Raw genomic sequence first — 112364 nt, forward strand, 5'->3', positions numbered from 1 at the left:
CCATCAAGTCCTGCAGCGCCGGCGCCGCGCCCCGGTAGGGAATGTGCGTGAGCTTGACGCCGGTGGCGGCGTTGAACATCTCCCCCAGCAGGTGATTGACGGAGCCATTGCCGGCCGAGCCGTAGGTGATGTGCGACGTGCGCGCGGCAGCCACGACCGCGGCAACGGTCTTGAACGGCGAGTCCGCCCGGGTCACCATCACGAAGGGCAGGGTGGCCAGCGTGGCGACCGGCGCGAAATCCCCGACAGGATCAAAGGAAAGCTTGCGGTACAGCGCGCCGTTGATGGCTTGGGTGCCGACGTAGCTCATCAGCAGGGTGTAGCCGTCGGGCGCGGCGCGCACGACCAGTTCCATACCCACATTGCCGCCCGCGCCGGCGTGGTTTTCCACCACTACTGGTTGGCCCCATTTGGCCGTGAGCTTCTGGCCGATGATGCGGGCCAGCACATCGGAGGCGCCGCCCGGCGTCTGCGGGACGATGATCCTGACAGGCTTGTCTGGAAATGCGGCGTCCGCGCCTGCAGCCGGCGCGGCGATGCAGACGGCGGTCAACAGCGATGCGAACAGGCGTGTGAGCATGACGGGTCCCCGGGGGTCAAGAATCGAGCGTGGCGCCGGCTGCGGCGAGTATCCGGCTCATCTGCTGGCGTAGTGGGGCGTCGAACAAGCCATCGTCCGCGTGCGAGATGGCATGTGCGATGCGCATTTCGAGCATGCGCCGCAGCCGGTAGCGCAGCCGCTCGGCGCGCAGGCGCTGGCGCCGTGCCGGGTCGGTGGCGCGCCAGGCTTGATGCCGGTCTATGGCTTCCGATAGCGCCTGGATCGAGTCCGGTTGCGTGGACGAGGCCAGCAGCACCGGCGCGCGCCACGCTCCCTCCGGTTGCCGGTTCACAGCGGCGATGCGCTGTATGTCGGTGGCCATTCTTTTCGCGCCCGGCAGGTCCGCCTTGTTCACGACGTAGATGTCGGCCATTTCCATGATGCCGGCCTTCATGGCCTGGACCATGTCGCCGCTTTCGGGCAGCAGGACCAGCACCAGCGTGTCGACTTGCGCACGGGCTGCATACTCGGCCTGGCCGATGCCGACCGTCTCCAGAAGCACTTCGTCGAAACCGAACTCGTCCATGATGTCGAGCATCTCGGGCAGGTTGTCGGCCAGCCCGTCGCAAGTGCGGCGCGAACCCAACGAGCGGATGTACAAGTCGTCGATGCCGGCCAGGTCGTCCATGCGCACGCGGTCGCCCAGGATGGCGCCGCCGCTCTTCGGGCTGCTCGGATCGACGGCCAGCACGCCCAGCCGTCCCTGCGGCGCGCGTTCCAGCGCCAGGTGTCCGACCAGGGTGCTCTTGCCGGCGCCGGGAGCTCCTGTGATGCCGATCCGCCGGGCGGCGTGCGACGTCGCGTCGCGCAGCGCGAAGCGCGCAACTTCAGCAGCGTCGGCGTTGGCCATGCGCGTGAGCGCGCGGCTCAGCGCCCAGCGGTCCAGGGGCGGGGCGCTCATGTCCTGACCCTGCCCAGCACTTCGTCGCCGTGCTCGTCCAGCAGCGGGGGCAAGCCATAGGCGGGGGCATACCCCTGGAAGCGGATCGGGCTGGCCACGGCCTGCAGCGGCAGGCGGCCATCGCCCAGTGCCACGACCAGTTCGCGGGCAGCGGTGATGTCGCTGGAAAGCGCCGCATTCAAGGTGCCGACCTCGGCCACCACCACGCCCAGCGGGCTCAGGCGGCGCACCCACGCGCTGGCGGGCGCCTGGCGCAGCACTTGCGCGATGGCGGCGATGACCTCGGCCCTGTGCTTGCGGCGTCCCGCCATGGTGGCGAACTTCGGGTCCGCGATCCATTCGGGGCGACCGATTTCGCCGCAGAAGGTCTGCCAGAATTTGTCGTGGGTGATGAACAGCGTGAGCCAGCCGTTCGCCGTCGCGAAAATCTGCGCCGGCACTACATAGGGGTGCGAGGAGTCCGCCAGGCGCTCTATGGTTTCGCCCGCGTTCAGCGCCGCGCCTGCCAGGTAGTTGAGCTGCGAGAGCATGACGTCGTACATCGCCACGTCGACCTGGCCGCCCTGGCCCTGCACGATCTTGGCCAGCAGTCCTACCGCGGCCACCAGGCCGGCGGAGTTGTCGACCGCCGAATAGCCGGCCTTGGTGGGCGGCGCGTCGGGGTCGCCGGTCAACGCCATGACGCCCGTCATCGCCTGGATGACATAGTCGTAGGCGGGATTGTCCGCGTAGGGGCCGTCCAGTCCATAACCGGTCAACGCCACGCAGACCAGCCGTTCGTTCCAGCGCCGCAGCGCGTCGTAGGTGAGGCCGAGCTTGCGGATGGCCGAAGGCCGCAGGTTGGTCACCAGCGCGTGCGAGGTTTCGACGATGCGCCCCAGCGCCGCGCGACCCTCGTCGCCGGCCAGGTCGAGCACCACGCTCTTCTTGTTGCGGTTCAGGCTGGCGAAGTAGGCGTTGTGCGGGCCCACGAAATGGGGGCTGACGCTGCGACCGATATCGCCTTCGGGCGTTTCGATCTTGATGACCTCGGCGCCCATGTCGGCCAGCATCAGGCCGCAATAGGGGCCGGCCAGCATGTGGCCGACTTCGACGATCCGGATCCCCGCGAGCGGCGCGTTCATGACAGGCTCTGCGCCAGGGCCCGGACCATGTCGTCCAGCGGCATGTCTGCGGTGAAGATCGCCGCCACGCCCAGTTCTTTCAGGTAGGGCCAGTCTTCGGCGGGAATGGTGCCGCCCACGAAGACCTTCACGCCGTGCGCCCGCAGTTCACGCAGCTGCGCCATGACCTCGGCGACCAGCTCTCGGTGGCTGCCGGACAGGATGCTCAGGCCGACCGCGTCCACGCCTTCGTCCACCGCGACCTGCGCGATCTGCAGCGGGCTGCGGCGCAGGCCGGTGTAGATGACTTCCGCGCCTGCGTTGCGCAGTGTCAGCGCGACGATCTTGGCGCCGATATCGTGGCCGTCCAGGCCGGGCTTGCCGATCAGGATACGCTTGGCCGCCAGGGCGGCAGAGGTCTGTTGGGCGCTCATAGATTCACCGGCTCCTTGAATTCGCCCCACTTTTCCTTCAGGCGCTCCACCATTTCGCCCACGGTGGCGTAGGCGTGGCAGCACTCCACGAGGTAGGGCATGATGTTCTCGTTGTCCTTGGCGGCCACGGCGGAAAGCCGGGACAGCGCGCGGTCGACCTCGGATTGGCGGCGCGTGTCCAGTACCCGTTGGTACTTTTCGAGCGCGCGCTCGGCCACGGTCGGATCCAGCTTGAAGACCTCGCCGACCTTGATCTCTTCGTCCGCCTTCCTGAAGTAGTTCTGGCCGATGATCGCGTTGTGGCCGGAATCGGTGTTGAGTTTGCGCTCCAGGCCGCGCTCGGCCAGGCGCAGCTGGATCCAGCCATCCTCGATGGCTGGAATCACGCCGCCGTAGGCGTCGATTTCGTCCATCACCTTGGTGATTTGCGCTTCCATCCGGTCGGTGTGCTGCTCCAGGAAATAGCTGCCGCCCAAGGGGTCGACCGTGCGGCCTATGCCGCTCTCGAAAGCAATGATCTGTTGCGTGCGCACGGCCAGCTCGGCCGAGAATTCGGTGGGGATCTGGAACGCCTCGTCGAAGGCGCAGGTGAAGATGGATTGCGCGCCGCCCAGCACGGCAGCCATGGTTTCCACCGCCACGCGCACGACGTTGTTGTAGGGCTGGGGCGCCACCAGTGAGGAACCGCCGCACACCACGCCGAAGCGGAAGTGCTGCGCTTTCGGGTCCTTCACGCCGTAGCGTTCCTTCATCAGGCGGGCCCAGAGCCTGCGGCCGGCGCGGAACTTGGCGATCTCGTCGAAGAAGTCCATGTGGACGTAAAAGAAGAACGACAGGCGCTTGGCGAACTTCTCGACGTCTCCGCCGCGCGCGCGCAGCTCCTCCACGTAGGCCAGGCCATTGGCCAACGTGTAGGCCATTTCCTCGGCCGCCGTGGAACCGGCGTCGCGCACGTGCGCGCCTGCGATGCTGATGGGATTGAAGCGCGGGGAGACCTCGTTGGAATACAGGATCGAATCCGCGATCAGCCGCATCGAAGGGCGCACCGGGAAGATCCAGGTGCCACGCGCCACGTACTCTTTGAGGATGTCGTTCTGGATGGTGCCGGTGAGCTTTTCGCGCGGAACGTTCTGCTTGTCCGCCACGGCCAGATACATGGCGTAGATGATGGCGGCCGTGCCGTTGATCGTGAACGAGGTCGAGATCTTCGACAGGTCCAGGTCCTTGAACAGGATCTCGGCCTCGCTCAGGTTGGAGAGCGATACCCCCACCTTGCCGATCTCCGGACGCGCCATCGGGTGTACCGGATCCAGGCCGCACTGCGTGGGCAGGTCCAGCGCGACGGACAGGCCGGTCTGCCCTTTTTCCAGCAAGAACTTGTAGCGTTCGTTGGATTCTTCCGCGGTGCCGAAGCCGGAGTACTGGCGTATGGTCCAGAGGCGGCCTTGATAGCCGTCGGGAAAGATCCCCCGCGTGTAGGGATACTCGCCGGGCGCGCCGATGCGGGCGGGATCGACCGCGTCCGCGCCGACGCTGGTGGGGACTTCGATGCCGCTGGGGCTGGTGGAACTCAGTTGCGGTTCCATGTCGCGCGGTTCGCGATTCTGGTCGGCGCTCATTTGGCACTCCTCGCAAGAAACGCGTCGGACGCGCGCCAGTGATCCTCATGCAGCCAGGTGCCGATCGCGTGCTGCCGTTCGACGGCGCGGCGCGCCTCGTACGATGCGCCTTGGCGCCAGGCCGCGGTTTGCGCCTTGATGGCCCGCAGTACCTGCGGCGCGCTGAGTCGCAGCGGCTTGAGGAAGGCCTGCATGTCCGCGCCCGCTGGCCCGTCGGAGACGATGGCGTCGGCCAGGCCCCAGTCCAACGCCAGCGGCGCGTCTATCAGTTCGCCGCGGCTCATCATGCGCATGGCGCGGGCGCCGCCGGCCAATTGGCACAGATCGACGCCGCCGCCCCACACGGACGAGATGGCCAGACGCGCCTGGATGAAGCCGATGTGCGCGTGGCTGGCCAGCATGCGCATGTCGCAGGCCAGGGCCAGCTCGGCGCCGCCGCCGATCGCGTCGCCGTTCAGGTAGGCCAGCACCGGTACAGGGCAGTTGCGCACTGCGTCCAGCGCGGCGCGGGATTGTTCGGCCATGTCGATGGCTGCGGCTTCTTCGCGCACGTCGGCCAGTTCCACCAGATCGCCGCCCGCCGCGAAGAACCGGTCGCCGGCGCCGGTCAGCACGACGAAGCGCGTATCCTTGCGCGCGCCCGCCGCCAGCACTGCCTGGCCGAGTTTGGTGAGCACCGTGCGGGCAAGCGCGTTGTGCTTGTGCGGCCGCTCGATGGTGACCCACACTTCGCCGCCTGCGCGCTCCTCTACCGCGATGTCCTTGTTCGTCTGCACGCTTTCTGATCTCCGTCGAGGTGTATTGCGTGCTGAGGATGGTATGAAGCAAAATATTCGGGAACAAGGACAGTTGTTCGGTATTACGAACAAAATCCTGCGGCAAATCGGGAACGGAACGGATTTATCGGATTTATTCAGCGGGCTGAATTTCGGCTATCCCACTTTCCATGAAGGAAGCGCCATGTCTGGAGTCACGGTGACCGGCGTCGAGCGTGTGCTTGACGTCTTTGAAGCGTTTCAGGCCAACGAACGGCCTTTATCGCTGACCGACCTGGCCGAGGCGGCCGGCATTCCCAAGAGCACCTGCCATGCCATCGTTTCGACGCTGACGGCGCGCGGCTACCTGTACACGCTGAACCGTCCGCGCACGCTGTATCCCACCAAACGCATGTATGACGTGACGAGCGACATCCTGGCCAAAGATCCGTTCATCGAGCACGTCACCCAGGTCCTGGAGCGGCTGCGCGATTCCACGCGCGAAACCGTGATCCTGGGCAAGCGCCTGGGCGAATCGGCGATCTACCTGCAGGTCATCGAGGGGCTGCACTCCATCCGCTATTCGGCCAAGCCCGGGGAGTTCAAGCCGCTGCATTCGAGTTCCATCGGCAAGGCCTTCCTGGGCACCCTGAAGGAGCGCGAGCTGCGCGCATGGCTGGAAGACCAGCAACTGGCCGCGATCACGCCGGAGACCAAGACGGAGCATGCGGCGCTGATCCAGGACATTCTGGAAAGCCGCAAGAACGGCTATTTCGTGACCCGGGGCGAGAACGTCTACGACGTGTGGGCAGTCGCGACGACGCTTACCATCAACAACGAGACGCTGGCCGTGGCGGTTGCCGGACCCAAGCACCGCATGGAGGGCAACGTGGCCGAGTGTGCCAAGCTGCTGGTGGCGACCTGCAGCTTTTTGTCGCGACAGCTGGGGCGGGCCTAGCGGGCGGCCTCGCCGCGGGGAAAACCGCTCAAGGCGCGCTGCGCCGGTACAAGGCCAGGGTCCCCGCCAGCCCAATCAGCAGCCCCCCGCAGACGCGGTTCAGCCAGCGCAGGCCGGCGCCCTGGAAGGCGCGCACCATCTGGGCGCCCAGCGCGGCGTAGGCCAGCATCACGGCAATGTTCATCAGCGCCATGACCCCGGCCAGCACGGCGTATTGCGCCAGCAGAGGGGCGGCCGGATTGATGAACTGGGGCAGGAAGGCGGACATGAACAGCAGCGCCTTGGGGTTGGTCAGCGCCACCGCGAAGCTGCGCAGGCCTAGCGCCAGGCCGGCCGGACGCCGGGCGTCCGCCTGGGCGGCAGGCATGACCAGCGCCGCGTCCGAGCGCAGCATCTTCCAGCCCAGATAGGCCAGATAGGCCGCGCCCACCCATTTGATGAGCTGGAAGGCGATTTCGGACGCCGCCAGCACCACGCCCAGGCCCGACGCCACCGCGCCGATCAGGATCAGGTCGGCCAGTACCGCGCCGGCCATGCCCCAGCAGGCCGCGCGCACGCCGTGGCGCGAACCGTTGCTCATGGCGAGCAGGACGGTGGGGCCTGGCGTGATGATGGTGACGGCCGAGGCCAGGATGAAGAGCAGCAGGGTGGCGAGGGTCATGAGGGGCTCCGTGGCTGGGGCCAGTGTGCCGTGACGGCCGCCATTCGTCCAGGTCCGGCTACCATAGCGGTCTTATCTCCTGAATTTGCATCATGTCCACGCGTTCCGACTCCCCCAATCTGGCCCCTCCGCTGTCCTCCGTCCTGCTTTCCAGCGCGGAGGTGGTCGAGGGCGTGCTGGACGGCCGCTCCCTGACGGACGCGCTGGCCGGCGTGGAATCGTCCTTGCGGCCCGCCACGCAGGCCGTGTCGTTCCATGCGATGCGCTATCTGGGCTGGGCCGACGCCGTGGGCCGCGAGATGGTGCAGCGCTATCCCAGCGTGCTGTTCGAATCGCTGCTGCTGGTGTCGCTGACCCTGCTGAAGGAAGAGGGCGACGCCGCGGCAGCCCTGCCGGGCATGCCGGTCTACGCGGCGCACACGGTGGTGGATCAGGCCGTGACGGCGGCCTCCCGCAGCCGCGCCCTGGCTTCCTATAAGGGCATGCTCAACGCCTGCCTGCGCCGTTTCCTGCGCGAGCGCGCGGCGCTCGAGGCTGCCGTGGCGGATAGCCCCGAGGCCCAATGGAACCACCCCGGCTGGTGGGTCAAGCAGCTGAGCGTGGCTTACCCGCGCGAGTGGCGCGAGATCCTGGCCGCGGCCAACCTGCCAGCGCCGCTGACGCTGCGCGTCAACCGCCGCCGCGCCAGCCGCGAACAGGTGTTGGCCGCCTTCCAGGCCGTGGGCCTGGCGGCCGAGCCCGTGGGCCAGTCCGGCCTGGTGCTGGCCACGCCCAAGCCGGTGGCGCAATTGCCCGGTTTTGCCGAGGGCTGGTGGTCGGTGCAGGACGCCGGCGCGCAGCTGGCGGCCGAGCTGCTGGCGCCCGCCGATGGCATGCGGGTGCTGGACGCCTGCTCGGCCCCCGGCGGCAAGACCGCCCACCTGCTGGAGCTGGCCGATATCGACCTCTTGGCGCTGGATGCCGATGCCGACCGGTTGGCCCGCGTCGGGCAGAATCTGGACCGGCTGGGCCTGGCAAGCGACCGTGTCCAATTGAAAGCGGCGGATGCGGCGGACCTGGACGCCTGGTGGGACGGCAAGCCGTTCGACGCCGTGCTGGCCGACGTGCCCTGCACGGCCTCGGGTATCGTGCGCCGCCATCCCGACATCCGCTGGCTGCGGCGCGAGAACGACGTGCGTCGCACCGCCACCCTGCAGGCCAGCATCCTGGACGCGCTCTGGCGTACCGTGGCGCCCGGCGGGCGGCTGCTCTACGTGACCTGCTCGATCTTCCCGATCGAGGGCACGCGCCAGGCGCTGGAGTTCATGCAGCGCCACCCGGAGGCGCAGCGGCTGGACGCGCCCGGCCAATTGCTGCCAGTTGCGGTCGATGCAACACCTGCGGCGCAGCGCGACGGGTTTTTCTACGCCTTGTTTGCCAAGCAGTCCTGAATCGCCAAGAATAGGGGGCATGACGTAGTTCCGGTGCCGTATGTCCATTATTCCGCGCTTATTTCTCGGGTTGTTGCTCGCATCTGCCTTGCTTTCCTTCGTGCCGGGCGGGCAGGCGCATGGGGCTGAACCCAAAGTCACCGAAGTTCGCCCGGCGGTGCGCGACGGCAAATTGGAAATCGACGCGGACATCGAGTTCGAACTGAACCAGCAACTGCGGGACGCGGCCCAGCGTGGTGTTCCGCTCTACTTAACCGCTGATCTCAACATCAACCGCGAGCGCTGGTGGTGGTTCGACAAGTCCCTGGTCGACACGTCCCGCACCTGGCGCATCATCTACAACGCCCTGACCCGGCAATGGCGGGTGGGCGTGGGCGAACTGACCTTCCCCGTCGCCTCGCTGGATGACGCCATGGGGGTCATCCGGCACATCCGCAATTGGCCGGTGGCGGATGCCGCCGACTTCGATGCGGGTGTGCTGTACGGCGGCCAGTTGCGCCTGCGCCTGGATACGTCGCTGTTGCCGCGGCCCTTCCAGGTCAACGCCCTGAACAGCAGCTCCTGGGTACAGTCGACGCCGTGGATGGACTTCACGTTCGTGCTCAGCGACAAGGAGAAAGACCCGTCATGAGGCTTGTGCTTCGGCTGGCCCTGATGGTTGGCGCCGCAAGCGGCCTGGCATTGCTGGGGCTGCTGGCGTGGTCCACCGGCAATGCCTCGCGCTTTGCGCGCTACTACGACACGCTGCTGGTGCTGAACGGCATTTTTGCGCTGGCGCTCTTCATCTGGGTGGTGGCGCTGACCGTGAGGCTGGCGCGGCAGATCCGCCGGCGTCAGTTCGGCGCGCGGCTGACGGCCCGCTTTTCCCTGGCGTTCGCGCTGATCGGCGTGGTGCCCGGCGCCCTGATCTACACCGTGTCGGTGCAGTTCATGTCGCGCTCGATCGAATCCTGGTTCAACGTGCGCGTGGACACGGCGCTGGAGGCGGGCCTGAACCTGGGCCGGGCCGCGCTGGACTCGCTGCTGGCCGACCTGGACGCGCGCGCGCGCTCCATGGCCATGGAACTGAACCGCAGCTCCGACAGCGGCGTGACGCTTGCCTTGACGCGGCTGCGCGAGGCCAACGGCGTGCAGGAAGCCATGGTCTTCACCGGCAGCGGGCGCATGATCGCGTTCTCCACCAGCCAGTACGGGCAACTGCTGCCGGCGACGCCGCCGTCCACCGTCATGAACCAATTGCGGCTGGCGCGCGGCTATTCCGCCGCCGAGGCCGATGACCCCGTGACTCCCGGCGCCGAAGGTGGGCTGCATCTGCGGGTGGTGATCCCGCTGACGGGCCCCGACCGCTACGACAACCTGTTGGGGGCGGCGTCCGAACCGCGCTGGCTGCAGCTGCTGCAGCCGGTGCCCGAGCAGATCGCCCATAACGCCAATCTGGTGCAGCAGGGTTTTCGCGACTACCAGGAGCTGGCGCTGTCGCGGCTGGGCCTGCGCAAGCTGTATGGCATCACCCTGACCCTGGCCTTGCTGCTGGCGGCCTTCGGCGCCATCGCGGTGGCGCTATCGCTGTCCAAACGGCTGGTGCGCCCGCTGCTCAGCCTGGCGGGCGGCACGCAGGCCGTGGGCGTGGGCGACTACCGGCCTTTGCCCGAGCCGCCCGAGCGCGACGAAGTCGGCCAGCTCACGCGTTCCTTCAATGCCATGACGCGCCAGCTCGACGAGGCCCGCCGCATGGTCGAGAGCAACCGGCAACAGCTGGAACGCTCCAATGTCTATCTGGAAAGCGTGCTGTCGAACCTGTCCTCCGGGGTGCTGGTGTTCGACGAATCGTTCCGCGTCACCACCGTCAACCAGGGCGCCCAGACCATCCTGGGCGCGGACCTGCGTTCGGTGATCGGCCGGCCGCTGGAGACGGTGGCCGGCATGCTTGAGTTCGCCAACATCGTGCGGCAGGCCTTTTCCGCCCATGCCGCGGTGGGTTCCGAGCGCCAGCACTGGCAGCAGCAATTCGAGATCGCTCCGGGCCAGGATGACGCGCCCGCCGGGGCGCAGCCCCTGACCCTGCTGGCGCGCGGCACGCATCTGCGCGTGGATGGGCGCGGCAACGGCTATTTGGTGGTGTTTGACGACATCACCGAAGTGATCTCGGCCAACCGGACCGTGGCCTGGGGCGAGGTCGCCCGCCGGCTGGCGCACGAGATCAAGAACCCGCTGACGCCGATCCAGCTGTCGGCCGAGCGCCTGGCGATGAAGCTGGAGGGCAAGCTGCCGCCCGCCGAGGCCCAGATCGTGGAAAGGTCCACCAATACCATCGTCAACCAGGTGGCATCGCTCAAGCAGATGGTGGACGATTTCCGCGAATATGCCCGCACGCCGCCAGCCGTGATGCAGCGCATCGACTTCAACGCCCTGGTGGCGGACGTGCTGTCGCTGTACGGCTGGGAGCCCGAAGGCGGTGCGTCGCGCCTGGCCGAAAAGGCCCTGAATCTGGACGTGACGCTGGCGCCGGACCTGCCGCTCATCGAGGGCGATCCCACCCAGTTGCGCCAGGTGATCCACAACCTGATGTCCAATGCCCGCGACGCGATCGCCGAGCAGGGCGGGCAAGGGCGGGTCAGCGTGACCACGCAGCTCATGCGCAGCGAGCAGCCCGACCGGGCGGCCCATCAGGCGCTCAGATTCACGGTCGCCGATACGGGCCCGGGCTTTCCTCCCCAGGTCATGCAGCGCGCGTTCGAGCCCTACGTCACCACCAAGTCCCACGGGACTGGGTTAGGATTGGCAATCGTACGCAAGATCGTGGAAGAACACGGCGGGCGTATCGACCTTGCGAACCGCAAGGAAGGGGGCGCGCGGATCTCCATATTGTTGACCCGGCTGGCTTCCGAGGCCGATACTATGGACGCGACCGCGCAAGAAAAGGATAATGCGGCTACGCAATAGGTGGATGCTTTATGGCCAGAATTCTGGTGGTTGACGACGAAGTCGGTATACGCGAGCTTTTGTCGGAAATCCTATACGACGAAGGACACACGGTCGAGCTGGCTGAAAACGCGGCGCAAGCGCGCGCCGCACGCTTGCGCATGCGTCCTGACCTGGTGTTGCTGGACATCTGGATGCCGGACACGGACGGCGTCAGCCTGCTCAAGGAATGGGGCTCGCAAGGTCTGTTGGACATGCCCGTGATCATGATGAGCGGCCATGCCACCATCGACACGGCAGTCGAGGCCACGCGCATCGGCGCCATGGACTTCCTTGAAAAACCGATCACGCTGCAGCGTCTGCTGAAGACCGTCGCCGCCGGCCTGGCGCGCGGGCGCGCGCCGCATCCGGCGCCTGCCGCCGCGCATCCGGCCGTCGCCAGCGCCGCGGTGGCGCTGGAAGACGAGCTCGATCCCCCGGTCGCCGCCGCCGCGCCGGCCAACGAAGTTCCGGTCACGTCCAACGGCCAACTCGGCAGCATTTCGCTGGACCAGCCGCTGCGCGAGGCGCGCGACGAATTCGAGCGCATCTATTTTGAATACCACCTGGTCCGCGAAAGCCACAGCATGACCCGCGTGTCGGAACGCACGGGGCTGGAACGCACCCACCTGTACCGCAAGCTCAAGCAATTGGGCATCGAGTCCGCCCGCAAGCGGAGCTCATGAAGATCCTGATCATGGGCGCTGGTCGCGTAGGCACCAGCGTGGCCGAGAACCTGGTGTCCGAAGAGAACGACATCACGGTGATCGACTCGGATCCTGTCCAGCTCCAATACCTGCAAGAACACTTCGACCTGCGTGTCGTCCATGGCGACGGCTCGCAGGTATCGGTGCTGGAGGCCGCCGGCGCCGCCGACACCGATCTGCTGATCGCCTGTGCGGCCTCGGATTCGGCCAATATGGTGGCCTGCAAGATCGCGCGCCAGCTGTTCAACATTCCCCGCCGCATCGCCCGCATCCGCTCGGTCGAGTTCGCCGAGCACCCGGAACTCATGAGCGAAGAGGGCTTCTGCATCGACGCCCTGATCAGCCCCGAGCGCAGCGTCACCACCTATCTGCACAGCCTGATCGAGTTCCCCGAGGCTTTGCAGGTGGTGGAGTTCGCCGAAGGGCGGGTCAGCGTCGTGACCGTGCGGGTCGGGGCGGGCAGCCCGATGGCCCATTCGCCGGTCGACAAGCTGCGCGACGTCTGGCCCGACGTGAAAGCGCGCGTGATCGACGTGCTGCGCGGCGGCCGGCCGCTGCGGGCTGGCAGCGGCACCGTCATCGCCCCGGGCGACGAGGTGGTGCTGGTGGTCGACTCGCGCGATGCGCGCCGCGCCGTGCGGCAGCTGCGCGAGGCCGAGCGCGCCGTGCGCCGCGTGATGATCGCGGGCGGCGGCAATATCGGCCTGCGCCTGGCGCGCCAGCTGGCCGAGGAAAAATACAGCGTCCGCATCATCGAGCGCGACCAGAAGCGCTGCGAATACCTGGCGACCCAGCTGCCCGACAGCGTGCTGGTGCTGCACGGCAGCGGCACCGACGAAGCGCTGCTGGAACGCGAGAACATCGAGGACATGGACACCTGGCTGGCGCTGACCAGCGACGACGAGGACAACATCATGTCCTCGCTGCTGGCCAAGCGCCTGGGCGCGCGCAAGGTGATTGCGCTGATCAACCGCCAGGCCTACGGCGAACTGATGCAGGGCAGCCATATCGACATCGCGGTGTCGCCGTCCCAGGCCACCATGAGCGAACTCCTGCGGCACGTGCGCCGCGGCGACGTGGCCGCCGTGCACCGGCTGCGCCAAGGCGTGGCGGAAGCGCTGGAGGCCATCGCCCACGGCGACCGCTCCACCTCCAAGGTGGTGGGGCGCGCGGTCGGGCAGATCAGCCTGCCCAAGGGCGCCAGCATCGGCGCCCTGGTGCGGGAAGACGAAATCATCCTGCCGGACGCCGACACCGTGATCGAATCCGACGACCACGTCATCGTTTTCGTGCCCTCGCGCCGGCAGATGCCGCGCGTGGAAAAGCTGTTCCAAGTCTCGGCGTCGTTCTTCTGATGCGCGCCGCCTCCTTCCTACTGCGCGGGCCGCGCGCGGCCGGATAGCTCCATGAAGCGCGTTCTGGGCACCCTCTACATCCTGGGCCTGACGATGGTGATGTTCGCGCTCACCATGCTGATCCCGCTGACCGTCGCCTACGTGGGCGGCGACGGCGCGCGCGAGGCCTTCCTGGACGGGTTCCTGATCTCGGTGGGCATAGGCGGGGGCCTGGCCGCGATAACGCGCCGCGCCCGCTGCGAGCTGCGGGCGCGCGATGGCTTCGTGCTGGTGTCGGCCGTGTGGGCGGGCCTGCCCCTGCTGGCGGCCATTCCGCTGCTGCTCTACTTCCACGGCGCCGGCTTGCCGCTGTCGTTTACCGGCGCCTATTTCGAGGCCATGTCGGGCCTGACCACCACCGGCGCCACCGTCCTGACCAATCTGGACACCTTGCCCCCGTCGATCAACCTGTGGCGGGCCACGCTGATCTGGATCGGCGGCATGGGCATCCTGGTGCTGGCCGTGGCCATTCTGCCCCTGCTCGGGGTGGGCGGACACCAGGTGGTGCGGGCGGAAACGCCCGGGCCGATGAAGGACGAACGGCTCACGCCCCGCATCGCCAGCACCGCCAAGGCGCTGTACGCGGTCTATTTCGTGTTCTCCATCCTGTGCTTCCTGGCCTATCGGGCGGTCGGGCTGTCGTGGTTCGAGGCCTGGTGCCATATGGCCACCACCATGGGCCTGGGCGGCTTTTCGACCTGGGACGATGGCTTCGCCCATTTCGATTCGGTGGCGGTGGAAATGGTGGCGATGGTGTTCATGCTGATCGCGGGCATCAACTTCGCTACCCACTTCAACGCCTTCCGCCAGCGCAGCGCGCGCGCCTACGTGCGCTGTCCGGAGGCGATTCCCTACCTGGTGGTGGTCTTGGGAGTGGGGCTGGTCATCTCGGTGTTCCTGTTCCTGAAAGGGGTCTATGAAGACCCGCTGCAGGCGCTGCGCTACGGCATGTTCAACACGATTTCCATGGCGACCACCACGGGCTACGCCAATACCGACTTCGCGCAGTGGCCGCTGTTCGCGCCGCTGACCATGCTGCTGCTGTCGGGCTTTGCCACGTCGGCCGGGTCGACCGGGGGCGGCATCAAGATGATCCGGGCGATCCTGCTGGTTAAGCAGGCGCGCAACGAGCTGGTAACAATGTTGCACCCGCACGCGGTCAGTCCGGTGCGTATCAATGGCCGCGCGGTCGAGACCCGCACCATGTCGTCGGTGCTGGCCTTCATGCTGTTCTACGGCCTTTCCATCGCCGTTTTCACCAGCCTGCTGCTCCTGTCCGGCCTGGATCCGATCACCGCCTTCTCGGCCGTTTTCGCCAGCGTCAACAACACCGGCCCCGGCCTGGGCCCGGTAGGCCCCATGGGCAACTTCGCCGTCCTGTCCGATTTCCAGATCTGGGTCTGCACCTTCGCGATGCTGATCGGGCGCCTGGAACTGCTGACGGTGCTGGTGCTGTTCACCCCTATTTTTTGGCGGAAATAGTTCAGGGATAACCCTTATAAGGGTTGTCCCACCCCCTCTCGGAAGCCCCTTGAGCGCTTGCTGTCCGGCTGCCGCAGGCCGGGAGGCCGCGCCGTTTCTATGCCGTGAGCGCTCGCTCACTTTCCTTCACAGGGAAAAACCGATTGCTTCGTGATGTTGCACATAAATGTCACGATTTTCCATCTTCTTGCCACAAAACAGCGGCTATCATGCGTGCACAAGCTGCCGTCTAGTGCCCCCCGGGCTGTTTCCGGGCTTCAAGGTCGAACGGCGCACACCCTCATCAAACATTCAGAAAGGAGTCCGAGATGGAACAGATCCCGTTCATTTCGTCGGCCCCCAACACCCTGGGCATCGAGCTCGAGCTGCAACTGATAGACCCGCGCAGTTTTGACCTGACCGCAGCCTCGGACGAGCTGCTGGCCCAAATGGCCAACCACCCCATCGCCGACCGCGTTAAACCGGAAATCACGCGGTCCATGATTGAACTGAATTCCTCGGTGCACGAGCACCCCATGGGCCTCCTGGCCGAGATGCGCGAAATGCGCGACGCGCTGATCGAAGCGGCGGACGCCGTGGGCGTGTCGGTCGCCGGCGGCGGCGCCCACCCCTTCATGCGTTGGCAGGAACGGTCCATTTCGGACACCCCGCGCTTCCAGTACCTGGCCGAAATGTACGGTTACCTGGCGCGTCAATTTACGGTCTTCGGCCAGCATATCCACCTGGGCGTCAAGAGCGGCGACGATTCCATCAAACTGTTGCGCCGCCTGTCGCCCTATGTGCCGCACTTTATCGCCTTGTCGGCCTCGTCGCCCTATTGCGAGGGGGTGGACACCTTGTTTTCGTGCTCGCGCCTGAACGCGGTCAACAGCTTCCCGCTGGCCGGCCACATGCCGCCCGAAGTGAAGGACTGGTACCAGTTCGAGGCCCATCTGGCGCAGCTGCGCGCCTATGGCCTGGCGGAAAGCATCAAGGACCTGTACTGGGACATTCGTCCCAAGCCGGAATTCGGCACCGTCGAAATCCGCGTATGCGACACGCCGCTGACGGTCGAGCGGGCTTGCCAGCTGGCAGCCTTCGCCCAGGCCCTGGCGGTGCTGCTGATGCGCGAGGGCGACCCGGGCGACGGCGCTTGGCTGTCCTACCGCAGCAACCACTTCCAGGCCTGCCGCTTCGGTCTGCAGGGCAGCTATGTGACGCCGGACGGCCAGCGTCTGCGGCTGATGGACCACCTGCGCAACCTGTTCCAGCGCCTGATGCCGGTGGCGGAAGAGCTGGGCACGGGTGACATGATCGCTGCCCTGCGCGACGAATCCATGCGCAGCGGCAACGATTCCCGCTGGCTGCGCAGCCAGTTCCACCGCTTGCGCGACCTGCCGCTGGTGGTGGAGGCCATGTCGAACGCCTGGCGCGGCGCGGCCTCGCCTGGCGTAGGGCCCGCGGAACCGACGGCAGTCTTGAGGCGCCGTATTCGCGCAACCTCAGAGCCTATGTCGGCGCTGCCGGCTTCCGAGCCCGGGGTCAGCGTGCCGATGCCGGAACGGCTGCACTAGGCGGGAAGGCCGGCGCTCGCAAGGCGCCGGCTCCGCCGGTCAGCCTCTGCCGCCCCGCTCAGGGCGCGCGGTGCCGGCCGCCAATCGCGCTGACCGACAGCCGGGTTTCACCGGCCACGGTGCGATGCGCGGCGGCGCGCCAGGCGTGGCCGTAGGCGACTTCAATGCTCAGGACAATCAGGCCGTCGGGCCGGCGCTGCGCTTCCAGCGCGGCGCAGAGGCGGTCGCGCCAGTCGCGGCCCACCAGCCCGCCGCGCCGGCCTTCGGCCGGGTTGCCGCCCAGTGCGCGCACGTCCTGCAGCAGCTTTTCCGGGCTGCGGTAGGTCAGGGTCAGGATCTCCTGGTCCATGACCGGATCCGCGAAGCCGTTTTCCACCAACAGGTCGCCGAAATCATGCATGTCCACGAAGGACGGCGTGGCCGTGCGCAGTCCGGCGTCGTCCAGGGCCTGGCGCAGCTCGCGCAGCGTGGCCGGCCCCAGACAGGAGAACATCGCCAGCCCGCCGACTTTCAGGACGCGCCGCCATTCCGCCAGCACGGCGTGCGGGGCGCGGTGCCAGTGCATGGCCAGGTTGGACCACACCAGTTCGAGTGATTCGGGCGCCAGGCCCGTCGCCGCCAGGTCGGCGTTGACGAAGGCAGGGGCGGCCGGGCCGCGGCGCGCCAGCTTGCCGATCCAGGCCGACAGGCCGGCGGGGGCGTAGCGCTTGCGCGCCTGTTCCAGCAGCGGTTCGCAGTTGTCCAGGCCGGTGTAGGCGGCGTCGGGATAGCGTTCGCGCAGCAGCGGCAGGTTGTCGCCTGCGCCGCAGCCCGCGTCCAGCATGGCTTGCGGCTGGACCCGAATGTATTGCAGGCGGCCCAGCATGCGGCGGGCGACTTCCCCGTACAGGAACTGGGCCTCGGCCAGGTCGCCGCGGCGGGCGAATTGCCGGGGTACGTCAGCGCTGACGATGGGCAGGGAGGGGAGCGTTGCGGATTCTGGCAGGGACATTTCGGTCGCGCCCGCGTCTGCAACGCGGGCGGATCATGGTTTCATGAGGGATGGCATCCATTATTGCGCATCCCGGCCGCGGCTTCCGATTGCCCCTACGGGCCATGGGGCGGTGGCTGCTGTCGCGGGTCGGTTGCGATTGCCCCTTGTGCGGCGCCCGGGTGGCGGGTGCGCGGCTTTGCGCGGGCTGCGAGGCGGATATCTGCGGCGATGCTCTCCACCGGGCCGTGGCCGGGGCCGGGGCCGGGGCCCCGGCCGTCGCGCGCGGCCATGCTCCGCGCCGCTGCCCTTTTTGCGCCCTGCGGTTGCGTCCGGACGCGCCGCACTGCGCCGCCTGCCTGGGCGCGCCCCGGGCGTTTTCGCGCACGATTGCCGCCTTCGACTACGCGCCGCCCGCCGACACCCTGATCCTGATGCTGAAGACCCGCCTGCGGCTCAGCATGGCGCCGGTGTTGGCCCGGTTGATCGCGGCTGCCGTCGCCCGCGACGGTCCGGTACCGGACGGCGCCTTGCTGGCGGCCGTTCCCGCCAGCCGCGCATCGCTGCGCCAGCGTGGCATGAATCCGGCCGGTGAAATTGCGCGCAGCCTGGCGGCGGAGCTGGGGCTGCCGCTGGCGCGCGGGCTGCTGCGGCGCCGGCGCGAGACGCCCCGGCAGACCGCACAGGGCCGCCAGGCTCGCCGGCTCGGGGCGCAGAACCTGTTTTATTGCGTGGGCGACGTGCGCGGCCGGCAGCTGCTATTGGTGGACGACGTCATGACCACCGGCAGCACCGCCAACGCGGCCGCCGCCGCGCTGCGGGCGGCGGGCGCGGCGGACGTCACGGTGCTGGTGGCCGCGCGCACGCCCTGAGCCGGCCCGCAGGCAAATCGGCGACAATTCCCGGTGTGCGGCGACGTTTCCGCCGCAAGCCGTCCCGAGTCCCGAGCACCATGTTCCACGTCATCCTCGTTTGTCCCGAAATCCCGCCCAATACCGGCAACGCCATCCGCCTGTGCGCCAATACGGGCGCGCAATTGCACTTGGTGCGTCCCTTGGGCTTCGAGCTCGACGACGCCCGCATGCGCCGCGCCGGTTTGGATTACCACGAATGGCAGCCGGTCCGCGTGCATGACACGCTGCAAGAGGCCCTGGCCGATACCGGCGCCGCGCCGTCCAGCATCTACGCGCTGACCACGCACGCGCAGCGCAGCGTGGCGGACATCGGCTTCAAGCCGGGCGACGTGTTCGTGTTCGGCCGCGAAACCGCGGGCCTGTCGGAGGAACATCAGGCGATGTTCCCGCCCCAGCAGCGCCTGCGCCTGCCGATGCGCGCCGGCCAACGCAGCCTGAACCTGTCCAATGCGGTCGCGGTGACGGTGTTCGAGGCCTGGCGCCAGCAGGGGTATGAAGGGGGAGTGTGACGGGGCGCGCTGAATCCGGCGCGCCCGGCCCGTCACGGCTGGGCTGCAATCAGTCCAGCGACAGATTCAACTTCTCGATCACCTGATCCCAGCGCGCCTTTTCATTCTTGATGCGGGCGGTCAGGGCTTCGGGCGTGGACGGCGCGGGCGTGAAGTACTGCAGCGCCAGCTGCTTGCGCACCGCGTCGCTGCCGATGATGCGCGCCAGCTCGCTGTTGAGCCGTTCGACGATGGGCGTGGGCGTGCCGGCCGGAACCAGCACGGCGTTCCAGGAAATGGCTTCAAAGTCCGGATAGCCCTGGGACGCCATCGTCGGCACGCCCGGCAGTGCCTCGCTGGGCTGCAGGCTGGTCACGGCCAGCAGCTTCACCTTGCCGTCGCGCGCCTGGGGCACGGCGATGGCCGGCACCATGAAGCCGGCCTGGACGTCGCCGCCGATGATGGCCGAGATGACCTGCGGGAAGCCGGAATAGGGGATGTGCGCCAGGTCCACGCCCGCGCTTTCCTTGAACATCTCCATCGCCAGGTGGGCCGAGCTGCCCGGGCCGACGGAACCGTAGTTCAGCGAATTGCCGCGGCCCTTCACCAGCGCGACGAAGTCCTTGACGTTATCGACCTTCAGGCTGCTGGGCACGACCAGCACGTTGGGGCTGGTGCCCACCAGCGATACCGGCTGCAGATCGCGCAGCGGGTCGTAGCCCAGCGTCTTCTTGTACAGCGTGGGGGCGGTGACCAGCGGGCCGTTGATCGTGTAGAGCAGCGTGTAGCCGTCTGGCTTGGCCTGCGACACGATGCGGGTGCCGATGTTGCCGCCCGCGCCCGGCTTGTTGTCGATCACGATGGGCTGGCCCAGCGCCTGCGACAGCGGTTCCGAGATGGTGCGCGCCAGAATGTCGGGCGACGAGCCGGGCGGGAAGGGCACGACCATGTGGATCGGACGGTCGGGCCAGTCGGCGTGGGCGGCGGCCGGCAGAATCGCGGCCAGGCTCAGGCACAGGCCGCGTAGCAGCGGGCCGACCCGGAACTTGCGGGCTTGCGTCATGAAGGATGTCTCCTCGGGTTGTGCGGGGTATTTGTTTTTGGGGCGACTCAGTGGGGCCGGTCGTCCGGCGCCGCTTCCGGCTGGTTGGCTACCCCGCTTTCGTAGCGGGCGTCGCGCGCCAGCAGGGCGGACACGGCCGTCATGGGGGCCACGCCGTCGAACAGCACGGCGCAGACGGCTTCGGTGATGGGCAGTTCGACGCCGATGGCGCGGGCGCGGTCCAGCGCAGCGCGCGCGCAGCGCACGCCTTCGGCCGTGATGCCGCTGGCCAGGATGTCGGCCAGCTTGCGGCCGGCGCCGATCTCCAGGCCCACGCGGCGGTTGCGCGACAGCTCGCCGGTCGCGGTCAGGACCAGGTCGCCCAGGCCGGTCAGCCCGGCGAAGGTCTCGGCCTGCGCGCCCAGCGCCACGCCGAAGCGGGTCATCTCGGCCAGGCCGCGGGTGATCAGCGCGGCGCGGGCATTGGTGCCCAGGGCCAGGCCGTCGCCGATGCCGCAGGCGACCGCGATCACGTTCTTCAGCGCGCCGCCCACTTCCACGCCGACCAGGTCGGTGCTGGCATACACGCGCAGCGCCGCGCCATGGAAGGCGGCGGTGGTGGCGTCGCGCAAGGCGGGGCTGTCGCTGGCCACGGTCAGCGCGACCGGCAGGCCCTGCGCGACTTCGCGCGCGAACGAGGGGCCCGACAACGCGCCGCCAGTGGCGCCGGGCAAGGCCTCGCGCATGATTTCATGGGGCAGCCTGGCCGTGTCGGCTTCAAAGCCCTTGCACGTCCAGACGATGGGCGTGTCCTGTAATCCCAGCGCGGGCAGCCGGCGGGACAGCTCGCCGCAGATGGCGGTCAGGCCGGCCACGGGCACGCCCAGCACGATCAGGCGGCGCGCGCCGTCTTCTTGCAGGCTGCGCAGCGTGGCGTCGAGATCGGAGGAGATATTCAGTGCCTGCGGCAGGGCGATGCCTGGCAGGTAGCGCGCGTTTTCGTGCGAGGCCGCCATGTCGGCGGCCTGCGCGGCATCGCGCGCCCAGAGTACGGTGGCGTGGCGGCGGCTGGCGGCCGCCGCCAGCGCGGTGCCCCAACTTCCCGCACCCAGGACGGCGACGCGCAGGCGTGGCTGGATGGGATTTTTCATCGCCGAGCCGCCTCAAGATGAAAAGCGCCCCCACGGGGGGCAGCAAGCCGAAGGCGCGGCGTGGGGGCTCTTTTCATGGGGCGCCGCGGCTGCTTTACTGGCGGGTCGCGCCGGGGGGCAGGATGATGCCCGAGTCGCTGCCATTGCCGTTGGCGGCGCTTTGCTGCTGTTGCAGCTCGGCCAGGCGTTGCTCGTAGAGGGCCTGGAAGTTCACTTCGGTCAGGTGCAGCGGCGGCATCGAGGTGCGGGTGATCGCATCGGCGATGTTGGCGCGCAGGTAGGGGTACAGCATGGTCGGGCAGACGATGCCCAGCAGCGGGTCGAGCTGTTCTTCGGGGATGTTGGCGGCCTCGAAGATACCGGCTTGCGTGCCTTCGACCAGGTACACGACCTTCTCGTTGATGCGGGTGGTGACGGTGACGGTGACCGTGGTTTCGAACACGGTTTCAGCCAGGCGTTGGCCGCCCACGGTGATGCTCACCTCGACCTGGGGCGCTTCCTGCTCCAGGAAGACGTGGGGCGCGTTCGGCATTTCCAGCGAAAGGTCTTTCAGGTAGACGCGCTGCAGATTGAACGAGGGCGCGTTGCCGCCTTCTTGCTGGGAGTTTTGGTCTTGATCAGCCATGAGTGTTTCCGTTGGTGGGAGGGGCAAAAAGGGGCGATTAGCTGGCCAGCATGGGGGCAAGGCCACCCGAGCGGTCCAGGGCCATCAGGTCGTCGCAACCGCCGACATGGGTATCGCCGATGAAGATCTGCGGGACGGTGCGCCGGCCGGTGCGTTCGATCATGACGTCGCGTTGGGACGGGTCCCGGTCGATCTGGATGATTTCCAGGTCGGTCACGCCGCGCTGCTCGAGCAAGGCCTTGGCGCGGGCGCAATAGGGACAATAGTCCTTGCTGTACATGACGACTTTATTCATGGGCGCTCCTGTGAGTACAAGAATAGGTAGATGGGGGCGAGGCCCCAGGCTTCAACCCTTCTGGGTCACGGGCAGGCTGGCCGCCGACCAGGCGCGCATGCCGCCTTCCAGCGGCACGACGTCGGCGAAACCCTGGGCGCGCAGCTTGGCGGCGGCGCGGGCCGAATCGCGGCCATTGTCGCAAACCACGACCAGCGGCTTGTTCTTGGGCAGCGAGGCGGCTTTCTGCTCCAGATCGGCCGCCGGCACGTTGCGGGCCTGGGCGATGTGGCCGGCCTGGAACTGTTCGGCGGGACGGACGTCGACCCATACGGCCTGGCGCTGGTTGACCATCTGGATGGCCTCGGTCGTGCTCACGGCCGAACCGGTGCGGCCTTTGCGCAGGGCGGGGATGGCCAGCATGATGCCGGAGATCACGGCAACGGCGACGATGAAGACGTTGTTTTTATCGATCAAGAATTGCAAAAGGTCCACGGGGCATCCTGAAGTGCGGCGACTAGCCTGGTATAGGCAAACCCTGATGCGCCGCGCCGCGGAAATGGGCGGGTGCGCCGGGGCAAAATCAAGGGCAAAATCGCTCAATTATAAAATGAGCGCATTCCTTCACTTTAACCCGCGTTACAAGCGTCCCAAATCATGCACAAACTCGTTCTGATGCGCCACGGCGAAAGCCAGTGGAATCTGGAAAACCGCTTCACCGGTTGGACCGACGTCGACCTCACCGAGACCGGCCGCGAACAGGCCCGCAAGGCCGGCGAACTGCTCAAGAAAGAAGGCTACACCTTCGACCTGGCCTACTCGTCGCTGCTCAAGCGCGCCATCCGCACCCTTTGGATCGCCCTGGACGCCATGGACGCCATGTACACCCCGGTCGGCGTGACCTGGCGCCTGAACGAACGCCACTACGGTGCGCTGCAAGGCCTGAACAAGGCTGAAACCGCCGCCAAGTACGGCGACGAGCAAGTGCTGGTCTGGCGCCGCGCCTACGCCATCGCCCCGGAGCCGCTGGCCCTGGACGACGAGCGCCATCCGCGTTTCGACAAGCGCTACGCCAAGGTGCCGGCCGACCAGCTGCCCGCCACCGAATGCCTGAAGGACACCGTGGCTCGCGTGCTGCCGTTCTGGAACGAATCCATCGCCCCGGCCATCCGCGCCGGCCGCAATGTCCTGATCGCCGCCCACGGCAACAGCCTGCGCGCCCTGATCAAGCACCTGGACAACGTGTCGGACGAAGACATCGTCAACCTGAATATTCCCACCGGCCAGCCGCTGGTGTACGAATTGGATGATGACCTGCGCCCGATCCGCCACTATTATCTGGGCGATGCCGCCGAGATCGAGGCGGCCATGGCTGCGGTGGCAGCCCAGGGCAAGGCTAAGAAGGACTGATATTCCTATGCGTCGCGCGGCAGGGTTGTTGTTGGCGGTCATGTTGACCGGTGGAGCGCTGTCGGCTCGCGCCGCGCCCAATGACCTCGCCGGCCGCCAGTCCGACGCGGAAAAGCAGCAGGCCGCCTTGCGCGACCGCATCGAGAACCTGCAAAAGGATATCGATGACCGCGAGGCTGCCCGCAAGGAAGCCGCCGACGCGCTCAAGCAGTCCGAGTCGGCGATTTCCAAGATCAACCTGCGCCTGCGGGAGCTGGCCGAGGCCAACCGTCAGGCGCAGGCCGACCTGACCGGCCTGGAAAAACAGATCGGCGCCCAGCAGGTGGTGCTGGCCAAGCGCCGCACCGAACTGGCCGAACAGCTGCGCACCCAGTACACCAGCGGCCTGTCACCCTGGACCGCCCTGTTGTCCGGCGACGATCCCCAGGTGCTGGGGCGCAACCTGGGCTATCTGGATTACGTGTCGCAGGCTCGCGCCAAGGCCGTGCAGGCCCTGCGCGAGGACATCGAGCGCCTGGCCGCCCTTCAGGGGCGCGCCGACGCCCGCCGCGCCGAAATCGAAAAAGTCGTGGCCGAGACCTCCGAGCAGAAGACCGCGCTGGTCGGTCAGCAGAAGGAGCGCGCCACGCTGCTGGCTCAGCTGGAAGGGCAGATCGCCGCCCAGCGTGCCGAAGCCAACAAACTGGGACGCGACGACCAGCGCCTGTCGCGGCTCATCACCGATCTGGACGCGGCCATCGCCAAGCAGATCGAGGACGCCCGCCGCGCCGAGGAAGCGCGCAAGCGGGCCGAGGAAGTGCGCCGCGCGGAAGAAGCGCGCCGCGCCGCTGAAGAAGCCAAGAAGCGCGCCGACGCCGAGCGCCGCGCCGCCGAAGACGCTCGCAAGAAGGCCGAGGCTGACCGCAAGCTCGCCGCCGACAACGCCAAGCAGGCCGCCGACAATGCCAAGCGCGAGCGTGACGCCCGCGATGCCCGCGATGCCGCCCAGGCGCGCGAACAGGTCGAAGCCGCCTCGCGCCAGAACCGCGGTCCCGTGGCGGTGGCCGACCCGGATGCCGCCGGACTGCGCCCGGCCGAGCAGAAGCAGTCGCGGCTGACCACGCCCGAACCGCCGCCTCAGGCCAAACCCGCGGAACCGCCCAAAAAGGCGGAACCTATAGAGGAAAAACCCGCTCCAACCCGTAGTGAGTCCGCTCAGCAGACCCAGACCGCGCGCGCCGCGCCGGTGGGCGGCGGCAACGGCTTGCGCCACGGGCTGTCCATGCCGGTGCGCGGCCAGGTGCAGGGGCGTTTCGGGGTCGACCGCCCGGACGGCGGCGTATGGCGCGGCGTGGTGCTGCGCGCGGCTGAAGGCACGCCGGTCAAGGTGGTGGCCCCCGGCACGGTGGTCTACGCCGATTGGCTGCGGGGTTTTGGCAACCTCATCATTGTGGATCATGGGCAGCAATACCTGACCGTCTATGCTTACAACCAAAGTCTGCTCAAACGGGTGGGAGATTCGGTGACGGGTGGCGATACCATCGCCACGGTCGGGGCGACCGGCGGCCAAGTGGAATCCGGCCTATACTTTGAAATTCGCCATCGTGGCGCTCCTGTGGATCCGGCACAATGGCTGGCGCAGTAGATTGATGTCGTTGGTAATTACCAAACCCCATCGGCGAAAACAAAATTCGGGAAGTGTGCATGGGCACTCGTAAGTTTCGCGGTTTCGGTCTGATTGCCATCGGTGCGGTGGCTGGTGTGTTGCTCAGCGTAGGCGTGACTGCGGTCGCCCAGCGCGGCAGCCCTCTGCCACTGGACGAACTCAGGCAGCTGAGCAATGTGTTCGCCGCCATCAAGAACAACTACGTCGAGGCCGTCGACGACAAGACCCTGATCGACAATGCCATCTCCGGCATGGTGTCGAACCTGGATCCGCACTCGGCCTACCTGGACGCCGACGCCTTCCGCGAAATGCAGACGGCCACGCAAGGCGAGTTCGGCGGCCTGGGCATCGAGGTCGGCGCCGAAGACGGCTTCGTGAAGGTCATCTCCCCCATCGAAGATACGCCCGCGGCCCGCGCTGGCGTGATGGCTGGCGACCTCATCATCAAGATCGACGACACGCCCACCAAGGGCATGACGCTTAACGACGCCGTCAAGCTGATGCGCGGCGCGCCCAAGTCGCCGATCACGCTGACCATCATGCGCGCCGACCGTCCGCAGCCCATCGTGCTGAAGATCGTGCGCGACATCATCAAGGTGCGCAGCGTGCGCAGCAAGATGCTGGACAACGGCATCGGCTACGTCCGCGTCGCCCAGTTCCAGGAAAAGACCGGCTCCGACCTGGCCAAGCAATTGAAGGACCTCGGCGCCAAGGAAGCTCCCAAGGGCCTGGTGCTGGACCTGCGCAACGATCCGGGTGGCCTGCTGACCAGCGCCATCGGCGTGTCCGGCGCGTTCCTGCCGCCCGACTCGGTGGTGGTGACCACCGACGGCCGCACTCCCGACGCCCGCCATAAGTACCTGGCCACGCCTTCGGAGTACGCCCGCGGCGAAAGCAACTACCTGGCCGGCCTGCCGGCCTGGACCAAGACCGTGCCGATGGTGGTGCTGGTGAACGTGGGCTCCGCCTCGGCCTCCGAGATCGTGGCCGGCGCGCTGCAGGACCACAAGCGCGCCAAGGTCCTGGGCAACCGCACCTTCGGCAAGGGCTCGGTGCAGGTGATCCTGCCGCTGTCCGAAACCACCGCGGTCAAGCTGACCACCTCGCGCTACTTCACGCCCAGCGGCCGCTCCATCCAGGCCACCGGCATCGAACCTGACTACGTCGTCGCCGACACGGCCGAAGGCGACCTGTTCCGCCTGCCGCGCGAAGCCGACCTGCAGCGCCACCTGTCCAACCAGCAGACCGCCAACGAAGTGAAGTCCAGCGCCGGCGAAGATAACGCCGACCTGCCTGCCAAGGTGTTCGAATTCGGCGGCAAGGACGACTTCCAGCTGCAGCAGGCCTTGAACGTACTGGCCGGCAAGCCCGTGCAGAAGGGTTCGGCCCGCGCCCAGGCCAAGGCTGACGCCAAGGCCGGCGGCGGCACGCCCCAGCGCATGAAGATCACGCCGACCGGAGTCGAGCCCAGCAAGGACAAATGAACGACGAGCAACTGCTGCGCTACGCCCGCCATATCCTGCTCGACGAGCTGGGAATCGAAGGGCAGGAAAAACTGCTGGCGGCGCGTGTGCTCATCGTGGGGGCGGGCGGACTGGGTTCCCCCGCCGCGCTCTACCTGGCCACCGCCGGCGTGGGCGACATCACCCTGGCCGACGACGACGTCGTCGAGCTGAGCAACCTGCAACGCCAGATCCTGCATACCACCGCGAGCGTCGGCCGTCACAAGGCCGAGTCGGGGCGCGACATGCTGGCGGCCTTCAATCCGCAGACCCGTGTTCATGCCCGCGTCGAGCGGCTGGAAGGCCAGGCCCTGTCCGACGCCGTCGCCCAGGCAGACCTGGTGCTGGACTGCACCGACAACTTCGCCACCCGCCACGCCATCAATCGCGCCTGCGTGCAGCACCGCAAGCCGCTGGTGTCGGGCGCCGCGATCCGCTTCGACGGCCAGGTCAGCGTCTATGACCTGCGCGACGACAACGCGCCCTGTTACCACTGCCTGTTCCCGGAAGCGGACGACGTCGAGCAAGCCAATTGCGCCACGATGGGCGTGTTCGCCCCGGTCGTGGGCATCATCGGCAGCATGCAGGCCGCAGAGGCCCTGAAACTGCTGTCCGGGGTGGGCGAAAGCCTGTCGGGCCGGCTGTTGTGGCTGGACGTGCGCACCATGCAATGGCGCAGCGTCAACGTCCAGCGCGACCCGGAATGTGCCGTCTGCGGCCATCGCGGGCACTGATTTCCTGCCCGGGATTGGCCCCGCGGACAATATAAAACGCTTGTAATACCTGCTATAACGCCAGCCAGCCTACCCGAAAGCGGGTAGATGGCCTGGGGTTACCGCGTGGATACAGCACTGAAGTTCAGTTTGCCCAAATGGCGCCTGACGCGTTGGCTGACGCATTCCGGGCACGATACCCCTGCGGACATCCGTTCGGCCCTGATCGCCAGCCTGTTCGGCACGCTGCCCATTTTCGCCGGCGGCGTCATCAACACCCTGATGATCTCCGGCGTGGTCGCCTGGCGCCGCCCAGAGCCGTTGTATCTGTCCTGGCTGGCGCTGGAGGTGGCGCTGGCGCTGGTCCGCGTGCTGATCCTGCGGTCCGCCTTGCGTGCCGCGGCCAAGGGCGGCAATACCCATACCGACATCTACATCCTGCTGGCCCTGTTGTGGGCGTTCAGCGTGGGCTATGGCGTCTTCGTCACTTTCATCAACGGCGACTGGCTGGCTGCCACCTTGGCCGGGGTGTCCTGCGGGGCCATGGCCGGCGGCATCTGCTTCCGGAACTACGGCGCGCCGCGGCTGGTCGGCGCCATGATCTTCCTGAGCCTGGGGCCGATGTGCCTGGGCGCGGCCTTTACCGGCGAATACGTCACGGCCATCGTCTTCATCCAGATCCCGTTCTATCTGGTCAGCATGAGCGTCGCCTCGCACCGGCTCAATCGCATCCTGGTATCCACCATGCTGGCCGAGCGCGCCAGCGAACGCCGCGCCAGCGAAGACGCGCTGACCGGCCTGGCCAATCGCGCCGGCCTGCAGGCCGCGCTGGAACGCGTCTGCACCAGCGCGCGCGGCCAGGACAGCTCCGCAGCGCTGCTGTACATGGACATGGACGACTTCAAGCTCATTAACGACACCTACGGCCATGCCGCCGGCGACCAGGTGTTGATGACCATCGCCCAGCGCATGCGCTCCATGCTGCGGGTGGATGACGTGGCGGCGCGGATCGGCGGCGACGAGTTCATCGTGCTGGTGACCGGCATCGACGCCACGGCCGCCCTGCGGCTGGGCGAGCACCTGCTGCACGACGCCTCCCAGCCGATCACCCTGGCGGATGGCACGCGGGTCAGCGTCGGCCTGTCGATAGGCATTTCCATCGTGTCCGGCGCCAACCGCAGCCCGGAAGCTGCCATGCATTCCGCCGACGCCGCCCTCTACCGCGCCAAGGCGCAGGGCGGCCGCTGCTGCGCCGTGGCGGGAGCGGACGAAGTCGAGAATACCGTGCCGGACGGCGAACCCGCCGTCGCCTGATCCACCGCGCCCGCGGCAGCCCATCAAGCTTGAAGCCGATCTGGAAGCGGCTTCTTTCTTGAAAGTTATCAGATAACCTGAGAAGTGTGCCTATAATGCCCGGATGCTGACCAAGAGCCTCACCTTGACCGAACAGGTCGCCCGCCAGATCGCCGCCGACATCGCCGGGGGCGCCTATCCCATTGGCGCCAAGCTGCCGGCGGGCCGCGTGCTGGCTGAGCAATACGGCGTCAGCGCCGCAGTCATCCGCGAAGCCACTGAACGGCTGCGCGCCCAGGGCCTGATCCAGAGCCGGCAGGGGTCCGGCAGCACCGTGCTGTCGCGCACCGGCGCACAGGGCTTCCAGCTATCCGCCGGCATCGCCGTGGACCGCAAGCAGCTGGCCGGGGTCTACGAACTGCGCATGGAGCTGGAAGGCGGCGCGGCCGCGCTTGCCGCGCTGCGACGCGACGATGCGGACCTGGCCGCCATGGCGAGCGCCCTGGCCGACCTGGAATCGCATCTGGACGACCCGGAGCAGGGCGTGGAACACGACATCGCCTTTCACCGCGCCATCGCCGCCGCCACGCACAACAGCTGCTACCAGGACCTGCTGCAGTATTTGAACCTGCAGCTCAGGCTGGCGGTCAGCACCGCGCGCAGCAATAGCCGGCTGCAAGCCGGCCTGACGGCCGCCGTGCACCAGGAACACGTGGCCGTGTTCGAGGCCATCCGCGCCCGCGATCCCGAACGGGCGCGGCACGCCGCGGCCCGCCATCTGCAACAGGCGGCCAGCCGCCTGCAACTCGATCTCCTCTCTCCCGCCGCAAGGCAGACATCATGAGCGCATCCGACTTTACGCAACGCCTGGTCCAGGCCCTGGGCCCTGACACCGTCATCACCGCCGAGGCCGACATCGCGCCCTGGTTGTCCGACTGGCGCGGCCTGTACAAGGGCAACGCGCAGGCGGTGGTGCGCCCGCGCACGACCGCCGAGGTCGCCACCTGCCTGGCGCTGTGCCAGGAGGCAGGCGTGCCGGTGGTGCCGCGCGGCGGCAACACCGGCCTGTGCGGCGGCGCCACGCCGGATGCCGCCGCGGGCAACGTGGTGCTGAGCCTGGACCGCATGAACGCCGTGCGCTCCATCGACACCATCGCCAACACAATGGTGGCCGAGGCCGGCGCCATCCTGGGCAACTTGCGCCGCGCCGCGCAGGACGCTGGCCGTCTGCTGCCGCTGAGCCTGGCGGCGGAAGACTCCAGCCAGATCGGCGGCAACGTCGCCACCAACGCGGGCGGCGTGAACGTGGTGCGCTACGGCATGGCGCGCGAACTGGTGCTGGGCCTGGAAGCCGTGCTGCCCACGGGCGAGATCTTTCACGGCCTGCGCACGCTGCGCAAGGACAATACCGGCTATGACCTCAAGCAATTGCTGATCGGTTCCGAAGGCACGCTGGGCGTCATCACCGCCGTTGCCTTGCGCCTGTTCCCGCGCACCGACGTGCGCTCGGTGGTGCTGGCCGCCGTCGAATCGCCGATGCAGGCGCTGCAACTGTTCGAGATCCTGTTCGAGCAATGCGGCGCGCGGCTGCAGGCATTCGAATACTTCTCGGGCGATTGCCTGGACCTGGTGCTGACGCATGCCGCAGGCGTACAGGAACCTTTTGCCCAGCGCTATCCGGCCTATGTGCTGGTGGAGCTGGCGGACACGGCCGACGAGGCCGCGCTCAACGGCCTTGTTGAAAACGTGATCGGCACGGCGCTGGAGCGTGGCCTGTGCCTGGACGCGGCCGTTTCCGCATCGCTGGCGCAATTGCAGGCGCTATGGAAGCTGCGCGAGGAAATCTCCGAAGCCCAGCGTGCCGACGGCCCGCACCTGAAGCACGACGTGTCGCTGCCGATCGAACACATCCCCGCTTTCATGGAATCCGCCGAAGCGCGCGTGCGCGCGCTGTACCCGGACATCCGCCCCTTCATCTTCGGCCACTTCGGCGACGGCAACCTGCACTACAACCTGTCGCGTCCGGCGGGCGCCGACCGCGACTGGGTGGCGGTGCATGGGGCGGCGATCACGGACGCGGTGCTGGACGAGGTCAACCGCTATGGCGGGAGCATTTCGGCTGAGCACGGGATCGGGCAGCTGAAGCGGGATCATTTCCTGCATAGCAAGGATGCGCTGGAGTTGCGGTTGATGCGGGAAATCAAGGCTGTGTTGGATCCTGCGGGGATTATGAATCCTGGGAAGTTGCTGTAGTTTTTTTGGGGCGTTTTTGAGCGGAGCTTCGTGGGTGGTTCGTCGGTGTGCATGAGCGAAGCTTCGTAGGCCGCACGGCGGCGCTGGCGGTGTGGCGGCGAGCGCCCACGATTGCGGTCCGGAGCCTTCGCTCCGGACTGCCCCGTTGTCATCCTCGTCCAGGCCTTCGGCCTTCCCTTCGGATTCCCTCGGGCGCATCGAGGTTGCTCGCCGCCACACCGCCAGCGCCGCCGTGCTACCTGCGTCTTGGCCTGTTGCATCGCTAGAGCCGTGTTCAGTGGCGAGTCTTGCGAGGCCCGCTCATTGCGGCCGCCCGGGCGGCCGTAATGAGCATACGCGCTTGCGTGCGTCGTGAGGGGGGCGCTGGCGCGAATGCGGCGGGAGGCTTGCTAGTGGTCGTCGCCGTTTTGGGGGGAGGGGCGGTGATGGGCGGCGCGCGTTGGACAGAAGCTTGCGCACGCAGATCCTCTCGCGCGCGCCGCCCATCCGGCGGCGGAGTTGAAATGACGAACGTTTGGCGCCTCATGACGCTTCCGTGGGATGGGTGAAGCACCAAGCAAGAACCCCAGCGTCCAGCACAAGTAGCCCACGGCCGGACCCTTACGCACTCCCCCGTCCTGCCCACCTCCACGCACTCACCACCTGCGCGCAGCGTCATCACTGGACGCGAGACACCGCGTAAGCCCCCAAAGGCCGCCCGCGCGGCCGGCCGGGGGCGGGCCCCGCAAGATTCTCGCCCACCCCCACCGGTGGCGAAAACGCCAAGCACACAGCTCGTCCCGGCGACCGTGAAGATCCAACAGACAGAGCACGGCGCGGCAGCGGCCTGCCGGGCGCGGGGCGTCGATAAGCCCGAGGGAATCCGAAGGAGTCGCCGAAGGCGAGGACGAGGATGACGACGGGGCAGTCCGGAGCGAAGGCTCCGGACCGCAATCGTGGCCCCGCGCCCGGCAGGCCACTGCCGCGCCGTGCGTCTTAAGAACCAACACCCGTCAAAAGAACAACATCACTGCCGATGATAAACCTCGGCCCCCTTCTTAACGAACTCGATGGACTTCTCCTCCATCCCCTTCTGCAACGCGTCCTTCTCGCTAACCCCCTGAGCCGCCGCATAATCCCGCACGTCCTGGGTGATCTTCATCGAGCAGAAATGCGGTCCGCACATGGAGCAGAAGTGCGCCACCTTCATCGAATCCTTCGGCAGCGTCTCGTCGTGGAATTCCTTCGCCGTGTCCGGATCCAGCCCCAGGTTGAACTGGTCGTCCCAGCGGAATTCGAAGCGCGCCTTGGACAGCGCGTTGTCGCGGATCGCCGCGCCCGGATGGCCCTTGGCCAGGTCTGCCGCGTGGGCCGCGATCTTGTACGTGATGATGCCGTCCTTCACGTCCTTCTTGTTCGGCAGGCCCAGGTGTTCCTTCGGCGTCACATAACAGAGCATCGCCGTGCCGTACCAGCCGATCAACGCCGCGCCGATGCCGGAAGTGATGTGGTCGTAGCCGGGAGCGATGTCGGTGGTCAGGGGGCCCAGCGTGTAGAACGGCGCCTCGTGGCAATGTTCCAGCTGCAGCTCCATGTTTTCCTTGATCATCTGCATCGGCACGTGGCCCGGGCCTTCGATCATGACCTGTACGTCATGCTTCCAGGCCACCTGCGTCAGCTCGCCCAGGGTCTTCAACTCGGCGAATTGCGCTTCGTCGTTGGCGTCGTAGCCCGAGCCCGGACGCAGGCCGTCGCCCAGCGAGAAGCTGACGTCGTAGGCCTTCATGATTTCGCAGATTTCCTCGAAGCGCTCGTACAGGAAGCTCTCCTTGTGGTGTGCCAGGCACCACTTGGCCATGATCGAGCCGCCGCGCGAGACGATGCCGGTCATGCGGTCGGCCGTCATCGGAATGAACGGCAGGCGCACGCCCGCGTGGATCGTGAAATAGTCCACGCCCTGTTCGGCCTGTTCGATCAGCGTGTCGCGGAAGATCTCCCAGGTCAGGTCCTCGGCCTTGCCGTCGACCTTCTCCAGCGCCTGGTAGATCGGCACGGTGCCGATCGGCACGGGCGAGTTGCGGATGATCCATTCGCGCGTTTCGTGGATGTGCTTGCCGGTGGACAGATCCATGACCGTGTCGCCGCCCCAGCGGATCGCCCAGGTCATCTTTTCCACTTCCTCGCCGATGCCGGAGCTGACGGCGGAGTTGCCGATGTTGGCGTTGATCTTCACCAGGAAGTTGCGGCCGATGGCCATCGGCTCCACTTCAGGGTGGTTGATGTTGGCGGGGATGATGGCGCGGCCGCGCGCGATCTCGTCGCGCACGAACTCGGGCGTGATGGCCGCGGGAATGGAGGCGCCGAAGGACTGGCCCGGGTGCTGGCGCAGCAGGCGCTTGACCATCTTCTCGCCGTCGGGGCCGCTGTCGCGCAGCGTCTGCAGGTAGTGTTCGCGGCGCAGGCTCTCGCGGATCGCCACGTATTCCATTTCCGGCGTGATGATGCCGCGGCGCGCGTAATGCATCTGCGACACGTTGGCGCCGGACTTGGCGCGGCGCGGCGGACGCTGCAGGTCAAAGCGCATGGCCGTCAGCTTGGGATCGGTCAGGCGTTCCTTGCCATAGTCGCTGGTCGGACCCGACAGCACTTCCGTGTCGCCGCGCTCTTCGATCCAGGCGCGGCGCAGTTCGGGCAGGCCGCGGCGGATGTCGATCTTGGCTTCGGGGTCGGTGTAGGGGCCGCTGCAGTCGTAGACGGTGAGCGGCGGATTCTTCTCGCCGCCGAACATCGTCGGCGTATCGTCCTGCTCGATCTCGCGGAATGGCACGCGGATGTCGGGGCGCGAGCCCACTTCATACACGCGGCGGGATTTGGGCAGCGGTGCGACGGCCGCCGCGTCGACTTCGGCGGTAGCGGCCAGGAATTTGGGATTGGCGTTCATGGAAAGCTCCAAGCGAGTGGTTGGAGCCGATCGGGAAGGAATTCCCGCCGCGCGCGCAAAGACGCATGGCGGGAATACGGCTCCCAGCATCGGCATTATCCGTACTGGTACGAAGGGACTCTCTCAACACGTCCGGCCATGTAGGCGGGACGAGTACCCCTGCGCGAAAGCGAAGTATAGAGGCTGGCGCGCGTTCCGACGAATCGCGTGGCTGCTGCGCCGTGTCAGCCGGAGCAGGCGGCAGCTGGTATTACCGCTTTACAATTGGATTCAGACTGGGGCGACACTGTCATTCAGGTTCGGTACACTTTTCCAGTGCCGGGGATGGAGTGCATCGCCTGGTCTTAGTCCACATTAAGAAGGAAACGAGCATGCAACTGACCCTACGCAAATTGGCGCCCGCCCTGGTAGTCGTGACGTTGGCGCTAGCGGGTTGCAAGACCGCCCCGACTAAGACGTCTGGCGATACCGCCACGCCGCAAGCAGGCCAAGAGGCCGCCAAGCCCGCCGCCGCCGCGGCCTCAGTGGACTTCTACCTGGCGCAGAAGCAGCCCGGCGCCGGCATGCGCGAAATCAACCTGCCCGACGGCAAGCTCTACATGCAGACGGTGCCCGTCCTGACGCGCGCAGATCTCACCGACGCCGCCGCGCTGGTCGACCGCCAGGGCCAGAACTTCGTCGGCCTGCGCTTCTCGGAAGCCGGCGCGCGCAAGCTCAATGACGTCAGCACGAAGAACGTCGGCAACATGCTGGCGCTCGTGATCGACCAGGAACTGGTCGCCGCCCCGCTCATCGGCGAACCGCTGAACCGCGGCGTGCTGGCCTTCGGTGTGGCCTCGGCCCAGGCCGCCTCGGAAATCGCCGCCAAGATCCGCGGCGACGCCGCCGTGCCGCCGGCTGGCGGTGCTGCTCCGGCTCCCGCTGCCAAGCCCTGAGCGAGGCTAGCGGCGAAAAGCCCGGCAATGCCGGGCTTTTTTACGTTCGCGCACGATGCGTGGGAGGAGGATTGATGAGGGCTTGGCGTCTTTTGCGCGGCCCCGTGTGCCTAACGGTGCAAGGCGCGTAGCGCGATCTCAGGCTCGTTGGCCACGACTTTCAGCAGAGCGGCAGCCGGTCCGGTAGGGACCCGGCGCTTTTGCTCCCAGTTTTGCAGGGTGCGAACGCTGACCTGCAACGCCGCCGCAAACTCAGCTTGAGACAGCTTGGTCTGTTCGCGCACCTGCTTCACGTCCAGAGGATCGAGCGTGGATATCCTCGAAGGACGCGTCTCTCCCTTGCGTATCGCTGCCGCTTCTTTGAGGCTTGTCTTCAAATCGGCAAGTAACTGCTTGTTCATTTCACAAGTCCTTTACCAGCGCCCGCAGTTCAGAAAGTTCCGCTGCGCTCAGGTTGTCCCGCACGCTCTTTGGGTAGGCCAACAGCATCAGAATCTGGTCGTCATCGGTGAGCCAGTAATAGATCACCCGTATCCCATCGCTCTTGCCGGTTCCCGGCCGCATGCGGGATCCTCCAGCAGCATCGCTGCAATTCTCGATAGCCTTCATCGGGCAGCAGGGAGGTGATTTGCCGGGTAAAGACGCTGGTTTCTATGAAAACCATGATTGGTTTGTACGCCAATGGCGTAGTCGAAGTTGCACGTAATACGCAAGCGGCGGCGCGAAAAATCGCCGACCACTGTACGTGCTTTATCGAGTGGCAGGGGAGCTACTGCGCGATTTCTGTCACTGGGATGCGCTTGGCGGACGTGAGCTTGCGCGAGGCCCGCAAAGGCTGCCCGCGATCAGCCCAGCTTGCGGCCGCGCGTTTTGGCGCCGCGGCGGATGAGGATGGTTTTTTCGATGTAGGCCTGTGTGATCGATTCAAGGATCACGCGGTCGTCGGCCGTGAGCGATTCGAACAGCGAAGGCGAAATATTCGGGAAGGGCCAGGGCGCCATCGGACGCGGCCGACCGCCGGGGCGCGGTACGGGTTCGGCCACGCCGGGCGCGGGCAGCGTGTTGCTGAGGTCGTAGCCTTCCACGGGAAGTTCCAGCGGGCCCTTGCCGGTTTCCAGCCATTCGACCTCGACCTTCAGGACCTGTGCCAGCTTGCGGGCCGAGCGGCTTGAGTGCCGCAGGCCGCTTTCGTAGCTGCCGATGGCGCTTTGCGAAATGCGCGCCAGACGAGCGAGGTCTTTCTGCGTGTGGCCACGCAGCAGGCGCGCATGCTTCAGTCGGTCTGAGAATGTTTTCACACCGGCGATTGAAGCTTGCTGGTCACGCGCTTTGGTGGTTATAAATATTACTTAAGTGATATTTATCAAAGGTGAGCGCATGGAGCAACGAGGCAGCGTCTTCGTCGTACGGCTCGACGCAAGGGCGGACGAGAATTTCGCCGAGGCTTTGCGTCTGTTGCGTTGGCAGGTCCGCGTGTTCGATTCGTCCGCTGCCGTATTGGAACACTTGCAGGCGCAGGGCGCTGATGCCCTGGTACTTTTGGGAGGTACTCAGGGAGTGCCAAGCCTCATTGCCATGCTGCGCCGGGCGGCGCCCGCTATGGCGGTGCTGTGGCAGGCCGCAGATGTCGACGCGTCCGATCGCATCGCCGCGCTGGATGCGGGCGCGGATGTCTGTACCGCTGCAGGTATGGACGCGTTGGAATGGGATGCCCTGCTGCGCAATCTGTATCGGCGCGCGCCGTCCACCGCCTTGCCTTGGAGGCTAGACCCGCACGCCGGCGCGCTGGCGGGGCCGGCTGGCGAGTTTCTGCCGTTGACGGTCACCGAGCGCGCTTTTTTTGTCCGCTTGTTGAGCGCGCCGGGCTATTGCCTGCGCCGCGAATGCTTTTTCCCTGCGGGTACGCGCAAAGCCCTGGATGGGGCGCGGCGGGTTGACGTGCTCTTGTCGCGGCTGCGCAGCAAGGCGCGCCGCCTCAATATCGACTTGCCCGTGCTCGCGGTGCGGGGGTGGGGCTACATCCTGCTGCCCCAAGGCGCAGCAAGCATGCAGGGTCTTAGAGCACTACCAGGTTATCCCGATGCATGAGCTCGGGTTCGGTCATGCTGCCCAGAATGCGCGCGATCTGCGACGAAGGCTGGCGCAGGATGCGGCGAGTGTCGGCCGATGAGTAGTTGATCAGGCCGCGGGCGCATTCGCGGCCCTGGCCATCCACGCAGGCGACCACGTCGCCGCGGCCGAACTCGCCTTCCACCTCGGTCACGCCGATGGGCAGGAGGCTCTTGCCCTCGCGCAGCAGCGCCTGCACGGCGCCGTCATCCAGCACCACACGTCCGCGCAGGCGCAGGTGATCGGCCAGCCACTGCTTGCGCGCGGACCACACGGGCAGCACGGCGCGCAGTTCGCTGCCGATGCACTCGCCCTGGGCCAGGCGCGTGAGCACGTTGCGCTCGCGGCCCGACGCGATGACGGTATGCGCGCCGCTATGCGCCGCGCGCTTGGCCGCCAACACCTTGGTCAGCATGCCGCCCGTGCCGATGCCGCTGCCCGCGCCGCCAGCCATGGCTTCCAGCGCGGGGTCGCCAGCCTGGGCGTGCGACATGAACTTGGCGTCAGGGTTCTTGCGCGGATCGGAGTCGTACAGGCCGCGTTGATCCGTCAGGATGATCAGCGTGTCGGCTTCGATCAGATTGGTGACCAGCGCGCCCAGGGTGTCGTTGTCGCCCAGGCGGATTTCGTCGGTGACGACCGTGTCGTTCTCGTTCACGATCGGCACCACGCCCAGGCGCAGCAGCGCGAACAGCGTGCTGCGGGCGTTCAGGTAGCGGTGGCGGTCGGCCAGGTCTTCGTGCGTCAGCAGGATCTGGGCGGTGCGCAGGCCGTATTCGGCGAAGGCCGCCTCGTAGGCCTGGCACAGGCCCATCTGGCCCACGGCCGCGGCCGCCTGCAGTTCGTGCATCACCGATGGGCGTTTGCGCCAGCCCAGGCGCGCCATGCCTTCGGCGATGGCGCCGCTGGAGACCAGCACGATCTGCTTGCCCTGCTTGTGCAGGGCGGCGATCTGCGCGGCCCAGTGCGCCACGGCGGCGCGGTCCAGGCCTCGGCCTTCGTTGGTGACCAGCGACGAGCCGACTTTGGCGACGAGACGCTGGGCGTTGGTGACGACGGAAACGACAGGTGTTTCAGCAGACATGATGGCGGCCGGCTGCGGCGAGAAAAAGGCGTAATCGTAAGGACTGCGATTATGGCTTATTCGTCGTCGCCGCGCGGCGCGGGGCGCTGGTCGGCGGTCGAGCGCTTGTCGTCGAAGCGCGGGTCCGGCGCGACATAGTTCTCTTCGGCCTGGTCTTGCGACAGGTGTTCCTTTTCGCGCTCGGCGTCCAGGTAGTCCTGCAGCGCGTAGATCAGGTCTTGCGTGCCTTCGCCCGACAGGCCGGAAATACCGAACACCGGACCCTTCCAGTCGTAGAGTTCAAGGAAGCGGCGCTTGGTGTCCTCGGGGTCGGGCACCATGTCCAGCTTGTTCAGGACCAGCCAGCGCGGCTTGGCGGCCAGTTCCGGATCGTAGCGGCGCAGTTCCTCGACGATGGCGCGCGCGTCGACCACGGCCTGCTCGACGGGATCCGCGTCCGGGTCGGGCGTGGACACGTCCACCAGGTGCAGCAGCACGCGGGTGCGCGCCAGGTGGCGCAGGAACAGGTGGCCCAGGCCGGCGCCTTCGGAGGCGCCTTCGATCAGGCCGGGAATGTCGGCCACGACGAAGCTGCGCGACGGCGAGGTGCGCACCACGCCCAGGTTGGGGTGCAGCGTGGTGAAGGGGTAGTCCGCGATCTTCGGCTTGGCATTGGAAATGCGCGTGATCAGCGTGGACTTGCCGGCGTTGGGCAGGCCCAGCAGGCCCACGTCCGCCAGCACCTTCAGTTCCATGCGCAGGTAGCGGTGCTCGCCTTCCTTGCCGGGCGTCCATTGGCGGGGTGCGCGGTTGACGCTGGACTTGAAGTGGATATTGCCCATGCCGCCCTGGCCGCCGGCGGCCAGCACGACTTTTTGTTCGTGCTGGTTCAGGTCGAACAGGACTTCGCCGGTGTCGGCGTCATGGATGATGGTGCCCACCGGCACGCGCAGCGTGATGTCCGGCGCGGCCGCGCCGTACTGGTCCGAGCCGCGGCCGTTTTCGCCGTTCTTGGCGCGGTGCAGGCGCGCGTAGCGGTAGTCGATCAGCGTGTTGATGTTGCGGTCGGCCACCGCGAAGATGGTGCCGCCGCGTCCGCCGTCGCCGCCGTCCGGGCCGCCTCTGGGAATGAACTTTTCGCGGCGAAAGCTCGCCACGCCATTGCCGCCTTTGCCGGCGACGACTTCGATGGTGGCTTCGTCTACGAATTTCATGATGTCCGCGCGTGTAGTGGTAAGGAGTGGGGCGGGGCCGTCATTCGGCGCCGCCGGGAGGCAGGGGCCGGAACCGTCCGGCTGCTGCCCGAAATCTGGAAAAGCTTAAAACAAAAAAGCCCTGCCGCATGCGACAGGGCTTTTGCCGTTCTGGAACGCGGCGAACCGCGTTGCTGACCGTGCTGGTCCGATTACTCGGCAGCGACGATCGAAACGGTCTGCTTGTTCAACGCGCCCTTGAAGCCGAATTGAACCTTGCCGTCGATCAGCGCGAACAGGGTGTGATCCTTGCCCATGCCGACGTTCACGCCAGCGTGGAAGCGCGTGCCGCGCTGACGCACGATGATCGAACCAGCGGGAATCAATTCGCCGCCGAATGCCTTGACGCCCAGACGCTTCGATTCTGAGTCGCGTCCGTTCCGCGTAGAGCCGCCGCCCTTTTTCTGTGCCATGTTTAGCTCCTGCTAAGTGGTACCGAGTCGCTTCTTAAGCCGTGATGGCTTCGATGCGGATTTCGGTGTAGTTCTGACGGTGGCCCTGACGCTTCTGGTAGTGCTTGCGACGGCGCATCTTGAAGATCTTGACCTTGTCGTGGCGGCCTTGCGCAAGAACCGTTGCCTTGACCACGGCGCCGGAGACGAGGGGCGTGCCAACTTTCAGTTGGTCGCCTTCGCCCACGGACAGCACTTGGTCCAGGGTGATTTCTTGCCCAATGTCTGCCGGTATCTGTTCTATCTTGAGTTTTTCGCCAGCGGCAACGCGATACTGCTTGCCACCGGTTTTTACGACCGCGTACATGGGGGATTCCTTAAATAGGTAAATGGGTCCATCTGCGCTGCCTGCCCTGCTGGGCGGGATTGCCGCTCTGGCGGGGCGCTTTCTTCTCCTGGCGCCAGAGCCTGGCGGAAGAAAAAAGGCCTTGATGCCTGGGAAAGTTGAACCTTCCTTGGCACCCAGAGGGGTGACGCAAATGCAACCGACGTAATTCGGGCATTGCTGACCGAATCCGGAATATTAGCCCGGGACTTTCAGAAAGTCAAAAAGCTGTTGCAGGCTAAGGGCTTAGGTGTCGCATGCGCGCTTCAAGCGCCGGGGATCACCCGCAGGGCGATGTCCCGCGCCACCCGCTGAATCCCGTCGATCACGTCGCGGCGGTGGGCTTCGTCCAGCCGGTCGGTGGGGATGGAGGTGCTGACGGCTACCCGCTTGCCCAGCGGCGTCATGCCCACGTAGGCGGCATAGCAGACCAGGCCGGTCGCCACTTCCTCCAGATCCTGCGCGAGGCCCGTGCTGCGCACCTGTTCCAGTTCCTGGTCGAGCGCGGCGCGGGTGGCGAGACTGCGTTCGGTGACGCGCGGCAGCGTATCCGGTACGCGGGCGGCCAGGTCTTCGGGCGGCAGGCTGGCCAGCAACGCCTTGCCCAGCGCGCAGGCGTGCGCCGGCAGGCGCAGGCCCAGGTCCGACACCAGCCGCACGGGGCGGCGCGCGTCCTCGCGGGCCAGGTAGACCACATCGAAGCCATCCAGCGTCGCCAGCTGCACCACTTCGTTGTGCCGCGCCACGAAAGCGCCCGCGGCCGCCTGGAATGCCGCTTGCAGCCCGTCCTGGCGCAGATAGGCATGGCCCAGCGCCATCAGTTCGATGCCGATGACATAGCCGCCATCCCGGCGCTCGATCCAGCGGCGCTGTTCCAGGCAATCCAGCAGCAAATAGAGCGTGCTGCGGGCGAGTTGGCAGGATTCGGCCAGTTCCGATGCCTTGACCGGCGTGTTGCGGCCGGCCAGCACTTGCAGGATGTCGTGCGTGCGGCGGATGGCGGGGACGTCGTGTACGGTAGCCATGCTCTATTTGTCCAATATATTGGACATAAATTCATGATGTTGGACATGATAATGGAAGTCTCCTAGACTGCCCCGCACATCATTCGAACAAGGCGAGGAGACTCATGGACCAAGCAAAGGCGCTGCCCGTCGATCTGGAACAGGCGTTGCTGGTGGGGCGGGTGTGGCGGCCGGGGCATGGCCCCTGCGTCGTGGCGGTGCGCCGCGGCGAAGTGATCGACATCACGGCGGCCGCGCCCACCATGGCGGACCTGCTGGACCGTCCCGACCGCGTGGCGCTCGCGGCCAGCGCCGCCGGCGAGTCGCTGGGCGACGTGCATGCCCTGATGGCAGCCAGCCTGGCAGGCCAGGAGGGCTTGCGCCTGCTGGCGCCTTGCGACCTGCAGCCCGTCAAGGCGGCAGGCGTCACTTTCGCCATCAGTCTGCTGGAACGCATGATCGAGGAAGAGGCCGGCGGCGATGCCAGCCGCGCCGAGGAAATCCGTGTCCGCATGCAGGCGCTGATCGGCTCGGACCTGTCCCGCCTGCGGCCGGGCTCGCCCGAAGCGGCCAAACTGAAGGCTGAACTGACCGAGCGCGGCCAGTGGTCGCAATACCTGGAGGTGGGGATCGGCCCGGACGCCGAGGTTTTCTCCAAGGCGCCGCCCATGGCGTCGGTGGGGACGGGCGCGCAAATCGGCGTATTGCCCGAATCCCGCTGGAACAATCCCGAACCCGAGATCGTGCTGGCGGTGGACAGCCGCGGCGAAATCGTCGGCGCCACGCTGGGCAACGACGTCAACCTGCGCGACATCGAAGGCCGCAGCGCCTTGCTGCTGACCAAGGCCAAGGACAACAACGGCTCCTGCGCCATCGGTCCCTTCATTCGCCTGTTCGACGGCGGCTTCAGCCTGGACAGCGTGCGTCAAGCGGATGTGTCCCTGCGCATCGAGGGCCAGGACGGCTTCGTGCTGGACGGCGTGAGCCACATGCGCGAGATCAGCCGCGATCCGCCGGACCTGGTGCGCCAGGCTTGCGGCAAGCATCACCAGTATCCAGACGGCTTCATGCTGTTCCTGGGCACCATGTTCTCGCCCACCCAGGACCGCATGGGCCCGGGCACCGGCTTCACCCACAAGCTGGGCGACCGCGTCGTGATCGCGTCCGAGCGCCTGGGCGCGCTGGTCAACGAAGTGCGGCTGGCCACCGAGATCGAACCCTGGACCTTCGGGGTGCGCGCGCTCTATGCCAATCTGGCCGGGCGCGGCCTGTTGCGGCAAGGGACCTGAGCCGTCGCCAGACGGCGCTGGGCGGGGAGGGCGCGCCGGGCGCCGTTCCTGTCGGCGATTCCGCCAGGATGACGGCTCGCGGTCCGTCACTCCCCGTATAATCCTTGGTCGAATCCTCCCGCCGTCTGCGGCGGGCCCAGCGGTAAGAGCCGGCGCGCGTTCGCGCCGCGGCTCGTTTCACTCTCCCGGATACGTCTTGAATCTCCCCGAGCTTGTTGCCCCCATTGCAGACGATATGAAAGCCGTCGACGCGGTCATCCGCGAGCGGCTGAATTCCGAAGTGGTCCTGATCCGCACGATCGGCGACTACATCATAGGCGCGGGCGGCAAGCGCATGCGCCCGGCCATGGTGCTGATGGTGGCGCGCGCGCTGGGCTACGAGGGCACGCACCACCAACTGCTGGCCGCCGTGGTCGAGTTCATCCACACCGCGACCCTGCTGCACGACGACGTGGTCGATGAATCCGACCTGCGCCGCGGCCGCGAAACCGCCAACGCGGTGTTCGGCAACGCCGCCAGCGTGCTGGTGGGCGACTACCTGTATTCGCGCTCCTTCGAGATGATGGTGGAAGCGAACTCGATGCGCGTCATGAGCATCCTGTCCGAAGCCACCACGGTGATCGCCGAGGGCGAGGTGCTGCAGCTGCTGAACGTGCACGACCCGGACGTCTCGCAGGAACGCTATCTGCAAGTGGTGCGCTACAAGACCGCCAAGCTGTTCGAGGCCGCAGCCCAGGTGGGCGCAGTGCTGGCGGGCGCCACCCCCGAGCAGGAAGCCGCCGCGGCCGCCTACGGCCGCCACGTCGGCACCGCCTTCCAGCTGGTGGACGACGTGCTGGACTACAGCGGCGACGCCGCCGCCCTGGGCAAGAACGTGGGCGACGACCTGCGCGAGGGCAAGCCCACGCTGCCGCTGATCCGCGTGATGGAAGTGGGCACCCCGGAACAGCAGCAACTGATTCGCGACGCGATCAAGACCGGCGACGCCGACTTCGCCGCCGTGGCCGCCGCCATCCAGGCGACGGACGCCCTGGAACATGCCCGCCAGGCCGCCGTGGCCGAGGCGGATCTGGCCCGAAAAGCACTTTCTGCTTATCCCATTTCCCCTTTTCAAAAATCTCTGTTAGAATTCTGCGCTTTCGCGGTGAACAGAGATCGCTAAGCGAATTAGGCGAAAAATCTGGGGAAACCCAGATGGGGAAACCCGGTGGCCTTAAGCGTGGCGGTTGATGAAAGCGAAAGATGATTTGGTTGCACTGAGCGCAGCGAAGTCAGTAGTAGTAGTAGTAAGACTCGGGGCGTAGCTCAGCCTGGTAGAGTACTGCGTTCGGGACGCAGGAGTCGGAGGTTCGAATCCTCTCGCCCCGACCACTCATGTGGTCGAATTCATGAAGGTGTTTCCCGACCCCTTTGGCTGAAAGCCGGTATCGCGCAAGCGTTGCCGGCTTTTTTGCATTTGCGTGTCGGACTCAGTCATCCCGCCGTCATTCCGCGTCTCTAGACTCCCGCCTTTTTCGAACAGGCAGCAGAGATGACGAAGGACAGCAAGCACGGCCAGGGTAATACGCAGATCGTGGAGCAGGTGGCGGATGCCTTGCCGCAGGCGCCCGACAACCGGCGGCGCAGCCTGCTGCGCGCGGGCTTGGGCGTGACGTTGTTGCCCATGGGCGGCAGTTTCCTGCTCAGCGGCTGCAACGGCGGCGGCGATGATGATGACGATGAAGGCGACGGCGGTATCGGCAAGCCCCAACCGGCCCTGGTGTCGAGTTTCGCGCTCGCGGTGCTGCCGGATACGCAGTTCTATTCGCGTTACGCCACCGACGCCGAAAATCAGCAGTTCATGCGCAAGTACGGCAGCGAGCCCTACCAGGCGCAGACGCGCTGGGTGGCCGAGCACGCCAAGGCGCTCAATATTCCGTTCCTGGTCCATCTGGGCGACGTGGTCGACCAGCAGGGCAAACCCGACCAGTGGAAGGTGGCCAGCGCCGCGATGAAGGTGCTGGAAGACGCCAAGGTGCCGTACTCGATCCTGGCGGGCAACCACGACGTGATCGTGGACCGCGACTATGTGGACGAGAGCAGCCAGTCGGCCAACACCGACGCGCAGCGCGACCTGGCCAAGGAACCCTACCTGCAGCACTTCAGCGTCACGCGCGCCAAGCAGCAGGCCACCTTCGGCGGCCGCGACGCCACCGGCTTTCACGAGTACCACGTATTCGAGGCCGAAGGGCAGAAGTTCCTGGTGCTGTCGCTATCCTGGCGCGCGTCGAACGACGCCCTGGCCTGGGCCAACCAGGTGCTGCGCGCCAATCCCACGCTGCCCGCCATCCTGATCAACCACCAGCTGCTGAACATCGACAAGGATGGCGTCAGCCCGCTGGAAGTTCCTTACGGCAAGATGCTGTGGGACAAGCTGATCCGCGACAACGATCAGATCTTCATGACGCTCAATGGCCACTACCACGGCGCCACCCGCCTGACCAAGACCAATGCCTACGGCCACGCGGTGGAGGAAATGGTGGTGGATTACCAGATGGCCTATCAGGGCGGCAACGGCCTGATGCGGCTGTACGAATTCGATTTGGGCAACAACGAGATCCGGGTGCTGTCGTTCTCGCCCTGGGTGCCGCAAAAGCCCAAGGACACGCTCAACGCGTTCGACCAGGCGGTGCTGACCACGCCCAACGAGCAGTTCACCATCAAGATGGACTTCGCCAGCCGCTTCTCCGGCTTCAACAAGACGTTCAAGGCCGCGGCTCCCTCGCACACCTCGCTGGTGGAACAGGCCACGGCGCTGATCCTGGCCAACTACACGGATCCCGCGACCGTCGAACAGAAGCCGGCCGCCGACAGCAATGACTATCCGCTGGTGGCGGGGACGCTGGCGCATTGGCGTTTCTTCGGCGGCAAGGCCGGCCTGCCCGTCAAGGTGGGTGAAACCGTCGCGGATCTGACCGGGCTGAATCCGATCCGCCGCGCCGCGCTCAACATCGACGGCGTGGCGGGCGCGCAGGAAGGCGACCTGGTCTGGTCGGACGATCATCACTACCTGTCCGCCGCGCCCGGTTCGGTGCGCTTCCTGAACACCGACAAGAACACCGCGCGCATGAGCTACTTCACCACTGAAGCGGCTGCGGCGATCAACAGCGCCACGGTGCCCAACGGCTACACGGTCGAGGCGTTCCTGAAGATCGACCGGGACTGGAGCGCGCAGAAGCACGCCTGGATGAACGTGATGACGCGCGACGGCAAGCGCGGCGACCTGGCGGGATTCAATGGCGGCGATCCGGAATCTCCGCCCCTGATCTTCGCCGTGTCCAGCCTGCGCGAGATCCAGTGGGAAATCGTGCCGGTCGTGGCCGGCGAGCGCGGCGGCAAGACCAACTGGTCGGGTGAGATCATTGCGGACAAATGGTTCCACGTCGCGGTGGTCAACGACGCCGACACGCACGAGACCATTCTGTACATCGAGGGCGCGCCGGTATTGCGCAACGTCAGCAATGCCCCCGGCCTGGCGACGCTGGCCGCCGACATGCCCTGGGTGATCGGCGCGGGTTCGTGGGACGGCGAGCGCGCCGACGGCTTCTTCGGCAGCATTGGCGAGATACGCATCGTGGACAAGGCGCTCAAGCCCGCGCAGTGGCTGACCGCGCGCCGCGTCGGCTAGCCTTTCATGCGGGGCGCGCGCCACGCGTCCCGCATGCGCTCAGCGCGGCGCCGCCGCGTCTGCAGCCTCGGCCCGCAGGCACTCGATCAGATCCCGCATCCGCGGCGACAAGTCCAGGCTGTTGTGCCGCACGATGCCCAGCGGGCCGAACACGGGCGGCAGTTCTATATCCAGGATGGCGATTTCGCGGCCGCCGGCGGCGTGCCGTGCGACGCAGCGGGGCAGCAGCGACAGCAGGTCGCTGTTGGCCATCAACATCATGTTGTTCAGGGCCGACGCTGATTCGATGCGTGAAGGCGGGTACAGGCCATGGCGCTGCAACAGCATGTCCAGACCGATGCGCGCCGGGCTGCCGCGCGGCGGCATGATCCACGGATAGGCCGCCAGTTGCGCCCAGGAAACCTGGGCTACATCCATCAGCGGATGTCCGCTGCGCGCGCACACGCACATCGGCTCTTCGTACAGCACTTGCGTCAGGGTGTCAGGCGTGCGTGCGGCTGCGCCCATGCGCGCGACCAGCAAGTCCAGTTTGCGGGTGTGCAGGTCCGGCATCAACGCTTCCAGTGAACCCTCGCGCACCAGCACATTGACGTTGGCCGTCTGCTGTTCGAAACGCAGCAGCGCGCGCGGCACCAGGTAAGCCGCTGCCGCGGAGTTGACGCCGACATGGATGGTTTCCACGTCGAGGTCGGGCGCGGCGGACCATTCGCCGCTCATGCGTTCCAGGTCGCCCAGCACCCAGCGCGCATGGCGGATCAGGGAGTCGCCGTGGGGCGTGGGGAAGGTGCCTTTGGGCGTGCGGTCGAACAGCCGCGCGCCGAGCATGTCCTCCAGTTCCGCGATCATGCGCGACACGGCGGGCTGGGTGGTGGCCATGCGTTGCGCCGCCATGCCCACGTTGTGGACTTCGTCCAGCAACAGCATGAGCTGCAGATGGCGCAGGCGCAGCCGGCCGCGCAGATACCAGCCTGGCTGCAGGGGAGCAGCGGAGTCGGGAGGGCTCATCTCTACATATCAACTCTGATATGGAAAGTGAAAAATATATCATTGGACTGGAATGATGGGCTGGCCGAAGATGATTGCCAGCGAGCCGTCCGCGAATGAGGCGAGCCGCAGGATGGAGACAATCATGCTGAAACTTGCGCGCGGCGCCCTGGCCGCCCTGAGCCTGGCCGTACCTCTGGCTGTTCCACTGGCGGCGGCCGCGGCCTATCCGGACCGCCCCGTCACGCTGGTGGTGCCCTCGGTGCCCGGCGGCGCGGCCGACGTGGTCGGACGCCTGGTCGCCGCGGAAATGTCCAAACAATGGGGCGTTCCCGTCATCGTGGAAAACCGCGCGGGCGGCGCCGGCGTCATCGGCGCCCAGGCCGTGGCGCGCGCCAAGCCTGATGGCTACACGCTGCTGCTGGGGCCGGACGCCTCGTTCACGGCAGTGCCTTACCTGATGCAGGACGTGCCGTATCGCACCGAGGATTTCGCGCCCGTCGCGACGCTGGCGACCCTGCAATACGTGTTGGTGGCGGCGCCTACAGCGCCATTCAAGTCCTTGCGTGAACTGCTGGAGCAGGCGCGCGCGCGCCCTGACGCCATCACCTACGCCAGCGGCGGCCCGGGTTCGACTCACCATTTGGCGATGGCACTGTTCGAGCACGCGGCCGGCATCTCGCTCAAGCATGTGCCGTACAAGGCCGCGCCCCAGGGCTTTGTCGGCGTGATGGGCAGCCAGGTCGATCTGATGTTCATCGTCGCCAGCACGGCCGTGCCGCAGATCAACGCCGGCAAGGTGCAGGGGCTGGCCAATGCGGGAGCCGCGCCCATCGCGGGCGCGCCCGACCTGCCGATGGTGAAGGACGAAGTGAAGGACTTCACGTTCTATAGCTGGTTCGGCCTGTTCGCGCCGGTGCGCACGCCTGCGCCGGTGCTGGCCGATTTGCAGCGCGCCGTGGCCACCGTCCTGAAGAGTCCAGAGGTCCGGGACAAGATGCAGGCCCAGGGCATGATCGTGGGCGATCAGGACGGGTTGGGCTTGAGCGAACGCATCGCCCATGACACCCGTGTTCTCGCGCCCGTGCTTTCCGACATCAAGACCGCCACCAGCAAGCAGCAATGAAACGCCCCAACATTCTTCTCATCACGACCGACCAGCATCGCGGCGACTGCCTGGGCTTTGCGGGACGCCGGGTCAAGACGCCGCACATCGACCTGCTGGCGAGCACGGGCACGCATTTCGCGGCCTGCATAACGCCCAACGTCGTCTGCCAGCCTTCGCGCGCCTCCATGCTGACCGGCCTGCTGCCACTGACGCATGGCGTCTGTGACAACGGCATCGACCTGGATCTGCGCGCCGGCGAGGCAGGCTTTGCCGGCAGCCTTGCCGCTGCCGGCTACGACACGGGCTTCATCGGCAAGGCGCATTTCTCCACGCACCATACCTTCCAGGCCACCGGACGGCCCGAATGCCAGTACAGCGAGGCTGGCATGGGACCGGACTGGGCGGGGCCGTACATGGGCTTCAAGCATGTGGAGCTGGTGGTGGAGGGCCACAACTATTGGCTGCCCACGCCGTTGCCCGGCGGCCTGAACCATTCGCGCTGGCACTACGGCGACGGCTTGGGCGAACTGCGCAACCAGCTGTACGAGACCGACCTGGGGCCGGCCAGCGGCGCGCCGCAGACCTTCAATTCCGCCTTGCCCGCAGCCTGGCACAACTCCGCCTGGATCGGCGATCGCACCATCGACTACCTGCGCGAGCATCGCGACCGGCCGTTCTGCCTGTGGGCCTCGTTCCCCGATCCCCATCACCCCTTCGATTGCCCCGAGCCCTGGTCGCGCCTGCACCATCCCGACGAGGTCGATCTGCCGCGCCATCGCGTCACCGACTACGATCGCCGGCCTTGGTGGCACAGGGCCAGCATGGAGAGCAAGCCCATGGGCAATGCCGAAGTGCAGGCGGTGCGGCAGAATTTCTCGCGCATGCCGACCCAATCGGACGAGGCGCTGCGCCGGATCATCGCCAACTACTACGGCATGATCTCGCTGGCGGACCATCAGGTGGGGCGCATCATGAAGGCGCTGAGCGAGTACGGTCTGGATCAGGACACCATCGTGATCTTCACCTCAGACCACGGCGAATGGCTGGGCGACCACGGACTGATGCTCAAGGGGCCCATGCCATATGAAGGCCTGCTGCGCGTGGCCATGGTGGCCAGCGGCCCCGGCATCGCGGCCGGGAGAAAGGTGGAAGACCCGGTTTCCACGCTGGACCTCGCCGCGACCTTCTGCGACTACGCCGGAGCGTCGGCCTTGGGGCCGCAACACGGCCGCAGCTTGCGCCCGTTGCTGGAAGGCGGAGATGCCTCCCGCGAGTTCGCCTTGAGCGAATGGGATGTGGCGGCATCGCGCTGCGGCGTGGAGCTGAAGCTGCGCACCGTGCGCACGCGCGACTGGAAGCTGACCGTCGAACTGGGCAGCGGCGCGGGTGAGATGTATTGCCTGACGGAAGATCCGGACGAGATGGACAATCTCTTCGATGATCCGGGTCATGCCGCGAAGCGGCGGGAACTGGCCGCCATGCTCGCAACCCGGCCCGCGGACCAATTGCCGGCGCGCGTGCCGGCATCGGGTATCGCTTGAACGCGCGGCGCAAGAAGGGGTCAAGCCTGCTCGGTGGCCGGCTGGGCATCAGGCATGGCCACGGCGCTTTTCACTGCGGCGAGCACGTCGTCGCAGATGCGCGCCACCGCGTCTGCCGATCCGCGCACGCCTGGCTGGTTCAGGCGGGTATCCAGCTGAGCGCACTGTTCGGCCAGCGCGGGCAGGCGGAAAATGGCCAGCATGCCACGCAAGGCGTGCAGTTCGCCGCGCAGGCGGCCGCTGTCCTCGTCGACGGCAGCGCGTTTGATGGTGTCCAGGGACTGCGAGCAAGATTGCTCCAGCGTGCGCAGCAGCGCCGGGGGAAAGGCGCGTCCGCCGGTCAAGGCCTGCGGACCGTTGTCGGCCGCCTCCGGGGCTTGCCGCGGGCCGGGTCCGGTTTGTCCGCACACGTCCAGCAAGGCGAGTTCGAGTTCGGCTAGCGGCAGGGGCTTGGTCAGCACCCGCGCGATGCCGGCTTTGCCGCAGCGCTGCCGCTCGTGCTTCGTCACGCAGGCCGTGGCAGCGATGACGGGCATGTCCGGCCGCATGGATCGGGCCTGTCGGGCCAGCGCGTAGCCGTCCATGCCGGGCATCGCGAGATCGGTGACCAGCACGTCATAGCGCTGCGATGCCAGCAGCGCGCAAGCCTGCGCGCCTCCCTCCGCCAGATCGACTTCACAGCCCAGCAGTTTGAACTGTTCTTCGAACAGGCCGCGGTTGGCGGCGTTGTCTTCGGCCACCAGCACCCGCAACGAACGGACCGAATGCCGCGGTGCGGGCGTGGACGCCGCGGTAGAGAGAGGCGTGTCCTGCAGCACATGCCGCAGGGCCGAAGCCAGGCCATGCAGCCCGTACATGGAAACGCTGAGCTTGCGTCCCGTGTCCTGCGGCGTGGCGGGCCCCAGCATGCCGCAATCGATCACCCATGAAGATTCGTCCAGCAATCTGTCTTCGTCCTCCGGCTGCCAGTCGATCTTGTCGCCCCAGATGATGAGGGCCGTCGCTTCGTCCAGCATGTCTTCGTCCAGTTCGGATGGATGACGGCGGGCGTTGACGCGCAGTCCCCAGGTCCGCAGGATGGCTTCCAGGCGGTGACGGCAGTTGTCGCGCGCGGCCAGCAGCAACACCTGCTCGCCGGCGAACCATGGCCTGTCGGCCTCGCGGGCTTCGATGCCCAGCGGCAAGGAGAACGCGAACAGGCTGCCGCTTCCAGGTTCGCTGCGCACGGACAGGGAGCCGCCCATTGCCTCCACCAACCGGCAACACAGGGTCAGCCCCAGGCCCGTGCCGCCATAGCGCCGGCCTATGGTCGCGTCGGCCTGGCTGAAAGCGCGAAAGACACTCTGCGCCTGTTCTTCCGTCATGCCTATGCCAGTGTCCTCGACCTCGACGGCAATGCCGGCCGCGTCGGTCCGGGTACGCAGTACCACCTTGCCTTGGTCGGTGAACTTGATGGCATTGGAGAGCAGGTTGTGAATGACCTGTCCCAGCCGGGTGGCATCCCCTCGCATTGGCTGCCTGAGCGCAGCGCCCAGATCGCCCAGCAAGGCCAGTCCTTTGGCCTGGGCCTGGGGCGCGAACATGGACAGAGCGTGCGAGGTGACTTCGAGCAGGTCGAACTCCGCCTGCTCCAGGCTGAGTTCGCCGGCCTCGATCTTGGAGAAGTCCAGCACATCGCTGATCGTGGCGAGCAGCAGTCCCGAGGACGCCCGCACGGTTTCGAGACGGTTGCGCTGGACCGGCGCCAGGCGCGAGCGCGAGAGCAGCTCCAGGTGTCCCAGGATGGCGTGCAGCGGCGTGCGTATTTCATGGCTCATCGCCGCCAGGAAGGCCGACTTGGCGGCATTGCCGCGGTCCGCGGCGGCCTTGGCTTCGCGCAGGCGGTGGGCTAGCTGGTATTTTTCGGTGACGTCGATGAACGCCGCCACGACCACGTTCGACCCGCGGTAGCGCGCGCCTGCCATGCTGACCGACAAGGTGACGGGAGTGCCATCGCGGGCCACGAACGAGAGGTCTTCCTCGACCACATCCGTGTCGCGCTTCCCTGTGGGCGCGCTGGCGCGCCGCCGATAACGATTGGCCAGCTCTGCCGAAAGGCTGAATTTTCCCACGCCCACGCGCGCGGTCATCTTCTCCATGGCCGGGCTGTGCAGCAGCGGACTGCCGCTGGCAGCGTCGATCAGGCCCAGGCCCACGGGAGCCGTCTCGATGAGCGTGCGGTTGAGATGCTCGCTCTCCAGCGCCAGCCTGGAACGGTTCATCAAGGGTCGGACCACGCGCAGCTCGAAGTAGAGCAGCAGCGCCCATATCAACGCCAGCGTGGTTGCAGTCATGATCGCGGGCGTGGTCAGCTGTGCGCTTATGGCATTGACGATGCTGCTCCAGTCCAGCGTAAAGACCAGCACCCAGTCCGTGGGCCCCAATCCTTCCGAAATCGAAAACTGGCCAGAGCGCGTCCTTTCCTGGCGCGTTCCGGCAGGAATATCGGCGAGGTCGGCGGCCGGAGCCATTTCCTGAGCGTCGCCGGCACCGGCGCCCGGCGATGCAGCGATGAGTTGGCCGCTGGCGGACATGATGGCGAAGTCGCCCGCCTGCCGGTTCACTGCCTGCGAAGCGCCGGGTTGCAGGGGGGAATACTCCGTCACCAGCACGGCGACGGGCACGCCCTTGTCCAGTATGGTTCCACCGATGCGGAATACCTGCTTGCCCGTGATCGGATTGGCGACGGGAGGGATCCAGCGCAAGGAGCGCCATGTGTCGGTGCCGGCATCGGTGGCGATCAGCATGCGCCGGCTGACTTCGCCGGTCAGCAGGGCGAGGTAGCGGTCGCGGTCCGCCAGGATCCGCTGGCGGACCGCTGCATCGGGGGCAGGAACCAGGCCGGCGATGCTGCCATTGACGCCAAAGAAGAACGAGGCCAGCGAGTTGTCATGGGCTGCGGGCCCGCCTGAGGGAATGCGGCCGATCTGCTCGGCCAGATTGAAGAACTTTCCTGTCGCACCGTTCGTCACCCGGCCGCCGCCCGAACCCAATATCCATTGAGAGCGGGAATCCTCGTCGGACTCCACCAGCAGCTCTTCGCCCCGGCTGCGGTACTTTGCTATCTGGGCGGCATCAAAGGGCGCCGCTTCCCGCCACATCAGCTCCGCGCTTGCCTGGCTGATGCGGAAGGCGTTCTCGCGCGTATAGATTTCCTTCATGAGCACGGCGTGTTCGGCCACGAACGATTGGCGCACGTACTCCAGATATTTTTCGGCGGTGGTCTTGGCTTCCAGGGCGAAGGTCAGCAGCACCGCGACCGTGATCAGCACGCCGCCGCCCAGGCTCTGCCAGCGCTGATAGCGGCGAAAGCGCGTCACGGTGTCGAGCCGCGAGGGGCTCAGGCGGTGGCGTAGTCGAATCAAGGCGCGGGGGATGCGTGTCAGGCGGCGCCGGCATGCGGTCGTGGATGGGGGCGCTGCAGGTTTCAGGGGGGGGCGGGCGCAGTTACTTGAACATTTTTCCGACAGGCGTGGCGCAAAGGCGTACCGGCGGTTTTGACATGGATCAAGCGGCTGCCACTCGGGCTCGGTCGCGTTCAGCGTGTCGACATTGAACAAGAGGCAAGCGCAGCCGCCGCCGGAGATTCAACCGCATTCTCATCCTCCGCTTCGGGTAGCGTCACGTCGGTCATTGGCAGGGCAGCGCAGCCGTAACGGATCAGGTCCGCGTCGCGTTCGATGCCCAGCTTTCTCATCGCGCTGCGCTTCTGGGAACTGACCGTCTGCACGCTGCGGCTGGAGATCTGCGATATCTCGGTAATGGTGGCGCCCGCGCAAAACAGACGGATGATCTCTGCCTCTCGCCGCGTCAACCGTGGCTGTTGCGCCGAGAGGGATTCGCGGATGATCATGTCCTTCACGGTCGGCGAATAGTAGGTCCGGCCGCGGCTCATCGCGTGTATCGCTTCGGCGATATGGCGCGTTGAATCCGCCTTGCTGAGGATGCAGAGGTTCTTTTCGGCCAGCAGCGCCCGCAGCAGCGTGGGATGCTCGACCATGGTGAGCACGGCCACTCGCAGCGCCGGGTAGCGTCGCCGCAGAAATCCAATGAGCCCCAGCCCGTCGCCGTGCTTGCCGCCCGGCATCGCGTAGTCCGATACCACCGCGTCGCAGGGTTGGGTTTCCAGCAGGGCCACCAGGTCCGTGGAGTTCCTGGCGCAGCCGATCACTTCGATGGCCGGGTCTCGCGCGAGCTCATGGCTCACGCCCAGGGACACGATGGGATGGTCGTCGGCAATGATGACGCGGATGCGGCCGTGTGACATGTTTCTTTTCCCGTTCATCCAGAGCCTGCTGCGGAACTGCCGTGCGTCCATGGCGATTGCCGCCAAGTTTCGCAAGCAGACGTTTGAAACGCTGTATGTGCGCGGCGGCTGTGACTATGCCGCTTGCAGCCATATTACCGACGGCGTCCTCGCGAAAGAATAGGAGGAGTACTAAAGTACGGCGCTTGCCGCAACCGCAGCCAATCGCGCTGCGCGGCGGGCGGTCGCCAAATCGTAGAAGTACGACTCCGCTTTCGTAGTCTTCCCACAGTTCCACGCCCGTCCGCTCCGTATTCTGCCGGCAGGACGAGTATCGCCCGGCATGGCCGGCGCGTCAGCCGGTCGGGGACGAGCGCTTCCCGTGCAAGAACGGCAAGGAGCGGGGGGATGGGTGATGAAAGGGGAGAAAGCGCGCTATCGGATGGCCGCGCTGGGCGCGGGGCTGGCCATGGCCTTGTGTGCGGACGCTTTGCGGGCGCAGATCCCGGATGCGGGGCGCGCCATTCGTGACCTGCAATCGGTTTTGCCCGCCATGCCTTCGGGCCACACGGCTCCCGAGGTGCAGTTGCCCGAGCCGCAGCCGCCCGCAGCCGTGTCCGGCGTTGCGGCCGCAGGCCCCGCCGTCCGGGTGCTCGAGTTCCATGTCGAAGGCAACCACGCCGTTGACGCAGCGATATTGCAGGCGGTGCTGGCCGATCTGACGGGCGCGGCACTGACGTTCCCGGACCTGCGCGCCGCCGCTGATCGCATCACCGCCTATTACCACGATCAGGGATATGTGCTGGCGCGCGCCTATCTGCCGCCGCAAGCCATCGATGCGGGCATCGTGCGCATCGCCGTGTTGGAGGGCAGGTATGGCGAGATTGGCCTGCGGAACCGCGCGCGGGTCCGCGATGCCGTGCTGGAGCAGGCGCTCTCCGCCTTGCGTCCGGGTGAGGCGGTGCAGGCCGGCGAGCTGGAGCGCGCGCTGCTGCTCTTGAGCGACCTGCCCGGCGTGGCGGTCAAGGGTACGTTGCAGCCTGGTGCGGAAACCGGGACCACCAGCCTGCTGGTGGACGCCGAAGCGGGACCGCTCGTCTTCGGCAGCCTGGACGCGGACAATTTTGGCGGCTACTACACAGGCGAGTACCGGCTGAGCGGAAGCATCGGCGTCAACAACCCCCTGCGCCTGGGCGACCAGCTCAATCTGCGGCTGTTGGGGAGTGATGGCGGCCAGCGCTACTACAACGCCGCCTATCAGCTTCCACTTGGCTCCCGGTCCACGCGCGTCGGCATGGGCGTGTCCAGCATGCGGTACGAACTCGGCAGGCGTTTCGGCCCTCTGGGGGCGCACGGCCGCGCCGACGTGTCGACCGTGTTCATCCAGCAGCCCTTGGTGCGCTCGCGCCACGCCAGCTTGCGCCTGCAATTGCAGCACGAGCGCAAGCGTTTGGTCGACAGCATGGATCTCTTCGAGGTAAGCAGCCGCAAGCGTATCGGGCTATGGACTTTAGCCCTGGCCGGCAGCAGCGAGGACGGATGGTTCGGCGGCGGACGGACCGCCTTGCAACTGTCGCATGGTCGAGGCCGGCTGCGCCTGGGCGATCCACAGGCCGAGGGCGAGGACCGCCAGACAGTGCGCGCCGCCGGCTGGTTCGCCAGGACCAATCTCTCGATCAGCCGCTTGCAGCAGCTCACTGGCCGCTTACAGCTATACGCGCGGGTGGATGCGCAGTGGGCTTCGAAGAACCTGGACAGCTCTGAGAAATTCAGCCTGGGCGGGCCTTATGGCGTGCGCGCCTATCCGTTGGGCGCGGCCAGCGGCGACGAGGGCTGGCTGGCCGGCGCCGAACTGCGCTACCAACTGGCTCCCGGGTGGCAACTGAGCGCCTTCGCCGACCGGGGCAACGTGCGCCTGAGCAAACGCCGCTGGACGCCCGGCCGCAACCACAACGGCCTGGCTGCGGCGGGACTCGGCGTCACGCAGTACGGCGCCGGCCATCAGGTGAACCTGAGCGTCGCCTGGCCGATGGGCCGGCAGCCGCCCGCCACGGAATCCGACCGGGAGCCCCGCTTCTGGCTCCAGGCGTCGCGCTATTTCTGACTCGGGCGCACCACGCGCGCAGTTTTCTTAACCGGCGCAGTCTGCCATTGCGGCGGATCCGCCATTCTTGCGAGGCAATCATGAACAAGACATATGCACTGGTATGGAACGAGGCCAGACAACGCTGGAACGTGGCGCGCGAGTCCGCGCGCCGCCGCGGAAAAGCCGGGAGCGGCAGGCGCGGCCGCGTTGCCGTGCTGGCCCTCGCCGGCCTGGCGGGCCTGTCTTGCGCGCATGCCGCGCCGACGGGCGGAACAATCGCGGCCGGCAACGGAATAGGCGATATCCACGCCACGCTGGACCAGAAACAGGTGTCGATCAATCAGCATACGCAAAAGCTGATCATCGACTGGAACAGCTTCAGTATCGGCGCGGACGAACGCATCACCTTCAACCAGCCCGGCAGCGGCTCGATCGCGCTGAACCGTGTGAATGGCCTGTCGCCCAGTTCCATCCTGGGGCGCATGGACGCCAACGGTCAGGTTTTCCTCGTCAACCCCAACGGTATTGTTTTCGGCAAGGGCGCGGAGGTCAACGTGGGCGGACTGGTCGCCTCGACCAAGCAGCTTTCCGACGCCGATTTCAACGCGGGCAACTATCGCTTCACCGGGTCATCGGAGGCCTCCGTGCTGAACCAGGGCGTGATTGCCGCGCGCGACCGCGGCAGCGTCGCGCTGCTGGGCGCCAAGGTCAGCAATCAGGGGGTGATCCGGGCGCGGCTGGGGCGGATCGCGCTGGCGGCCGGCGGAGAGTTCACCGTGAACTTCGACGGCAATGGCTTGCTCGATCTGCGGATGGATGGCGCCGCGCTGTCCGCCCTGGCCGAGAATGGCGGCATGCTGAGCGCCGACGGCGGGCAGGTGCTGATGACGGCCAGCGCCGCGGGAGCGGCCTTGCGCACGGTGGTCAACAGTCAGGGCATCATCGAAGCGAAGACGCTGCAGGGTCAAGGCGGCAAGATCACGTTGGACGGCGGCGGTGACGGTCTGGTGGTGGCTGCGGGCAAGATGAATGCCAGCGCGCTTGCCTCGCATGGCAACGGCGGCGAGGTAGAGATACGCGGGCAGCAGGTGGCCGTGCGGCTAGGCGCCGAGGTCGATGCGCGGGCGCTGAACGGCGATAGCGGAACCTGGCGCATCGCGTCGTCAGAGGTGACGGTGGGCGCTAACGCCACGGCGGCAAACGTCACGGTGCACGCGGACACCGTCGCCAGCAACCTCGCGGCCACCAACATCGTGCTGGAAGGCGCTGCGGGTGACGTCGCGCTCAATGGCCCGATAGCGTGGCACAGCGGCAACGCGCTCGGCTTGGTTGCGGCGGGTGATATCGCGGTCAACGGAGACCTGGCCGCAACCGGCCAGAACGCTGCCATCGCCATGTCCGCCGGCGGGGAAATCGCGCTTGCCGGCAAGACTGCCATTAGCGGCGTCAATGGCGCCCTGTCCATGCAGGCGCCGGGAGGCCATGTGCTGGGCGAGGGGGCGGCGATCACGCTGTCCGGCGCAGGCGCGTCGTTCAGCGCCCATGGCCAGCGTTACGCGGTGATCCAGAACCTCGCCCAGCTGCAGGACATCGACCGCAATCTGAGCGGCTTGTACGTGTTGGGCAACAACCTGAGCGGACGCGGTTCGATCCAGGCGATAGGCGGTCCGTATGGCATCTTTTCCGGCACGTTCGACGGTCTGGGCAATACGCTCGGCGGCTATTCGGTCAGCGGCGCCGGTCCCAACGTGGGCTTGTTCGCCGCGTCGTCCGGCAGCATCAGCAATGTCAACCTGGCGTCGATGACTGTCAATGCGCCGGCCACCGGCGCGGCATCCATGTCGGTGGGCGCGCTGGTGGGCCGCAATTCTGGCCAGATCGTCAATGTGTCCACGGCCGGAATGTCCGTGAAGGGCAGTTCGTATCACCGTAACGTGGTGGGCGGTCTGGTGGGCACCAACGCCGGCGGCAGTATCGACCGCGCCACCGTTGCAGGCAGCGTATATGCAGGTTCGCACACGATCGCCATAGGCGGGCTGGCAGGTGAAAATCTGAATTCCGCGGCGAGCCGCGGCGTCATTACGCGTAGCGTCTCGCGCAATGTCGTATCGGGCGCGATGCAGCGCGATGAGCTGGGCGGCATGGGCGGTCTGGTTGGCGTGAATCGCGGCTTGGTTGCGGACGCGTCCAGCCACGCGAACACGCAGGCCACCGGCGCAGGCCTCAATGTTGGCGGGCTGGTGGGCAGCAACCTGGGCGGCGACATCGAGCGCTCGGTTGCGACCGGGCGGGTGCAGAACGGCAGCAGCGCATACACCGGAGGCCTGGTGGGGGTGAATAGCGGGACCATTTCGGGCTCGGCCGCGGAAGGTGGCGTCAGTGCCGAGGGCGGCGGCTCCACCGGCGGTTTCGCAGGACGCAACAGCGGCGGCGGCCTGCTGCTGGATGTCAAGGCCGGGGGGGATGTGACGGCCGCCTATGGCGTCAATGTGGGCGGCCTGGTCGGCGCCAACGATGGACGCATCGATACGGCGGAGGCGGGTGGCGAGGTCAAGGCCGGCTACAACCGGAATGGAGGCCGGGCCGGCGGTCTGGCCGGCTACAACAGCGGCACGATAGAGGCCTCCGTAGCCCGCGGCAAGGTTGCGGGTGGAGACTACGGATACGCCGGCGGGTTGGTCGGCTACAACACCGGGACGCTGGGAACGGTCAACGCCAGCGGCAACGTGACGGCCGGGAAGAACAGCGCGGCCGGAGGGCTGGTCGGGGCCAATCAGGGCTTGATCGTTTCCGCGATGGCCAACGGCAATGTCTACGGTGGCTTCAGCAGCCGCGTTGGCGGCGTGGTGGGAGAGAACGGCGACATGGGGGAGGTCCTGCAGTCGTCTTCCGCCGGTGAGGTGGGAGGCGCCGGCCAGGCTTACCTGGGTGGCATCGCGGGTCTCAACCAGGGCGCGATTTCCTATTCCAGCGCGAGCGGCAAGGTGAATTTCGCCAACTCTCTTCAGCATACCTATGGCGGACTGGCCGGTGCGAACTACGGGGTGATGCGCGCCAACAGCACGTTGGGGCTGGCATCCCTGGTGCCGCCGGTGGGCTTGAACTACGGCATCGTCGAGCGTTGATGGACAGTGCATGAACAGGGCCATGGGCGCGCGCGTCCATGGCCCTGTTGGCATGAGGCGCCCTGGTCTCAGGGAAATTCGAAGGTGAACTCCGCGCTGCCGTCGGCGATGCCGGCCTTGACCGCTCCGTCGACCGGCGCCGTTCGGATGTAGTGGGCCCGCAGCGTCAGGACGGCCTGGTCGCCGACGCGCTGCATGTCATACGCGGCGCCGAAACGGACCGGGACCTTGCCGGTATCGTTGATCATGGCGATGCCTATGCCCTCGGCGGCTTCAGACCCGGGCTTCAGGTTCAGCACATGGGGATCGGTGTTGGGGCCGTACTTGTCGGCAAAAGTAATGGTCGGTTTGGCCGAGGCGCTGCATTGGGTGAGCACGATGGAGAATTCCTTGGCAGGCGAGGTGGCTCCTGGTGTATCGAACAGAGAGAGGGGCAGGTCGCCCAGCGAGACAGGGATCGTCCGGTAGGCGCCGACCTCGCATTTGTTGGGGACGATTACCCCCGTGCCGCCGCCTATGCCGATGACGCCGGTGCCCTGGTAGGAAAACGGCAGGCTGCCGCAGACGCCGGTAATGCCCGGTGTCCAGACGGGAAAGTTCTGGATGGCCTCGCCGTAGCTCACCGCGCCCTGCGGGTAGTTGATGGCATAGAGCATCAGCGTGATGTTGGGGTCCACGCCCGTCACTTTCAGTTCACCGCTGGGCAGGTTGGCCGCGGCGTCGGTCAGTACCAGGCGTTGAATGTACTCGGTGACGGTGGAGTTTTTCTGCGACGCGGACCCGGCGGTGTCGTAGTACACAGGACGCTTGTCCAGGACCACGGGCAGCGTGCCGGGTTTGATCCGTCTTTCGACGCCGTCGGCGCCCATGACGGATACCTGTAGCCCGATGCCGGGTACGTTTGTCTGCGCCGTGCCGTCGGCGGCCACGCCTGTATTGGGGCCCCACTGCGCAGCGGCAACCAGTTCGTGGAGGATGCCTGCTCCCACGCCCGAACCAAGCTGGAAATTGTTGAATAGCCCGGCGCCCCGCTCGAACAGCACATCGCCGATCTGCGAGGAACTGGTCAGCGGCGAGACTTCACGCCAGGGGCCGCCGGCCTGGTTCGACTGGCTGCAATGGATGGCGGGGCGGTTCATGACCAGTTCGCCGCGAACCGGGGCGCACGGCAATGCCACCGCGGCGGCCAGCAGGAGTAGGGCGGGCCGTGCCGGTTTTTCGATCGTACGGGTGCGTACGGGAATAGAGAGCTTGCTCATCAGGGTGTACTCCTGGAAGCCGGGATCGGCTCGGACTCAGTTTGCGGCTGCGAGCGCTGCCGCGCCGTGGATCAGGTCGCCGGTGTCATCGGCGGCCTCGTAGCGCAGCGTGCTTGCGTGCGCCTGGGGTTGATGGCCGGCGGGCAGCGCGAAGCGGGCGGTGGCGTAGGGCGGCAAGGTCAAGCCGTCCAGGCGTTGCACGCCCGCCGCGGCGGGAAGCTCCAGCCGCGCCAGGGACACATGGAAAGGGGTGGGGTTGTGCGCTTCCAGCAGCCATGGCGCCGCGACGTCACCCGTGCGCCGATACTTCCAAGCGACTTGCGCCGGGGCCTGCCGAGGATCGCCTTGCAACTCCGGCGGACGGAACAAGACCTTCATCCGCAGCCGGAATGACAGCTGCAGCTGGTTGCGGCGCGATAGCCGCAGCGAGGGGATTTCAAGGAAATTGATCCAGAATGCCGATTCGCGGTCGCGCGGCAGGGGTTCGCCCGTGTAGCGCAGTTCCAGCGCCTTGCGCTCGCCGGCATCCAGCCGGTAGACCGGGGGTGTCAGCACGAAAGGAACGGGCAGCTTGCTGGGATCGGTGCGCGCCTGCGCTTGCTCCTGATCCAGCCAAGTCTGCACCAGGATGGGCGTCTCCCCCGAGTTGCTGGTGCGTATCGTTAGCGACCTGGCTTGCGCAGGATAGATGAAGCGTGTGCCGGTCACGGTCAGATCCGCATGCGCCCAGGCTGCCATGCCGGCCATCGGCAGGCAGGCGGCCAGGCGCAGCGCGCATGCGCGCAGAAGGCGCATCATCGGCGCGCCAACGGGCCGGGGCCCGCAGGCCTGCCGCCGTCCGCCGGCATCGGCGCGCAGGTGAGGAAAAGCGCGTCGTAACCCCGGGCGCGTTGCGGCGCGCGCTCGGGCAGGGCGTAGTCGATGGCGCAGCGCTGCTGCGGCCCGGGTCCCCACTGCACGATGACGCGGCCCTGATCCTGCTCCACCCGCATGACGATTCGGCTGCCCTGACCCACCGCGCCCACCGGCTTGCCGTCGGCGGCGTTCAGCACTTCCGCGCCAAAGGGCAGCGCGGCGCCGTCGGCCTGGCGGGCGTCGATCAACACCGGCCGGGCCACGCGGGTCGGGTAGGACAGCAGCACGACTGCGCCGGCGCGGGGCGCCACGTTGCGCGAACTGGCCTGCAGCTCTACGTCGTCGGGAATGTCGCGCGGATCGATGTCGACGGTGTTGAGCTGGTAGGGGCTCAGGCTGGCGACGACGCCGTAGCCGCGGCCGTCCAGGCGGTCGCCGCCGTAGCCGATCTGCGCGCCTTCCGCGTGGTCAGCGCTTACCAACGCGATTGTTTCCCCCAACGTCTGCGAGAAGGTCACGCCGCCAGCATGGACAAGCACCCCGCCCGACGCGTTCAGCGACGCCTGGCGGTAGCCTGCTCCCTGCGAAATACCGGCTCCCACCCAGGACTGCGGCAGCCGGTAGCCGATGTTTGCGCTTGCCGAGTTGGCGTTCTCGCGGCTGGCATGAGACGCGGATACCGAATAGGTGCCGCGGTCGGACTCGCCCATCGAGCCGGCGACCGAGGTGGTGAGGTTGGCGCCGGCGCGGGAATCGGCGCTGTAGTAGCTGTTGAGCGTGGGGGCGCCGCGCTCGGCCCGCCCCAGGGGAATCGAAAGGTTCACGGTGACCAGGGTGGAATTGTCGCGGCCGCCGCCCCGGTAGGAATTGCGGGTGGCCAGGTTCTGCATGCGCTGCACGCCGAAGGAATAGGAAATGTCGCGCCAACGGTTGCTGTAGCCCAGCGCGAAGTTGATGGTGTTGCCACGGCCTTGCCAGTATTGGATGGCCGACCCCGACAGATAGACGTTCCCGCCGTTGACCCCCAGTTGCTGGCTGATGTTGGCGTCGAGCCGCCCGCGCGTGCGGCCCACGTCGCCGAACCAGCGGTAGCGCTGCGGCGCCCCTTGCAGCGCGATGCTCTCGCGCAAGCCCACGAAGCCGCTGGTGGAATAGCGGTAGGCCAGGAGCGAAAAGTTGGTACCGCTATTGGGCAGGTTCTTGCTGTACGACAGGCGGTAGCTGGCGCCCGTCCGCGTGCCTTCGTCCGGAAGCTCGGCGCGGGATAGCGTGACGTCGGCCGCGAATGCGCCCAGCGCGGTGTTCACGGCGGCGCCAGCCAGCGCCGAACCATAGTGCCGGGTGAAAGCGAGGCCGCCGTAACCCGTGTACATGTCGCCCAGCCCGCGCTTGAACGTGCCCTGCAGCAAATATTGTGAGCTGCTGCCCAAGCCCAGATCTATCGCCCGCCCCGCGGTCAGACTGTAGCGGCTGGTGCCGGGCCGCAGCAGTTGGACTGTCGTGGCGAAGGGCACGACGAAGCTGCGCGCGCTACCGTCCGCCTCCACGATGCGCACGTCCAGGTCGCCGCCATATCCCGCCGCCTGCAGGTCTTCAAGCGCGAAGGGGCCGGGCGCCACGGTGGTTTCGTATACGAGGTAGCCACGCTGATACACCGATACCTGGGCATTGCTGTTGGCCGTGCCGCGGACAACCGGGGTATAGGAACGCAACGCGCTGGGCAGCATGCGTTCGTCGCTGGCCAGTTGCACGCCCCGAAACGATACGGAGTCGAACAGGTCGCCGTCGGTGGAACTCTCTCCCATCAACAGCTGCGCCTTCCATGCCGGTACGTCGGTCTTCAGATAGGTATAGCCGCGCTGATAGTTCGCGCCGTGGCCCGGAGACCAGGTTGCGCTGCCGTAGTGGCGCAGCCGGAATGCGCCCACGTTGATGCCGGCATTCAGGCCCGCATAACCGCGCGTGGTGCGTGTGCCGCGGCTTTCAGAGGTGAAGAGATTGCTGTTGTAGTTCAGCCGGGCCGCGGTCACGCCGAAGTCCCAGTTCGACGGATCCACGTAGACGCCGGGCGTGGAGATGCGCAGATAGTACTTGGGTACGGTGAGATAGAGCTTCTGTTCGGCCACCTCCAATTTGACCTGCGCGCCGGGCACGTAGCGCGACAGCTCGCCGCAGGCTGCGGTAGCGGATAGCGCAAGCATGCCCTCGCCGCGCGCGGCCTTGTCGACGTCCAGGCCCAGGCGCGCCAGCAATGCGCTGTCATAGCACGGCGTGGTGCTGTCGCTGCCGGCCAGGAGGCGGAACGGGACCTCCTCCACGCCGCGCCACTGGCCGTTGACGTAGACGTCCAGCTTGTGCAGGCCGGGCTCCATGAAGTTGCCGCGCTCGAAGCGGCTGGTGTCGATGGCCGTGCCGCCTGCGCCTTGGAACATCATCTGGGGGTCGAAGAACGCCTGCTTGCCGTGTACGGGAGCGACCCAGGCCGCCGCCAGCGCGGCGGCAAGACCGGATGCGAGCCTTTCGGCCGCCCGGCGCCGGTTCGCGGGGCGAGCAAGGTCAGGCAAGCGGGGGCAAGCCCTTGCGTGTAGATTTTCCATCGGGACGTGTCAGCTCTGTGGTTCGCGGGCGCAAGCCGCGCCGCGCCTTTACTCGGTAACGGCCTGCTCTGCCTTGGTGGTTCCGCCGTAGTCGGTGATGACCTCGTACCGGACCGAGACCGGGCCCGCGGGTTTGGCCGCGCGGGGCGGCAACGCGAAGCGCGCGGTGTCGAATGGGGCGACCATGCCACCCTCGAGCGCGCTGCGCTTGTCGCCCGCGACCAGATCGACGCTGGCGAAGGAGACGTGGTAAGGCGTCGGGTTCGTGACTTCCAGCGCCCGTCCGCGCAGCTTCCAGCTCAACAGGGCCGGCGCGGCCTGGACGTGGGGGCGCAGCGAGGCGGGCCTGAAGAACACCTTGATGCGCGAGCGGAACTGGAAGATCAACACATTGGAGTCGTTCGGATCGCGCGGCGGCGTCTCCAGCACGTTGAGATAGAACAGGCTCTCGCGATCTGCGGGCAGCGGCTCGCGGGTGTAAGAGATCCGCAGCACGGCGCCGCTGTCCGGGTCCACACGCACGACCGCGGGCGCCAGGACGAAAGGCACGCGCATGTCCGCCGGTGACCTGTCCGCATTGCCATCGTCCAGCCAGCTCTGCGCCAGCACGGGGCCGGCGCCCGCGTTGCGGATGGCCAGCGTCGTGTCGCGGGAATCCGGTGAGATGACCAGGCGCGTGCTTTGCAGCACCAGTCCGGCCCGGACCGGTGTAGCCCAGGCGCACAGGGTCATGGCGCAGACGGCCGTCAGGGATGAAACGATGCGCGCTATCGACGCCATGACTGGCCCGCGCTTAGTTGTAGGACAGCAGATACTTGATGCTCGACGCGCCGGAGCCAGCGCCCGCCGCGCCGCCGACCTCGACATACTTGGCGGCGTACTTGAGTTCCGCCGTGCCCGGATTGCCCGTGATCGTGGCGACCTGCGGCGTGATTTCCGAACCGCCAATGGGAATGATGCCGGTGTTGCCAGCCGCGTTGTTGCGGATCTGGATCTCCACGTTGGGCGCGCGGTCGGCGTCCAGCAGCGCCAGGTTGCCCGCTGAGGTGCCGTTGGTCGGGTCGAACATGATGCGGACCTTCCTGCCGTCGGTGCAGCCTGCCCCGCCTGCAAGATTCAGCTGGAACTCGGCTTCGACGGCATTGCCCAGACCGACTTCTTCCGGCGTGGGCGTGCCCAGCTGCACTGTCTGCGTGTTGCCCAGGCCCGGGGTGTTGCCGTTGATGTCGCAACCGGGCGCGCGGATGACGCCCATGAAGTTGATGACGCCGTCGACCGCATGGGCAGGTACCGGCGCGAGCACGGAGATCAGGGCTCCGGAGGCCAGGAGAGAGGCGACGAGACTGCGTTTCATGTTGTGTTTCCTTTGAAGCTAGGCTTGCCCGCGGCGATCGAAACTGCCCCGGGCGCGAGACGGACCGGGGTCCTTGCGCGTCCGGAAAGCAGCGATCTTTCTGGGGATTCATGTAAGGCCGGACGCCGCGAATGCGGTGATATCCAGGCGGTTCGTACCCGTCGGCCGCATGCTCGAATCTGTGCGAGCCGGCGAGTACGAACACTTTATGGGGCAGGGCCGGGAAATTTAGTCGGAAGACATCGATTTCCGTGTCTGAGGATTACGAATTTGCGTAGGGTTGCGTTGGCCGGGGAGGTTGCGGATGCGCCGGGTGGTCAGAGGCATCCGGCCAGACCTCGCGTTGCGTGATCCGCAATACTGCAGTATTGGAAGTCATGTCCGCGCTGTCGGGCGCATGGCCGAATGCGGGCTTCTTGTGATCGGGGGCCAGCGGTTCGAGGGTTGGACTCGGCTCACTTGTATTCAAGCGTGAACGTGGCGGTGCCATTCGCCACCCCGGCCGTCACCTGATCATCTTGCGTCTGTTCAACCGGTGACGCATTGGCTGGCGCTGTTGAGCGGATGGACGAAGGTGTAGCCCTGCCCATAGCTCGTGCGCAGCGGCAGTTCGATTCCCGCCATGCGCGCTCTCCGGCGCAGGCGGCCGACCACGCTGGAAACGATGGCGCGTTGCAGATGCACGGGGCGGCCCGCGGCATCCGGCCAGACCTCGCGGTGCAGGTCCGCAATGCTGCAGTATTGGAAGTCATGCCCGCGCAGGCACGACAGCAGCGCAAATTCCTTGTTGCTCAACGCGATCTTGCCCGCGCTGTCAGGCGCGTGCAGCGCTTTCTCCGTTTCGACCAGCGCCCATTCGCGGACCGGCGTCACGCGGACCGTCGCGATCGTCCCCGCCAGGGCGCGGCGCTGCCGCGCCAGGGCTTCGGGGGCAGTGGCGGCTTCACGCTGCAGGCGCGTACGCAATGCCGAGGACAGGCGTTCCAGGCTGCTCAGCGCCGCCAGCAGTTCATCGATGCCCGCGTTCGAGGCCAGGCAGGCGTCGGCGCCGGCGCATATCAGTTCGGCCCGCGCATTGGAGGAGTCATTGGCGGTGATCATGACCACCAGTCCGGCGACGTAGGGGCCGCGTCGCGCGCCCAGCATGGCGGCCAGCCACTCCACGCTGCCGTGCATGACGACATAGTGCAATCCTGGCTCGGCCAGCTGCTCCTGCAATCGAAGGACGGATTGGGTCAGGCATACCATCTGGACGCGGTCGCCCAGTCCCTGCACCAGCGTCGCGGCCGGCTCTATGGCTTCGACGCAAACATGGACGGTGTGGTTGAAAGCGGGTTTTTTCATGATCAGTGGCCTGTGGTTCGTGGGTTCGATGGGGCTTATTTGTATTCAAGCGTGAACGTGGCCGTGCCGTTCGCCACGCCGGCGGTAACCTGGTTTGCAGTCTGGTAGTAGCGAGCGTGAAATGGCACGTCGTAGACACCGTCCTTGGACATGCCGACCAAGTTGCTTTGGCCGTAGGTGACCGGCTGGCGGTCTTTGTCCAGGATCTGGATGCCCACGCCGGTCGCTGCATTGGCGTCGGGGCTCAAGGCGATCACGCCGGGTATCCCCGAGGCGTCGGGTTTGGCGTCCATGCGCAGGTACACGGCATTCAGTTCGGGCTTGGCTTCGCGGCAGTTCAGCTGGATGTTGAAGCGTTGTTCGGCGGCGGTGCTGCCGACCGAGCTGAACAGGTTCTTCCAGACCTTGCCTAACTGGACGGGCACGGTGGGGACGGCGGTGCATGACGGGGTGACGATGGACGTGGAGCGCCCGCTGACGGTCACTTGCAGAGCCTTCAGCGGCTCGTGGGACGAGTACATGGCTGCGTACTGTCCTGGTTCGAGAGCTCCGTTCCCGGTGGTTTGGCCAATCTTGAAGAGCTGGGCATGTATTACCCAGTTGGGGCTGGTGCTTGTTCCGTAGCTGCCCTTGCCCATGGGCGACGTAATGGGGAAATACTGGGTTCCGTCCTGCTCCCACATCCGAAATCCGATTCGAATGCCGATGCCGGGAATGTTCGTCCGAAACACGGAGTTGGAGCCGCTTACCGGCGCTCCTTTCAGGATGGAGCCCATCCTGGCGCCGTCGATTTTGCTTTTCCTGCAATCGATCAGGACTATGCTCTTATGGCTGATCCGAAATCTTTTGTCAGCTATCGGGGTGGTCAGGCTCACCGGCGTGTTCGGCGGTACGACAACGGGACCAAAGTCCAGAGTGATCACATTCTTGTCTATCCCTTCTCCCAGTACGCATTGCGCGAGAGTTTGCGGCGCATACCCGAACAACATCAGCGCCAGGCATGCCGCCGCCAACATGCCGCTTATGTGTTTTCCCTTGACCGCGTGAGGTGCTTTCATCTCATATCCGTTCATGTGTCTTGCGATTTTCAATGCGCGCATCATTGGCACACGTAGCTGACTTCCCGTATGGGGGCGGGACGCTCCTCTTGCGGCAGGCTGTAGGACACGCCACAGCTGTCGCTGGCGCCACGGCCCCACACGATGCGCATCTTTCCGGACTGTTGAGCACCCGTCACGAAGGCCTGGCCGTCCGGCCCCACGATGCCGATTTCCTGGCCCGCTTCGTCGTCGATGCGCGCCCCGAACGGCACCACGCTGTTGTCCTTGCGGGTCAGCGTCATCATCAGGCGATAGCCCACGACCGTATCGAATCCCGCCTGTATCACTGCGCCGCGGGTGGGAACCAAGTTCATCGCCGCGTTCCTGACTTCAACGGTGTCGCCCAGGTCAGCGGTGCGCATGGCCAGGCGATTGGAACGGTAGGGGCTCAGGCTCGGGACGATGGCGTAGCCGCTGGCGTTGGTGCTCACGCCTGGATGCGATTCGAAGCGCACATCCTCGGCTGACGGCGCGCGCACCAGGGCAACGGTTTCACCCAGGGGTTGGCCCAGCGTCACGCCGTCGACATGCGCCACGATCCCGCCCGACAGGCCCAGGTTGATCTGGTTGTAGCCGCGTCCCTGTGACGCGCCCAGGTCGAAGCGGCCGATCTTGGACAGATAGCTGGCGTTGCCGGTGCTGCTGACGCCGCTCTGATTGGACGTGGCGGCCGTCAGGTTGTAGGTAAGCTGGTCGTCTTCGAGCGCGGAGCCGAAAACGCTGGCCTGGTGGCCGGTCTGGCCGTTGTTGCCCGTGACCACGGAATACTGCGCGCTGCTGCGCGAGGTACCCAGCGGAATCGACACGGACAACATGACTTGACGGTCGTTCGAACCATCGCGGCCAGTGTTCATGTTGACGAAGACGTTGTAGCTGACCTGCCTGTAGAAGCCGGAGTATCCGACCTGGATCAGCCGTTCCTTCTGATTCGTCTGCCAGTACGACTGCTGGCGCGCCGACGCGTAGACCGACCCCCAGGAACCGAGCGACTGCGCCACGTCCAACCGCAGTTCATTGCGGCGGTTGGGCATTCTGCCGCCCAGTTCGAATTCGTCGGCGCCGGTCGCTTCCTGGAAAGTCCTGTAGCCGCTGGTGGAATAGCGATAGCCGGCGATGCGGAAATTCGTGCCTGCTTCGTCGAATGACTTGGCATACAGGAAGCGCACCGATTGCCCCTGAGTCTTCAAGCGCTCGGTGGAGGTGCGGGCATGTGACAGATCCAGGGAAACCGCGCCGAAACTGCGCAGGTTCTTGCCCACGCCCACCAGTCCGGATTGATAGATGCTGGCTGCGGTGACGCCACCATACAGCGAGAATTCCTGGCCCAGGCCGCGCGCGACGGTGCCTTGCACAAAGGTGGGCTCGCGTTCGCTGGAACCGTAGGCGTTGCGGTAGCGCCCGGCGGTGGCGCTGTAGCGCCAGGTGCCTTCGCGCAACAGCGTGGGCACCGAGGCATAGGCTTGCACGTAGCGGTTCTGGCGGCCGTCCGATTCCGTAATGGTGACTTCCAGGTCCCCGCCGGAGGAGGAGGGATACAGATCGTCCAGCACGAAGGCGCCGGGCGCGACATAGGTGCTGTACACGATGTAGCCGTTCTGTCTGACGGTGACCAGCGCATTGGTCCGCGCGATGCCACGTATGGTGGGCGCGTAGCCTTGCATGCTGTCCGGCAGCATGGAGTCGTCCGAAGAGACCTGCACGCCGCGGAACGGCACGCTGTCGAAGAAGTTGCCGGGCGTGTTGCCGTCGCCGATCAACAGCTGGCCATTGATCGAGCGCAAGTCGCGCTGCAGATTGGTTTCCACCGTCTGCCATTTGCCGCGGCCGTCGGAGCCGCGGTTGTAGTTGGAGCTATGGCGCAGGCGCCAGTCGCCGAAGTTGAAGCCGCCGCGCAGGCCGGCGAAGCCCATATAGGGCGATTCGGCGCCGTTCTTGGATGAGCCGTCGTCGCTGCGGGATGAACCGCCGCCTTGGCGGGACATGTTGAGCTGATAGTCCAGCAAGGCCGCGGTGATGCCTCTATCCCAGCGGGCCGGATCGACAGAATCGCGGGCCTTGCGTTTGACCGCGGCCTGCGGAATGCTCAGGAGCAGCCGCTGTTTTCCTCCGTCGAAGCTCACCGTCGCATCCTGTATCAGGGCGGCCAGGTCCACGCAGGAGCCGTCCGCGCCTGCCGATTCGGGCAGCGCGGCCATATTGACGCCCCAGGTTTCCAGCTGGTTTCGGGTCAGACAGACCGAGGGCTGCTGCTGGCCTTCCTGGGCTTGGATGATGATTCTGCTCTTGCCCAGCGACTGGTCGTTGACGATCACGTCGGCCAGGTACTCGCCCGGCAGCACGCTATTGCCGAAACTGAAGATGGACAGGTCTGCCTGCGGCTGGTCGCCACCCGTGCCGAGGAATTCCTGATTGAAGACAGCGCCCGCCGGCTCGGCGGCCTGGCCTGAAAAGGAGGCCAGGCCCAGCAACAGCGATGCCAATGCCGCGGAAGGGGGCATGCGACCCTGCGATACGCCTTTCATTGCTTGAGCTCCGGGCGTTAGCGGCTTGCGGCAGGCGCGATGGGTTCGGCCTTGACGTGAACCGGGACCTGCGCGCTGGGCACGCGGACTTTTTCCTCGGGAGTCTCGGCGCCGTAGTCGTTGATGGTCGTGAACACGACGTCCAGGTCTCCAGGCGCGGACAGTCCGGACAAGGGGTACTCCAGCACGGCGCCGGGCGACACCATTCCGCCGTTGATCTGCTGTTGGCCGTTGTTGATGTTCAGCGTGGCGAAGGTGACGTGATAGGCGGAAGGATTGGCGATCTTCAGCACCGCGCCGTTGCCGCCGGAGGCGACAGCCCATTGCAGCTGCTGACGCTGTTCGCCAGGTTTGCCCGACAGGCCCGCAGGCCGGTAGAACAGTTTGATGCGGGTGCGCACTGCGATCTGCAGCACGTTCTCGTCCGGGCTCTTTTCCGGGATTTCCTTGACGTTCAACCAGAACACCGATTCGCGGTCGAGAGGCAGATTGCCGGCCAAGCGCAGGATGCGCAGCACGTTTTCCTGGCCGGGGTCCAGCCGCGACAGTGGCGGGCTGGCCACGAACGGCGTTTTGGTATTGCCTTCGCCGCTATCGATCCAGGCCTGCACGACGTAAGGGGACGTGCCGGTGTTCTTGACGGGAATGGAGGACTCGCGGTCCTTCTCGTTGAAAATGACGCGGGTGCCGCCGACCAGTACGCCAGCCATTGCATTGGCGTGGGCCAGCGTGGCCGCCAGGGCGAAAATCATGAAGGGTCGCGCCTTGAGCACGAACTGTTGCGCGATGTCTTTCAGCATGAGGATCTCGATGTCTTGCTCGCAAGCCTTCCATGGGCTTTGGCGGCGATTCAGGTCGCGGTTCCGTTGGAGCCGTCTGCTGTGTGGAGGCTTGGCGCCGGCCCCACGCGGGGCCGGCGGTCGGGCAAAACGGCGTCAGTTGTAGTTCACCGTGAACTGCGCGGTGGCGTTGGCCGGGCCGGGGGTGACGGTGGCGGCGGTCGAAACGTAGGCGGCCTCGAACTTCAGGTTGTTGGTGCCGACGCCGAGTACATACTTCGGAGAGGGCGAACCCAACGCGATCTTGGCGCGTGAAGCGTCACGCAGTTCGACGGCGACGCCGGAGGCGCTGGCGGTCAGGCCGCCCGAATTCGAGATGGCAAGCACGTCGGTGCTGATGCTGTCCGGCGTGCCGCTGAACGTGATGCTCGCGCCCTTGGCCGATGCGCTGCAATCGGTCAGCTGGATCTCGAATTGGGCGGGAGTCGAATGCTTGCCCGCGGCGCCGTCCATGCTGGCGCGCGAAACCTTGCCGAGGGGGACGACCAGATTCGTCGCGCCAGGGGAGACCGAGCAAGGCGCATCGACGATTTCGCCGTTGAATTGGACACGTCCGTCTTCGGCCAGGGCGGCTTGGGAAACCGCTGCCGCCGTGGCGAGCAGGGCAAACTTGGCAATCGTATTCTTGTTCATGGAAGTAAATATCCTGAGTCGATTAATAATCAAAAGCGCCGCCTGGGGTTATTGAAAACAGGGGGCGACCGACTTTCGAAATGCTGTCTTTCGGTTTTCAGGAATTAACTTCCGTGCGATCCGGCTATTATCGAAATTCAATTCGAATATCGATGAAAGGGCGCAGTCAAATAATCCATTTTTCTGCTCCTCCGAATCCCGCTGCCTGCATTTCGTCGGTGACTGAAAATTAATGGAATCAGGATTCTGATAGTGTAGGAATCCTCCCTTCTTGTTGTATGAAATTTCATATGAAAAAGATGATTGGCGATTCTTGCCAATAATTGCCAATATTGTCCGAATAAGGCGTCTTGATTGGTATTTTTTGGGCTCTTCTGGATCGTGATTTGAAAGCAACGTTTCAACGGTTTTACTGACGCGCGGACGTGTGCAATAGGATGACGGCAGGCCTTCTGCGATAAAATCGCCGGTGCGCAGCGCATACCAAATCCAGCCACAGGCACGACCACCGACACTCTCCAGATGAAGCCGGAAGTTCTTGCGAGCGCCATGCAGCGCAGCGGCGTCGTCCGCGCCCGGTCGGCGGTTGGGGCGGCCGCCATTCTTGTCTCCCTATGCGCACTGGGCGCACCGACTGCTGCCGCGTTCTGGCAGCGGTTCGCATTGGCCGAGCCCCTGTCCTGGGCGCTAAACGGCGTATTGCTTCTTGCCCTTCTGTGGGTCGGGCTGATACTGAAACGCGCCACGGCACAAGACCGCGATCCGCAGCGGCGCTTGCAGCAAGCCGTGCATCTGATCGCTGCGGCCCCCGTGGATATGTCCGTCCGCGAAAAGTCGCTGCGCATGGTCGGATCCAGCGCGGGTATGCAGCGCTTCGCAGACATTGTCATCAGGAATGGGTGGTCGAGACCCGAGTACATCGATCTGGGGTTCTTGTCCGGCGAGGAGAAAGACCAGATTCCGTTGCCGCGCAACACGGCCGAGGTCGTGCAGGTGTATCGCGCCGCAGTGGCCACGGGGGAAACTTGTGCGTTCGATTTTTACAATGTGCTGGAGGCTGTCGGCATCAGGGCGCCATACCAAGGGCTGGCCGCGCCTATACGCGGGTTGGATAGCCACGTCATTGGCGTGCTATGCGTGGGCAGCTACTTCCTGGGTCATAGCCAGTCGCTGGACGACTCGGCAGGCGCACACCGCAGGGCAGAGCGCATCAACAACATGAAGACCCGATTCCTGGCTGCGGTCAGCCGAGATGTGCGCAATCCCTTGAACGCCATGGCGGGCCTGTTGGAAATGGCGTCCTTTGACGCCGCGATGCCGCGGCAGTCGAAAGAAATGTTGGCGACCGTGCGTTTGTCCACCCAGTCTCTGCTCCAGTTGATTCCGTCCATCGTCGATACGCGGAGGATGGAGACTGGCGATCTGGCGAGCGCGCGTGTATCCAATTCGGTGCCCAGGGTCTTGGCCGACGTGGCTTCGTTGTTCGCGCCTAGCGCCTACGAGAAGGGCATAAGCCTGACGGTCGAAGTGGCTCCCGGGGTTGCCGCCAGCCACATGATGGACGTTCAGGGGCTGAATCAGTTGCTCAACAACTTTCTTTCCAACGCCATCCGGTACACGGAACGGGGTGGCGTCCGGATACATCTGGACGGCGCCCCAGTGGAGGATGGCCGGCAATGGCTCACGCTGTCGGTGATCGATACCGGTAGCGGCATAGACCCTTACATACAGCAGAAGCTGTCGGCGTCCCGCTACGAAGCGGGGTTGAGCGCCTCGCCCGATGGCGCCGGACTGGGCTTGCACTATTGCCGGCAGATAGTGGATCGTGTTGGAGGAACCATCCGCATCTCCAGCGTCGTGGGCGAGGGTACGCACGTCTATGTCCGCGTGCCGCTGATGCTTGGATCCGGCGAGCAGCCCGACCCGCCGCAAGAGATCATGCTCGGAATGACGCAGCGGCCCGCCACCGGGCTGCGGATGCTTGTGGTTGAAAGCGAGGCCGGCAACCGCCTGCTGTTGAAAAGCCAGTTGGAATTCCTCGGCCATGCCGTGCAGATGGCGATTGATGGCGCGCAGGGCTTGGCGTTGATCAGGGGAAGCGGGTTCGATCTGGTCGTCTGCGCTGGTGAGATGCCGGACATGGACGGAGCCGAGTTCACGCGGACGTTGCGCGCAGGCGCGGGCGAAAACGCGGCCATTCCCGTACTGGGATACACGGCCGGTGCGCGTCCAGAGGATCGCGAGACGGGCCTGCGGGCCGGCATGAACGAGGTGTTGGTCAAGCCCGCCGGTCTGCGGGCGTTGGCGGACGCCATTGATTCCTGTCTGCCGGCGGCGCGCGGCGCAAGCGCACTGGCGCGGGACGGAGCGGCATAGTGGTTCATCGCGAGCCTGGCGCCATGCTCACGCTTTCCGTGTTCCTGAACATGGCGTTGGTCGCGGCGCTGGTGGTCATGCTGGTCTGGATCGCGCTGCGCATTCTCGGCGCCAGGTCGCCGCGCCGCGAGCTGGCCGAGCTTGCGAGCTTGGCGGATACGCTGCCCGCCGGGATATTCATCCGGGATCTCGACCTGAATCTGGTGACGCGCAACGACGCGCTCAAGGAGTACGCAGCTATCTGTCGCCGCGAGGGTTGGAACCGCCCTCTGCATGTTCCGCAGGACTCCTTGTCCGCGCCGGCCTCCGGCAGCGACCTGCCGGCCAATCTGAACGAAATAATCCGCGACTATCGCCAAGTGCTGGCGAGCGGCGAAACCTTGGTCCGCGAACATCCGTTCCAGCATGATTCCACTTGCGGGGTGGCCGCGTGGGCCGCGCCGTTGCGAGGGGAGGACGGCACCCTCATCGGCTTGATTGGGGGTAGCGCGCGTTTTCGCGGTTTTCCCGACATGTTGCGTGACGTGTCCGAAACCCGGCTGAACATGGAAAGGGCCAATTTGATGAAGTCGACGTATCTGGCGTTCATCAGCCATGAGCTCCGTACCCCTCTGAACGCGATCATCGGCATGCTTGAACTGATCCTGTCGCGTGATGGACTTTCTGGCGCGGTGCGCGAGCGGCTTGCCATGTCGCGCCAGTCGGCGCAATCGCTGCTGTCGCTGATCGGTGGCCTGATCGACATATCCAAGCTGGAAACCGGTCACTTGCAGCTGCGGCGGCAGAATGTCGACCTGCGCGCGCTGGCGGCGGACACGCTGGCTCCGTTTCGGGCCGCAGCGCAGGCAAAGGGCCTGCAGCTAACACTGGACATCGGCAGCGACCTTGCCGAGCGTCATTTTTCGGATCCGATCCGCTTGAAGCAATTGCTGGATAACTTGTTATCCAATTCGGTCCGCTTTACGGATCATGGCCGCATCGATGTCTCGCTGAGCGCCACGCGCGCGACGGAGGAGGTGCAGTGGATTACGCTGTGCGTCGCGGACACCGGCCCCGGGATTGCCGAGGAGGTGCAGGCCAGACTGGCAGTGCCGCACTTTGAACCCATGGTTCGGGAACAAGGCGCAGGCATCGGACTGGGACTGTCCATATGCAGCGAACTGACGCGTCTGATGGGCGGTTCCATGGAAGTATCCAGCACGGCCGGGCAGGGCGCCAGGGTAACGGTGCGCTTGCCCTTGGCGCTGCCGCCTTCGGAAAGCGCCACTGTGGCGGCGGCTACTGCGCCAACTGCGGCCGATGCCGGCGGCTTGCGCTTGCTCGTCATCGACGACCATGAAGCCAACCGGTTGCTGCTCAAGCATCAATTGCGGATGTTGAAGCATTCCGCGCAATTCGCGCAGAATGGCGCGGCCGGTCTGGCATTGGCGGAACGGCTGGAGTTTGATCTGATCATCTGCGACTGCGTCATGCCCGTCATGGACGGCACCGCTTTCACTGCCGCCTTGAGAGCCGGCGGCGGCATGAATGCGGCCACGCCGGTGCTGGGCTATACCGCCAGCGAACTTGAGCTCGATCTGGCTTCGGGCGCGCGTGCCAGCATGAACGCCGTGCTGATCAAGCCGGTGGATCTGCAGACGCTGCAGTCCTTCATCCTCGCGCATGCCAAGCGGCCGCCGGGCGGCACACCTAAGATACATTGAAGGGAGGGGCAGCATGTCGACAGTCTTGATTGTGGATGATCATCCAGCGTTTCGTCTGGTGCTCAGGACGCAAATCGCCCTATTGCCCAGCGCCAGCCGGATACTGGAAGCGGACAACGGGGTCGATACGCTGGCGCTGGCCCGCAGCGAACGCCCGGATCTGATCGTGCTTGATCTGGATATGCCCAAAATGGGCGGCCTGGAAGCCATTTCCAGAATCCTCGCCGTCAATCCGGACTTGCGGATACTGGTGGTGTCGGCGCATGATCCTTCGGTCTTCGCCTTGCGCGTGGCCGAGCTCGGCGCCTGTGGTTACGCCAGCAAGCGCCTGGAGATCAAGGAACTGGTCCGCTGCATCGAGTCCGTGCTGGCGGGCTACCGCGTGTTTCCGAACGCGGCCAAGACGGCCAACCAGGCGGATGTGGCAGACGCGTATCAGAAGAAACTCGAGCTGCTTTCCAACAAGGAAATGGTCGTCACGCAGATGCTGGCCCAAGGATTGAGCAACAAGGAAATCGGTGATGCGCTATTCATCAGCAATAAAACGGTCAGCACGCACAAGACCAGGATAATGACCAAATTGCAGATCGGTTCCTTGGTTGAATTGGTCGATTTCGCCAGAAAATCGAAAATATCGATGTGAAAACCTTATAGGACTTATTTCCGAGTGAACAACCCAGCGGCTTCGGCCATGCATCCCGACCAGGAAAGCTTACAGGACCAGGCGGTGGCTGCGCTGCGCGATGAACTGCTTTCCAAGGTCGGTAACGACCGGAGCATCGCGGCGGAGCTGGCGCATAGCCTGCACGTCAACCACAGGAAGGACGTCGATGCCTTGCAGCTGGCGATCGGACAGGAGCAGTGGTTAGACGTCAAACGATATGCGCATCGAATTCTGAATACCGCGCAATTGCTGGGCTGCAGCGCCCTGGTTGAACTTTGTCTGCGCGTTGAGACCCTGCTAGTCAGGGAGCCTGGGCAGGCGCGTGAGGAGCTTTTGGCGGACTACGTCCCGGTCGTCAAGAATCTGAGCGCGGTTCTGGAGCGCGTGAGCCGCACATTCTGAATCCTCCTACATTTTTCGTTCCCGAAGCGCCTTAGAGTGGCTGTATGTGAATGTCCTCCCCTGTCCACCAGGAATGATGTATGAAACGCGCTGCAGCGCAATGCCAGCAACTTGGCGACCACGAAGTCATGTTGATGGCATGGCGAGGCAACGGCTTGAGCGTCGCCCTACAGCCGCAATTCAACCTGCTGAATGGCGAAATGGTCGCCGCGGAATGTCTGGCTCGTTGGAAACACCCGACCATGGGCGATATCAGCCCGGCTGATTTCGTGCCCGCCGTCCATCGACTGGGCCTGGATCTGTTTTTCTTCGAGCAGATCTGCCGGCTGGCGGTGGACGCGGCGCAGGCGCTGCAGGAGCAGGGAATCGACGTGCCGCTGGCGATCAACGCGTCGGCCTCAACCTTGGTCAGCCATGATGCGGTCGACGTCCTGACGGGCTATGCCACCGCGGCAAACATCCCAATGACGCGCTTTCGGGTCGAGCTGACCGAAGACCAGCCCATCACCCGCCTCGAACTGCTGCGCAAGTCCTTGAAGAAATTCGCGAAGGCCGGCTGCCAGGTCAGCATGGACGATTTCGGAACCGGCTATGCTTCCTTGCAGCTATTGAACGCCCTGCCCATCGCCGAGCTGAAGATCGACGGACGCTTCGTGCGCCGCATCCGCCGCGACCGGAAAGCGCGGGAAATCACGCGTCTGTCGGTGTTGCTGGGGGAACGGCTCGGCCTGCGCGTAATCGCCGAAGGCATCGAAAGCGCGCCGGACATCGCTCTGCTCCAGTCCATGGGGTGCAGCCACGGGCAGGGCTATGTGCTGTCGCCGCCCGTCGTATTGTCCGAGTTCATCGAAAGCCGGAAGCGGTAGCCACGCCTGGCGCGAAATTCCTGTGAAAATACCAACTTCCAGGGATATCCGGTTTCGCGCGGCTGAGACATAGTTCAGGCTGGGCAATTCCGCCCGCCCTCATCCGATGACCGCCCACATGCTTGCTTCCGAGTCGACCCTGCCTGCCCCGGTGCTGCTGGTGGAGGACGAACCCCTGATCTGCCGCCGGCTGGAAGGCCTGCTGCTGCAGCTTGGCTATGCGCCGGAGGCGCTGGTGTTTGCCGCCACGCTGGCGCAGGCGCGCGAGCAGCTCGCCAGCCAGCCGTTTGCGCTGGCGCTGGTCGACCTGGGCCTGCCCGACGGCAATGGCATCGATCTGATCGCCGAGATGCACGCGGAGGATTCCAGCCTGGCGATCCTGGTGATTTCAGCATGGAGCACGGAAGACGCAATTCTTGCCGCGCTGCGCGCGGGCGCCACGGGCTATGTGCTCAAGGAGCGCGACGACCTGGAGGTGTCCCTGTCCATCCGCAGCGTGCTGCGGGGCGGGGCCCCGATCGATCCCTTCGTGGCCAGGCGCATCATCGAAGAACTGCGCCCCAGACGGGCCGAACGTGCCGACGAGGCTGCGGACGAATCCGTCGAAACCCTGAGTCCGCGCGAAAGCCAGATCCTGCGGCTGGTCTCCGAGGGACTGGGAAACCGCGAGATCGCCGAGGAGCTGCATCTGTCGCGCTACACCGTCGAATGCCACGTCAAGCACATCTACCGCAAGCTCGCGGTCTCCTCGCGGACGCGGGCCATACACGCGGCGCGCACGCGCGGCTTGCTCGATTGAAGTGGCTGGCCGCCCTGTGGTTGGCGCTATGGCTGGCGCCGGCGTGGGCCCAGCAGCCTGCTGACGCCTGTACGGCGCAGGTACTGTCGGTGCAGGTCGCCAAGGGCGGAGACGATGGCCGGCGTCCGGAGTCGGCGCAATGGCAGGCGGTGGAGCTGCCCGACGATTGGAGCGCCCGTTGGCCGGGATATAGCGGCACCGCCTGGTACCGGATCGGTTGGACGCGCAGTTGCGCCGGCGCGGCGCCCGGCCAGGTGGCCCTGGCGCTGGAATCCGTCGTCATGGCGGGCGAGGCCTATATCAACGACGAACGGATCTGGAGCGATCCGCACCTGACAGAACCGCTGTCGCGCAGCTGGAACATGCCGCGTTACTGGGTGATTCCCGATGCCTTGCTGCATCCGGGCGAGAACACCTTGTGGATCCGCGTGGTCGGCGTGGCGGGGCAGACGCCCGGCCTGGGGCCGGTGCATCTGGGCGGGCAGTGGACGGTGTTGCAGCAGTACGAAGACCTGTGGTGGCGCAACCGCACGCTGTTCACGCTCAACCTGATCGTCTCGGCCGTCCTGGGCGGCTTGTGCTTCTTCATCTGGCTCATGCGGCGCGAACAGCGCGCCTTTGGCTGGTACGCGCTGATGGCCCTGTTCTGGGTGCTGTTCATCGCCAACGTGCTTGTGACCAGTCCCTGGCCGTTCTCCGACAGCCTGACGGCGGCCCGGGCCAACATCATGGTGTTGGTGCTGTACGTCGCCTGCTTCTGTGTCTTTACGTGGCGCTTTGGCGGGCAGTCCGTGCCGCGCATCGAGAAGGCGCTGTGGCTGCTGGCGGCCGTGCTGCTGGCGGCGATGGCCTTCGTGCCGCAGCGGCATCTGGCGGAGGTGCAACTGGGCGTGGTGCTGATCGTGTCCGCGATCTTCTTCGCCAATTGCCTGCAATTCCCGGTGCACGCGTGGCGTACCCGCCGACCCGAGCACGCCATGCTGGCGGCTTGCCTGCTGGTTTTCGTTGCAGCCTGCGCCCACGATCTGCTGCGGGTGCTGAGGCTCATCGACAGCGATACAACCTATACGCCTTTCACCAGCGTGGTGGTCATGCTATGCATGTCCGCGGTGCTGGGGCTGCGCCATGCGCGCAGCGTGCGCCGCATCGAGCGCTTCAACCAGGAGCTGGCCAGCGGCATCGAGCAGGCGCGCACCGAACTCGCCACCACGTTGGAACGCGAACATGCGTTGGCGCTGACAAACGCCCGGCTTCAGGACCGGCTGCAGATCGCGCACGATCTGCACGATGGGCTGGGCGGCTCCTTGGTCCGCATGATGGCCGTGGTGGAGCAGGCCAGCGCACCGCTGCACAGCCAGCAGTTTCTTTCCATGCTCAAGCTGTTGCGCGATGACCTGCGGCAGACCATAGACAGCGGTTCCAGCGCGGGCGTCACGGTGCCGGCCACGCCGCGGGAATGGATAGCGCCGTTGCGTCACCGCTTCATGCAGCTGTTCGACGAGCTGGACATCAGCGCCACCTGGCGGGTGCCGGAACTATGGCGCACGCCGCCCAGCGCCCTGCAATGCATGGCGTTGACGCGGCTGGTTGAGGAATCGCTGGTGAATGTGCTCAAGCACAGCCGCGCCCGGCGCGTGGAGCTGGAGCTGCGGCAGTCCGAATCCGACCACCTCGAACTGCGCATCGAGGATGACGGCGTCGGCTTTGACGTGGCCGCGGTGCTGCGCGCGGGCATCAGCGTGGGCATGCGCAGCATGCATACCCGCATCGCCAGGGTAGGGGGCGCGCTGGAGGTTGCGTCGCAGCCGGGACGGACCGCGCTGACCGCCACGCTGGGGCTGCGCGCGCCTCAGGCTTGATGGCTGGTCACTTCGCGGTGTTTTCGTCGTCCACCGTCAGGCCACCGCTTTTCATGATGCTCTGGGCGATTTCCTCCGCGGACTTGCCGGCAAAGCCATGTTCCCCCGCTGTGATGCGGAAGCTGTCGCCCTCAAGGGGGCTTTGCAGCGTGGCGGACGACAGCAACACGCCGCCTGAACGCAGCTGGATGCGCTTGCCCACGCGGTCGCGGGTGAAGTCGGCCAGGGCCTGGCGGCTTTCGGGTTTCAGCTCGACGTCCACTGTCCTGGCGGTGGTTTGCGGGTCGGCGCCGGCAGTGGCCCGCGCCACCTGCAGCACGACCGTTTCCGCGTAGGCCGCGCAGGGCAGCAGCAGCGCAAGCGCGGCCGCGCGGGCGAGTTGTCTCATTGATGGCATGGCAAGCTCCTTCTGATGGACATCCTGGCCTGGCCCCATTTGAGGGCTCGGGCGGGTTCCTACATCCTAGCGCATGTATCGCGGGCTGATCTCCGGCGCAAATCGGACCAGCGCGAGCACGCAATGGGCGCTATGCTTCGCGGCGCAAGGTTCAGCGCGGCATCCGCCGTGCGATCCATACGAAGAGAGTCGAAACATGTCGAACATCACTGCCGGCGCGACGCCGCTTGCCGCGCTCTACCAACATGTGGTTCAGGAAGAGTTGGGCCTGGTCGCCCGGGTCGACGAAGAGGGCGACGTCCTGTTCCGCCATCCCGAACTGGGCACCCTGTATTTCAGCCTGACCGCCGATGATCCGGAGTTTCTGCGCCTGGTCTATCCGTCTTTTGTGGATGCGGCCGACATAGGCCTGGGCCGCGCCGAGCTGCTGGAGATCATCAATACGGTCAACAATCGCTGCAAGGCGGTGAAGCTGTACATCACGCAGGGTAGCGGAGACCCGGTGACGAACCGCGTTTCGGCTGCGATCGAGAGCTTTGTGGCGGCACCCGACGCGCTGCCCTCGGAGGCCTTGCTGCGCGGCATCGTCGCGCGTTGCCTGTCGGCGATCCGCCATAGCGCCGCCGAGACGCTGCGGGAAGCCGGCGTGCTGAAGCCGGCGGACGAAAGCGCGCACTGATGCTGCGTAATGATCCCGGATCAAGACCGGGTCCCACGAAGGAGAGTCTCATGGCGGTGCGAGGAATTTGGTTTGCGGCCTGCTTGTCGTTGAGCGGCGTTGTCCATGCGGGATCTGCACCCGCCGAATTGAACTGCGTATCCGAAAGCGGCAAGGTCAAACTGGAAGGCGCGATCCCATCACCATCGTCCGAGGAAATGAAGCTGAAGCTGAGCTACGCGGACGGCAGCCTGACGTTCGACTCGGATGCGACCCAGGGTTTCGTGGTGGCGGACTTTCCGCAGTCCGTATTCACGCTGGTGATCGCGGCCCAGGGCCAGCCGCTCACGCTGTACGCCATGCCGTCCAGCCTGACGGTGAAGCGGGAAAGCAATGGCGACGCCGCCGGCAAGTTTCAGGCCAAGCTGATGGCGCCGCGGCCGCGCAGCGTGTCGGGCGTGCAGGCCGATACGCCGCTGAAGGCCACCCTCAACTGCGAGTACCGGTACTCGCTGTAAGGTTGGGCGACGCGTGGCTGGGAGTCTGTCCAGCCCCTTTCCCCAGAGGATTCGATCTCTGGAGAAAGGGGCTTTTTTCATGCGCAAAGCCTGAGGATGAGCGCCAATGCGAGCGTGCTGTGAACAGATTGATGCGCACGGATTGTTGCTATCGCGCCGCATTATGGTCTTTTGATCCTGCCAAATTCCACAAAATTGACAATTTTCTGAATAAATCCTGACTATTTGTTGAATGTAAAAATAAGAATGAATATCATTGGCACTCTTAAAAAACCAAGACCGCGCTGATAGCGCAGCCGCCGCGGGGCGGTTTCTGACAGAGTCCAATGAACAAAGCAGATACATCGACGGCCCATGCCAAGGCCGGTGGGAACACTTCGACCTCCATCTATGCCGCGGTGTGCGGCGCGCTGATGTCGCCGGGCCTGGCCCTGGCGCAGGGCAGCGTGGCGCCAGGCGCCGTGCACGAACTGTCGCCGGTGCACGTGCAGGGGCAAGCGGTCAGCGATGGCTACGAAGCCAACATCGCCTCGTCGCCCAAGATGACGGCGCCCCTGCTGGACACGCCGCGTTCGGTCACCGTGATCACCGAACAGCTGATGCGCGACCGCGCCGCGACTTCGCTCATGGATGTGTTGCGCACCGCCCCGGGCATTACCTTCGGCGCCGGCGAGGGCGGCACGCCCACCGGCGACCGGCCCTTCGTGCGCGGCTACGAAGCGAGTACCGACATGATGGTCGACGGCATGCGCGACCTGGGCCGTTTCTCGCACGAGACCTTCAACCTGGAGTCGGTCGAGATCCTGAAGGGGCCAAGTTCCGCATACTCCGGCCGCGGTTCGACCGGCGGCAGCATCAACCTGGTCAGCAAGAGCCCCAAGCTGGAGAACTTCGCGGAAGGCACCGTCGGCGTGGGCACCGACGACAACTGGCGCCTGACCGGCGACGGTAACTGGGCGCTGGGCGAAAGCTCGGCATTCCGCCTGAATTTCATGAAGCAGGGCGGCGACATCCCGGGCCGCGACCACGTCGAGACCGACCGCTGGGGCGTGGCGCCCTCGTTCTCGTGGGGGCTGGGCACGCCGACGCAAGTCACGCTCAGCTACTACCATCTGCAGAACGACGACACGCCCGACCTGGGCATTCCGTTCAAGAACGAGTCGCGCCCGGACCGCGTCACGCCGCCCAAGGTGGATCGCAACAACTACTACGGCCTGATCGGCCGCGACTACCGCAAGAACCAGGCCGACATGACCACCCTGATGGTCGAGCACAAGTTCAGCGACAAGCTGAAACTGCGCAACGGCACGCGCTATAGCGAGTCCACCAACGAATACGTGATGACGCGCCCGTCCTTCGACAATTGCGCGGCGCGCGTGGGCGGCAGGCCCAACCCCGCCTATGGCGTGGCGCCGTGCTCGAACGAGGCGGACGGCGTGAAGATGAGCAAGGCGCTGCGCAGCCTGAACCAGACCAACCGCTCCTTCATCAACCAGACCGACATGTTTGGCGAATTCACCGCCGGCGGCCTGCGGCACAGCTATGTGGCCGGCCTGGAGTTCAGCACCGAGACGATCAGCAAGCGCGACGGCGTGCCCTCGGGCGGCTTCGACAAGACCCTGCAGGACGACCTGTACAACCCCAATCCCCGCCAGCCGTATACCGGCAGCCTGCGCTGGGGGCCGCGCTACGATGCCGCCAAGACCATTACGCGCGCGGCCTACGTGTTCGACACGGTCAAGTTCAGCGAGCAATGGGAAGCCAACGCCGGCCTGCGCTATGACAACTACCGCGTGACCAGCGGCAACGTCGAGCGCACCGACAACATGTGGAACTACCAGCTGGGTCTGGTCTACAAGCCCGCGCCCAACGGCAGCATCTACGTGTCCTACGGCACCTCGTCCAACCCGTCCGGTGAAACGGCGGGCCAGTCCGGCGGCGCGGACGGCGCGGCAGGCGGCCGCCTGACCGCGGGCACCGCGGCGTTGGCGCCTGAAAAGAGCCGCAGCATCGAGCTGGGCACCAAGTGGGACGTGTTCGACGAGCGCCTGTCGCTGACGGCGGCGGTGTTCGAAACCCGCAAGACCAATGCCCGCAGCTCCGATCCCATCACGGGCGATGTGACGCTGTCCGGCAGCAACCGCGTGCGCGGCATCGAGCTGGGCGTGGCGGGATCCATCACGCCCAAGTGGCAGGTCTGGGGCGGCTACAGCTACATGGACCCCAAGGTCACCAGCTACCAGAGCGGCGGCACCGACTACAGCGGCAATCAGATGAAGTTCATTGCCCGCCAGAGCGCCAGCCTGTGGACTACCTACAAGTTCCTGCCGGAGCTGACGGTGGGCGCGGGCGCCACCTACACGGGCAAGCGCTATGTGGACGATGCCAACGTTTATCAGCTGCCGTCCTACTGGCGCTACGACGCGATGGCGGCCTATCAGTTCAACAAGAACTTCGGCCTGCAGCTGAACCTGAACAACCTGACCGACGAGACCATCTACGAGGCTTCGCACGTGGGCCTGTTCAGCTACGTGGCGCCCGGCCGTTCGGCGATGCTGACCGCCACGTTCCGCTACAACTGATGCGCATCACGCCAGCGCCGCAGCTGCGGCGCTGGCGTCGTGCATGCCGCCTTAGTCGATGCGCGCGCCGGAGATCTTGACGGCCTCGGCCCACTTCGCGATTTCCTGCCGCACAAAAGCCTGGAACTGTTCGGGCGTGGAAGGCGTGAATTCACTGCCGGAAGCGGCGAGCTTCTCCTTGGTCTTGGGATCGGCCATGACCTCGCGCATGTCCGCCGAGATCTTCTCCACCAGCGGCTTGGGCGTACCCTTGGGGGCGAAGAAGCCCGACCAGGGCGGAGCGGCGTAGCCGGGGAAGCCTTGTTCGGCCACCGTGGGATAGTCGGGCGCGCTGGCGAAGCGTCCCGCCGTGGTCAGCGCCACGATCTTCAGCTTGCCGCTCTTGGCATAGGCCTGCACCGCGGGCAGGCCGGTGACGCCTACCTGGATCTGGCCGCCCAGCAGGTCGGTCACCATCGGCGCGCTGCCGCGGTAGGGAATGTGGGAAATCTCGAACTTGCCCTGGTTCTTGATCAGCTCCATGCCCAGGTGCGATGCTGTGCCGTTGCCGTCCGAGCCGTACGAATAGTGCGCATCGGGCTTTTTCAACAGCGCGATGAGTTCCTGGAGATTGTTGGCCGGCACGTCGTTGTTGACGATGATGGCATTGGGATACAACGTGGCCTGCGTGATGGCCTCGAAATCCTTGACCGGGTCATAGCGCATGTTCTTGTAGAGCGACGTATTGATGCCGTGCGAACCCGTCACGCCCAGCACCAGGGTGTAGCCGTCGGGCGCGGCGCGCGCCACGTATTCCGAACCGACGTTGCCGCCTGCGCCGGGCTTGTTTTCCACCACCACGGGTTGTCCCCACTTCTTGGACAGGCCTTCGGCCACCAGGCGAGCGGTGATGTCGGTGGCGCCGCCGGCCGGGAAGGGTACGACGATGGTGACCGCACGGTTGGGAAAGTTGTCCGTGCCCTGCGCAAAGACGGGGGCGGCGGCCAGCCCGAAGGCACCGGCAAGCAGCGCCAGCATGCTGCGGCGCAGGGCCGGACGCGCCGGGCGTCCGTGCGTTGCGGAGGTGGTGGTGATGTGCTTCATGGTTCTACCCCTTGCTGTGTGATGTAAGTCTTGTGTGAAGTCGATGGTGGCGGCCGGAGCTATAGCGCGGTGTAGCCGCCGTCCGCGCGTATGTCCGTGCCCGTGATGAACGAGGCGGCGTCGCTGATCAGGAAAACTGCGGTCTGTGCGATCTCCTCGGCCGTGCCGAGGCGTCCGGCTGGGTACTTGGCCGCCAAGGCGGCGCCGGCGGCCTGTGCGCTGCCATAGCGCGCGACCAGCCTGCTGGTCAGGACCGCGCCCGGCGACAGGCTCAAGGCGCGGATGCCATCGGCCGCGTGATCCACGGCGATGGCGCGCGCCAGCGCGATCAGACCGGCCTTGCTGGCGCCATACGCGCCACGGCCCGGCGCGGCCACGCTGCCCAGCTGCGAGGCGATGTTCAACACGACGCCGCCGCCCGCCTGCGCCATGTGGGGGATGGCGCATCTGCTCATCAGCCACGCGCCCGTCAGGTTCACGTCCAGCGCCTGGCGCCATTGTTCAAGCGTCAGGTCCGCGATCTTGTTGCCCGGCGTGACGGTGGCGGCGTTGTTCACCAGGGCGTGGATCGCGCCCCAATGCGTGGCCGTTTTTTCGACGGCTTCGCGCGTCGCTTGCGCGTCCGTCACGTCGCAGGCGATCGCCAGCATCTGGGTGTCAGGTGCAGCGAGGGTCTGGCGGGTTTGCGCGAGCAGTTCCGAGTCGCGGTCCAGCAAGGCCACGCGGGCGCCGGCAAGCAGGCATTGCGCCGCGATCGCCTGGCCCAATCCGCCGGCCGCGCCGGTCAGGATCACGACCTTGCCATGCAGCGTGGGTGCGTTCGCCTGCGTCATAGCGGCATCGCTCCCAGCGAGGCGCCGCCGCAGACGTAGAGCGTCTGTCCGGTGATGGCGCCTGCCTGCGCGCCCAGGAAGAAGGCAATGGCCGCAGCGACTTCGCCCGCGTCGATCAGGCGGCCCAGCGGCAGCTCCACCTGCGGCGGAGCGCCGCGCTTGGGATCGCGCAGCATGGGCGTGTCGACCGCGCCGGGCGCGACGACGTTGACGGTGATGCCGCGCACGATGAGTTCGGCGGCCAGGCTGCGCGCCAGGCCGATCTGGGCGGATTTGGTCGCGGCATAGGCCAGGCGCTGCGCGCGGCCCAGCACGGCGCGGCTGGACACCAGCACGATGCGGCCGCGGCTGTCCGGCAGTTGTGGCGCCAAGGCGCGGACCAGCGCCATCGGCGCCGCTCCGTGCAGTTGCCAAAGCCAGTCCGCGTCTTCCGGGCGCGTGTCCAGCGCGCCGCCGGTGCGCACGGCGCCGGCGCAATGCGCCAGCGCCGTCGGGGCGCAGCCGTCCAGCAGCGCGCATAGACCGCGCAAGGCGGCGGCGTCGGTCAGATCGCACACCAGATGGCGATACTGTCCATGGCCTTTGATTGCCGCCGGCGCGATGTCCACGCCCGTCACCTGCCAGCCGGACGCGAGCAGCAGTTCAGCCAGCGCCAGGCCGATGCCCGACGACGCGCCCGTCAGGACGCAATGCGCCTGCGCATTCCGCTCAGTCATGGCGATGCGCTCAGTCGGCGAGCGTCGTCAGGCGTTTTTCCATGGCGCGCATCTGCTCGTAGCCCATCAATTGCATGATGTCTTCGATGCCAACCAGCAAGTCGGGACGGTCGGCCGGCTCGCCGCTGGCGATCACGCCCTGCATCACCTGCAGCGCCTGGCGCATGCCGTAAATGGCGGCGGCCGGCAGCATGCGCGGCAGGCTGATGCGCTTGACGCCGATTTCCTTCAGGCGCGGCAGGGGAATCAGCGGCGTGGTGGGACGGTTGCGGATGCCGAATCCCATGTTGATGCTGACCGGAATGCCGGCGGCGTCCACCAGGCGCTTGATGTCGTCCTCGGTGCGCACGGCGTCTGGGAACAGCATGTCGGCGCCGGCCTGAGCGTAGGCGCGGGCGCGCTTGACCGCGCCTTCGATGCCCTCGATCGCGAGCGAGTCGGTGCGGGCGATGATGACGAAGTCATCGTCGCGCCGCGCCAGGCAGGCGGCTTCGATCTTCTTGACCATTTCCGCTTCGCTCACCACGTCCTTGCCGGGCATGTGGCCACAGCGCTTGGGGCTGACCTGGTCTTCGAGGTTGATGCCGGCAACGCCGGCTTCCTCGAACATCTGCACCGTGTGGTAGACGTTCACCGGGTTGCCGTAGCCGGTGTCGGTGTCAGCCGTGAGGGGGATGGAAACGGAGCGCGCCAGATGACGGCAGTGGGTGACGTTTTCCGACAGGCCCATCACGCCGATGTCGGCGATGCCCAGCAGTGCGTTGGACACTGCCGCACCGCTGGTGCAGGCGGTCTTGAAACCCGCGGCCTCGACCAGGCGGATGCTGTATCCATCGTACACGCCGGGGGAGACGATGAAGGGTTCGTTCTTCAGCAATTGCCGGAACTGGTGGCGCGGGTTGTGCATGTCGTACTGCTCCAAAGAGTGTCAGGCAGCGGAGACGGGGTGCCCGGCGATGCCGGACGCCCCTTCCGCCAGATGTTCAAAAAGGTGTTGCGCCGCGCGTTCGATGTGCGAGCGCATGAGCGATTCCGCCAATTCGGCGTCGCGTGCGCGGATCGCGCGCAGGATCTGCCAATGTTCGGCATAGGCGTCGTCCTTGCGCTCCAGCACGGTGCCGGAGTGCCGGCGGTAGACGCGCAGCAGGTGATAGAGGTCGCCGCAAAGGGCGTTGATGATGCGGTTGTTGCCGCTGGCCCGCACGATGCGCTCATGGAAGTCGAAGACCCGCGGCGCGGGGGCGCCGCCATTGGCCGCTGCCAGGCGCCGCTGGCGGTCCTGTTCCAGCTCGGCCAGCAGCTGCGCGATTTCTTCGTCGCTCATGCGGCGGGTGGCCAGATTGCAGGCCACGCCTTCCAGTGCCATGCGCATCTGGAACAGTTCCAGCGCGGATTCCGCCGACAGCGTCACCACGCGCGCCTTGATGTAGGGCTCGCGCGTGATCAGCTGAATCCCTTGCAGGCGGCGCACGGCCTCACGCACCGGACCGCGGCTGACGCCGAATTCCTGCGCCAGCGCGACTTCATTGATGACGCTGCCCGGGGCCAGCCGGCCCTGGTAGATCGCGTCCAGCACCTGGTCGAAAACGACGTCGGCCAGGGGGCCGGAGGCGTCGTCCTTGATGGCGATGGAGGTCGTGGCGATGTTCATAGTGTTGACAGCCTATCAAAGGAATTTAAAAAGTGTCAACTCTTTTGGAGTTGGATTGGGTGTGAAATCGATGCCAGATCGGCGGCATCGCCATGGATGTTTTGGCTATTTTACCGATGTTGTAAGGTGTTATCCCTAAGCCTCCGATGAGGCTCCATCTATTTACACTTCACTTGCGTAAGGCAAAAACTGTTTTTGATGGGTCTCTATCTGATTTTGAATAATGCGATAGTGTTGACACTATTCTTTCGTAAGCCGTAAGATGGCCTCAGTTGAGATTTTCCCGATTACCGCTGCCATGATCCAGTCTTTCTCCTGTTGCGGCAGGACGCTGCGCTACGCGGACCTGTCCGCCGCGGCCCAAGCCGCGGGGCGTGACATTCACGCATATCCCTATGTCATCCGCGTGCTGCTTGAGAACCTGCTGCGTCATCGCGCCTGGGGCGCCGCCGTGTCCGACGAAGAGATCGGCAGGCTCTGGGATTGGCGCGAGCATGCCGGCGCCGACCTGCCGCTGCACGTGGCGCGTGTGATCCTGCCGGATTCCAGCGGCCTGCCGGTACTGCAGGACCTGGCGGCGTTGCGCGACGCGGTGGCCCAGGCGGGCGGGGACGCGGCGCGGGTGGACACCCGGATTCCCGTGGACCTGATCGTGGACCATTCCCTGCAGGTCGACCATTGGGGCGACGACGGCGCGGTGCAGCGCAACCTGCGCCGCGAGTTCGAGCGCAACGACGAGCGCTACCGCTTCCTGAAATGGGCGCAACAGGCCTACAAGGGACTGCGGGTCATCACGCCGGGCATCGGCATCATCCATCAGGTCAACCTGGAGTACCTGGCGCCGGTGGTCGCGCGCCAGTCACGGTCGGATGGCGACTGGGCCTATCCCGATTTCGTCATCGGCGGCGACTCGCACACGCCGATGGTCAACGCCCTGGGCGTGTTGGGCTGGGGCGTAGGCGGCATCGACGCCGAGGCGGCGCTGCTGGGGCATGCCTATACGTTTCCGATCCCGGAGGTCGTGGGGGTGCGGCTGCGCGGCGCCATCGAGGCGCCCGCACTCACCACCGACGCCGCCCTGCTGATCACGCAGCAGTTGCGCGCGGCGGGCGTGGTGGGCTGCATGGTCGAATTCTTCGGCCCTGCGGCACAGGCGCTCGGCGTGCCGGAACGCGCCACCATCGCCAACATGGCGCCCGAGTACGGCGCCACTTGCGGCTTTTTCCCGATAGACGCCCGCACGCTGGACTATGCCCGCATGACCGGGCGCAGCGACGAGCAGCTGGCGCTGATCGAAGCCTATGCCCGCGCCAACAGCCTGTGGCGCGATGCCGGCGAGGTCGTACCCGTCTATAGCCGGGTGATAGAGATCGACCTGTCGGCCGCGCGTCCCAGCGTGGCGGGGCCGCGACGGCCGCAAGACCGCATGGACGTGGGCGAGGTCGCGGCGGACTTCCGCCACCGCCTGGGCCAGCCCCTGGCCGAGGGCGGATTCGGCGTGGACGCCGACGCGTTGGTCGCGTATCCGCCCAGCCGCGCTTCCCTGGGCCATGGCTCGGTGGCGCTGGCGGCCATCACCTCCTGCACCAATACGTCCAATCCAGGCGTGATGCTGGCCGCCGGCCTGGTCGCAAAAAAAGCGTTGGCGCTGGGCCTGACGCCGCCTGCCTGGGTCAAGCGTTCGCTGGCGCCGGGTTCGCGCGCGGTGACGCGCTACCTGGAATCCGCCGGCCTGCTGCAAGCCCTGCAGGCGCAAGGTTTCCACGTGATCGGCTACGGCTGCACCACTTGCGGCGGCAAGTCCGGTCCTTTGGAGACGACGGCGGCCGATGCCATCACCGAGGGCGGCCTGGTGGCGGCGGCCGTGCTGTCCGGCAACCGCAATTTCGAAGGCCGCATTCACAAGCTGCTGCGCGCCAACTACATTGGCTCTCCCGCCATGGTGGTGCTGTACGCGCTGGCCGGCAGGATAGACCTGGACTTCGAACGCGAACCGCTGGGGCCGGGCGCCGATGGCGCGCCCATCTATCTGCGCGATGTCTGGCCCAGCCAGGAAGAGATCGCGGCCCTGCTGCCGCTGGCCGCGGATCCGGTCTTGTTCGCCGAGGTCTATGACCCGGCGAGCCTGGACAGCGCGATCTGGCGCGACCTGCCGGCACCCTCGGGGCTGCGCTTTCCCTGGGACCCGGAATCGCAATACCTGGTCGAGCCGCCATTCTTCAGGACCGAGCCCGGCCGCGATGCCCTGGCCGACCTGGAGTCCAGCCTGACGCACGGCCGTGTGCTGGCCGCGTTCGGCGATTCGCTGACGACCGACCACATCTCGCCCAGCGGTGAGATCCCGACGGATACGCCGGCTGGCGCGTACCTGATCGGCAAGGGCGTGGCGCCGCGCGATTTCAATACCTATGTGGCGCGCCGCTGCAATCACCATGTGATGACCCGCGCCACCTTTGCCAACATCCGCATCAAGAATGCACTGGTACCGGACATGGAGGGCGGCGTGACGCGCCATTTCCCCAGCGGACAGCGCATGGCGGTGGTCGACGCGGCCGAGGCTTACCGCGCCGAGGGTGTGGCCAGCGTGATCCTGGGCGGCAAGGACTACGGCATGGGCAGCAGCCGCGACTGGGCCGCCAAGGGTTCGGCGCTGCTGGGCGTGCGCGCCGTGATCGCGGAATCGTTCGAACGTATCCACCGGGCGAATCTGGTGGGCATGGGGGTGTTGCCGCTGGCTTTCGCCCCGGGCGAGGGTTGGCGCCAGTTGGGCCTGACGGGGGCGGAAACCCTGCGTTTCGACAACGTGGCTAATGGTGTGCGCAAGGGCGAGCCCATCACCGTCGTCGCCGAAGACGGCGAGCGCCGCATCGTCTTCCAGGCCTATGCCCAGGTGCTCACTCGCGCCGAACGCAAACTCATGGCGGAGGGCGGCATCCCCGCCAGCGTCCTCAACGGATTCTTGAACGACACGCAGGCCGCGGACGCGGCCCATTGCTGAAAACACGCATCTATCGGGAAAAACCACATCATGCTGGATCTGCTACTTACCAACGCCAGACTGTACTTGCCTCAGCAGGGGCTGACCGAAGGCGTGCTCGGCGTCATCGACGGCCGGATTGCCATCATTGCCGAGCCGGGCGCGCAGTTCGAGTCCCGTGAGACCATAGATTGCCAGGGCTTGTGGGTACTGCCGGGACTGATCGATCCGCACGTGCATTTCGGCTTCGGCTCGCCAGAGACCGACTTCGAAACCGAGTCGCGCTTCGCCGCCCTGGGCGGCACAACCTCCGTGCTGTCGTTTCATCGCTCGGCGGATATCCGCGAATCCTTCGATAAGGTGCGCGATCGCGCCTTGTCGCAGAGCTGCGTGGATTTCGGCTTCCATTTCGGCATCACCAGCAATCTGCACGTGGAGACGCTGGAGGAAATCTCGCGCCGCTTCAACGTGAATTCCTACAAGCTCTACATGATGTACAAGGGCGCCGCAGGGCTGTCCAAGGGCTTCACCGATATCGACGACGGTCTGCTGTATTCAGCGCTGCGCGCCACCGCGGCGATCCCGGGCGCGATCATGGGCGTGCATTGTGAAAACGTAGAAGTGATTCCGGTCCTGCGGGACCCGCTGCGCGCCGCCGGCCGCGACGACCTGAAGGCCTGGAACGAACAGAGCCCGGACTTCCTGGAAGCGGAGAACGTGCACCGCGTCTGCTACTTCGCATCCAAGACCGGCGCCGCGGTCAACATCGTGCACCTGAGCAGCCGCGAGGCGCTGGACGAGGCGCGGCGCCACCGCCGCACGCCCGACGCGCCGCCGATCTACGTCGAGACCTGCCCGCACTACCTGTTCCTGAATGACGAATCGCCCGCCGGGACTTATGCCAAGGTCAATCCGCCGGTGCGCGGCCAGGCCGATGTGGATGCGATGTGGGAGGGCGTGCTGGACGGTTCCATCACCACCATCGGCACCGACCACGTGCCGCGCAAGCGCGCCACCAAGGACACCGACATCTGGGCGGCCAGCAACGGTTTTCCCGGCACCGGCCTGATGCTGCCGATTTTGCTGCACGAGGGTTATCACCGCCGTGGCGTGCCGCTGGAAACGCTGATGAAGGTCGGCACGGAGAACTCCGCCCGCATCTATCGCATGCCGGCCAAGGGCAGCATCGAGATCGGCAAGGATGCCGACCTGGTGCTGGTGGATTCGGACCTGGAGCGCACCGTCGATCCCGCTGCGCTCGAATCCAATTCCGATTACTCGCCCTACGAGGGCATGACCCTGAAGGGCTGGCCCGTGCGCACGTTGGTGCGCGGGCGCACCGTGGCGCTGGACGGCCGCATTACCGACGCCGCGCGCAGCAATCCGGGCGGCCGCTATCTCAAGCGTCTTTGAACTGAACCTACTCTCTTTCTGGCAGGCATTACCATGAGCGAAACCAAGCGAATCTGGGACGATTTTCTGACCGAGCGCGACAAGCAGGTGCTGGCGCAGGCCGGCTATGGCAAGCGCGGCGGCTTCGGCAAACGTCCGGCCCTGTTCATCATCGACGTGCAGTACAACTTCTGCGGCGACACGCCCCAGGACATCCTGGAAGGACTGAAGCAGTACCGCACCCATTGCGGCCGCGAGGCCTGGGACGCGGTGGCGCACATCGTGCCGCTGCTGGAGCTGGCGCGCGACAAGAACATACCGGTCTTCTATACCGAAAGCGGCCGCCGCGCCGATCTGCTGGACAGCGGCGTGCAAGTGGGCAAGAACCATCGCGGCGGCGAGAAGACCGTGCTCGCCAATACCCACGCCACGCAGACCGTGGAGCCGCTGGCGCCGCGGCCGCAGGACATCCGCATCACCAAGCAGAAGCCGTCCTGCTTCTTCGGCACCATCTTCATGAGCCACCTGAACTTCCTGGACGTGGACACCCTCATCCTGGTGGGCTGCACGTCTTCGGGATGCCTGCGCGCCACCACGGTGGATGCCTACTCGTACAACTTCAAGGTCATCATTCCCGAAGAGGCTGCGTTCGACCGCTTCCAGGCCAGCCACGCGATGAGCCTGTTCGACCTGAACTGCAAGTACGCCGACGTGATTCCGTCGCGCGAAGTGCAGGACTATCTGCGCAACCTGCCCGCACCCGCCGCGGAACAGGCCTGAGCTGCCCATGCCCACGACCGCCGGACCGTTGCCGGTCTACCTGCTGACGGGCTTCCTGGGCAGCGGCAAGACCACGCTGCTGTCGCGCCTGGTGCGCAGCCCGCGCTTTGCCGACACGGCGGTGGTCATCAACGAGTTTGGCGAGATCGGCCTGGACCACATGCTGGTGGGCCGCGCCGACGATACCGACGTGGTGCTGCTGGATTCCGGCTGCCTGTGCTGCGCGGCGACCAGTTCGCTGCAGGATACGCTGGAGTCGCTCTATTACCGGCGCCAGCGCGGCGAGATCCCCGCGTTTACGCGGGTGGTGGTGGAAACCTCGGGGCTGGCGGATCCCTGCCCGGTCATCAACACGCTGGCGGCGGATCCGCTCATTGCCCGCCACTACCGCTTCGGCGGCGTGGTGGCGACGGCGGACGCGCTGCATGGCCTGCCGACGCTGGACGCCTACCGCGAAGCCAGCACCCAGATCGCCATCGCCGACCGCATCGCGCTGACCAAGACCGATCTGGCCGATGAGGCCGCCGTGGGCGCACTGCGCGTTGCGCTGCGCGGCTACAACGCCAGCGCGCCCATTCGCCCCGTGTCGCCGGACACCGTGGATGAGGACGCGCCCGCGCTGTTCGACGGACTGCGCGCCGAGCATCTGGATGTTGCGGCGCTGCACGCGGCGCCAACCGCGGGGCCGCTGGCGCACGTGTTGCGCTACGGCATCGTGTCCTACGCCTTTACCCAGAGCCGGCCGGTGGGTTGGGAGGACTATGCGCGCTGGACCCGGCACATGCAGCGCCAGGTCGGCGACCGGCTATTGCGTGCGAAGGGGCTCTTGCTCTGGACGGACGGGACCCTGCGGGCCGTCCACGGCGTGCGCCATGTCTTCTCGGTGCCCGAGCCTGTGGAAGGAGCGGATGGCGCGCAGCGGGCGGGCGCCATGGTCCTCATCGTGCAGGACATGTCGGCGGAAGACGTGGACGAGGCGATCCGGCCGCTGGGCTTGTGATGCCGCGCCGCTGGCGCGAAACGCCAGCATTCAGGGGCGCGCGCCGTGGCCCAGGTGCAGCGCCACCACTTCGGTATCCGCGCCGCTCAGGCCCGGATACCGCGTCCTGACCAGAGGATCGTGTCCTGGCACGATGTGGTCGGGAGATTCCGCGAATTTCAGCAGGATCTCGTAGCCCGCCAGCATGTCGGCCACGTTGTGGACGATGGGAAAGGGCGCATCGCGGCCCATGTTGTCGTAGTAGTGGCTGGCGTCGGAGGCCAGCACCATCCAGCCGCGCGCGGTGTGCACGCGCACCGCCTGCAGCCCGCGGGTGTGGCCGCCGATGTGCAGCAACTGCAGGCCGGGCGCGATCTCGTCGTGGCCGTGGTAGAAGGCCACGCGCTTGTCGTACACGCCCCGCACCACGTCCACCACGTCTTCCACCGCATAGGCGTGGCGCAGCATGTCGAAGCGCATATTGCAGCCGCAGGCGTAATGCAGCTCGCTTTCCTGCAGATGCAGGCGGGCTTGCGGCAGCTTGCGGATGTTGCCGGCGTGGTCGTAGTGCAGATGCGTGACGATGACGTCGCGGATGTCGGCGGGCGCGATGCCAAGTTTCGCCAGCGCCTCTATTGGGCAGCGCAGGAACTCGCGGCCACGGGCGCGCGCAGCCTCTTCATTGAATCCCGTGTCCACCAGGTAGGCGCGCGCGCCGTCGCGGATGACCCAGACGAAATAGTCCATCGGCATGGGGCCGTCGTGCGGGTCGGGCGGCGTGATGAAGTTCTGGCTGCGCTGCCGCGCCACCGTGGCGTAGCGCAGGGCGTAGACCTCGTAGTTGGGCAGCGTCATGCGATGGCTCCGTGATTGCGCAGGCGGTCCAGCTCGGGCCGCAGATAGTCCATGAGGCGTTGCGGGTTCTCGACCATGGGGAAATGTCCCAGTTCCGGCATGGCCTGAAAGCGCGCGCCGGGAATCAGGGCCGCGACCCGGCGGGAATCCTCGGGGCTGGCCGAATAATCGTAGGCGCCAGTCAGCAGCGATATGCCGAAGGCATCGGCGTTGAGGCCGGCCAGGTGCTCGGCGGCGTTGAAATCTTCGCTGTAGAACCAGAGATCGTTGGCATAGACATTGAAGCCGCCCTGCGAGTAGATCCAGGCCGCGTCGCGCCGCGCCTGCAGGGTGGAAGCCGGTCCCATCAGGCCGCGCACGTAGGCGGGGTTGTGCGCCGCCTGGTTGACCTGGGGGTGGCACAGCATGGGGGTGCGCCGTCCAGCGGCCTTATAAGGAGCCTCCAGCGCGACCACGCCGGCCACGTCGGCGGGGCTGCTTGCCGCGACCACCAGCGCCATCGCCGCGCCCATCGAGCAGCCCAGCAGCGCCGCCGGCGCGCCCGCGATCTGGCGGATCACCGCCAGGCAGGTCTGCAGATAGGCGTCGCGCGTGAGACCTTCAGCGGTCCAGGCCTGGCCGGACAGGGGCATGCTGCGCCCGTGCCCGGGCATGTCGAAGGCGATCATGCGCCATTGCCGTCGCAGTTCGGGATCGGCCATCAGCGCATGGTACTGGCGGGAGTCCGCGCCCGCCGTGTGCAGCATCAGCAGTGGGGGGCCGGCGTCGAGGCCGCTGGTTTCATAGTAGAGAGAGGTCCGGGCCGGGCCGATATCGAGGGTGGCGTAGGCGCCGGAAATCGGGCTGCGGTCCAGCCATTCGGGAGTGGCGGCGAGCTGGCCGCGCAGGATCTCGAACAGCCGTTCCAGCGGGTGCAGGGCCTGGGCGACGGCTAGCGCGTCGCCGCTGACGCGCAGGCCGTGCGCCTGGCGGCGGGCCGCGGTGAAGGAGTGGTAGCCCGGGGGCGGGGTGTCGCAGAGCAGCTTGTGCCAGGTTTCGGGCGGCGCGCTGACGACAATGCATTGCGAGGGGGCGGCGGGCTGGCCTGCCCAGGCCGCGATTCTTTCATCGGGCGCGGGTCCTGCTTGCAGCCAGATGGCGCAGGGCAGGCCGCGCGCGGCCAGGATGAATTCGCTATCCTGCTGAGCCAGGGCTGCCCCGGCCTTTAGTTTCTGGACGATCGCCTTCACTGTCGGATGTCTCCTGTTGCTGGCGCTTGAGCACTTCGAGCGCGGTGCGTTCCGCGTTCACGATATGGCTCTGCGCCGCGCTTTGCGCGCCTTGCGGATTCCGAGCCCGGATGCGCTCGAAGATCAGGTCGATTTCGGCCATGCTTTCCGGCAGGCGGTCGGCGCGCGCGAACGAGGTGGCGCGCAGCAGATTGATGCGCGACAGCAGGCCCGGCAGCATGTCCTTGACCAGGTCGTTGTCGCAGCCGCTCAGCAGCACGTCGTAGAAGTCGCGCTTGGCCGCCAGCAGGGCCGCCTTGTTGCTGCCCTTGGCCTGGCGGTGCAGGGCGTCCACCGCCTTGCGCAGGCGTTCGACGTCGGCATCGCTTGCCAGCCTGGCGAATTCATGCGCGGCGTAGCCTTCCAGCAGGGCGCGCAGGGCATAGAGGTCGTGGGCCGCTTTTTCGGTGATGCGCACCACGGTGGGGCCGCGGTGCGGTTCGATGGAAATCAGGCGCTCGGCCTCCAGGGTGCGCAGCGCCTCGCGCAGCGTGCTGCGGCTGATGCCGAGCTGATCGCACAGTTCCTGTTCGCGCAGGCGTTCTCCGCCCTTGATCCGTCCGTCCATGATGGACGCGCGCAGGAATTCCTCCACGCGGGTGCGCAGGGTGCCGGGTTTTTCGAATACCGCGCCTGTCGGGCTGGCCATGGCTGTCTCTCGCTTAAGCTGGCGGCGGGCCGGCGCGCCGGCGCAGGCTCATGGCCGCGCCGCGGCGAACCGCCGTGTCTACGTAAAGACGCAATATATCCCGTCGGCGGGCCATGGCTACAAACCGAGGTAGGCCGCCCGCACGCGGCCGTCTTCCAGCAGTTCGGCGCTGGGGCCGGACAGCACCAGGGAACCCGACTGCAGCACGTACGCGTACTCGGCCACCGATAGCGCCAGGCGCGTGTTCTGCTCCACCAGCAAGATGGTCAGGCCGCTGCGGTGGATGTCTATCATGGCCTGGTGCATCTCCTCGACGATTTTGGGTGCCAGGCCGTGGCTGGGCTCGTCCAGCAGCAACAGCCGCGGCTCCAGCATCAAGGCGCGGCCGAAGGCCACCATCTGCTGCTCGCCGCCGGATAGCGTGCCGGCCTGCTGGCGGCGCCGTTCCCGCAACCGTGGAAACAGCGCGTAGATCCGCTCGCAGCCGCGCCTGACCGCCGCCATGTCGCGGCGGCGGGTGTAGCCGCCCAGGTACAGGTTTTCCTCGACCGTCATTTCCGGAAAGACGTGACGGCCTTCCGGCACGTGGGCGATGCCTAGCTCGGGGACGCGGTGCGGCGCCAGGCGCAGGATCTCCTGCCCGTCGAACCTGACACTGCCGCCGACCTTGTCGAGCAGGCCGGAGATGCAGCGCAGCAGCGTGCTCTTGCCAGCCGTGTTGGCGCCGACCACGGCGACGAAGCCGCCCGCGGGCACGTCCAGCGTGATGTCGCGCAGCACCGGGCTGCGGTCGTAGGCGGCGGTCAGCCCCTGGATCTGCAACAGGCTCATGCCGGCACCTCCAGCTGCTCCAGCGACTTGCCCAGGTAGACCTCGATCACCGTGGGATCTGCCGCGATCTGCGCCGGGCTGCCCTCGGCGATCTTCTGGCCGAAGGACAGCACCAGGATCCGGTTGCACGGGCGCATGATGGCGCGCATATGGTGTTCCACCACGATGAAGGTGATGCCGGACTCGTCGCGCAGGGTGCGGATCAGGTCCAGCAGGGCGTCCATCTCGGATTCGTTCAGCGCCGCCATGACCTCGTCCAGCAGGAATACCTTGGGGTCGGTGCACAGCGCGCGCGCCAGTTCCACCCGCGCCTGCTCGGGAAACGACAGTTCGCCGGCGGGCTTGGCGGCGATGCCGGACAGGCCGACGCGGTCGAGATTGTCCAGCGCAAGCCGGCGCGCCCGGCCGACGTCGTGGCGCAGCAGCCCGCCGACCAGCACGTTGTCCAGCACCGTCATCTCGGGAAACAGCGCCACGTTCTGGAAGGTCTTGGTCATGCCCAGCGCCGCGATCTGGTGGGGCCGCAGGCCGCTGATGTCGCGCCCTTCCAGTTCGATGCTGCCGCCATTGCCGCGGTACAGCCCGACCAGCAGGTTGAACAGGGTGGTCTTGCCGGCGCCATTGGGGCCGATGAGGCCCAGGATGTCGCCGCGGGCCACGGTGAACGACACGTCGTCCACGGCTTTCAGGCCGCCGAAGCGGCGCTGGATGCGTGAGACCTTGAGGATGTCAGGCATGCTGGCCTCGCGTCAGGTTGCGCAGCCGGGTCCACAGCGCCGACAGGCCGCGCGGCTCGATCAGGATGATGGCGATCAGGATCAGCCCGAAGGCCAGCTGCGATACGCCCGCGGTGTGGCCCGACAGCCAGTCGTTGAACGTCTCTTCCAGCGGGATGATGACCAGCGCGCCGATCAGCGGGCCGGCTACCGTGCCCACGCCGCCGATGATGCAGATCAGCGCCACGCGCACCGAGATGCCGACCAGCGAGAAGACCGTGTCCGGGTCGAAGAAGTAGATGAACTGCGCGTACAGCGTGCCGCAGGCGCCCATCAGCGCGGCCGAGATGACGGCGGCAAGGATGCGGGTGCGGGCGGTGTCGACGCCGATGACTTCGGCGGCCTGCGGGTTGGCCTTGACCGCGCGCAGGCGGTAGCCCAGGCGCGAATGGCTGATCAGCGCGAACGCGATCGAGGTAATCACCGCGGCCGCCAGCATCAGGTAGTAGTAGGGGATGCTGGACTTGAACTGCATCTGGGCCAGTCCTTCCGAGAACGGGATGGACACGCCGACCGGCCCGCCCGTTACGGAGGCCCAGGTGTTGGCGATGGCGCGCAGCACTTCGCCGAAGGCCAGCGTGGCCAGCGCGAAGTAATGTCCGCGCAGCCGCATGGTGGGCAGGCTGAGCAGCGCGCCCGCGGCCGCGGCCACCGCCATGGCGGCGACGATGCCCAGCCAGGGCGAGATCCCGTAGCGCATGAGCAGCAGGGTCGAGGTGTAGGCGCCTAGTCCGAAGAAGGCCGCATGGCCCAGCGAGATCTGGTTGGCCAGGCCGCCCACGATGTTCCAGGACTGGCCCATGGCGGCAAACAGCAGCACCAGCGTCAGCACGCGGATACCGTAGCCCTGGTCTTCCATCAGCCACGGCACGATCAGGGCGGCCGCCAGCGGCAGCGCCCACAGCAGGAGTTGTCGGTTCTTGGTCATCAGCCCGCCCTTTTCAGAAGACCTTCCGGGCGCACGGCCAGCACCAGGATGAAGATGGCGAACAGCGCCAGGTTTTGCAGCTGCATCGGCAGCACCAGCGACGACAGCGACTGGATCACGCCGACCGCCACGCCGCCCACCACCGCGCCTATCACGCTGCCCAGCCCGCCCAGCACCACCGCCGTGAACATCAGCACGCTGAACTGCGCGCCGACGGTGGTCGAGGCGGTCAAGTAGGGCAGGATGATGCCGCCGCCCAGCGCCGTCATGCCCACGCCCAGCCCGAAAGCCAGTTGGTGCACGCGGTGGGTGGAGATGCCGGACAGCCTGGCGGCCATGGGATCCTGGGCGGTGGCGCGCACCGCCATGCCCCACCAGGTTTTCTTCAGCACCCACCACAGGGCCAGGCCCGCCACCGACGCGACCGCGAAGGCCAGCAGGTAGGGGGCGCTGAGCAGGATGGGGCCCACGGCCAGCGCGGTCATCTGGTAGGGCGTCTGCACCGAGCGGAACTCGGATCCGAACAGGATCAGCGCCAGGTTCTCCATGACGATGAGCAGGCCCACCGTCAGGAAGATCTGCGCGACCGCCGGCGCCTTCAGTACCCGGTTGATCAGGTACTTCTGCGTCAGCACGCCCAGCGCAAAGGCCACCGCGAACGACAGCAGCGACCCCAGCAGGGGGTCCAGGCCGAGCAGCTTCCAGGCGAAGTACGCCACGAACATGCCCACCATCAAGAATTCGGCCTGGGCGAAGTTGACGATGGACACCACGCCGAAGACGAGCGTGAGCCCGATGGAGATGACCGCGTAGACCCCGCCCAGCAGAATGCCGTCCACCAGTGCCTGCAGGAATTGCATGACCGTGCTCCGCGCGTGGGGTTCAGGAGGCCGTGATGACGCGGCCCTTGGCCAGCGCCTGCGGCCAGACCGAGACCAGTTCGCCCTTTTGCCACTGGACCATGATGGGCTGCGCCATGGTGTTCAGGCCGTTGGCGTCGAAATGCACGCCGCCGCCCGACATCACGCCGGCCCAGCCCTGGTCGTACTTCTGCGCGCGCAGCGCCTGGGAGACCGCTTCCGGCTTGTCGGACGCGGCGACTTCCAGCGCCTGGGCCAGCACGCCCGCGCACACCGCATGTTCCAGCGCCTCGTGCGGCATGAAGGTGCCGAAGCGCTTGCGGTAGCGCTCGGTGTATTCGGGCGCCTGGTCGTAGTTGGCGGGGGCGATCGACAGCACCGCCTCGGAGTACTGCCCCAGGGCCTTGGCGAAGTCGGGAATGACGTAGCCCGCGGCTCCGCCCACGATGGGCACGGTCAGGCGCTGCTGCCGCATGACGCGGATGATCAGCAGGCTGTCGTTCAGGTACGAGATCGGGAACACGATCTGGGCGTCCGATCCGCGCAGCTTGCTGATCAGCGGCGTGACGTCGGTGATGCCCAGCGGATAGGCCTCGTCCAGCACGACCTGCGCGCCCGCCGCCTTGGCCGCATTGCGCACGCCGACCGCCTGCGAGGTGCCGTAGGCGGTGTCCTCGTACAGCAGCGCGATCTTCTTGATGTCCGAAGCGCCCGCCACCACCGAGGCCGCATAGTCATACTGCGCGCGGCCCAGCACCGAGCCTTTGGATACCACCTGGAAGATGTGCTTGAAGCCGCGCTCGGTGAGCACGTCGGAGAACGACATGGTGAGCAGGGGGATGCCGCGGCGCTCGGTCACTTCCGAGATTGCCAGCGTCAGCGACGAGGCGTAGGCGCCGATGATGGCCACGCAGCGGTTCTGCGTGATCAGGCGCTGCGCCACGGTGGCCGCGGTGGTGGGCTGGGAAGTGGCGTCGGCAATGATGAGCTTGAGCTTGGCCCCACCCATGGCCTTGATGCCGCCGGCTGCGTTGATCTCGTCGGCGGCCAGCTCCAGTCCCTGGCGCGAATTGATGCCGAACTGGGCGTTGGCGCCCGACAGCGGCAGGATCACGCCGACGTTGATTTCCGCCGGCGCGGCCAGTGCGCGGCCGGGCAAGCTGGCGGCCAGCGCGGCCGCGCCCAATCCAGCGACGAATTCCCTGCGCCCGCGGCGCATGGCCTGTTGGGGTTTTGTCATGTCTGTCTCCTGGCTTTTTTCGGGTGTGGCGCAAGGCTGCCGGCCCGGCGCTCTGCGGCACATTATTCTGCTCAAATCTTAAGCAGTCAAGAAGATTGTCTGACAATCTGACTATTGACGATTGCGGGAAAGTTGCCGGACAATCAGACAAAATGGACCAGGCGGACGCCTGCTCCGCAACCCCTCACCCCATCACGCAAGAGGAACTCATGGCAGACACCAAATCCGAAACCCAGGCCCTGTTCGACCAAGGCCTGAACCTGCGCCGCGAAGTGCTGGGCACCGAATACGTGGACGGCTCGCTGGCCCGCGCCAATGAATTCATGATGGCCTTCCAGCACATCACCACCGAGTGGTGCTGGGGCTACACCTGGGGCCGCCCGGGGCTGGAGAAGAAGACGCGCAGCATGCTTAACCTGGCCATGCTCACGGCACTGAACCGTCCCGCCGAGATCAAGTTGCACGTCAAGGGCGCGTTGAACAACGGCGTGACGGTCGAGGAGATCAAGGAAATCCTGCTGCAGGCCACGGTCTACTGCGGCATTCCGGCGGGGCTGGATGCATTCAAGGTCGCCAACCAGGTGCTGGAAGAAGAGGGCGCCTTCAAGGAGTCCAAGGCATGAGCGCCGCGCAGGAGCGCGTGGGCCTGATCGGCATCGGCAGCATGGGCTGGCCCATGGCGGCCCGTCTGGTACAGGCCGGCTTTGCCGTCACGGTGTTCGACGCCGTGCCGGGCCAGGCGGACAAGTTCGCCCAGGAAGTGGGCGGCCAGGCCGCCGCCACCTGCGCGGAATTGGCGGCTCAGTCCGACATCGTCTTCACCATGCTGCCCACCAGCGCGATCGTCGAGCAGGTGCTCAACGGCCAACAAGGCGTGCTGGCGGGCCTGCGCCCGGGCAGCGTGGTGGTCGACATGAGTTCCGGCGTGCCGGCGCATACGCAGCGCCTGGCGCAGGCCGTTGCCGCCGCCGGCGGCGTCATGGTCGACGCCCCGGTGTCCGGCGGCGTGCCGCGCGCACGTACGGGTGAGCTGGCCATCATGTACGGCGGACCCGCCGCGACGCTGGAGCGGGTGCGCCCGGCCCTGTCCAGCATGGGCACGACGATTACGCCGGTGGGCGAGGTCGGCAGCGCCCACGCCATGAAGGCCTTGAACAACCTGGTGTCGGCCGGCGGCTTCCTGATCGGGGTGGAGGCGATGCTGATCGGCCAGCAGTTCGGCCTGGATCCGAACGTGATCGTCGACGTGCTCAACGCGTCGACCGGCATGAACAATTCGACCCAGAAGAAGTTCAAGCAATTCGTGCTGTCGCGCCAGTTCAACTCGGGATTCGGCCTGGACCTGATGGTCAAGGACCTGGGCATCGCGCTGGGCATCGCGACCGATACCGGCACGCCCACGCCGTTCGCCTCGCTGTGCCGCGAACTGTGGGCCTCGGCCGGCAAGACGCTGGGCAAGGGCCAGGACCATACCGCCGTTGCGCGCCTGTCCGAACAGCTCGCAGGCGTGGAGCTGGGCGCCAAGCCCAAAGGCTGAGCAAGCCGCGGCCGGGCTGTCGCCCGCGCCGCTTCCCTTCCAACGTAGCGCAAGAATCCGCCGGCACAAGGCGGAGGGCCGGCTGTTGCCGGCAACCATGAAAACCGAGGAGCAAAACCATGAGGAAGACCATACTGGCGTCTGCTGGCGCCTGCCTGTTTGCATTCAGCGCCCTGGCGGGGGCGCAGGGCTATCCCGCGCGCGCCATTTCGATGGTGGTGCCTTATGCGCCCGGCGGGTCCACGGACGGCCTGGCCCGCATCGTGGCGCAAGCCATGGGCGAGAATCTGGGGCAACCCGTCGTGGTGGAAAACCAGGGCGGCGGCGGCACGATGATCGGCAACCAGCGCGTGGCGCGCGCGGCGCCGGACGGCTACACCATCACCTTCGGCAATATGGGATCGCTGGCGATCGCACCGTCGCTCTATCCCGCAAGCAAGTTCGATCCGCGCCGCGACATGACCGCGATCGGACTGGTGGCGACCGTGCCGATGGTGCTTTCCGTCAGCAAGGCCAGCGGCATCACCAAGCTGTCCGATTTCGTCGAACGCCTGCGCAAGCAAGGCAAGGACGTGAACTTCGGCAACGCCGGCTCGGGTTCCACCAGCCATATCGCGGCGGCCTATTTCCTGCACGTCACCGGGACCCAGGGCATGCAGATTCCGTATCGGGGCGCGGGGCCGGCGATCAGCGACCTGATGGCGGGCACCGTGGAAGCCGTGATCGACCAGACGGTCACCATGATTCCCATCCATGAAGGCAAGCGCGTCACGGCGCTGGCCGTGGCCAGCCCGAGCCGGCTGCCGCAGATCCCCGATGTGCCTACGTTCGCGGAAGGCGGCGTGCCGCAATTCAATATGAGCGTCTGGAATGGCATTGCCGCGCCGGCGGGCACGCCGCCGGCGGTGGTGGCGCGGCTGGAGGAGGCGCTGGCGGCGGCGCTGAAGAGCCCGAATGTACGCGAGTCGCTCGACAAGCTGGCGGCGCAGGCGCCGGGGACGCAGGAGCAGGGCTCCGCGGCCTTCCAGGCCTTGATCGCGCGCGACGTGCCGCGTTTCGCCGAACTGATCCGGGATGCCGGGATAACGGTGAACTGAGGCTGGCCGGGCAGGGATCGCGGATTCCTGCCCGGGACTTACCCTGGGTGTCTTTTTTTGCCAAAATTTGTATGATGACCTTATGAATTCTGAAGAATCCCGCATTCGCGAAGAGATCTGCGCCGTCGGCGCCAGTCTTTACAACCGCGGCTATACCGTGGGCGCCGCCGGCAACATCAGCGCGCGCCTGGACGACGGCTGGCTGATCACGCCGACCGACGCCTGCCTCGGACGGCTGGATCCCGCCGAACTGTCCAAGGTCGATGCGGCGGGCAGGCACGTGTCGGGCAGCAAGCCGTCCAAGACGCTGGAGCTGCATCGCGGCATCTACCAGGCCAGTCCCGGCGCCCGCGGCATCGTACACACGCATTCCACGCATCTGGTGGCGCTGACGTTGGCGGGCGTCTGGCGGCCCGATGAAGTGCTGCCGCCCATCACGCCCTATCAGGTCATGAAGGTCGGCCGGATTCCGCTGATCCCCTATCGCCGTCCCGGCGATCCGCAAGCCGCGGCCGAGGTCGCCGCGGTGGCCGGCGAGGTGCGGGGGGCGCTGTTCGAGCGCCTGGGGCCGGTGGTATGGGAACGCTCCGTGGCGCATGCCTCCTACGCGCTGGAAGAACTGGAAGAAACCGCCCGCCTGTGGCTGATGAGCAATCCCCGGCCGGCGCCATTGAGCGCCGCGGCCATCGATGAACTGCGGGTCGTGTTCGGCGCGCGCTACTGAATCAAGGAACCGCGATGCCGCGCCTGGCCGCCAATCTCAGCATGATGTACACCGAGCATCCCTTCCTGGACCGCTTTGCTGCGGCTGCGAGGGACGGGTTCGCGGGTGTGGAGTTCCTGTTTCCCTACGAGTATCCGGCGGCCGAGCTCCAGGCGCGGCTGCAGGAGCAGGGGCTGACCCAGGCGCTGTTCAACGCGCCGCCCGGCGATTGGGCCGCAGGCGAGCGCGGCACCGCCTCGCTGCCGGGCCGCGCCAGCGAGTTCCGGCGCGGGGTCGACCTGGCCTTGGAATATGCCGCCGTGCTGGGCAACCGCAAGCTGCATCTCATGGCCGGGCTGATACAGCACGGGCAGGACCGCGCAGCGCATCGCGCGGTCTATCTGGAGAACCTCGCCTGGGCCGCGCGCGCCGCGGCATCCGCCGGCGTGACGGTGGTCATAGAGCCGATCAACACGCGCGACATTCCGGGCTTTTTCCTCAACCGTCAGGACGAGGCCCAGGCCATATGCGCCGAGGTCGGCGCCGATAACCTGAAGGTGCAGTTCGACATCTATCACTGCCAGATCGTGGAAGGCGATATCGCGGTCAAGCTCAAGCGGGACATGGCGGGCATTGGCCACATCCAGATCGCGGGCGTGCCGGACCGCCACGAGCCGGACCTGGGCGAGCTGAACTATCCCTATCTGTTCGAACAGATCGATGCGCTGGGCTATGCCGGCTGGATCGGCTGCGAATACCGGCCCCGGGCCGGCACCTCCGCCGGGCTGGGCTGGGCCCGGTCCTATCTGACCCACACGGGGCATACCGCGATATGAAGATACTCATCACCGGCGGCGCCGGATTCCTGGGGCAGCGCCTGGCCCGCAAGCTGCTGGAGCGCGGCACGCTGGCATTGGATGGCGGCAAGCCTGAAGCCATCACGCGGATCGACCTGCTGGACGTGGTGCTGGCTCCGGGGCCGGACGATCCGCGCATCCATGCGCAGGTCGGCGATATCGCCGATCCCGCAGTGTTGCGGCAGGCCATCGACACCGAGACTCGCGCCATCTTCCATCTGGCGGCCATCGTCAGCGGGCAGGCGGAGGCCGATTTCGATCTGGGCATGCGCATCAACCTGGACGCATCGCGCGCGCTGCTGGAGACCTGCCGCGCGCTGGGCCACAAGCCGCGGGTGATCTTCACCAGTTCGGTCGCGGTGTACGGCGGCGCGCTGCCCGACACCGTGCGCGACGATACCGCGCTCAATCCCCAATCGTCCTACGGCACGCAGAAGGCCATTGCCGAACTGCTGCTGGCGGACTACACGCGGCGCGGCTATGTGGACGGGCGCGTGCTGCGCCTGCCCACCATCAGCGTACGTCCGGGGCGGCCAAATGCGGCGGCTTCCTCGTTCGCCAGCGGCATCATCCGCGAACCCTTGAACGGCCTGGAGGCCGCCTGCCCGGTGAGCGCCGACACGCGCCTGTGGCTGCTGTCGCCGCGCGGCGCGATCCAGGCCCTGATCGCCGGCTGCGAACTGGAAGCGGCCGCCGTCGCGGACCGTGCGCCCATCAATCTGCCAGGGGTTTCGGTCACGGCAAGCGAGATGGTGCAGGCGCTGCGCCAGGTCGCGGGCGAGGAGGTCGCCGGCCGTGTCGGCTGGCAGCCTGACGAGCGCGTCGAGCGCATCGTGGGCAGCTGGCCTGGCCGCTGGGACACTGCTCGGGCCGAGCGCCTGGGCTTGCGCGGCGACGCCGATTTCGCGGACATCATCCGCGCCTACATGGCCGACGACCTGCCGCGCTGAGCGCAGGCTGCTCTCCATTCCTACCGTAGCCGGGACCGCCAACGATATGAGCAATCCTCAACCCCCCTCCCGCCGCGTCGGCGTCATCGGCCTCGGCGCCATGGGCGCGGGCATCGCGCAAAGCCTGCGCCGGGCCGGCCACGACGTGCACGTGTTCGACGTCCGCCAGGAAGCTTGCGCGGCATTCGCGGCGCAGGGCGGCGTGGCCTGCGCCACCCTGGCCGACATGGCGGCCGCCTGCGACATCGTCATCAGTGTGGTCGTCAATGCCCAGCAGACCGAGGAGGTGCTGTACGGGGACGGCGGCCTGGCCGCCGCGCTGCGCCCGGGGGCGGTGTTCGTGATGTGTTCCACCGTGGATCCCAACTGGTCCATCGCGCTGGAGGCGCGGCTCGAAACGCAGGGAATCCTGTACTTGGATGCGCCCATCTCGGGCGGCGCCGCGCGCGCGGCCTCCGGCGAGATGACCATGATGACTGCGGGCCGCGCGGCGGCTTACGCCGCCTGCGGCGCGGTGCTGGAATCCATGGCCGGCAAGGTCTACCGCCTGGGCGATCGCGCCGGAGCGGGCAGCAAGGTCAAGATCATCAACCAGCTGCTGGCGGGCGTGCACATCGCCGCTGCGGCGGAAGCCATGGCGCTGGGCCTGCGCGAGGGCGTGGACGCGGACGCCCTGTATGAAGTGATCACGCACAGCGCGGGCAACAGCTGGATGTTCGAGAACCGCATGGCCCATGTGCTGGCGGGCGACTATACGCCGCTGTCCGCGGTCGACATCTTCGTCAAGGACCTGGGACTGGTGCTGGACACCGCCCGGCATACCCGCTTTCCCTTGCCGCTGGCTTCCACCGCGCATCAGATGTTCATGCAGGCCTCCAGCGCCGGCCACGGCCGCGAGGACGACAGCGCGGTCATCAAGATATTCCCGGGCATCGCCTTGCCGGAGGCTGAATGAGCATCAAACTGGGCTGCATCGCCGATGACTTCACCGGCGCCACCGATCTGGCCAACAACCTCGTGCGCGCCGGCATGCGCACGGTGCAGACCATAGGCGTTCCTGGCGAACCCCTGCGCGGCGAGGCGGATGCGGTGGTGGTCGCGCTCAAGACCCGCACGCTGCCCGCGGCCGAGGCCGTGGCGCAGTCGCTGGCGGCGCTGGACTGGTTGCTGGCGCAGGGCGCGGAACAGATCTACTTCAAGTATTGCTCCACCTTCGACAGCACGCCCGAGGGCAACATCGGACCGGTCGCGGATGCGCTGATGACGCGGCTGGGCACGGATTTCACCATCGCCACGCCGGCCTTTCCGGACAATAAGCGCACGGTGTTCAAGGGCTATCTGTTCGCGGGCGACGTGCTGCTGAACGAATCGGGCATGCAGCACCATCCGCTGACACCCATGACCGATCCCAATCTGGTGCGCGTGTTGTCCGCGCAGACTTCGCGCCGCGTCGGGCTGATCGACTACAGCGTCGTGGCGCGCGGTAGCGAGGCCATCCGCGCCCGCATCCGGGAGTTGCGGGCGCAGGGGGTGGAGATCGCGATCGTGGATGCCGTGTCCAATGCCGACCTGCTGGCTTTGGGACCCGCGCTTGCCGGCATGCCGCTGGTGACGGCGGGTTCGGGCGTGGCGATCGGACTGCCCGGAAACTGGGGCTTGACGGCGACGTCCGCAGACGCGCGGCAACCGCGCGCGCCCGGTTTGCAGGCAGTGGTCGCGGGTAGTTGCTCGGCGGCGACCAATGGCCAGGTGGCCGCGTTCATGGAAAGCGGCCGGCCGGCGCTGGCGCTGGATCCGTTGCGGCTGGCGGCGGGCCACGACGCCGTGGGAGAGGCGCTGGCCTGGGCCGATGCGCGCATGCATGACGGCCCGGTGCTGATCTACTCCACCGCTCAGCCCGGGCAGGTGCGGCAGGCGCAGAGCGAACTTGGCGCCGCCCGCGTGGGCGCCATGATCGAGGACGCCATTGCGCGTATCGCGGCGGGCCTGGTCGAACGCGGCGTGCGGCAACTGATCGTGGCGGGCGGCGAGACCTCGGGGGCGGTGGTGCAGGCCTTGGGATTGCAGCAGGTCGTCATTGGCGAGCAGATCGATCCCGGCGTGCCCTGGTGTTCCGGCCATGCGCCCGCGGCGCAAGGCGACATCAGCATCGCGCTGAAATCAGGCAATTTCGGCACGCGGGATTTCTTCATCAAGGCATTCGGCTAGGCGCCGGCCGCAGCGCGCGCGCCGCGGCTTTCCCGCCTAGCGGTGCGCCTGGCTCAAGCGCTTGGCCGCGTTCACCATATGGATGCGTGCGGCCTCGCGCGCGCCGTCCACGTCCTTGCTGCGTATGGCTTCGACGATGGCGACGTGTTCCTGCAGCACGTCGCGCATCAGGCTGGCGTGGCGGGCCTCGTTGGCGCGCGTGACGCGTGTGGCCGCTTCCAGGAACTGGCTGACGAAGGCCAGGGTCGTCAGGAAATAGGGATTGCCGGTGGCGCGGGCGATGCTGCGATGGAAGGCCACGTCTTCCTGCACGCCGTCGCCGCCGTTTTCCACCGCCTGCGAAATGGCGGCCAGCGCGGCGTCGATCTCCGCCATGTCCTGCTTCTTGCGCACTGCCGCGGCTTGCGCGGCGATCTCGGTTTCCAGCGCGCGGCGCAGGTCCACGATATGCAGCACGGCGTCCAGCGAGGACAGGTCGGCCGCATCGATGCGCAGGGCGCGGTTGCCGGCGTGGCCGGTGACGTATACGCCGCTGCCTTGCCGCGCTTCGACGATACCGTCCTGCCGCAGCCGCGAAACCGCTTCGCGGATGACCGTGCGGCTGACGCCGAATTGTTCGGCCAACGCGGTCTCCGTGGGCAATTTTTCCCCGGGCGGCACGCGACCCTCGTCAATCTCGGCGAGCAGGCGCTTGGCGACCGTGTCGGTCAGCGTGGGAGGAGTCGGGAGTCGGGGGAACACCATCGCCCTATGATACGCGCGCCCGCGCCGGCCCGGCCATGAGCCGCGGCGGCCGATTCACGGCGTCCCCGAGCTTGCGCCATTTTCGAAATGTTATATCATTCGCCAATTATTTGGTACGTTATAACATTTGAAAGAGGGCGATGATGAATGGCAAGAAACTGGGGTGGCAGAGGGAACGCGGCGGCAGGGTTGCCCTGCGGGCGGGGCGCCGGGGCGCGCTGAAACCTCTGGTCTGCGCGTTGATGCTGGCCGCGCCCGCCGCGCAGGCCGACGAAGCTGCGGAAGCCGCCGCGGAACGTTCGGCCGCCAGGACCCTGGCGCCGATCACGGTTTCCGCCAACCCGCTGGGGTTGGACCTGAACAGCACCACCTTGCCGGCTTCGGTGCTGGAAGGCGACGCGCTGATCGAACAGCGCAACGGCACCCTGGGCGACACGCTGAAGAATCTGCCCGGCGTTAACAGCGACACCTTCGGCGGCGGCGCCAGCCGCCCCGTGATCCGCGGCCAGACCGCGCCGCGCGTGAAGGTGCTGTCCGACGGTTCCGAGGTCATGGACGCGTCCAGCATTTCTCCCGACCACGCCGTGACCGTGGAGCCGCTGCTGGCCGAACGCATCGAAGTGCTGCGCGGTCCGGCTACGCTGCTGTATGGCGGCGGCGCGATCGGCGGCGTGGTCAATGTGGTGGACAAGAAGATCCCGACGGCGGTGCCGGAGAAGGGCATCGAGGCCGAGGCCGAACTGCGCGGCGCCACGGGCACCAAGGAACGTGCGGGCGCGGTCGGCATTACCGCGGGCGAGGGGCAGTTCGCCGTGCGCGTGGAGGGCCTGAAGCGCCGCACCAGCGACTACGACGTGCCCGACTGGCCGGGCGGCAAGCTGGAGGGCTCGTACAGCGAGTCGACGCAGGGCACGGTGGGCATGTCCTGGATTACGCCGCGCGGCTACGTCGGCCTGGCGTTCACGCATCTGGAAAGCAAGTACGGCCTGCCCGGACACAACCACGAATACGAAGGGTGCCACCCGCATGGCACGCACCTGCATTGCGGCGGCCATGATCATGGCCACGACGAAGACGGCCACGATCACGACCACGAGCACGAACACGGCGGCGTGCCTTACGTGAAGCTGCGCAGCAACCGCCTCGATCTGCGCGCCGAGTACCAGGATCCGTTCGCTGGCTTCGAGAAAATCCGCGTGCGTGGCGGCCTGACCGACTACCAGCATGACGAAATCGAAGGCGGCGAGGTGGGTACCCGCTTCAAGAACAAGGGCTACGACCTGCGCGTGGAAATGCAGCACAAGCCCATCGCAGGCTGGCGCGGGGTGGTGGGCGTGCAGAATGCCTACAGCGATTTCCGCGCCGATGGCGAAGAGGCCTTCCTGCCGCGCAGCAAGACGCGCTCTTACGGCCTGTTCGTGCTGGAGGAGTACCAACTGAACGACTGGCGCTTCGAGCTGGGCGCGCGGCAGGACTGGCAGCGCATCTCGCCCACGGGCGGCGCGCAACGCAGCAGCCTGTCCGGTACGTCATTGTCGGCCGCGGCCATCTGGGACTTCGCGCCGCAGTATTCCGTGGCCCTGTCGTTGTCGCGCTCGCAGCGCCTGCCCACCGCGCAGGAACTGTATGCGGACGGCGTGCACCTGGCCACCAACACCTACGAACTGGGCAATCCGGACCTGGGCCGCGAGACATCGCACAACATCGACCTGACCCTGCGCAAGCATTCCGGCGACACGACGTTCTCGGCCAGCGTGTTCCATAACCGGGTGAAGAACTACATCTACGCCAACACGCTGGACCGCTACGAGGACTTCCGCCTGATCGAGTACACCCAGCGCGACGCGGAGTTCACGGGCGTGGAAGGCGAACTGCGCCATCAGTTCACCCCGGTGTTCTCGGCCGCGGTGTTCGGCGACTATGTGCGCGGCAAACTGACGGGTGGCGACGGCAATCTGCCGCGCATCCCGGCAGCGCGCGCCGGCGTGCGCGCCGATATGAAGTGGCAGCAGTGGTCGGGCGGCGTCGAATACGCGCGCGTGTTTGCGCAGAAGGATATCGCCGCCTACGAGGAAAGCACGCCTGGCTACAACATGGTCAATGCGGTGGTGGCCTATCGCGGCCAGTATGGCGCCACG

99 protein-coding genes and 1 tRNA gene (2 of these 100 only partly in view) are annotated in these 112364 nt (G+C 66.4%); 50 read left to right on the forward strand and 50 right to left on the reverse strand.

Going from position 1 to position 112364, the window contains the following annotated elements:
- The 6 genes in view from ACZ5YA_RS24350 to ACZ5YA_RS24375 are tightly spaced (at most 16 nt apart) and all read right to left on the reverse strand, a layout consistent with a single transcriptional unit that may run on beyond the window.
- On the reverse strand, positions 1–580 hold the 5' portion of the coding sequence (locus ACZ5YA_RS24350; protein ID WP_464091335.1) for a Bug family tripartite tricarboxylate transporter substrate binding protein. It extends 386 nt beyond the left edge of the window; only the first 580 of its 966 coding nucleotides appear in the window; its start codon is at positions 578–580; the stop codon falls past the left edge of the window.
- 16 nt (positions 581–596) lie between these two features.
- Positions 597–1502 carry an ArgK/MeaB family GTPase gene (locus tag ACZ5YA_RS24355; RefSeq protein WP_464091336.1) on the reverse strand — a complete coding sequence of 302 codons (906 nt, stop codon included), beginning with the start codon at positions 1500–1502 and terminating at the stop codon, positions 597–599.
- Positions 1499–2626 carry a CaiB/BaiF CoA transferase family protein gene (locus tag ACZ5YA_RS24360; protein ID WP_059378211.1) on the reverse strand — a complete coding sequence of 376 codons (1128 nt, stop codon included), beginning with the start codon at positions 2624–2626 and terminating at the stop codon, positions 1499–1501. Before ACZ5YA_RS24360 ends, ACZ5YA_RS24355 begins: the two co-directional genes overlap by 4 nt.
- Complete coding sequence (locus ACZ5YA_RS24365) at positions 2623–3039, reverse strand: cobalamin B12-binding domain-containing protein (RefSeq protein WP_118933575.1); 417 nt, start codon at positions 3037–3039, stop codon at positions 2623–2625. Before ACZ5YA_RS24365 ends, ACZ5YA_RS24360 begins: the two co-directional genes overlap by 4 nt.
- Complete coding sequence (locus tag ACZ5YA_RS24370) at positions 3036–4658, reverse strand: acyl-CoA mutase large subunit family protein (RefSeq protein WP_118933574.1); 1623 nt, start codon at positions 4656–4658, stop codon at positions 3036–3038. The genes ACZ5YA_RS24365 and ACZ5YA_RS24370 overlap by 4 nt, the downstream gene beginning before the upstream one ends.
- Positions 4655–5434: an enoyl-CoA hydratase/isomerase family protein gene (locus ACZ5YA_RS24375; protein WP_464091337.1), complete on the reverse strand. Its 780-nt coding sequence runs from the start codon at positions 5432–5434 to the stop codon at positions 4655–4657. Before ACZ5YA_RS24375 ends, ACZ5YA_RS24370 begins: the two co-directional genes overlap by 4 nt.
- A gap of 184 nt (positions 5435–5618) precedes the next feature.
- On the opposite strand from ACZ5YA_RS24375, the gene ACZ5YA_RS24380 reads away from it, so the two are divergent.
- Positions 5619–6371 carry an IclR family transcriptional regulator gene (locus ACZ5YA_RS24380; protein ID WP_059378207.1) on the forward strand — a complete coding sequence of 251 codons (753 nt, stop codon included), beginning with the start codon at positions 5619–5621 and terminating at the stop codon, positions 6369–6371.
- A gap of 28 nt (positions 6372–6399) precedes the next feature.
- Here the strand turns inward: ACZ5YA_RS24380 and ACZ5YA_RS24385 are convergent, their stop codons facing one another.
- Positions 6400–7032 (reverse strand): LysE family translocator, encoded by a 633-nt coding sequence (locus ACZ5YA_RS24385; RefSeq protein WP_059378206.1) that lies wholly within the window; start codon positions 7030–7032, stop codon positions 6400–6402.
- 92 nt (positions 7033–7124) lie between these two features.
- Here ACZ5YA_RS24385 and rsmB point away from each other — a divergent pair, with 92 nt between their 5' ends.
- The 7 genes from rsmB (at position 7125) to ACZ5YA_RS24420 (ending at position 16559) form a co-directional block, all read left to right on the forward strand.
- Positions 7125–8462: a 16S rRNA (cytosine(967)-C(5))-methyltransferase RsmB gene (rsmB, locus tag ACZ5YA_RS24390; RefSeq protein ID WP_118933572.1), complete on the forward strand. Its 1338-nt coding sequence runs from the start codon at positions 7125–7127 to the stop codon at positions 8460–8462.
- Positions 8463–8502: 40 nt separating this feature from the next.
- Positions 8503–9093 (forward strand): DUF4390 domain-containing protein, encoded by a 591-nt coding sequence (locus tag ACZ5YA_RS24395; protein WP_306634491.1) that lies wholly within the window; start codon positions 8503–8505, stop codon positions 9091–9093.
- Positions 9090–11405, forward strand: a complete 2316-nt coding sequence (locus tag ACZ5YA_RS24400) for a sensor histidine kinase (protein ID WP_059378204.1) — start codon at positions 9090–9092, stop codon at positions 11403–11405. Before ACZ5YA_RS24395 ends, ACZ5YA_RS24400 begins: the two co-directional genes overlap by 4 nt.
- 11 nt (positions 11406–11416) lie before the next feature.
- The gene (locus ACZ5YA_RS24405; RefSeq protein ID WP_059378202.1) at positions 11417–12109 is read left to right on the forward strand and encodes a response regulator; all 693 of its coding nucleotides are present in this window, start codon (positions 11417–11419) and stop codon (positions 12107–12109) included.
- On the forward strand, positions 12106–13485 hold the full coding sequence (trkA, locus tag ACZ5YA_RS24410; protein ID WP_059378200.1) for a Trk system potassium transporter TrkA: 1380 nt from the start codon (positions 12106–12108) through the stop codon (positions 13483–13485). Before ACZ5YA_RS24405 ends, trkA begins: the two co-directional genes overlap by 4 nt.
- Positions 13486–13536: 51 nt before the next feature.
- Positions 13537–15006: a TrkH family potassium uptake protein gene (locus ACZ5YA_RS24415; protein ID WP_118935230.1), complete on the forward strand. Its 1470-nt coding sequence runs from the start codon at positions 13537–13539 to the stop codon at positions 15004–15006.
- A 308-nt stretch (positions 15007–15314) separates the two neighbouring features.
- Entirely contained in the window at positions 15315–16559 is a 1245-nt protein-coding gene (locus ACZ5YA_RS24420) for a YbdK family carboxylate-amine ligase (RefSeq protein ID WP_059378196.1), read from the forward strand.
- Positions 16560–16617: 58 nt separating this feature from the next.
- On the opposite strand, the gene ACZ5YA_RS24425 is transcribed toward ACZ5YA_RS24420, so the two are convergent.
- Positions 16618–17550, reverse strand: coding sequence for a methyltransferase domain-containing protein (locus tag ACZ5YA_RS24425; RefSeq protein ID WP_059378194.1), 933 nt, complete (start codon positions 17548–17550; stop codon positions 16618–16620).
- Between the two features lie 305 nt (positions 17551–17855).
- Here ACZ5YA_RS24425 and ACZ5YA_RS24430 point away from each other — a divergent pair, with 305 nt between their 5' ends.
- The gene (locus tag ACZ5YA_RS24430) at positions 17856–18401 is read left to right on the forward strand and encodes a ComF family protein (RefSeq protein ID WP_464091338.1); all 546 of its coding nucleotides are present in this window, start codon (positions 17856–17858) and stop codon (positions 18399–18401) included.
- A gap of 80 nt (positions 18402–18481) precedes the next feature.
- The gene (locus ACZ5YA_RS24435) at positions 18482–18952 is read left to right on the forward strand and encodes a tRNA (cytidine(34)-2'-O)-methyltransferase (RefSeq protein WP_013396662.1); all 471 of its coding nucleotides are present in this window, start codon (positions 18482–18484) and stop codon (positions 18950–18952) included.
- Positions 18953–19001: 49 nt separating this feature from the next.
- Here the strand turns inward: ACZ5YA_RS24435 and ACZ5YA_RS24440 are convergent, their stop codons facing one another.
- The 5 genes from ACZ5YA_RS24440 to ACZ5YA_RS24460 form a co-directional block, all read right to left on the reverse strand.
- Positions 19002–19994, reverse strand: coding sequence for a Bug family tripartite tricarboxylate transporter substrate binding protein (locus tag ACZ5YA_RS24440; RefSeq protein WP_059378192.1), 993 nt, complete (start codon positions 19992–19994; stop codon positions 19002–19004).
- A gap of 47 nt (positions 19995–20041) precedes the next feature.
- Entirely contained in the window at positions 20042–21124 is a 1083-nt protein-coding gene (locus ACZ5YA_RS24445; protein ID WP_464091339.1) for an NAD(P)H-dependent glycerol-3-phosphate dehydrogenase, read from the reverse strand.
- 94 nt (positions 21125–21218) lie between these two features.
- Entirely contained in the window at positions 21219–21749 is a 531-nt protein-coding gene (secB, locus tag ACZ5YA_RS24450; protein ID WP_059378188.1) for a protein-export chaperone SecB, read from the reverse strand.
- Between the two features lie 37 nt (positions 21750–21786).
- Complete coding sequence (gene grxC, locus ACZ5YA_RS24455; protein ID WP_054457721.1) at positions 21787–22044, reverse strand: glutaredoxin 3; 258 nt, start codon at positions 22042–22044, stop codon at positions 21787–21789.
- Positions 22045–22095: 51 nt separating this feature from the next.
- Positions 22096–22518 (reverse strand): rhodanese-like domain-containing protein, encoded by a 423-nt coding sequence (locus ACZ5YA_RS24460; RefSeq protein ID WP_059378185.1) that lies wholly within the window; start codon positions 22516–22518, stop codon positions 22096–22098.
- Between the two features lie 162 nt (positions 22519–22680).
- Between ACZ5YA_RS24460 and gpmA the strand changes: the two genes are divergently transcribed.
- The 7 genes from gpmA (at position 22681) to ACZ5YA_RS24495 (ending at position 30839) form a co-directional block, all read left to right on the forward strand.
- Positions 22681–23433: a 2,3-diphosphoglycerate-dependent phosphoglycerate mutase gene (gpmA, locus tag ACZ5YA_RS24465; protein ID WP_059378183.1), complete on the forward strand. Its 753-nt coding sequence runs from the start codon at positions 22681–22683 to the stop codon at positions 23431–23433.
- Positions 23434–23440: 7 nt separating this feature from the next.
- Complete coding sequence (locus tag ACZ5YA_RS24470) at positions 23441–25057, forward strand: murein hydrolase activator EnvC family protein (RefSeq protein WP_464091340.1); 1617 nt, start codon at positions 23441–23443, stop codon at positions 25055–25057.
- 59 nt (positions 25058–25116) lie between these two features.
- Entirely contained in the window at positions 25117–26562 is a 1446-nt protein-coding gene (locus tag ACZ5YA_RS24475) for a S41 family peptidase (RefSeq protein WP_059378178.1), read from the forward strand.
- Positions 26559–27314: a HesA/MoeB/ThiF family protein gene (locus ACZ5YA_RS24480; RefSeq protein WP_059378175.1), complete on the forward strand. Its 756-nt coding sequence runs from the start codon at positions 26559–26561 to the stop codon at positions 27312–27314. Before ACZ5YA_RS24475 ends, ACZ5YA_RS24480 begins: the two co-directional genes overlap by 4 nt.
- A gap of 105 nt (positions 27315–27419) precedes the next feature.
- A complete protein-coding gene (locus ACZ5YA_RS24485; RefSeq protein WP_118931687.1) occupies positions 27420–28607 on the forward strand; it encodes a GGDEF domain-containing protein in 1188 nt (395 codons plus the stop codon).
- 103 nt (positions 28608–28710) lie between these two features.
- The gene (locus ACZ5YA_RS24490; protein WP_118931594.1) at positions 28711–29430 is read left to right on the forward strand and encodes a FadR/GntR family transcriptional regulator; all 720 of its coding nucleotides are present in this window, start codon (positions 28711–28713) and stop codon (positions 29428–29430) included.
- On the forward strand, positions 29427–30839 hold the full coding sequence (locus ACZ5YA_RS24495) for an FAD-binding oxidoreductase (protein WP_059378168.1): 1413 nt from the start codon (positions 29427–29429) through the stop codon (positions 30837–30839). Before ACZ5YA_RS24490 ends, ACZ5YA_RS24495 begins: the two co-directional genes overlap by 4 nt.
- 1006 nt (positions 30840–31845) lie before the next feature.
- Here ACZ5YA_RS24495 and thiC read toward each other — a convergent pair.
- A complete protein-coding gene (gene thiC, locus ACZ5YA_RS24500; RefSeq protein WP_059378166.1) occupies positions 31846–33759 on the reverse strand; it encodes a phosphomethylpyrimidine synthase ThiC in 1914 nt (637 codons plus the stop codon).
- A gap of 371 nt (positions 33760–34130) precedes the next feature.
- Between thiC and ACZ5YA_RS24505 the strand changes: the two genes are divergently transcribed.
- Positions 34131–34694 (forward strand): SecDF P1 head subdomain-containing protein, encoded by a 564-nt coding sequence (locus ACZ5YA_RS24505; protein WP_059378164.1) that lies wholly within the window; start codon positions 34131–34133, stop codon positions 34692–34694.
- Positions 34695–34804: 110 nt separating this feature from the next.
- Here ACZ5YA_RS24505 and nadS read toward each other — a convergent pair whose 3' ends face one another.
- From nadS to ACZ5YA_RS24520, 3 genes are all read right to left on the reverse strand, one after another.
- Positions 34805–35095 carry a NadS family protein gene (gene nadS, locus ACZ5YA_RS24510; protein WP_464091341.1) on the reverse strand — a complete coding sequence of 97 codons (291 nt, stop codon included), beginning with the start codon at positions 35093–35095 and terminating at the stop codon, positions 34805–34807.
- 1 nt (position 35096) lies between these two features.
- Positions 35097–35258 carry a hypothetical protein gene (locus ACZ5YA_RS24515; protein WP_464091342.1) on the reverse strand — a complete coding sequence of 54 codons (162 nt, stop codon included), beginning with the start codon at positions 35256–35258 and terminating at the stop codon, positions 35097–35099.
- 281 nt (positions 35259–35539) lie between these two features.
- A complete protein-coding gene (locus ACZ5YA_RS24520; RefSeq protein ID WP_059378162.1) occupies positions 35540–35992 on the reverse strand; it encodes a helix-turn-helix domain-containing protein in 453 nt (150 codons plus the stop codon).
- A gap of 79 nt (positions 35993–36071) precedes the next feature.
- Here ACZ5YA_RS24520 and ACZ5YA_RS24525 point away from each other — a divergent pair, with 79 nt between their 5' ends.
- Entirely contained in the window at positions 36072–36782 is a 711-nt protein-coding gene (locus ACZ5YA_RS24525) for a response regulator transcription factor (RefSeq protein ID WP_059378160.1), read from the forward strand.
- On the opposite strand, the gene proB is transcribed toward ACZ5YA_RS24525, so the two are convergent.
- The 5 genes from proB to ACZ5YA_RS24550 form a co-directional block, all read right to left on the reverse strand.
- On the reverse strand, positions 36751–37887 hold the full coding sequence (proB, locus tag ACZ5YA_RS24530) for a glutamate 5-kinase (RefSeq protein WP_059378159.1): 1137 nt from the start codon (positions 37885–37887) through the stop codon (positions 36751–36753). The genes ACZ5YA_RS24525 and proB overlap by 32 nt on opposite strands.
- Positions 37888–37943: 56 nt before the next feature.
- A complete protein-coding gene (obgE, locus tag ACZ5YA_RS24535) occupies positions 37944–39080 on the reverse strand; it encodes a GTPase ObgE (RefSeq protein WP_059378158.1) in 1137 nt (378 codons plus the stop codon).
- Between the two features lie 191 nt (positions 39081–39271).
- Entirely contained in the window at positions 39272–39532 is a 261-nt protein-coding gene (gene rpmA, locus ACZ5YA_RS24540; RefSeq protein WP_006216229.1) for a 50S ribosomal protein L27, read from the reverse strand.
- 34 nt (positions 39533–39566) lie between these two features.
- Entirely contained in the window at positions 39567–39878 is a 312-nt protein-coding gene (gene rplU / locus ACZ5YA_RS24545) for a 50S ribosomal protein L21 (protein WP_006216228.1), read from the reverse strand.
- A 284-nt stretch (positions 39879–40162) separates the two neighbouring features.
- Positions 40163–40921, reverse strand: a complete 759-nt coding sequence (locus ACZ5YA_RS24550) for an IclR family transcriptional regulator (RefSeq protein WP_280015693.1) — start codon at positions 40919–40921, stop codon at positions 40163–40165.
- Between the two features lie 104 nt (positions 40922–41025).
- Here ACZ5YA_RS24550 and ACZ5YA_RS24555 point away from each other — a divergent pair, with 104 nt between their 5' ends.
- From ACZ5YA_RS24555 to ACZ5YA_RS24570, 4 genes are all read left to right on the forward strand, one after another.
- Positions 41026–42189 (forward strand): fumarylacetoacetate hydrolase family protein, encoded by a 1164-nt coding sequence (locus ACZ5YA_RS24555; RefSeq protein WP_464091343.1) that lies wholly within the window; start codon positions 41026–41028, stop codon positions 42187–42189.
- A gap of 196 nt (positions 42190–42385) precedes the next feature.
- Positions 42386–43351, forward strand: a complete 966-nt coding sequence (gene ispB, locus ACZ5YA_RS24560) for an octaprenyl diphosphate synthase (protein ID WP_054457702.1) — start codon at positions 42386–42388, stop codon at positions 43349–43351.
- Between the two features lie 132 nt (positions 43352–43483).
- Positions 43484–43560, forward strand: a tRNA-Pro gene (locus ACZ5YA_RS24565).
- 160 nt (positions 43561–43720) lie between these two features.
- A complete protein-coding gene (locus ACZ5YA_RS24570) occupies positions 43721–45856 on the forward strand; it encodes a laminin G domain-containing metallophosphoesterase family protein (protein ID WP_464091344.1) in 2136 nt (711 codons plus the stop codon).
- Positions 45857–45895: 39 nt separating this feature from the next.
- Here the strand turns inward: ACZ5YA_RS24570 and ACZ5YA_RS24575 are convergent, their stop codons facing one another.
- The gene (locus ACZ5YA_RS24575) at positions 45896–46861 is read right to left on the reverse strand and encodes a LysR family transcriptional regulator (RefSeq protein WP_280015699.1); all 966 of its coding nucleotides are present in this window, start codon (positions 46859–46861) and stop codon (positions 45896–45898) included.
- A 124-nt stretch (positions 46862–46985) separates the two neighbouring features.
- Here ACZ5YA_RS24575 and ACZ5YA_RS24580 point away from each other — a divergent pair, with 124 nt between their 5' ends.
- The gene (locus tag ACZ5YA_RS24580; RefSeq protein WP_464091345.1) at positions 46986–47966 is read left to right on the forward strand and encodes a tripartite tricarboxylate transporter substrate binding protein; all 981 of its coding nucleotides are present in this window, start codon (positions 46986–46988) and stop codon (positions 47964–47966) included.
- Complete coding sequence (locus tag ACZ5YA_RS24585; RefSeq protein ID WP_464091346.1) at positions 47963–49489, forward strand: sulfatase-like hydrolase/transferase; 1527 nt, start codon at positions 47963–47965, stop codon at positions 49487–49489. Before ACZ5YA_RS24580 ends, ACZ5YA_RS24585 begins: the two co-directional genes overlap by 4 nt.
- 20 nt (positions 49490–49509) lie before the next feature.
- On the opposite strand, the gene ACZ5YA_RS24590 is transcribed toward ACZ5YA_RS24585, so the two are convergent.
- Both ACZ5YA_RS24590 and ACZ5YA_RS24595 read right to left on the reverse strand, forming a co-directional pair.
- Entirely contained in the window at positions 49510–52893 is a 3384-nt protein-coding gene (locus ACZ5YA_RS24590) for a hybrid sensor histidine kinase/response regulator (protein ID WP_464091347.1), read from the reverse strand.
- Positions 52894–53066: 173 nt separating this feature from the next.
- Positions 53067–53846, reverse strand: a complete 780-nt coding sequence (locus ACZ5YA_RS24595; RefSeq protein WP_306634452.1) for a response regulator — start codon at positions 53844–53846, stop codon at positions 53067–53069.
- 343 nt (positions 53847–54189) lie between these two features.
- Between ACZ5YA_RS24595 and ACZ5YA_RS24600 the strand changes: the two genes are divergently transcribed.
- Positions 54190–55878 (forward strand): ShlB/FhaC/HecB family hemolysin secretion/activation protein, encoded by a 1689-nt coding sequence (locus ACZ5YA_RS24600; RefSeq protein ID WP_464091348.1) that lies wholly within the window; start codon positions 54190–54192, stop codon positions 55876–55878.
- Between the two features lie 80 nt (positions 55879–55958).
- Positions 55959–58985 (forward strand): two-partner secretion domain-containing protein, encoded by a 3027-nt coding sequence (locus ACZ5YA_RS24605; protein WP_464091349.1) that lies wholly within the window; start codon positions 55959–55961, stop codon positions 58983–58985.
- A 68-nt stretch (positions 58986–59053) separates the two neighbouring features.
- Here the strand turns inward: ACZ5YA_RS24605 and ACZ5YA_RS24610 are convergent, their stop codons facing one another.
- From ACZ5YA_RS24610 to ACZ5YA_RS24655, 10 genes are all read right to left on the reverse strand, one after another.
- A complete protein-coding gene (locus ACZ5YA_RS24610; protein WP_464091350.1) occupies positions 59054–60244 on the reverse strand; it encodes a fimbrial protein in 1191 nt (396 codons plus the stop codon).
- 36 nt (positions 60245–60280) lie between these two features.
- Positions 60281–61042 carry a fimbrial biogenesis chaperone gene (locus ACZ5YA_RS24615; protein ID WP_464091351.1) on the reverse strand — a complete coding sequence of 254 codons (762 nt, stop codon included), beginning with the start codon at positions 61040–61042 and terminating at the stop codon, positions 60281–60283.
- A complete protein-coding gene (locus ACZ5YA_RS24620; RefSeq protein ID WP_464091352.1) occupies positions 61039–63663 on the reverse strand; it encodes a fimbria/pilus outer membrane usher protein in 2625 nt (874 codons plus the stop codon). The genes ACZ5YA_RS24615 and ACZ5YA_RS24620 overlap by 4 nt, the downstream gene beginning before the upstream one ends.
- 81 nt (positions 63664–63744) lie before the next feature.
- Positions 63745–64476, reverse strand: coding sequence for a fimbrial biogenesis chaperone (locus ACZ5YA_RS24625; RefSeq protein WP_223283296.1), 732 nt, complete (start codon positions 64474–64476; stop codon positions 63745–63747).
- A 13-nt stretch (positions 64477–64489) separates the two neighbouring features.
- Positions 64490–65050, reverse strand: a complete 561-nt coding sequence (locus tag ACZ5YA_RS24630) for a fimbrial protein (RefSeq protein ID WP_059378141.1) — start codon at positions 65048–65050, stop codon at positions 64490–64492.
- A gap of 528 nt (positions 65051–65578) precedes the next feature.
- Positions 65579–66394, reverse strand: a complete 816-nt coding sequence (locus ACZ5YA_RS24635; protein WP_306634440.1) for a winged helix-turn-helix domain-containing protein — start codon at positions 66392–66394, stop codon at positions 65579–65581.
- A 35-nt stretch (positions 66395–66429) separates the two neighbouring features.
- Positions 66430–67452, reverse strand: a complete 1023-nt coding sequence (locus ACZ5YA_RS24640) for a fimbrial protein (RefSeq protein ID WP_464091353.1) — start codon at positions 67450–67452, stop codon at positions 66430–66432.
- Positions 67453–67493: 41 nt separating this feature from the next.
- Complete coding sequence (locus ACZ5YA_RS24645) at positions 67494–69992, reverse strand: fimbria/pilus outer membrane usher protein (protein WP_464091354.1); 2499 nt, start codon at positions 69990–69992, stop codon at positions 67494–67496.
- 41 nt (positions 69993–70033) lie between these two features.
- Entirely contained in the window at positions 70034–70816 is a 783-nt protein-coding gene (locus ACZ5YA_RS24650) for a fimbrial biogenesis chaperone (protein ID WP_251878134.1), read from the reverse strand.
- 135 nt (positions 70817–70951) lie between these two features.
- A complete protein-coding gene (locus ACZ5YA_RS24655) occupies positions 70952–71488 on the reverse strand; it encodes a fimbrial protein (RefSeq protein WP_118931633.1) in 537 nt (178 codons plus the stop codon).
- Positions 71489–72010: 522 nt separating this feature from the next.
- Here ACZ5YA_RS24655 and ACZ5YA_RS24660 point away from each other — a divergent pair.
- From ACZ5YA_RS24660 to ACZ5YA_RS24690, 7 genes are all read left to right on the forward strand, one after another.
- Entirely contained in the window at positions 72011–73864 is a 1854-nt protein-coding gene (locus ACZ5YA_RS24660) for an ATP-binding protein (RefSeq protein ID WP_464091355.1), read from the forward strand.
- Between the two features lie 23 nt (positions 73865–73887).
- Complete coding sequence (locus ACZ5YA_RS24665) at positions 73888–75567, forward strand: PAS domain-containing hybrid sensor histidine kinase/response regulator (protein WP_464091356.1); 1680 nt, start codon at positions 73888–73890, stop codon at positions 75565–75567.
- A 13-nt stretch (positions 75568–75580) separates the two neighbouring features.
- On the forward strand, positions 75581–76210 hold the full coding sequence (locus ACZ5YA_RS24670) for a response regulator transcription factor (RefSeq protein ID WP_118931636.1): 630 nt from the start codon (positions 75581–75583) through the stop codon (positions 76208–76210).
- 48 nt (positions 76211–76258) lie between these two features.
- Positions 76259–76633 carry an Hpt domain-containing protein gene (locus ACZ5YA_RS24675; RefSeq protein WP_464091357.1) on the forward strand — a complete coding sequence of 125 codons (375 nt, stop codon included), beginning with the start codon at positions 76259–76261 and terminating at the stop codon, positions 76631–76633.
- Positions 76634–76713: 80 nt separating this feature from the next.
- Complete coding sequence (locus ACZ5YA_RS24680) at positions 76714–77499, forward strand: EAL domain-containing protein (protein WP_464091358.1); 786 nt, start codon at positions 76714–76716, stop codon at positions 77497–77499.
- A 106-nt stretch (positions 77500–77605) separates the two neighbouring features.
- Entirely contained in the window at positions 77606–78298 is a 693-nt protein-coding gene (locus ACZ5YA_RS24685) for a LuxR C-terminal-related transcriptional regulator (RefSeq protein WP_306634425.1), read from the forward strand.
- Positions 78295–80157: a sensor histidine kinase gene (locus ACZ5YA_RS24690; protein WP_464091359.1), complete on the forward strand. Its 1863-nt coding sequence runs from the start codon at positions 78295–78297 to the stop codon at positions 80155–80157. The genes ACZ5YA_RS24685 and ACZ5YA_RS24690 overlap by 4 nt, the downstream gene beginning before the upstream one ends.
- Before the next feature lie 7 nt (positions 80158–80164).
- Here the strand turns inward: ACZ5YA_RS24690 and ACZ5YA_RS24695 are convergent, their stop codons facing one another.
- On the reverse strand, positions 80165–80554 hold the full coding sequence (locus tag ACZ5YA_RS24695; protein WP_464091360.1) for a SecDF P1 head subdomain-containing protein: 390 nt from the start codon (positions 80552–80554) through the stop codon (positions 80165–80167).
- A gap of 196 nt (positions 80555–80750) precedes the next feature.
- Between ACZ5YA_RS24695 and ACZ5YA_RS24700 the strand changes: the two genes are divergently transcribed.
- The 3 genes from ACZ5YA_RS24700 (at position 80751) to ACZ5YA_RS24710 (ending at position 84312) form a co-directional block, all read left to right on the forward strand.
- A complete protein-coding gene (locus tag ACZ5YA_RS24700; RefSeq protein ID WP_059378114.1) occupies positions 80751–81233 on the forward strand; it encodes a hypothetical protein in 483 nt (160 codons plus the stop codon).
- Between the two features lie 128 nt (positions 81234–81361).
- Complete coding sequence (locus ACZ5YA_RS24705; RefSeq protein ID WP_223283298.1) at positions 81362–81730, forward strand: hypothetical protein; 369 nt, start codon at positions 81362–81364, stop codon at positions 81728–81730.
- 326 nt (positions 81731–82056) lie between these two features.
- Positions 82057–84312, forward strand: a complete 2256-nt coding sequence (locus ACZ5YA_RS24710) for a TonB-dependent receptor (protein ID WP_464091361.1) — start codon at positions 82057–82059, stop codon at positions 84310–84312.
- Positions 84313–84363: 51 nt separating this feature from the next.
- Here ACZ5YA_RS24710 and ACZ5YA_RS24715 read toward each other — a convergent pair whose 3' ends face one another.
- Genes ACZ5YA_RS24715 through ACZ5YA_RS24735 form a run of 5 tightly spaced genes read right to left on the reverse strand, consistent with a single transcriptional unit; the run spans position 84364 to position 88595 of the window.
- The gene (locus ACZ5YA_RS24715; RefSeq protein ID WP_306634416.1) at positions 84364–85395 is read right to left on the reverse strand and encodes a Bug family tripartite tricarboxylate transporter substrate binding protein; all 1032 of its coding nucleotides are present in this window, start codon (positions 85393–85395) and stop codon (positions 84364–84366) included.
- A gap of 59 nt (positions 85396–85454) precedes the next feature.
- Positions 85455–86228, reverse strand: a complete 774-nt coding sequence (locus ACZ5YA_RS24720; protein ID WP_464091362.1) for an SDR family NAD(P)-dependent oxidoreductase — start codon at positions 86226–86228, stop codon at positions 85455–85457.
- Positions 86225–86944 (reverse strand): SDR family NAD(P)-dependent oxidoreductase, encoded by a 720-nt coding sequence (locus tag ACZ5YA_RS24725; RefSeq protein WP_059378109.1) that lies wholly within the window; start codon positions 86942–86944, stop codon positions 86225–86227. Before ACZ5YA_RS24725 ends, ACZ5YA_RS24720 begins: the two co-directional genes overlap by 4 nt.
- Before the next feature lie 10 nt (positions 86945–86954).
- Positions 86955–87851 (reverse strand): isocitrate lyase/PEP mutase family protein, encoded by an 897-nt coding sequence (locus ACZ5YA_RS24730; RefSeq protein ID WP_464091363.1) that lies wholly within the window; start codon positions 87849–87851, stop codon positions 86955–86957.
- A 21-nt stretch (positions 87852–87872) separates the two neighbouring features.
- On the reverse strand, positions 87873–88595 hold the full coding sequence (locus tag ACZ5YA_RS24735; RefSeq protein WP_059378105.1) for a GntR family transcriptional regulator: 723 nt from the start codon (positions 88593–88595) through the stop codon (positions 87873–87875).
- 298 nt (positions 88596–88893) lie between these two features.
- Here ACZ5YA_RS24735 and acnA point away from each other — a divergent pair, with 298 nt between their 5' ends.
- From acnA to ACZ5YA_RS24755, 4 genes are read left to right on the forward strand one after another with little or no spacing between them, the layout of a single operon-like run.
- Entirely contained in the window at positions 88894–91593 is a 2700-nt protein-coding gene (gene acnA / locus ACZ5YA_RS24740) for an aconitate hydratase AcnA (RefSeq protein WP_464091364.1), read from the forward strand.
- A 30-nt stretch (positions 91594–91623) separates the two neighbouring features.
- On the forward strand, positions 91624–92985 hold the full coding sequence (locus tag ACZ5YA_RS24745) for a dihydroorotase (protein ID WP_464091365.1): 1362 nt from the start codon (positions 91624–91626) through the stop codon (positions 92983–92985).
- Positions 92986–93018: 33 nt separating this feature from the next.
- Entirely contained in the window at positions 93019–93744 is a 726-nt protein-coding gene (locus ACZ5YA_RS24750) for an isochorismatase family protein (RefSeq protein WP_059378098.1), read from the forward strand.
- A 7-nt stretch (positions 93745–93751) separates the two neighbouring features.
- On the forward strand, positions 93752–94744 hold the full coding sequence (locus ACZ5YA_RS24755; protein ID WP_464091366.1) for a CobW family GTP-binding protein: 993 nt from the start codon (positions 93752–93754) through the stop codon (positions 94742–94744).
- Between the two features lie 30 nt (positions 94745–94774).
- Here the strand turns inward: ACZ5YA_RS24755 and ACZ5YA_RS24760 are convergent, their stop codons facing one another.
- From ACZ5YA_RS24760 to ACZ5YA_RS24795, 8 genes are all read right to left on the reverse strand, one after another.
- Positions 94775–95578, reverse strand: coding sequence for an N-acyl homoserine lactonase family protein (locus ACZ5YA_RS24760; RefSeq protein ID WP_464091367.1), 804 nt, complete (start codon positions 95576–95578; stop codon positions 94775–94777).
- Complete coding sequence (locus tag ACZ5YA_RS24765) at positions 95575–96807, reverse strand: alpha/beta fold hydrolase (RefSeq protein WP_464091368.1); 1233 nt, start codon at positions 96805–96807, stop codon at positions 95575–95577. Before ACZ5YA_RS24765 ends, ACZ5YA_RS24760 begins: the two co-directional genes overlap by 4 nt.
- On the reverse strand, positions 96752–97495 hold the full coding sequence (locus tag ACZ5YA_RS24770; RefSeq protein WP_464091369.1) for a GntR family transcriptional regulator: 744 nt from the start codon (positions 97493–97495) through the stop codon (positions 96752–96754). The genes ACZ5YA_RS24765 and ACZ5YA_RS24770 overlap by 56 nt, the downstream gene beginning before the upstream one ends.
- Positions 97496–97612: 117 nt before the next feature.
- Complete coding sequence (locus tag ACZ5YA_RS24775) at positions 97613–98326, reverse strand: ABC transporter ATP-binding protein (RefSeq protein ID WP_059378086.1); 714 nt, start codon at positions 98324–98326, stop codon at positions 97613–97615.
- Positions 98323–99063, reverse strand: a complete 741-nt coding sequence (locus ACZ5YA_RS24780) for an ABC transporter ATP-binding protein (protein WP_464091370.1) — start codon at positions 99061–99063, stop codon at positions 98323–98325. Before ACZ5YA_RS24780 ends, ACZ5YA_RS24775 begins: the two co-directional genes overlap by 4 nt.
- Positions 99056–100030, reverse strand: coding sequence for a branched-chain amino acid ABC transporter permease (locus tag ACZ5YA_RS24785; RefSeq protein WP_464091371.1), 975 nt, complete (start codon positions 100028–100030; stop codon positions 99056–99058). Before ACZ5YA_RS24785 ends, ACZ5YA_RS24780 begins: the two co-directional genes overlap by 8 nt.
- Positions 100030–100890: a branched-chain amino acid ABC transporter permease gene (locus ACZ5YA_RS24790; protein ID WP_059378080.1), complete on the reverse strand. Its 861-nt coding sequence runs from the start codon at positions 100888–100890 to the stop codon at positions 100030–100032. The genes ACZ5YA_RS24785 and ACZ5YA_RS24790 overlap by 1 nt, the downstream gene beginning before the upstream one ends.
- A gap of 22 nt (positions 100891–100912) precedes the next feature.
- Complete coding sequence (locus ACZ5YA_RS24795; protein WP_059378078.1) at positions 100913–102130, reverse strand: ABC transporter substrate-binding protein; 1218 nt, start codon at positions 102128–102130, stop codon at positions 100913–100915.
- A gap of 209 nt (positions 102131–102339) precedes the next feature.
- On the opposite strand from ACZ5YA_RS24795, the gene ACZ5YA_RS24800 reads away from it, so the two are divergent.
- The 8 genes from ACZ5YA_RS24800 to otnK all read left to right on the forward strand — a co-directional run bounded on the left by ACZ5YA_RS24800 (position 102340) and on the right by otnK (position 109482).
- A complete protein-coding gene (locus ACZ5YA_RS24800; protein ID WP_059378339.1) occupies positions 102340–102753 on the forward strand; it encodes a carboxymuconolactone decarboxylase family protein in 414 nt (137 codons plus the stop codon).
- Complete coding sequence (locus ACZ5YA_RS24805) at positions 102750–103667, forward strand: NAD(P)-dependent oxidoreductase (protein WP_251878101.1); 918 nt, start codon at positions 102750–102752, stop codon at positions 103665–103667. The genes ACZ5YA_RS24800 and ACZ5YA_RS24805 overlap by 4 nt, the downstream gene beginning before the upstream one ends.
- Before the next feature lie 119 nt (positions 103668–103786).
- Complete coding sequence (locus ACZ5YA_RS24810; RefSeq protein ID WP_059378074.1) at positions 103787–104764, forward strand: Bug family tripartite tricarboxylate transporter substrate binding protein; 978 nt, start codon at positions 103787–103789, stop codon at positions 104762–104764.
- A gap of 82 nt (positions 104765–104846) precedes the next feature.
- Positions 104847–105488: a 3-oxo-tetronate 4-phosphate decarboxylase gene (gene otnC, locus ACZ5YA_RS24815; protein WP_118931653.1), complete on the forward strand. Its 642-nt coding sequence runs from the start codon at positions 104847–104849 to the stop codon at positions 105486–105488.
- Between the two features lie 14 nt (positions 105489–105502).
- Entirely contained in the window at positions 105503–106303 is an 801-nt protein-coding gene (gene otnI / locus ACZ5YA_RS24820; RefSeq protein WP_464091372.1) for a 2-oxo-tetronate isomerase, read from the forward strand.
- Complete coding sequence (gene denD / locus ACZ5YA_RS24825) at positions 106300–107274, forward strand: D-erythronate dehydrogenase (protein ID WP_118931655.1); 975 nt, start codon at positions 106300–106302, stop codon at positions 107272–107274. Before otnI ends, denD begins: the two co-directional genes overlap by 4 nt.
- A 46-nt stretch (positions 107275–107320) precedes the next feature.
- Positions 107321–108229 carry an L-threonate dehydrogenase gene (gene ltnD / locus ACZ5YA_RS24830; protein WP_464091373.1) on the forward strand — a complete coding sequence of 303 codons (909 nt, stop codon included), beginning with the start codon at positions 107321–107323 and terminating at the stop codon, positions 108227–108229.
- On the forward strand, positions 108226–109482 hold the full coding sequence (gene otnK, locus ACZ5YA_RS24835; protein ID WP_464091374.1) for a 3-oxo-tetronate kinase: 1257 nt from the start codon (positions 108226–108228) through the stop codon (positions 109480–109482). The genes ltnD and otnK overlap by 4 nt, the downstream gene beginning before the upstream one ends.
- A gap of 36 nt (positions 109483–109518) precedes the next feature.
- Here otnK and ACZ5YA_RS24840 read toward each other — a convergent pair whose 3' ends face one another.
- Positions 109519–110226 (reverse strand): FadR/GntR family transcriptional regulator, encoded by a 708-nt coding sequence (locus tag ACZ5YA_RS24840; RefSeq protein ID WP_059378058.1) that lies wholly within the window; start codon positions 110224–110226, stop codon positions 109519–109521.
- Between the two features lie 242 nt (positions 110227–110468).
- Here ACZ5YA_RS24840 and ACZ5YA_RS24845 point away from each other — a divergent pair, with 242 nt between their 5' ends.
- Positions 110469–112364: the 5' portion of a TonB-dependent receptor domain-containing protein gene (locus tag ACZ5YA_RS24845; RefSeq protein ID WP_410469193.1), read on the forward strand. The gene runs 129 nt beyond the window's last position; only the first 1896 of its 2025 coding nucleotides appear in the window; the start codon lies at positions 110469–110471; its stop codon lies off the right edge, out of view.

This window comes from Achromobacter sp. JCM 18799 (genome assembly GCF_055395645.1).

What these genes read in the sequence shown, in the direction of transcription:
- ACZ5YA_RS24660 (WP_464091355.1), top strand. Translation starts at nt 72,011, where the DNA reads ATGAAGCCGGAAGTTCTTGCGAGCGCCATGCAGCGCAGCGGCGTCGTC.
- ACZ5YA_RS24605 (WP_464091349.1), top strand. Translation starts at nt 55,959, where the DNA reads ATGAACAAGACATATGCACTGGTATGGAACGAGGCCAGACAACGCTGG.
- ACZ5YA_RS24735 (WP_059378105.1), bottom strand. Translation starts at nt 88,595, where the DNA reads ATGAACATCGCCACGACCTCCATCGCCATCAAGGACGACGCCTCCGGC.
- ACZ5YA_RS24810 (WP_059378074.1), top strand. Translation starts at nt 103,787, where the DNA reads ATGAGGAAGACCATACTGGCGTCTGCTGGCGCCTGCCTGTTTGCATTC.
- proB (WP_059378159.1), bottom strand. Translation starts at nt 37,887, where the DNA reads ATGTCTGCTGAAACACCTGTCGTTTCCGTCGTCACCAACGCCCAGCGT.
- otnK (WP_464091374.1), top strand. Translation starts at nt 108,226, where the DNA reads ATGAGCATCAAACTGGGCTGCATCGCCGATGACTTCACCGGCGCCACC.
- thiC (WP_059378166.1), bottom strand. Translation starts at nt 33,759, where the DNA reads ATGAACGCCAATCCCAAATTCCTGGCCGCTACCGCCGAAGTCGACGCG.
- nadS (WP_464091341.1), bottom strand. Translation starts at nt 35,095, where the DNA reads ATGAACAAGCAGTTACTTGCCGATTTGAAGACAAGCCTCAAAGAAGCG.
- rplU (WP_006216228.1), bottom strand. Translation starts at nt 39,878, where the DNA reads ATGTACGCGGTCGTAAAAACCGGTGGCAAGCAGTATCGCGTTGCCGCT.
- ACZ5YA_RS24725 (WP_059378109.1), bottom strand. Translation starts at nt 86,944, where the DNA reads ATGACTGAGCGGAATGCGCAGGCGCATTGCGTCCTGACGGGCGCGTCG.
- ACZ5YA_RS24555 (WP_464091343.1), top strand. Translation starts at nt 41,026, where the DNA reads ATGGACCAAGCAAAGGCGCTGCCCGTCGATCTGGAACAGGCGTTGCTG.
- ACZ5YA_RS24360 (WP_059378211.1), bottom strand. Translation starts at nt 2,626, where the DNA reads ATGAACGCGCCGCTCGCGGGGATCCGGATCGTCGAAGTCGGCCACATG.
- grxC (WP_054457721.1), bottom strand. Translation starts at nt 22,044, where the DNA reads ATGAATAAAGTCGTCATGTACAGCAAGGACTATTGTCCCTATTGCGCC.
- ACZ5YA_RS24700 (WP_059378114.1), top strand. Translation starts at nt 80,751, where the DNA reads ATGTCGAACATCACTGCCGGCGCGACGCCGCTTGCCGCGCTCTACCAA.
- ACZ5YA_RS24595 (WP_306634452.1), bottom strand. Translation starts at nt 53,846, where the DNA reads ATGGACGCACGGCAGTTCCGCAGCAGGCTCTGGATGAACGGGAAAAGA.
- ACZ5YA_RS24610 (WP_464091350.1), bottom strand. Translation starts at nt 60,244, where the DNA reads ATGAGCAAGCTCTCTATTCCCGTACGCACCCGTACGATCGAAAAACCG.
- ACZ5YA_RS24795 (WP_059378078.1), bottom strand. Translation starts at nt 102,130, where the DNA reads ATGACAAAACCCCAACAGGCCATGCGCCGCGGGCGCAGGGAATTCGTC.
- otnC (WP_118931653.1), top strand. Translation starts at nt 104,847, where the DNA reads ATGAATTCTGAAGAATCCCGCATTCGCGAAGAGATCTGCGCCGTCGGC.
- ACZ5YA_RS24395 (WP_306634491.1), top strand. Translation starts at nt 8,503, where the DNA reads ATGTCCATTATTCCGCGCTTATTTCTCGGGTTGTTGCTCGCATCTGCC.
- ACZ5YA_RS24755 (WP_464091366.1), top strand. Translation starts at nt 93,752, where the DNA reads ATGCCCACGACCGCCGGACCGTTGCCGGTCTACCTGCTGACGGGCTTC.
- ACZ5YA_RS24580 (WP_464091345.1), top strand. Translation starts at nt 46,986, where the DNA reads ATGCTGAAACTTGCGCGCGGCGCCCTGGCCGCCCTGAGCCTGGCCGTA.
- ACZ5YA_RS24440 (WP_059378192.1), bottom strand. Translation starts at nt 19,994, where the DNA reads ATGACGCAAGCCCGCAAGTTCCGGGTCGGCCCGCTGCTACGCGGCCTG.
- ACZ5YA_RS24355 (WP_464091336.1), bottom strand. Translation starts at nt 1,502, where the DNA reads ATGAGCGCCCCGCCCCTGGACCGCTGGGCGCTGAGCCGCGCGCTCACG.
- ACZ5YA_RS24420 (WP_059378196.1), top strand. Translation starts at nt 15,315, where the DNA reads ATGGAACAGATCCCGTTCATTTCGTCGGCCCCCAACACCCTGGGCATC.
- denD (WP_118931655.1), top strand. Translation starts at nt 106,300, where the DNA reads ATGAAGATACTCATCACCGGCGGCGCCGGATTCCTGGGGCAGCGCCTG.
- ACZ5YA_RS24525 (WP_059378160.1), top strand. Translation starts at nt 36,072, where the DNA reads ATGGAGCAACGAGGCAGCGTCTTCGTCGTACGGCTCGACGCAAGGGCG.
- ACZ5YA_RS24710 (WP_464091361.1), top strand. Translation starts at nt 82,057, where the DNA reads ATGAACAAAGCAGATACATCGACGGCCCATGCCAAGGCCGGTGGGAAC.
- ACZ5YA_RS24785 (WP_464091371.1), bottom strand. Translation starts at nt 100,030, where the DNA reads ATGACCAAGAACCGACAACTCCTGCTGTGGGCGCTGCCGCTGGCGGCC.
- ACZ5YA_RS24720 (WP_464091362.1), bottom strand. Translation starts at nt 86,228, where the DNA reads ATGACGCAGGCGAACGCACCCACGCTGCATGGCAAGGTCGTGATCCTG.
- ACZ5YA_RS24445 (WP_464091339.1), bottom strand. Translation starts at nt 21,124, where the DNA reads ATGAAAAATCCCATCCAGCCACGCCTGCGCGTCGCCGTCCTGGGTGCG.
- ACZ5YA_RS24670 (WP_118931636.1), top strand. Translation starts at nt 75,581, where the DNA reads ATGTCGACAGTCTTGATTGTGGATGATCATCCAGCGTTTCGTCTGGTG.
- ACZ5YA_RS24630 (WP_059378141.1), bottom strand. Translation starts at nt 65,050, where the DNA reads ATGAAACGCAGTCTCGTCGCCTCTCTCCTGGCCTCCGGAGCCCTGATC.
- ACZ5YA_RS24435 (WP_013396662.1), top strand. Translation starts at nt 18,482, where the DNA reads ATGTTCCACGTCATCCTCGTTTGTCCCGAAATCCCGCCCAATACCGGC.
- ACZ5YA_RS24490 (WP_118931594.1), top strand. Translation starts at nt 28,711, where the DNA reads ATGCTGACCAAGAGCCTCACCTTGACCGAACAGGTCGCCCGCCAGATC.
- ACZ5YA_RS24570 (WP_464091344.1), top strand. Translation starts at nt 43,721, where the DNA reads ATGACGAAGGACAGCAAGCACGGCCAGGGTAATACGCAGATCGTGGAG.
- ACZ5YA_RS24550 (WP_280015693.1), bottom strand. Translation starts at nt 40,921, where the DNA reads ATGGCTACCGTACACGACGTCCCCGCCATCCGCCGCACGCACGACATC.
- ACZ5YA_RS24515 (WP_464091342.1), bottom strand. Translation starts at nt 35,258, where the DNA reads ATGCGGCCGGGAACCGGCAAGAGCGATGGGATACGGGTGATCTATTAC.
- gpmA (WP_059378183.1), top strand. Translation starts at nt 22,681, where the DNA reads ATGCACAAACTCGTTCTGATGCGCCACGGCGAAAGCCAGTGGAATCTG.
- trkA (WP_059378200.1), top strand. Translation starts at nt 12,106, where the DNA reads ATGAAGATCCTGATCATGGGCGCTGGTCGCGTAGGCACCAGCGTGGCC.
- ACZ5YA_RS24665 (WP_464091356.1), top strand. Translation starts at nt 73,888, where the DNA reads ATGCTCACGCTTTCCGTGTTCCTGAACATGGCGTTGGTCGCGGCGCTG.
- ACZ5YA_RS24475 (WP_059378178.1), top strand. Translation starts at nt 25,117, where the DNA reads ATGGGCACTCGTAAGTTTCGCGGTTTCGGTCTGATTGCCATCGGTGCG.
- ACZ5YA_RS24800 (WP_059378339.1), top strand. Translation starts at nt 102,340, where the DNA reads ATGGCAGACACCAAATCCGAAACCCAGGCCCTGTTCGACCAAGGCCTG.
- ACZ5YA_RS24640 (WP_464091353.1), bottom strand. Translation starts at nt 67,452, where the DNA reads ATGAAAGCACCTCACGCGGTCAAGGGAAAACACATAAGCGGCATGTTG.
- ACZ5YA_RS24635 (WP_306634440.1), bottom strand. Translation starts at nt 66,394, where the DNA reads ATGAAAAAACCCGCTTTCAACCACACCGTCCATGTTTGCGTCGAAGCC.
- ACZ5YA_RS24695 (WP_464091360.1), bottom strand. Translation starts at nt 80,554, where the DNA reads ATGCCATCAATGAGACAACTCGCCCGCGCGGCCGCGCTTGCGCTGCTG.
- ACZ5YA_RS24615 (WP_464091351.1), bottom strand. Translation starts at nt 61,042, where the DNA reads ATGATGCGCCTTCTGCGCGCATGCGCGCTGCGCCTGGCCGCCTGCCTG.
- rpmA (WP_006216229.1), bottom strand. Translation starts at nt 39,532, where the DNA reads ATGGCACAGAAAAAGGGCGGCGGCTCTACGCGGAACGGACGCGACTCA.
- ACZ5YA_RS24645 (WP_464091354.1), bottom strand. Translation starts at nt 69,992, where the DNA reads ATGCCCCCTTCCGCGGCATTGGCATCGCTGTTGCTGGGCCTGGCCTCC.
- ACZ5YA_RS24600 (WP_464091348.1), top strand. Translation starts at nt 54,190, where the DNA reads ATGAAAGGGGAGAAAGCGCGCTATCGGATGGCCGCGCTGGGCGCGGGG.
- ACZ5YA_RS24415 (WP_118935230.1), top strand. Translation starts at nt 13,537, where the DNA reads ATGAAGCGCGTTCTGGGCACCCTCTACATCCTGGGCCTGACGATGGTG.
- ACZ5YA_RS24385 (WP_059378206.1), bottom strand. Translation starts at nt 7,032, where the DNA reads ATGACCCTCGCCACCCTGCTGCTCTTCATCCTGGCCTCGGCCGTCACC.
- ACZ5YA_RS24750 (WP_059378098.1), top strand. Translation starts at nt 93,019, where the DNA reads ATGAGCGAAACCAAGCGAATCTGGGACGATTTTCTGACCGAGCGCGAC.
- rsmB (WP_118933572.1), top strand. Translation starts at nt 7,125, where the DNA reads ATGTCCACGCGTTCCGACTCCCCCAATCTGGCCCCTCCGCTGTCCTCC.
- ACZ5YA_RS24685 (WP_306634425.1), top strand. Translation starts at nt 77,606, where the DNA reads ATGACCGCCCACATGCTTGCTTCCGAGTCGACCCTGCCTGCCCCGGTG.
- ACZ5YA_RS24655 (WP_118931633.1), bottom strand. Translation starts at nt 71,488, where the DNA reads ATGAACAAGAATACGATTGCCAAGTTTGCCCTGCTCGCCACGGCGGCA.
- ACZ5YA_RS24505 (WP_059378164.1), top strand. Translation starts at nt 34,131, where the DNA reads ATGCAACTGACCCTACGCAAATTGGCGCCCGCCCTGGTAGTCGTGACG.
- ACZ5YA_RS24745 (WP_464091365.1), top strand. Translation starts at nt 91,624, where the DNA reads ATGCTGGATCTGCTACTTACCAACGCCAGACTGTACTTGCCTCAGCAG.
- ACZ5YA_RS24380 (WP_059378207.1), top strand. Translation starts at nt 5,619, where the DNA reads ATGTCTGGAGTCACGGTGACCGGCGTCGAGCGTGTGCTTGACGTCTTT.
- ACZ5YA_RS24625 (WP_223283296.1), bottom strand. Translation starts at nt 64,476, where the DNA reads ATGGCGTCGATAGCGCGCATCGTTTCATCCCTGACGGCCGTCTGCGCC.
- ACZ5YA_RS24425 (WP_059378194.1), bottom strand. Translation starts at nt 17,550, where the DNA reads ATGTCCCTGCCAGAATCCGCAACGCTCCCCTCCCTGCCCATCGTCAGC.
- ACZ5YA_RS24680 (WP_464091358.1), top strand. Translation starts at nt 76,714, where the DNA reads ATGAAACGCGCTGCAGCGCAATGCCAGCAACTTGGCGACCACGAAGTC.
- ACZ5YA_RS24760 (WP_464091367.1), bottom strand. Translation starts at nt 95,578, where the DNA reads ATGACGCTGCCCAACTACGAGGTCTACGCCCTGCGCTACGCCACGGTG.
- ACZ5YA_RS24575 (WP_280015699.1), bottom strand. Translation starts at nt 46,861, where the DNA reads ATGAGCCCTCCCGACTCCGCTGCTCCCCTGCAGCCAGGCTGGTATCTG.
- ACZ5YA_RS24790 (WP_059378080.1), bottom strand. Translation starts at nt 100,890, where the DNA reads ATGCAATTCCTGCAGGCACTGGTGGACGGCATTCTGCTGGGCGGGGTC.
- ACZ5YA_RS24780 (WP_464091370.1), bottom strand. Translation starts at nt 99,063, where the DNA reads ATGCCTGACATCCTCAAGGTCTCACGCATCCAGCGCCGCTTCGGCGGC.
- ACZ5YA_RS24770 (WP_464091369.1), bottom strand. Translation starts at nt 97,495, where the DNA reads ATGGCCAGCCCGACAGGCGCGGTATTCGAAAAACCCGGCACCCTGCGC.
- ACZ5YA_RS24480 (WP_059378175.1), top strand. Translation starts at nt 26,559, where the DNA reads ATGAACGACGAGCAACTGCTGCGCTACGCCCGCCATATCCTGCTCGAC.
- ACZ5YA_RS24365 (WP_118933575.1), bottom strand. Translation starts at nt 3,039, where the DNA reads ATGAGCGCCCAACAGACCTCTGCCGCCCTGGCGGCCAAGCGTATCCTG.
- ACZ5YA_RS24400 (WP_059378204.1), top strand. Translation starts at nt 9,090, where the DNA reads ATGAGGCTTGTGCTTCGGCTGGCCCTGATGGTTGGCGCCGCAAGCGGC.
- ACZ5YA_RS24650 (WP_251878134.1), bottom strand. Translation starts at nt 70,816, where the DNA reads ATGCTGAAAGACATCGCGCAACAGTTCGTGCTCAAGGCGCGACCCTTC.
- ACZ5YA_RS24775 (WP_059378086.1), bottom strand. Translation starts at nt 98,326, where the DNA reads ATGAGCCTGTTGCAGATCCAGGGGCTGACCGCCGCCTACGACCGCAGC.
- ACZ5YA_RS24805 (WP_251878101.1), top strand. Translation starts at nt 102,750, where the DNA reads ATGAGCGCCGCGCAGGAGCGCGTGGGCCTGATCGGCATCGGCAGCATG.
- ACZ5YA_RS24585 (WP_464091346.1), top strand. Translation starts at nt 47,963, where the DNA reads ATGAAACGCCCCAACATTCTTCTCATCACGACCGACCAGCATCGCGGC.
- ACZ5YA_RS24675 (WP_464091357.1), top strand. Translation starts at nt 76,259, where the DNA reads ATGCATCCCGACCAGGAAAGCTTACAGGACCAGGCGGTGGCTGCGCTG.
- acnA (WP_464091364.1), top strand. Translation starts at nt 88,894, where the DNA reads ATGATCCAGTCTTTCTCCTGTTGCGGCAGGACGCTGCGCTACGCGGAC.
- ACZ5YA_RS24715 (WP_306634416.1), bottom strand. Translation starts at nt 85,395, where the DNA reads ATGAAGCACATCACCACCACCTCCGCAACGCACGGACGCCCGGCGCGT.
- ACZ5YA_RS24405 (WP_059378202.1), top strand. Translation starts at nt 11,417, where the DNA reads ATGGCCAGAATTCTGGTGGTTGACGACGAAGTCGGTATACGCGAGCTT.
- ACZ5YA_RS24370 (WP_118933574.1), bottom strand. Translation starts at nt 4,658, where the DNA reads ATGAGCGCCGACCAGAATCGCGAACCGCGCGACATGGAACCGCAACTG.
- ACZ5YA_RS24470 (WP_464091340.1), top strand. Translation starts at nt 23,441, where the DNA reads ATGCGTCGCGCGGCAGGGTTGTTGTTGGCGGTCATGTTGACCGGTGGA.
- ACZ5YA_RS24840 (WP_059378058.1), bottom strand. Translation starts at nt 110,226, where the DNA reads ATGGTGTTCCCCCGACTCCCGACTCCTCCCACGCTGACCGACACGGTC.
- ACZ5YA_RS24495 (WP_059378168.1), top strand. Translation starts at nt 29,427, where the DNA reads ATGAGCGCATCCGACTTTACGCAACGCCTGGTCCAGGCCCTGGGCCCT.
- secB (WP_059378188.1), bottom strand. Translation starts at nt 21,749, where the DNA reads ATGGCTGATCAAGACCAAAACTCCCAGCAAGAAGGCGGCAACGCGCCC.
- obgE (WP_059378158.1), bottom strand. Translation starts at nt 39,080, where the DNA reads ATGAAATTCGTAGACGAAGCCACCATCGAAGTCGTCGCCGGCAAAGGC.
- ltnD (WP_464091373.1), top strand. Translation starts at nt 107,321, where the DNA reads ATGAGCAATCCTCAACCCCCCTCCCGCCGCGTCGGCGTCATCGGCCTC.
- ACZ5YA_RS24730 (WP_464091363.1), bottom strand. Translation starts at nt 87,851, where the DNA reads ATGCACAACCCGCGCCACCAGTTCCGGCAATTGCTGAAGAACGAACCC.
- otnI (WP_464091372.1), top strand. Translation starts at nt 105,503, where the DNA reads ATGCCGCGCCTGGCCGCCAATCTCAGCATGATGTACACCGAGCATCCC.